This is a genomic window from Lichenicola sp. GTC18331, assembly GCF_055386855.1.
The window spans coordinates 2570773-2682713 of record NZ_AP045015.1 but is presented as its reverse complement, the minus strand read 5'-3'; the positions used below and the strand labels follow the sequence as shown (position 1 = coordinate 2682713).

At 65.2% G+C, this 111941-nt stretch carries 106 protein-coding genes, 2 tRNA genes, 2 pseudogenes and 1 riboswitch (2 of these 111 only partly in view); of the genes and pseudogenes, 60 read left to right on the top strand and 50 right to left on the bottom strand.

Features of this window, described 5'->3' with window-relative positions; all coding sequences use genetic code 11:
* Positions 1-160, top strand: partial view of a hypothetical protein gene (locus tag ACZ5BM_RS12285; protein ID WP_498908315.1) — the 3' portion only. It extends 794 nt beyond the left edge of the window; 160 of the gene's 954 nt are visible here — the last part of the coding sequence; the start codon falls outside the window, past its left edge; the stop codon is at positions 158-160.
* An 88-nt stretch (positions 161-248) separates the two neighbouring features.
* On the opposite strand, the gene ACZ5BM_RS12280 is transcribed toward ACZ5BM_RS12285, so the two are convergent.
* Together ACZ5BM_RS12280 and ACZ5BM_RS12275 are read right to left on the bottom strand one after the other, a co-directional pair.
* A complete protein-coding gene (locus ACZ5BM_RS12280) occupies positions 249-2309 on the bottom strand; it encodes a M13 family metallopeptidase (RefSeq protein ID WP_498908314.1) in 2061 nt (686 codons plus the stop codon).
* A gap of 119 nt (positions 2310-2428) precedes the next feature.
* Positions 2429-3298 (bottom strand): acyl-ACP desaturase, encoded by an 870-nt coding sequence (locus tag ACZ5BM_RS12275; RefSeq protein WP_498908313.1) that lies wholly within the window; start codon positions 3296-3298, stop codon positions 2429-2431.
* A 475-nt stretch (positions 3299-3773) separates the two neighbouring features.
* Between ACZ5BM_RS12275 and sucC the strand changes: the two genes are divergently transcribed.
* Positions 3774-4973: a succinate--CoA ligase subunit beta gene (gene sucC, locus ACZ5BM_RS12270; protein ID WP_498908312.1), complete on the top strand. Its 1200-nt coding sequence runs from the start codon at positions 3774-3776 to the stop codon at positions 4971-4973.
* The gene (gene sucD, locus ACZ5BM_RS12265; protein WP_498908311.1) at positions 4973-5848 is read left to right on the top strand and encodes a succinate--CoA ligase subunit alpha; all 876 of its coding nucleotides are present in this window, start codon (positions 4973-4975) and stop codon (positions 5846-5848) included. Before sucC ends, sucD begins: the two co-directional genes overlap by 1 nt.
* A gap of 21 nt (positions 5849-5869) precedes the next feature.
* Here the strand turns inward: sucD and ACZ5BM_RS12260 are convergent, their stop codons facing one another.
* Together ACZ5BM_RS12260 and ACZ5BM_RS12255 are read right to left on the bottom strand one after the other, a co-directional pair.
* Positions 5870-6211 carry a UrcA family protein gene (locus tag ACZ5BM_RS12260; protein WP_498908309.1) on the bottom strand — a complete coding sequence of 114 codons (342 nt, stop codon included), beginning with the start codon at positions 6209-6211 and terminating at the stop codon, positions 5870-5872.
* A gap of 318 nt (positions 6212-6529) precedes the next feature.
* On the bottom strand, positions 6530-8743 hold the full coding sequence (locus ACZ5BM_RS12255; RefSeq protein ID WP_498908308.1) for a TonB-dependent receptor: 2214 nt from the start codon (positions 8741-8743) through the stop codon (positions 6530-6532).
* A gap of 211 nt (positions 8744-8954) precedes the next feature.
* Here ACZ5BM_RS12255 and bioB point away from each other — a divergent pair, with 211 nt between their 5' ends.
* Both bioB and ACZ5BM_RS12245 read left to right on the top strand, forming a co-directional pair.
* Positions 8955-9902 (top strand): biotin synthase BioB, encoded by a 948-nt coding sequence (gene bioB / locus ACZ5BM_RS12250; RefSeq protein ID WP_498911611.1) that lies wholly within the window; start codon positions 8955-8957, stop codon positions 9900-9902.
* Between the two features lie 16 nt (positions 9903-9918).
* Positions 9919-11418, top strand: a complete 1500-nt coding sequence (locus tag ACZ5BM_RS12245) for a GGDEF domain-containing protein (RefSeq protein ID WP_498908307.1) — start codon at positions 9919-9921, stop codon at positions 11416-11418.
* 16 nt (positions 11419-11434) lie between these two features.
* Here ACZ5BM_RS12245 and ACZ5BM_RS12240 read toward each other — a convergent pair whose 3' ends face one another.
* Positions 11435-11809: a hypothetical protein gene (locus tag ACZ5BM_RS12240; protein ID WP_498908306.1), complete on the bottom strand. Its 375-nt coding sequence runs from the start codon at positions 11807-11809 to the stop codon at positions 11435-11437.
* Between the two features lie 54 nt (positions 11810-11863).
* Here ACZ5BM_RS12240 and arfB point away from each other — a divergent pair, with 54 nt between their 5' ends.
* Together arfB and ACZ5BM_RS12230 are read left to right on the top strand one after the other, a co-directional pair.
* On the top strand, positions 11864-12358 hold the full coding sequence (arfB, locus tag ACZ5BM_RS12235; RefSeq protein WP_498908304.1) for an aminoacyl-tRNA hydrolase: 495 nt from the start codon (positions 11864-11866) through the stop codon (positions 12356-12358).
* A gap of 372 nt (positions 12359-12730) precedes the next feature.
* Positions 12731-13564, top strand: a complete 834-nt coding sequence (locus ACZ5BM_RS12230; protein ID WP_498908303.1) for a formate/nitrite transporter family protein — start codon at positions 12731-12733, stop codon at positions 13562-13564.
* A gap of 43 nt (positions 13565-13607) precedes the next feature.
* On the opposite strand, the gene ACZ5BM_RS12225 is transcribed toward ACZ5BM_RS12230, so the two are convergent.
* Positions 13608-14588 carry an asparaginase gene (locus ACZ5BM_RS12225; RefSeq protein ID WP_498908302.1) on the bottom strand — a complete coding sequence of 327 codons (981 nt, stop codon included), beginning with the start codon at positions 14586-14588 and terminating at the stop codon, positions 13608-13610.
* Between the two features lie 120 nt (positions 14589-14708).
* Here ACZ5BM_RS12225 and cysQ point away from each other — a divergent pair, with 120 nt between their 5' ends.
* The 3 genes from cysQ to ACZ5BM_RS12210 are packed head-to-tail and all read left to right on the top strand — an operon-like array spanning position 14709 to position 17074.
* On the top strand, positions 14709-15467 hold the full coding sequence (gene cysQ / locus ACZ5BM_RS12220; protein ID WP_498908300.1) for a 3'(2'),5'-bisphosphate nucleotidase CysQ family protein: 759 nt from the start codon (positions 14709-14711) through the stop codon (positions 15465-15467).
* The gene (locus ACZ5BM_RS12215; RefSeq protein WP_498908299.1) at positions 15464-16339 is read left to right on the top strand and encodes an aldose 1-epimerase family protein; all 876 of its coding nucleotides are present in this window, start codon (positions 15464-15466) and stop codon (positions 16337-16339) included. The genes cysQ and ACZ5BM_RS12215 overlap by 4 nt, the downstream gene beginning before the upstream one ends.
* Before the next feature lie 54 nt (positions 16340-16393).
* Entirely contained in the window at positions 16394-17074 is a 681-nt protein-coding gene (locus ACZ5BM_RS12210) for a putative quinol monooxygenase (protein WP_498908297.1), read from the top strand.
* Here ACZ5BM_RS12210 and egtD read toward each other — a convergent pair.
* The 3 genes from egtD to ACZ5BM_RS12195 all read right to left on the bottom strand — a co-directional run bounded on the left by egtD (position 17015) and on the right by ACZ5BM_RS12195 (position 20288).
* Positions 17015-17959, bottom strand: coding sequence for an L-histidine N(alpha)-methyltransferase (gene egtD, locus ACZ5BM_RS12205; RefSeq protein WP_498908296.1), 945 nt, complete (start codon positions 17957-17959; stop codon positions 17015-17017). The two genes, ACZ5BM_RS12210 and egtD, sit on opposite strands and share 60 nt — an antisense overlap.
* A 22-nt stretch (positions 17960-17981) precedes the next feature.
* Positions 17982-19190 carry an ergothioneine biosynthesis protein EgtB gene (egtB, locus tag ACZ5BM_RS12200; protein ID WP_498908295.1) on the bottom strand — a complete coding sequence of 403 codons (1209 nt, stop codon included), beginning with the start codon at positions 19188-19190 and terminating at the stop codon, positions 17982-17984.
* A gap of 66 nt (positions 19191-19256) precedes the next feature.
* Positions 19257-20288: an aldo/keto reductase gene (locus ACZ5BM_RS12195; protein WP_498908294.1), complete on the bottom strand. Its 1032-nt coding sequence runs from the start codon at positions 20286-20288 to the stop codon at positions 19257-19259.
* Between the two features lie 147 nt (positions 20289-20435).
* Between ACZ5BM_RS12195 and ACZ5BM_RS12190 the strand changes: the two genes are divergently transcribed.
* Positions 20436-21599: a glycosyltransferase gene (locus tag ACZ5BM_RS12190; RefSeq protein WP_498908293.1), complete on the top strand. Its 1164-nt coding sequence runs from the start codon at positions 20436-20438 to the stop codon at positions 21597-21599.
* A 16-nt stretch (positions 21600-21615) separates the two neighbouring features.
* On the opposite strand, the gene ACZ5BM_RS12185 is transcribed toward ACZ5BM_RS12190, so the two are convergent.
* Genes ACZ5BM_RS12185 through ACZ5BM_RS12175 form a run of 3 tightly spaced genes read right to left on the bottom strand, consistent with a single transcriptional unit; the run spans position 21616 to position 24088 of the window.
* Positions 21616-22185: a class I SAM-dependent DNA methyltransferase gene (locus ACZ5BM_RS12185; RefSeq protein WP_498908292.1), complete on the bottom strand. Its 570-nt coding sequence runs from the start codon at positions 22183-22185 to the stop codon at positions 21616-21618.
* Positions 22186-22208: 23 nt separating this feature from the next.
* Positions 22209-22940 (bottom strand): PIG-L deacetylase family protein, encoded by a 732-nt coding sequence (locus tag ACZ5BM_RS12180; protein ID WP_498908290.1) that lies wholly within the window; start codon positions 22938-22940, stop codon positions 22209-22211.
* The gene (locus ACZ5BM_RS12175; RefSeq protein WP_498908289.1) at positions 22937-24088 is read right to left on the bottom strand and encodes an acyl-CoA dehydrogenase family protein; all 1152 of its coding nucleotides are present in this window, start codon (positions 24086-24088) and stop codon (positions 22937-22939) included. Before ACZ5BM_RS12175 ends, ACZ5BM_RS12180 begins: the two co-directional genes overlap by 4 nt.
* 141 nt (positions 24089-24229) lie before the next feature.
* Here ACZ5BM_RS12175 and ACZ5BM_RS12170 point away from each other — a divergent pair, with 141 nt between their 5' ends.
* Entirely contained in the window at positions 24230-25399 is a 1170-nt protein-coding gene (locus ACZ5BM_RS12170; protein WP_498908287.1) for a zinc-dependent alcohol dehydrogenase, read from the top strand.
* A 625-nt stretch (positions 25400-26024) separates the two neighbouring features.
* Here ACZ5BM_RS12170 and ACZ5BM_RS12165 read toward each other — a convergent pair.
* Positions 26025-26333 (bottom strand): hypothetical protein, encoded by a 309-nt coding sequence (locus ACZ5BM_RS12165; RefSeq protein ID WP_498908286.1) that lies wholly within the window; start codon positions 26331-26333, stop codon positions 26025-26027.
* A gap of 291 nt (positions 26334-26624) precedes the next feature.
* On the opposite strand from ACZ5BM_RS12165, the gene ACZ5BM_RS12160 reads away from it, so the two are divergent.
* Positions 26625-28253 (top strand): S10 family peptidase, encoded by a 1629-nt coding sequence (locus ACZ5BM_RS12160; protein ID WP_498908285.1) that lies wholly within the window; start codon positions 26625-26627, stop codon positions 28251-28253.
* Between the two features lie 5 nt (positions 28254-28258).
* Here the strand turns inward: ACZ5BM_RS12160 and ACZ5BM_RS12155 are convergent, their stop codons facing one another.
* From ACZ5BM_RS12155 to ACZ5BM_RS12145, 3 genes are all read right to left on the bottom strand, one after another.
* On the bottom strand, positions 28259-30019 hold the full coding sequence (locus ACZ5BM_RS12155; protein ID WP_498908283.1) for an autotransporter outer membrane beta-barrel domain-containing protein: 1761 nt from the start codon (positions 30017-30019) through the stop codon (positions 28259-28261).
* A gap of 230 nt (positions 30020-30249) precedes the next feature.
* A complete protein-coding gene (locus ACZ5BM_RS12150) occupies positions 30250-30465 on the bottom strand; it encodes a hypothetical protein (RefSeq protein WP_498908281.1) in 216 nt (71 codons plus the stop codon).
* 387 nt (positions 30466-30852) lie between these two features.
* Positions 30853-32007, bottom strand: coding sequence for an ATP-grasp domain-containing protein (locus tag ACZ5BM_RS12145; protein WP_498908279.1), 1155 nt, complete (start codon positions 32005-32007; stop codon positions 30853-30855).
* Positions 32008-32114: 107 nt separating this feature from the next.
* Between ACZ5BM_RS12145 and ACZ5BM_RS12140 the strand changes: the two genes are divergently transcribed.
* The 4 genes from ACZ5BM_RS12140 (at position 32115) to ACZ5BM_RS12125 (ending at position 35910) form a co-directional block, all read left to right on the top strand.
* Complete coding sequence (locus ACZ5BM_RS12140; protein WP_498908277.1) at positions 32115-32444, top strand: putative quinol monooxygenase; 330 nt, start codon at positions 32115-32117, stop codon at positions 32442-32444.
* Positions 32444-34429 (top strand): CocE/NonD family hydrolase, encoded by a 1986-nt coding sequence (locus tag ACZ5BM_RS12135; protein WP_498908276.1) that lies wholly within the window; start codon positions 32444-32446, stop codon positions 34427-34429. Before ACZ5BM_RS12140 ends, ACZ5BM_RS12135 begins: the two co-directional genes overlap by 1 nt.
* Positions 34430-34499: 70 nt before the next feature.
* A riboswitch (Fluoride riboswitch) is annotated at positions 34500-34563 on the top strand.
* Between the two features lie 27 nt (positions 34564-34590).
* A complete protein-coding gene (gene crcB / locus ACZ5BM_RS12130; RefSeq protein ID WP_498908275.1) occupies positions 34591-35022 on the top strand; it encodes a CrcB family protein in 432 nt (143 codons plus the stop codon).
* A 126-nt stretch (positions 35023-35148) separates the two neighbouring features.
* Positions 35149-35910 (top strand): hypothetical protein, encoded by a 762-nt coding sequence (locus ACZ5BM_RS12125; protein ID WP_498908274.1) that lies wholly within the window; start codon positions 35149-35151, stop codon positions 35908-35910.
* 39 nt (positions 35911-35949) lie between these two features.
* On the opposite strand, the gene ACZ5BM_RS12120 is transcribed toward ACZ5BM_RS12125, so the two are convergent.
* Positions 35950-38430, bottom strand: coding sequence for a TonB-dependent receptor plug domain-containing protein (locus ACZ5BM_RS12120; protein ID WP_498908273.1), 2481 nt, complete (start codon positions 38428-38430; stop codon positions 35950-35952).
* Positions 38431-38797: 367 nt separating this feature from the next.
* On the opposite strand from ACZ5BM_RS12120, the gene wrbA reads away from it, so the two are divergent.
* The 4 genes from wrbA to ACZ5BM_RS12100 all read left to right on the top strand — a co-directional run bounded on the left by wrbA (position 38798) and on the right by ACZ5BM_RS12100 (position 41370).
* Positions 38798-39397, top strand: a complete 600-nt coding sequence (gene wrbA, locus ACZ5BM_RS12115; RefSeq protein WP_498908272.1) for an NAD(P)H:quinone oxidoreductase — start codon at positions 38798-38800, stop codon at positions 39395-39397.
* A gap of 26 nt (positions 39398-39423) precedes the next feature.
* Complete coding sequence (locus ACZ5BM_RS12110; protein ID WP_498908271.1) at positions 39424-40050, top strand: YceI family protein; 627 nt, start codon at positions 39424-39426, stop codon at positions 40048-40050.
* Positions 40051-40065: 15 nt separating this feature from the next.
* Positions 40066-40269, top strand: coding sequence for a hypothetical protein (locus tag ACZ5BM_RS12105; RefSeq protein WP_498908270.1), 204 nt, complete (start codon positions 40066-40068; stop codon positions 40267-40269).
* Between the two features lie 117 nt (positions 40270-40386).
* A complete protein-coding gene (locus ACZ5BM_RS12100) occupies positions 40387-41370 on the top strand; it encodes a sulfotransferase (protein WP_498908269.1) in 984 nt (327 codons plus the stop codon).
* A gap of 9 nt (positions 41371-41379) precedes the next feature.
* Here ACZ5BM_RS12100 and ACZ5BM_RS12095 read toward each other — a convergent pair whose 3' ends face one another.
* Both ACZ5BM_RS12095 and ACZ5BM_RS12090 read right to left on the bottom strand, forming a co-directional pair.
* Positions 41380-42678 carry a leucine-rich repeat-containing protein kinase family protein gene (locus ACZ5BM_RS12095; protein WP_498908268.1) on the bottom strand — a complete coding sequence of 433 codons (1299 nt, stop codon included), beginning with the start codon at positions 42676-42678 and terminating at the stop codon, positions 41380-41382.
* A 94-nt stretch (positions 42679-42772) separates the two neighbouring features.
* A complete protein-coding gene (locus ACZ5BM_RS12090; RefSeq protein WP_498908267.1) occupies positions 42773-44347 on the bottom strand; it encodes a 2-isopropylmalate synthase in 1575 nt (524 codons plus the stop codon).
* A gap of 413 nt (positions 44348-44760) precedes the next feature.
* On the opposite strand from ACZ5BM_RS12090, the gene ACZ5BM_RS12085 reads away from it, so the two are divergent.
* Entirely contained in the window at positions 44761-45342 is a 582-nt protein-coding gene (locus ACZ5BM_RS12085; protein ID WP_498908265.1) for a glycine zipper family protein, read from the top strand.
* A gap of 4 nt (positions 45343-45346) precedes the next feature.
* Here ACZ5BM_RS12085 and ACZ5BM_RS12080 read toward each other — a convergent pair whose 3' ends face one another.
* Positions 45347-46060 carry a CerR family C-terminal domain-containing protein gene (locus tag ACZ5BM_RS12080; RefSeq protein ID WP_498908264.1) on the bottom strand — a complete coding sequence of 238 codons (714 nt, stop codon included), beginning with the start codon at positions 46058-46060 and terminating at the stop codon, positions 45347-45349.
* Between the two features lie 89 nt (positions 46061-46149).
* Between ACZ5BM_RS12080 and ACZ5BM_RS12075 the strand changes: the two genes are divergently transcribed.
* The 20 genes and pseudogenes from ACZ5BM_RS12075 to ACZ5BM_RS11980 form a co-directional block, all read left to right on the top strand.
* Complete coding sequence (locus ACZ5BM_RS12075; RefSeq protein WP_498908262.1) at positions 46150-47226, top strand: HlyD family secretion protein; 1077 nt, start codon at positions 46150-46152, stop codon at positions 47224-47226.
* Positions 47223-48779, top strand: coding sequence for an MDR family MFS transporter (locus tag ACZ5BM_RS12070; RefSeq protein ID WP_498908260.1), 1557 nt, complete (start codon positions 47223-47225; stop codon positions 48777-48779). Before ACZ5BM_RS12075 ends, ACZ5BM_RS12070 begins: the two co-directional genes overlap by 4 nt.
* Positions 48776-50188: an outer membrane factor lipoprotein domain-containing protein gene (locus ACZ5BM_RS12065; protein WP_498908259.1), complete on the top strand. Its 1413-nt coding sequence runs from the start codon at positions 48776-48778 to the stop codon at positions 50186-50188. Before ACZ5BM_RS12070 ends, ACZ5BM_RS12065 begins: the two co-directional genes overlap by 4 nt.
* A 230-nt stretch (positions 50189-50418) precedes the next feature.
* A complete protein-coding gene (locus tag ACZ5BM_RS12060; protein ID WP_498908257.1) occupies positions 50419-50997 on the top strand; it encodes a protein-export chaperone SecB in 579 nt (192 codons plus the stop codon).
* A gap of 57 nt (positions 50998-51054) precedes the next feature.
* The gene (locus ACZ5BM_RS12055; protein WP_498911609.1) at positions 51055-52452 is read left to right on the top strand and encodes a dipeptidase; all 1398 of its coding nucleotides are present in this window, start codon (positions 51055-51057) and stop codon (positions 52450-52452) included.
* Complete coding sequence (locus ACZ5BM_RS12050; protein WP_498908256.1) at positions 52452-52862, top strand: lysozyme inhibitor LprI family protein; 411 nt, start codon at positions 52452-52454, stop codon at positions 52860-52862. Before ACZ5BM_RS12055 ends, ACZ5BM_RS12050 begins: the two co-directional genes overlap by 1 nt.
* A 232-nt stretch (positions 52863-53094) precedes the next feature.
* A complete protein-coding gene (locus tag ACZ5BM_RS12045) occupies positions 53095-53454 on the top strand; it encodes a hypothetical protein (RefSeq protein WP_498908255.1) in 360 nt (119 codons plus the stop codon).
* A 3-nt stretch (positions 53455-53457) separates the two neighbouring features.
* Positions 53458-53712 (top strand): hypothetical protein, encoded by a 255-nt coding sequence (locus tag ACZ5BM_RS12040; protein WP_498908254.1) that lies wholly within the window; start codon positions 53458-53460, stop codon positions 53710-53712.
* Positions 53706-54044: a hypothetical protein gene (locus tag ACZ5BM_RS12035; protein WP_498908253.1), complete on the top strand. Its 339-nt coding sequence runs from the start codon at positions 53706-53708 to the stop codon at positions 54042-54044. The genes ACZ5BM_RS12040 and ACZ5BM_RS12035 overlap by 7 nt, the downstream gene beginning before the upstream one ends.
* A 114-nt stretch (positions 54045-54158) precedes the next feature.
* Positions 54159-54488: an STY0301 family protein gene (locus tag ACZ5BM_RS12030; protein WP_498908252.1), complete on the top strand. Its 330-nt coding sequence runs from the start codon at positions 54159-54161 to the stop codon at positions 54486-54488.
* A 770-nt stretch (positions 54489-55258) separates the two neighbouring features.
* Complete coding sequence (locus ACZ5BM_RS12025) at positions 55259-56608, top strand: site-specific integrase (RefSeq protein WP_498908251.1); 1350 nt, start codon at positions 55259-55261, stop codon at positions 56606-56608.
* A gap of 45 nt (positions 56609-56653) precedes the next feature.
* Positions 56654-57046 carry a type II toxin-antitoxin system RelE/ParE family toxin gene (locus ACZ5BM_RS12020; protein WP_498908249.1) on the top strand — a complete coding sequence of 131 codons (393 nt, stop codon included), beginning with the start codon at positions 56654-56656 and terminating at the stop codon, positions 57044-57046.
* A complete protein-coding gene (locus ACZ5BM_RS12015) occupies positions 57021-57347 on the top strand; it encodes a helix-turn-helix domain-containing protein (protein WP_498908248.1) in 327 nt (108 codons plus the stop codon). The genes ACZ5BM_RS12020 and ACZ5BM_RS12015 overlap by 26 nt, the downstream gene beginning before the upstream one ends.
* 288 nt (positions 57348-57635) lie before the next feature.
* Entirely contained in the window at positions 57636-59519 is a 1884-nt protein-coding gene (locus tag ACZ5BM_RS12010; protein WP_498911607.1) for an ATP-binding cassette domain-containing protein, read from the top strand.
* Complete coding sequence (locus ACZ5BM_RS12005) at positions 59494-60885, top strand: ATP-binding protein (RefSeq protein WP_498908247.1); 1392 nt, start codon at positions 59494-59496, stop codon at positions 60883-60885. Before ACZ5BM_RS12010 ends, ACZ5BM_RS12005 begins: the two co-directional genes overlap by 26 nt.
* On the top strand, positions 60863-62050 hold the full coding sequence (locus tag ACZ5BM_RS12000; protein WP_498908245.1) for a hypothetical protein: 1188 nt from the start codon (positions 60863-60865) through the stop codon (positions 62048-62050). The genes ACZ5BM_RS12005 and ACZ5BM_RS12000 overlap by 23 nt, the downstream gene beginning before the upstream one ends.
* A 7-nt stretch (positions 62051-62057) precedes the next feature.
* Positions 62058-62930, top strand: coding sequence for a hypothetical protein (locus ACZ5BM_RS11995; RefSeq protein WP_498908244.1), 873 nt, complete (start codon positions 62058-62060; stop codon positions 62928-62930).
* A gap of 9 nt (positions 62931-62939) precedes the next feature.
* The gene (locus tag ACZ5BM_RS11990; protein ID WP_498908242.1) at positions 62940-64091 is read left to right on the top strand and encodes a hypothetical protein; all 1152 of its coding nucleotides are present in this window, start codon (positions 62940-62942) and stop codon (positions 64089-64091) included.
* 403 nt (positions 64092-64494) lie between these two features.
* Positions 64495-65691 (top strand): DUF932 domain-containing protein, encoded by a 1197-nt coding sequence (locus tag ACZ5BM_RS11985; RefSeq protein WP_498908241.1) that lies wholly within the window; start codon positions 64495-64497, stop codon positions 65689-65691.
* Positions 65692-65818: 127 nt separating this feature from the next.
* Positions 65819-66157, top strand: a pseudogene (locus ACZ5BM_RS11980) (ParB/Srx family N-terminal domain-containing protein); the annotation flags it as partial.
* A 1329-nt stretch (positions 66158-67486) separates the two neighbouring features.
* On the opposite strand, the pseudogene ACZ5BM_RS11975 reads toward ACZ5BM_RS11980, so the two are convergent.
* From ACZ5BM_RS11975 to ACZ5BM_RS11950, 6 genes and pseudogenes are all read right to left on the bottom strand, one after another.
* Positions 67487-68314: pseudogene (locus tag ACZ5BM_RS11975) on the bottom strand (LysR family transcriptional regulator); the annotation flags it as partial.
* 258 nt (positions 68315-68572) lie between these two features.
* Positions 68573-69895 carry a bifunctional sulfur transferase/dioxygenase Blh gene (blh, locus tag ACZ5BM_RS11970; protein WP_498908240.1) on the bottom strand — a complete coding sequence of 441 codons (1323 nt, stop codon included), beginning with the start codon at positions 69893-69895 and terminating at the stop codon, positions 68573-68575.
* An 83-nt stretch (positions 69896-69978) separates the two neighbouring features.
* A complete protein-coding gene (locus tag ACZ5BM_RS11965; RefSeq protein WP_498908239.1) occupies positions 69979-70383 on the bottom strand; it encodes a hypothetical protein in 405 nt (134 codons plus the stop codon).
* Between the two features lie 104 nt (positions 70384-70487).
* A complete protein-coding gene (locus ACZ5BM_RS11960; protein WP_498908237.1) occupies positions 70488-71462 on the bottom strand; it encodes an NmrA family NAD(P)-binding protein in 975 nt (324 codons plus the stop codon).
* Positions 71463-71505: 43 nt separating this feature from the next.
* Positions 71506-72369, bottom strand: coding sequence for an alpha/beta fold hydrolase (locus ACZ5BM_RS11955; RefSeq protein WP_498908235.1), 864 nt, complete (start codon positions 72367-72369; stop codon positions 71506-71508).
* A gap of 83 nt (positions 72370-72452) precedes the next feature.
* Positions 72453-73238, bottom strand: a complete 786-nt coding sequence (locus tag ACZ5BM_RS11950; protein WP_498908233.1) for an SDR family NAD(P)-dependent oxidoreductase — start codon at positions 73236-73238, stop codon at positions 72453-72455.
* Positions 73239-73285: 47 nt separating this feature from the next.
* On the opposite strand from ACZ5BM_RS11950, the gene ACZ5BM_RS11945 reads away from it, so the two are divergent.
* The 3 genes from ACZ5BM_RS11945 (at position 73286) to ACZ5BM_RS11935 (ending at position 76243) form a co-directional block, all read left to right on the top strand.
* Positions 73286-74239 carry a LysR family transcriptional regulator gene (locus ACZ5BM_RS11945; protein WP_256888515.1) on the top strand — a complete coding sequence of 318 codons (954 nt, stop codon included), beginning with the start codon at positions 73286-73288 and terminating at the stop codon, positions 74237-74239.
* Between the two features lie 375 nt (positions 74240-74614).
* Positions 74615-75427: a hypothetical protein gene (locus tag ACZ5BM_RS11940; protein WP_498908231.1), complete on the top strand. Its 813-nt coding sequence runs from the start codon at positions 74615-74617 to the stop codon at positions 75425-75427.
* A gap of 276 nt (positions 75428-75703) precedes the next feature.
* Positions 75704-76243 carry a DUF6650 family protein gene (locus ACZ5BM_RS11935; protein WP_498908229.1) on the top strand — a complete coding sequence of 180 codons (540 nt, stop codon included), beginning with the start codon at positions 75704-75706 and terminating at the stop codon, positions 76241-76243.
* Between the two features lie 126 nt (positions 76244-76369).
* Here the strand turns inward: ACZ5BM_RS11935 and ACZ5BM_RS11930 are convergent, their stop codons facing one another.
* Positions 76370-78313 (bottom strand): DUF4365 domain-containing protein, encoded by a 1944-nt coding sequence (locus ACZ5BM_RS11930; protein WP_498908227.1) that lies wholly within the window; start codon positions 78311-78313, stop codon positions 76370-76372.
* Positions 78314-78578: 265 nt separating this feature from the next.
* A tRNA-Gly gene (locus tag ACZ5BM_RS11925) sits at positions 78579-78653 on the bottom strand.
* Between the two features lie 172 nt (positions 78654-78825).
* Here ACZ5BM_RS11925 and ACZ5BM_RS11920 point away from each other — a divergent pair.
* Genes ACZ5BM_RS11920 through ACZ5BM_RS11910 form a run of 3 tightly spaced genes read left to right on the top strand, consistent with a single transcriptional unit; the run spans position 78826 to position 80789 of the window.
* Positions 78826-79830, top strand: a complete 1005-nt coding sequence (locus ACZ5BM_RS11920) for a tetratricopeptide repeat protein (protein ID WP_498908226.1) — start codon at positions 78826-78828, stop codon at positions 79828-79830.
* A 14-nt stretch (positions 79831-79844) separates the two neighbouring features.
* Positions 79845-80531 (top strand): LON peptidase substrate-binding domain-containing protein, encoded by a 687-nt coding sequence (locus tag ACZ5BM_RS11915; protein ID WP_498908223.1) that lies wholly within the window; start codon positions 79845-79847, stop codon positions 80529-80531.
* Between the two features lie 45 nt (positions 80532-80576).
* The gene (locus tag ACZ5BM_RS11910; RefSeq protein ID WP_498908222.1) at positions 80577-80789 is read left to right on the top strand and encodes a Trm112 family protein; all 213 of its coding nucleotides are present in this window, start codon (positions 80577-80579) and stop codon (positions 80787-80789) included.
* 32 nt (positions 80790-80821) lie between these two features.
* Here ACZ5BM_RS11910 and ACZ5BM_RS11905 read toward each other — a convergent pair whose 3' ends face one another.
* From ACZ5BM_RS11905 to miaA, 5 genes are all read right to left on the bottom strand, one after another.
* Positions 80822-82750: a hypothetical protein gene (locus ACZ5BM_RS11905; protein WP_498908220.1), complete on the bottom strand. Its 1929-nt coding sequence runs from the start codon at positions 82748-82750 to the stop codon at positions 80822-80824.
* A 140-nt stretch (positions 82751-82890) separates the two neighbouring features.
* A complete protein-coding gene (gene ilvC / locus ACZ5BM_RS11900) occupies positions 82891-83910 on the bottom strand; it encodes an NADP-dependent ketol-acid reductoisomerase (RefSeq protein WP_498908219.1) in 1020 nt (339 codons plus the stop codon).
* A gap of 31 nt (positions 83911-83941) precedes the next feature.
* Positions 83942-84457 carry an acetolactate synthase small subunit gene (gene ilvN / locus ACZ5BM_RS11895; protein WP_498908217.1) on the bottom strand — a complete coding sequence of 172 codons (516 nt, stop codon included), beginning with the start codon at positions 84455-84457 and terminating at the stop codon, positions 83942-83944.
* 151 nt (positions 84458-84608) lie between these two features.
* A complete protein-coding gene (ilvB, locus tag ACZ5BM_RS11890; RefSeq protein ID WP_498908215.1) occupies positions 84609-86429 on the bottom strand; it encodes an acetolactate synthase large subunit family protein in 1821 nt (606 codons plus the stop codon).
* 87 nt (positions 86430-86516) lie between these two features.
* Complete coding sequence (gene miaA / locus ACZ5BM_RS11885) at positions 86517-87527, bottom strand: tRNA (adenosine(37)-N6)-dimethylallyltransferase MiaA (RefSeq protein ID WP_498908214.1); 1011 nt, start codon at positions 87525-87527, stop codon at positions 86517-86519.
* Between the two features lie 135 nt (positions 87528-87662).
* Here miaA and serB point away from each other — a divergent pair, with 135 nt between their 5' ends.
* A complete protein-coding gene (serB, locus tag ACZ5BM_RS11880; protein WP_498908213.1) occupies positions 87663-88577 on the top strand; it encodes an HAD family hydrolase in 915 nt (304 codons plus the stop codon).
* On the top strand, positions 88574-89386 hold the full coding sequence (locus ACZ5BM_RS11875) for a metallophosphoesterase family protein (protein WP_498908212.1): 813 nt from the start codon (positions 88574-88576) through the stop codon (positions 89384-89386). Before serB ends, ACZ5BM_RS11875 begins: the two co-directional genes overlap by 4 nt.
* A 7-nt stretch (positions 89387-89393) precedes the next feature.
* On the opposite strand, the gene ACZ5BM_RS11870 is transcribed toward ACZ5BM_RS11875, so the two are convergent.
* Positions 89394-90206 (bottom strand): methyltransferase domain-containing protein, encoded by an 813-nt coding sequence (locus tag ACZ5BM_RS11870; RefSeq protein ID WP_498908211.1) that lies wholly within the window; start codon positions 90204-90206, stop codon positions 89394-89396.
* A gap of 65 nt (positions 90207-90271) precedes the next feature.
* Between ACZ5BM_RS11870 and ACZ5BM_RS11865 the strand changes: the two genes are divergently transcribed.
* Positions 90272-91474 carry an acyltransferase family protein gene (locus tag ACZ5BM_RS11865; protein ID WP_498911605.1) on the top strand — a complete coding sequence of 401 codons (1203 nt, stop codon included), beginning with the start codon at positions 90272-90274 and terminating at the stop codon, positions 91472-91474.
* Here the strand turns inward: ACZ5BM_RS11865 and ACZ5BM_RS11860 are convergent.
* Complete coding sequence (locus ACZ5BM_RS11860; RefSeq protein WP_498908209.1) at positions 91458-92486, bottom strand: hypothetical protein; 1029 nt, start codon at positions 92484-92486, stop codon at positions 91458-91460. The two genes, ACZ5BM_RS11865 and ACZ5BM_RS11860, sit on opposite strands and share 17 nt — an antisense overlap.
* Before the next feature lie 124 nt (positions 92487-92610).
* Between ACZ5BM_RS11860 and ACZ5BM_RS11855 the strand changes: the two genes are divergently transcribed.
* Entirely contained in the window at positions 92611-93831 is a 1221-nt protein-coding gene (locus ACZ5BM_RS11855) for a 2-oxoadipate dioxygenase/decarboxylase family protein (protein WP_498908208.1), read from the top strand.
* 9 nt (positions 93832-93840) lie between these two features.
* On the opposite strand, the gene ACZ5BM_RS11850 is transcribed toward ACZ5BM_RS11855, so the two are convergent.
* The 7 genes from ACZ5BM_RS11850 to ACZ5BM_RS11820 form a co-directional block, all read right to left on the bottom strand.
* A complete protein-coding gene (locus ACZ5BM_RS11850) occupies positions 93841-94380 on the bottom strand; it encodes a CoA pyrophosphatase (protein ID WP_498908207.1) in 540 nt (179 codons plus the stop codon).
* Between the two features lie 49 nt (positions 94381-94429).
* On the bottom strand, positions 94430-95143 hold the full coding sequence (locus ACZ5BM_RS11845; RefSeq protein ID WP_498908205.1) for an anti-sigma factor: 714 nt from the start codon (positions 95141-95143) through the stop codon (positions 94430-94432).
* Positions 95128-95700, bottom strand: coding sequence for a sigma-70 family RNA polymerase sigma factor (locus ACZ5BM_RS11840; protein WP_498908203.1), 573 nt, complete (start codon positions 95698-95700; stop codon positions 95128-95130). The genes ACZ5BM_RS11845 and ACZ5BM_RS11840 overlap by 16 nt, the downstream gene beginning before the upstream one ends.
* A 127-nt stretch (positions 95701-95827) precedes the next feature.
* The gene (locus ACZ5BM_RS11835) at positions 95828-96100 is read right to left on the bottom strand and encodes a hypothetical protein (protein WP_498908202.1); all 273 of its coding nucleotides are present in this window, start codon (positions 96098-96100) and stop codon (positions 95828-95830) included.
* 83 nt (positions 96101-96183) lie between these two features.
* On the bottom strand, positions 96184-97659 hold the full coding sequence (locus ACZ5BM_RS11830) for an MFS transporter (RefSeq protein WP_498908201.1): 1476 nt from the start codon (positions 97657-97659) through the stop codon (positions 96184-96186).
* Entirely contained in the window at positions 97656-99680 is a 2025-nt protein-coding gene (gene acs / locus ACZ5BM_RS11825; protein WP_498908199.1) for an acetate--CoA ligase, read from the bottom strand. The genes ACZ5BM_RS11830 and acs overlap by 4 nt, the downstream gene beginning before the upstream one ends.
* Before the next feature lie 120 nt (positions 99681-99800).
* Positions 99801-100406, bottom strand: a complete 606-nt coding sequence (locus ACZ5BM_RS11820) for a DUF4337 family protein (protein ID WP_498911603.1) — start codon at positions 100404-100406, stop codon at positions 99801-99803.
* 45 nt (positions 100407-100451) lie between these two features.
* Between ACZ5BM_RS11820 and ACZ5BM_RS11815 the strand changes: the two genes are divergently transcribed.
* Positions 100452-100865 carry a hypothetical protein gene (locus tag ACZ5BM_RS11815; protein WP_498908198.1) on the top strand — a complete coding sequence of 138 codons (414 nt, stop codon included), beginning with the start codon at positions 100452-100454 and terminating at the stop codon, positions 100863-100865.
* A 198-nt stretch (positions 100866-101063) separates the two neighbouring features.
* On the opposite strand, the gene ACZ5BM_RS11810 is transcribed toward ACZ5BM_RS11815, so the two are convergent.
* Positions 101064-101330, bottom strand: coding sequence for a hypothetical protein (locus ACZ5BM_RS11810; RefSeq protein WP_498908197.1), 267 nt, complete (start codon positions 101328-101330; stop codon positions 101064-101066).
* 141 nt (positions 101331-101471) lie between these two features.
* Here ACZ5BM_RS11810 and ACZ5BM_RS11805 point away from each other — a divergent pair, with 141 nt between their 5' ends.
* Complete coding sequence (locus ACZ5BM_RS11805) at positions 101472-101852, top strand: VOC family protein (protein ID WP_498908196.1); 381 nt, start codon at positions 101472-101474, stop codon at positions 101850-101852.
* 42 nt (positions 101853-101894) lie between these two features.
* Here ACZ5BM_RS11805 and ACZ5BM_RS11800 read toward each other — a convergent pair whose 3' ends face one another.
* The 3 genes from ACZ5BM_RS11800 to ACZ5BM_RS11790 form a co-directional block, all read right to left on the bottom strand.
* The gene (locus tag ACZ5BM_RS11800; RefSeq protein WP_498908195.1) at positions 101895-102806 is read right to left on the bottom strand and encodes a thioredoxin family protein; all 912 of its coding nucleotides are present in this window, start codon (positions 102804-102806) and stop codon (positions 101895-101897) included.
* Between the two features lie 70 nt (positions 102807-102876).
* Positions 102877-105462, bottom strand: coding sequence for an ABC transporter permease (locus ACZ5BM_RS11795; RefSeq protein WP_498908194.1), 2586 nt, complete (start codon positions 105460-105462; stop codon positions 102877-102879).
* Complete coding sequence (locus ACZ5BM_RS11790) at positions 105459-106208, bottom strand: ABC transporter ATP-binding protein (protein WP_498908193.1); 750 nt, start codon at positions 106206-106208, stop codon at positions 105459-105461. Before ACZ5BM_RS11790 ends, ACZ5BM_RS11795 begins: the two co-directional genes overlap by 4 nt.
* A gap of 109 nt (positions 106209-106317) precedes the next feature.
* Here ACZ5BM_RS11790 and ACZ5BM_RS11785 point away from each other — a divergent pair, with 109 nt between their 5' ends.
* Together ACZ5BM_RS11785 and ACZ5BM_RS11780 are read left to right on the top strand one after the other, a co-directional pair.
* Positions 106318-106908: an arylesterase gene (locus ACZ5BM_RS11785; protein ID WP_498908192.1), complete on the top strand. Its 591-nt coding sequence runs from the start codon at positions 106318-106320 to the stop codon at positions 106906-106908.
* Between the two features lie 68 nt (positions 106909-106976).
* Positions 106977-107402, top strand: a complete 426-nt coding sequence (locus ACZ5BM_RS11780; protein WP_498908191.1) for a hypothetical protein — start codon at positions 106977-106979, stop codon at positions 107400-107402.
* A 13-nt stretch (positions 107403-107415) separates the two neighbouring features.
* Here the strand turns inward: ACZ5BM_RS11780 and ACZ5BM_RS11775 are convergent, their stop codons facing one another.
* A complete protein-coding gene (locus ACZ5BM_RS11775) occupies positions 107416-108129 on the bottom strand; it encodes a TenA family protein (protein ID WP_498908190.1) in 714 nt (237 codons plus the stop codon).
* A 47-nt stretch (positions 108130-108176) separates the two neighbouring features.
* On the opposite strand from ACZ5BM_RS11775, the gene ACZ5BM_RS11770 reads away from it, so the two are divergent.
* From ACZ5BM_RS11770 to ACZ5BM_RS11760, 3 genes are all read left to right on the top strand, one after another.
* The gene (locus ACZ5BM_RS11770; RefSeq protein WP_498908188.1) at positions 108177-108920 is read left to right on the top strand and encodes an ABC transporter ATP-binding protein; all 744 of its coding nucleotides are present in this window, start codon (positions 108177-108179) and stop codon (positions 108918-108920) included.
* Entirely contained in the window at positions 108917-109687 is a 771-nt protein-coding gene (locus ACZ5BM_RS11765; RefSeq protein WP_498908187.1) for an ABC transporter permease, read from the top strand. Before ACZ5BM_RS11770 ends, ACZ5BM_RS11765 begins: the two co-directional genes overlap by 4 nt.
* Positions 109688-109749: 62 nt before the next feature.
* Complete coding sequence (locus ACZ5BM_RS11760; RefSeq protein ID WP_498908186.1) at positions 109750-110241, top strand: PNPOx family protein; 492 nt, start codon at positions 109750-109752, stop codon at positions 110239-110241.
* Between the two features lie 21 nt (positions 110242-110262).
* Here ACZ5BM_RS11760 and ACZ5BM_RS11755 read toward each other — a convergent pair whose 3' ends face one another.
* Both ACZ5BM_RS11755 and ACZ5BM_RS11750 read right to left on the bottom strand, forming a co-directional pair.
* Entirely contained in the window at positions 110263-111198 is a 936-nt protein-coding gene (locus ACZ5BM_RS11755; RefSeq protein ID WP_498908185.1) for a glycosyltransferase, read from the bottom strand.
* The gene (locus ACZ5BM_RS11750) at positions 111195-111515 is read right to left on the bottom strand and encodes a YggT family protein (protein ID WP_498908184.1); all 321 of its coding nucleotides are present in this window, start codon (positions 111513-111515) and stop codon (positions 111195-111197) included. Before ACZ5BM_RS11750 ends, ACZ5BM_RS11755 begins: the two co-directional genes overlap by 4 nt.
* Before the next feature lie 130 nt (positions 111516-111645).
* On the opposite strand from ACZ5BM_RS11750, the gene ACZ5BM_RS11745 reads away from it, so the two are divergent.
* Positions 111646-111721: transfer RNA gene (locus tag ACZ5BM_RS11745), tRNA-Ala, on the top strand.
* Between the two features lie 39 nt (positions 111722-111760).
* Here ACZ5BM_RS11745 and ACZ5BM_RS11740 read toward each other — a convergent pair.
* On the bottom strand, positions 111761-111941 hold the 3' portion of the coding sequence (locus tag ACZ5BM_RS11740) for an SDR family oxidoreductase (RefSeq protein WP_498908182.1). The gene runs 575 nt beyond the window's last position; 181 of the gene's 756 nt are visible here — the last part of the coding sequence; its start codon lies off the right edge, out of view; its stop codon occupies positions 111761-111763.

The following is a 111941-nucleotide window of genomic DNA, read 5'->3' as shown; positions in this document are numbered from 1 at the left end:
TTTCAACATCCCATCTGACCTCCTTCCCAACCTAAAACAAAAGTTTATACAAAACATGGGGAGGGATAAGGTATATTTGCAGGCCTGTTTTGTACGCGACGCCGGAGGCGAAGTAGTTCGACTAATAGTTGTTGGGGCCCTGCAACTTCCAGAGGATTAGAAATACGCCCCTCATCCCGGGGGTCTGGGACCCCTCGGCCCCAGCGGGGTCCAGGGGCAGCGCCCCTGGCCTTCCTACCCCTCCGAACTCACCAAATCTGCACGCGATCCTTCGGCGCCAGATAGAGCTTATCGCCGGGCTTCACGTTCCAGGCTTTGTACCACCCGTCGATGTTGTGCATCGGCATGTTCACGCGGGCCATGGGCGGGGAGTGCGGGTCGGTCACGAGCAGCATCTTGGCGCGGTCGGGGCGGACCTTCTGGCGCCAGACCTGGGCCCAGCCGAGGAAGACGCGCTGGTCGCCGGTCAGGCCGTCGATCACGGGGGCGATCTTGCCCTTCATGAAGGCGTGGTAGGCGTCGAGCGCCAGGGTCAGGCCACCCAGATCGGCGATGTTCTCGCCCATGGTCAGCTTGCCGTTCACGTGCATGCCGGGGAACGGTTCCAGGGCGTCGAACTGGGCGCCGAGGCGGGCGGCGTGTTCCTCGAAGCGTTTGGCGTCGTCGGCGGTCCACCAGTCGTGCAGACGGCCACGCTCATCGAACTTGCGGCCTTCGTCGTCGAAGGAGTGGGTCATCTCGTGGCCGATCACGCCGCCGATGGCGCCGAAATTGATGGCCGGGTCCGCCTTGGGGTCGAAGAAGGGCGGCTGGAGGATGGCGGCGGGGAAGACGACCTCGTCGAAGGGCGGGTTGTTGTAGGCGTTCACGGTCTGCGGGGTCATGTCCCACTCGTCGCGATCGACCGTCTTGCCCTGGTGGCCGAGCCAGAAGGCCCATTCGTAGGCGGTGGCGCGCACGGTGTTGCCGTAGGCGTCGTCGGGCTTCACGACCAGACCGGAGTAATCGCGCCACTTGTTGGGGTAGCCGATCTGGATCAGGTGGTTGTCGAGCTTGATGAGGGCGGCCTGCTTGGTTTGCGGGCTCATCCAGGTGTTGTGTTCGAGGCGGGTGTGGAAGGCGGATTTCAGGTCGGCGGTGAGGGTTTCCATCGCGGCCTTGGCCGAGGGCGGGAAGTAGCGCGCGACGTAGATCTTGCCGATGGCCCAGCCCATGGCGCCGGAGGTGGCGCTGACGGCGCGCTTCCAGCGGGCTTCGAGCTGGGGCTGGCCGCTCAGGGTCTTGCCGTGAAACTCGAACGACGCGTCGACGAAGCTCTTGGGCAGGATGTCGGCGGCGTTGTCGGCGAGGTGGAAGGCGAGCCAGGCGCGCAGCGTGTCGAGATCGGTGTCGCCAGCGATCTTGGCTTCCGCGAGCACGGCGGATTTCTCGACCAGCACGAGCTTGTCGGCGTTGGGGAGGCCGGCGGCGGCGAGATAGGCATGCCAGTCGAATTGCGGGGCGGCTGTTGCGAGCTCGGCCAGGGTGGTGGGGTTGTAGGTCTTGTCGGGGTCGCGCTCGTCCTGACGGGCCCATTGCGCCTGGGCGAGTTTGGTTTCGAAGGCGACGATGTCGGCGGCGTTCTTGTCGGGGTTCTGCCAGCCGATCAGCGCGAGCATGTGGGCGATGTAGCTCTGGTAGGCGGTCTTCTTGGCCGCGAACTTGGCGTCCAGATAGTAGTCGCGGTCGGGCAGGCCGGTGCCGCCCTGGCCGAGAGTGATGGCGTACTGGGTGGGGTCCTTGGCGTCCGGGGCGATGGAGAGCGAGAACAGGGTGTATTGCAGCCCGTTCTGCGCCTGACCGGTGAGGGCGGCGAATGCCTGGCGATCGGAGACGGCGCGGATGGCGTCGAGATCGGCCTTCATCGGCGCGATGCCGCGGGACTCGATGGTTTTCTCGTCCATGAAGGCGTCGAAGAAGGCGCCGAGCTTGGCCTCGTCGGTACCGGGGTTGGTGGTGGCCTTGGCGGCGGCTTCGCGCAGGATGGTCTGCACGCGCTCGCGGGAGCGTTCGGCGAGAATGTTGAAGGCGCCCCAGGAGGTGCGGTCGGCGGGGATCACCATCTCACGGACGGCGGTGCCGTCGGCGTAGTCGAAGAAGTTGTCGCCGGGGCGGACGGATGTATCGCGCCCGGCCATGTCGAAGCCCCAGGAGGACGAGGGGGCGGCGGCGGAAGGGGTGGCGGCGCGGGCGGAGCCCTGACCGAAGGCGAGGCAGGCGACGCCCGCGAGAAGGGTGCGTCGGACGCTGTTTCGGCTCAAGCGGGTCATCCTTGTTTCGATATAACTGCGAAACAGGGAGACCCGAAGCGCCCGGTGCGTCAACCCGACTGGATTCTCAAGGCGAGCCTTGAGCGGGGTTTCAGGGGCAGCGCCCCTGAGGTAGAGCGTTATTCCGCCGCATGCATCCGCAAGGCGCCCTGCCCGACCACCGCCGGCCGGGCCTGCTCCTGCTTCGCGAATTTCTGCCCGCGTCGGCGCATGGCGCCGAAGGCGAGGCGCGAGGCGGCGCGCGACACGCGCCCGTGCGGGGTGAAGCCGATGGTCTTGAACATCATGCCCATGGCGCGGTCGATATGGGACTGGCGGTAGAAGCCCATGGCGCGGGCCATGTAGGCGGCGATGCAGCGCTTGTGGTCGTAGGCGAGGGCCGGGTCTTCGTTGGTGCAGTGATAGGCGTAGGCGAGTTCGTCGTCCTCGCTTTCGGTGACGCGGCCGAGCGCGATGCGCGTGCGGGACCAGACGCCGAGCTTCTCGCGGGCGAGGTAGCGCTTCATGTGGTCGTAGAAGAGCTTGAAGTGCCGGTATTCGTCGGCGGCGATCTGCTTGCAGATGCCCTTGAGCACGGGCTCGTCGGTGGCGTCGGCAAGGGCGGTGTAGAAGCTGGAGGTGCCGGTTTCGACCATGCAGCGGGCGATGAGTTCGCCGGTGCGGGAGCCGCGCACGGAGGCGTCGACCTCAAGGGGGATGTGGTAGGAGGACCGGTAGCGCTCGAAGGCGGCCGGGTAGTCCCAGGAGGGGTCGGCGAGCATGGCCCATTGGCCGAGCGCGTCGCCGTGCTGCACTTCCTCGACGGCCCAGTTATCGGCGGCCTGTCCGAAATCGGGATCGTCGTTGAAGACGTTGCGGAGGTAGACGGCGTAGTCGACGCCGTTGCGCTCGACCACGGAGGCGGCCTTCACCAGTTTGAGCACGTCGGGATCGACCTTCGACGGTTCGAACCGGTCCCAGGCCACGTCCTCGATACGCCAATGCTTCATTACGTCGGTCCACTTCCTGCCGTCCGGAACGCCGTTCCATGCCGGCCGTGACCGGGGATTATGACACCGGACTGCAACGGAACAAAATATCGGATGCACCGCCCGACGGGGCCAGGCGGTGCGGATGGGGAGAATAGCGACGGCGGGGCCGATCGTTCCGGCCGCCGGGCGATATTCCGATCGGTGTTGCAGCGATGCCGCCGACGCCGGACCGGCGGTGGGCAGGGCGGTGTCTTGCTTCGACACGATGGGCGGTTGAGATAACGCGGATCGAGAAGGCTCAGCGTTTTCAACGTCATGCAGACTGAAATTCCGGGTGACAGACGGTCTGGCGGCAGAATTGTAAGAGTTTTGTGCAGCGCAGCGTGACTTCGGTTCGAACCGGGTGCAAACATCCGCTCCGACTGGAATCCGAGCCTCGGGCCCTTCGGCGACGGCCCGAACGGCGCGTGCCCAAGGAAGGAACTCATCCAGCATGAACATCCACGAATACCAGGCCAAATCCCTTCTGAAGGGGTTCGGTCTGCCGGTGCTGGAAGGGCGTGTTGCCCGTTCCCCCGAAGAGGCTCTCACCGCCGCCCGTTCGCTGCCGGGTCCGGTCTATGTGGTGAAGTCGCAGATCCATGCCGGCGGGCGTGGTGCCGGCCGCTTCGCCAACGATCCGAACGGCAAGGGCGGCGTGCGTCTGGTGAAGAGCCCGGCCGAGGCCGAGGAAGCCGCGACCGCGATGCTGGGCCACGTGCTGGTGACCAAGCAGACCGGCGCCGCCGGCAAGCAGGTGAACCGGCTCTATGTCGAGGCCGGCTGCGACATCAAGCAGGAACTGTATCTCTCCATGCTGACGGACCGCGAGAGCGGCCGGATCGCCATCGTCGCCTCGCGCGAGGGCGGCATGGAGATCGAGGAGGTGGCGCACCACTCTCCGGAGAAGATCCTGAACGCCACCATCGATCCGGCGCTCGGCTATTCCGACTACATCGCCCGCGAGCTGGCGGCGAAGCTGGGTCTGACCGGCAAGTCGATCGGCCATTTCGGCAAGGTCCTGAAGGCGATCTACGGCGCGTTCGTGGGGCTGGATGCGGCGTCGATCGAGATCAACCCGCTGGTGGTGACCGGTGACGGCTCCTTGGTGGCGCTCGATGCCAAGATGAGCTTCGACGACAACGCCCTGTTCCGCCATCCGGAGCTGGAGGATCTTCGCGACGAGAGCGAGGAAGATCCGAAGGAGCTGGAAGCGGCCCGTCATGGCCTGAGCTACATCGCGCTCGACGGCTCGATCGGCTGCATGGTGAACGGCGCCGGCCTCGCCATGGCGACCATGGACATCATCAAGCTGGAAGGCGCGGAGCCGGCCAACTTCCTCGATGTGGGCGGCGGCGCCACCAAGGAGCGTGTCGTCGCGGCGTTCAAGATCCTGCTGTCCGACAAGAATGTCGAAGGCATCCTGGTCAACATCTTCGGCGGCATCATGCGCTGCGACATCATCGCGACCGCGGTGATCGAGGCGTCGCGCGAGGTGCAGCTGGGCGTGCCGCTGGTGGTGCGTCTGGAAGGCACCAATGTCGAGCTCGGCCAGAAGCTGATCGACGAGAGCGGCCTGCCGATCATCAACGCCGACAATCTGTCGGACGCCGCGCGCAAGATCGTCGCCGCGGTGAAGGGGAGCAAGAACTGATGTCGGTTCTGGTCAATTCCGAAACCAAGGTCATCACCCAGGGTTTCACCGGCGCTCAGGGCACGTTCCATGCCGAGCAGGCCATCGCCTACGGCACCAAGATGGTCGGCGGCGTAACGCCGGGCAAAGGCGGTTCGACCCACCTGAACCTGCCCGTGTTCGACACCGTGGCGGATGCGCGCGAGAAGACCGGCGCCACCGCGTCCGTGATCTACGTGCCGCCGCCGTTCGCGGCGGACTCGATCCTGGAAGCGATCGACGCGGAGATGCCGCTGATCGTCTGCATCACCGAAGGCATTCCGGTGCTGGACATGGTGCGGGTGAAGTCGGCGCTGGGCCGCTCCAAGAGCACGCTGATCGGGCCGAACTGCCCGGGCATCATCACGCCGGGCGAGTGCAAGATCGGCATCATGCCGGGCCATATCCACCGCAAGGGCAAGGTCGGCATCGTGTCGCGCTCCGGCACGCTGACCTATGAAGCGGTGGCGCAGACCACGGCGGTGGGTCTCGGCCAGAGCACCTGCGTCGGCATCGGCGGCGACCCGGTGAAGGGCATGGACTTCATCGACGTGCTGGAGATGTTCCTGGCCGACGACGAGACGGAATCCATCGTCATGATCGGCGAGATCGGCGGCGCGTCCGAGATCAATGCGGCGAAGTTCCTGCAACAGAACAGCCGCAAGAAGCCGACCGTCGGTTTCATCGCCGGCGTGACCGCGCCTCCGGGCCGTCGCATGGGCCATGCTGGCGCGGTGATCACCGGCGGCAACGATACCGCTGCCGCCAAGATCGCCGCGATGAAGGAAGCCGGCATCCATGTCGCCGACAGCCCGTCGCTGCTCGGCGAGACGATGCTGAAGGCTCTGAAGGGCTGATCCCCAACGGTCCGGGCCGGCTCAATCGCCGGCTCGGGCCAGTTGCACGTTCGCCTTCGCCGGACGGGCCGATGCGATGAGGCGGTTCAGAGCGGGCTGGAATTTGGACAGCACCTCGGCGCGGCAGGCTTCGTCTTCCGCGCTGCCGGCCAGGGTGGAATAGCTGCCGTCCATGCAGACACGGTGCGCGGCGACGTCGAAACGATGATTGGCGGTGTCGATGCCGGCCTGGGTAGACAGGTCGAGGTCGGAGAGTTTCACCGTTGCCGATACCGGATCGGCCTGGGCGGCGGCCGGCTGCAGCGAGAGCAGCAGCAGGGCGGGAACGGCGGCGAGAATGGCGGGGCGGACGATACGGACCATGGTCGGCTCCTGATGTGGAAGGTTGCCCTCTCCTCTCAGCAGCCGCCGTGCCACAGGCAACGATCCCGCAAGCAATTGTTTTCTCAGTGTATTTTTACACTCGATCAGCAGCCTTTGCTGGCGATATGGTTCAGAACATCAGTCATTGGTGGGATGCGCCGAAGTGTAGCGTGATTTGCGACACGCTATGACGCCTTCCGGGTTTCGCACGTGGGAGACGGCCGTCTTCTGACGTCCGCCTCGTTTCGGATCGGGCGCAGAAGCGGGTGCCCCTCCCCGACCCGTCTTCCGGCGCCGCGCCCGATACAGGCCTGGCGCCTACAGATCCACGGACAGAGACAGCTTGTAGGTACGCGCGTCGCCCTGCAGCAGGTAGCCGCCGAAGGAGGACGCCCAGTAGCGTTCGTTGGCGACGTTATCGACGCCGAAGCGCAGCGTGACCGGGCGTTTCTGCGCGACGAAGGTATAGCGCGCACCGAGATCGAACCGGGTCCAGCTCGGCAGTTGCAGCGTGTTGGCGGTGTTGACCTGCTGCGTTCCGGTCTGGATCACGCGGCCGGTGACAGTGCCGCCACGTAGGAACGGCAGGTCGTATTCGAGATTGGCGTTGATCGTGTAGTCCGGGATGCCGATCGCCTTGTTGCCGTCGGTGGCGCCGTTCAGCGTTCTGGTGAGCACCGGGTCGTTCAGGGTGACGCCGCCGATCAGGCGCAGGCCGCGGGTGAGATCGCCGCTGACGCTGGCTTCGATGCCGCGATTGCGCTGCATTCCGTCCACCACGAGGTACGGCACGCCGCTTGCGCCCGGGCGGCTGAAGGCGCTGGGTTGCTCGATCTGGAACAGGGCGAGCGAGGCGGAGAAGCGCGACCGCTCCAGCTTGGCGCCGACCTCGTACTGGGCCGATGTGTAGGGCGGGAACAACTGCCCGGCATTGCCGGCCGTGGCGGGGGCGATCTGGCCCTGCGCCAGCCCCTCGATCCGGTTGAAATAGAGCGATGTATCGCGGGTGGGGTGTACCACCAGGCCGACGACCGGCGTCGCCCTGGAGGCGTCGTAATGCGCGCTCAGACGGCCGGTGGCGTAGGCATAACTGTTCACCACGATGCGCTGCTCGCGCACGCCGACGATCAGGGACGCGCGGTCGTCGAAGGCGGACAGCGTGTCGGAGCCGTAGACGCTGGCAAGGTTGGTGCGGTTGATCGGGAAGGGATCGGCCAGGTCGCCGCCGATGCCGGTGATTTTGGGCAGGGGCGCGTAGATCGGGGTGTAGAGATTGGCCGCGGACTTGCCGGCGGACGCATAAGCGTAGCGGCCGGTTTCCCACAGACCGGAGCCGCCCAGATCGAGCGTGTGCCGGATCGGGCCGGTGGCGAGTTTCGCGCGCAGCCCCCCGCGCACGCTCTCGTTGTCGTCCGTGCGGGGCACGCGCAGGAAGCCGGCGATGCCGGCGCCCGTGCTGCCGTTGGAGAGGGTGAGCGAGGAATAGTCGCCATTCTCGGAGCCGTCGCGTCCGCCGACATCGGCATAGGCGGTGAGGTTTGGCAGCAGCTTGTAGTCGCCATGCAGGACGCCGAACACGTCCTTCAACCGCGTATAGGCCCAGCGCTCGCCATAATTGCGGGTGTTGGAGGGCACCTTCGGCACCTGGAGGCCCGGGGCCAGGAAGATCTCCGCGCGACCGAAGCGCACGCCCTTGTTCTGATACGCGACGTCCAGCGACAGATGCGCCCGGTCGCTGCGCCAGTCGAACGCGCCGCCGACGGTCGTGGAGTCGCGATGCTCGCCGTCCAGCGTGGTGCCGCCGCTGGAACCGGAGGCGTTGATGCGGACGCCGAACTGCTTGTCGCGCCCGAAACGGCGGCTCATGTCGATGGCGCCGCCGCCCAGCGAATCGCTGGCGTAGGTGCCGGTGAGACGAAGGAGCGGCTCCTCGCCTGCGCGCTTCATCACCAGATTGACGCCGCCGCCGATGGACGAGCCGCCGGGCGCCGCACCGTTCAGGAAGGCATTGGCGCCGTCCAGCACCTGCACCTGATCGTAGAGTTCCGGCGAGACGAGCTGACGCGGCGCCACGCCATAGAGACCGTCGACCGAGACGTCGTCGCTATAGACCGGAAGGCCGCGGATCACGAACACCTCGGAGAAATTGCCGTAGCCGAAGGTGGTGCGCACGGAGGGATCGTTCTCCAACACCTGTCCGAGCGTTTGCGGCTGCTGGTTCAGGATCAGGGCGGCGCCGTAGCTCTTGATGCTGAACGGAACGTCGAGCCCGTCCTTGTCGCCGAGCGCGCCGAGCTGGCCGCCGAGGCGGACCTCGGTCTGGTTGCGGCGCTTGGCGCGCACCACGATGCTTTCGTTGGAGCAAGCACCCGTCCGGGCCTGTCCGGGCATGTCGCAATCCGCCGCCGTCACCGGGGCGGCCGGAGTTGTCGCCATGGGGATCGGGCCCGCGAATGCGGCCTCGCCGGTGCCGAGCACGAACGCGGTCAGACTGCAGGCCGCGAGGAGGCGTCGTCGTTCATACACAGGCATGGCGTCGTCTCCAGGATCGCGCCCGATCTGTCACAGTCGTTAGTGATAATCAATCGCATTTGTCGGTGGAAGGATCGGTTTCCCCTCCGCGCAGCGATATGGCACATGCGTCGATCGAGCAGTGATTGAGGAGGCGACTATGCCAGACGGCATCATCGACCAGGCCGGACTGAAGGATGGCACGCGCGTCGGAACAGGCGGAAGCGTGACGATGGCGGGCGGGCTGCGTCACGACTGGACCACGTCCGATGTGCGCGCTCTGATGGCGCTGCCGTTTCCGGAGCTGATGTTCCGGGCGCAATCGACCCATCGCGCCCATTTCGATCCGCTGGACGTGCAGATCTCCACCTTGCTGTCGATCAAGACCGGCGGTTGCCCGGAAGATTGCGCCTATTGTCCGCAGAGTGCCGCCCTGGAAGCGCCGATCAAGGCCAGCCGTCTGATGGCGGTGGAGGCGGTTCTGGCCGATGCGCGTGCAGCCAAGGAAGCCGGTGCCAGCCGGTTCTGCATGGGCGCCGCCTGGCGCAGCCCGAAGGATCACGATCTGGAAACCGTCTGCGCCATGGTGGAGGGCGTGAAGGCGCTGGGCATGGAGAGCTGCGTCACGTTGGGCATGCTGGACGAACGGCAGGCCGAGCGGCTGAAGCAGTCCGGGCTGGACTACTACAACCACAATCTCGACACCTCGCCCGAGTTCTATGGCGAGATCATCACCACCCGGACCTACGAGGATCGCCTGAACACACTTACCCATGTACGGGACGCCGGCATCAACGTGTGTTGCGGCGGCATCGTCGGAATGGGAGAGACGGTGGAGGATCAGGCCAGCCTGATCGCCACGCTCGCCAGCCTGCCGAAGCATCCCGAAAGCGTGCCGATCAACATGCTGGTGCGGGTGTCCAACACGCCGCTCGCCGATGTGGCGGCGGTGGACCCGATCGACTTCGTTCGCGTGATCGCCGCCGCCCGCATCACCATGCCGAAGAGCCATGTGCGCCTGTCGGCCGGGCGCGAGGAGATGAGCGACGAGACCCAGGCGCTCTGCTTCCTGGCCGGTGCCAACTCGATCTTCTATGGCGAGAAGCTCCTGACCACACCCAATCCGGCGGCAAACCGCGACATGGCGCTGATCCGGCGGCTGGGCATGCGCCCGGCTTGAGGATCGCCACCGACATATGCTGACAACGGCGTGGCGCCCCTGGCTCGGCCTTTCGCTGTTGTTCATGGTCTCGCATGCGGTGGCGATTCTGCTGGATACGTCCAGCGCCGGCTTGCTCGACTACCCGTTCATGATTGCCGATCCGCTGCTGGCCGTGGTGGCGATCTGGCGACTGGCCAGCGGCAGCACCGCCACCGTACGGATTGCGTGGACGCTGCTGGGCGCTGGGCTTCTCATCAACTGCACAGGGTCGATCGCGGCGGCCTGGGCCGACGGCGTTTCGCATATTTCGCCGTTCGTCGCCGACCTGTCCGGGTTTCTCTACCTGTCCTACGGCATCGCCGTGATCGCCGCCCTGGCTCTGCCGGATCGCCCCGGCCTCGTGCGCCGGCTGGCCTGGATCGACATCGCGCAGAGTCTTCTGGCGGCGCTCCTCTTCTATATCGCCGTGTTTTCGGCCCTGCCGTTCGTGGACCGGAGCGTGCTCCCGGTTTCCAGCGCGCGTCTGATCAAGCTGCTCTACTATGAGAACCTGGCTCTGGTCTCGATCGCCGCCTTGCGGGTGATGGGGCGATCCCATTCGCTTCAGCGTGCAGCGTTCGATCGCGCCGCTCTGCTTTTCTTGTTGCTGTATGCGGGTGCGACCGACGCCTACAACAGCTTTGCCTTGAGCACGGGTTTCGCCCCCACGCTCATGTCGGTCCTGGTCGACGTGCCGTTCCTCAGTCTGCTGTTCCTTAAGGCCGCGGAGCCCGATCCCGAGCCCCGACCGGTGCAGACCCGGCGTCAGCTGACGTTGTTGGTGGACGGAGCGACTCCTGCTTTCTTCACCCTGCTTCTGATGTGGCTTTCCATGAGCATCGCGCGGGAGGAGTTCGTGGCCAGCGTGATCGCCATGACGCTGGCGCTCGGTCTCATGGTGGTGCGCTCGGCCATCACGGAAAGCCATCACCTGGAGGCCCAGGATGCGCTGGCCCTGGCGCGGGATCGCCTGCTGCGTCTTTCCTTGTATGACGACCTGACCGAGATCGCGAACCGCCGCGCTTTCCAGAACGATCTGACGGAGTTGTGGAGCCGGTCGGGAAAGCACGGTGTTCTGATCGCCCTGCTTCTGATCGACATCGATCATTTCAAGATGATCAACGACCGTCTCGGCCACGACGCCGGGGACGCCTGTTTGCGCATGGTGGCAGGGGCGCTGGATCGCGCGCTGTCGAAATCGAACGGTACGGTCTTCCGTTACGGTGGCGAGGAATTCGCGGTTCTGCTTCCTGGCGCGACGATCGCCCAGGCCCGTCAGATCGGGGAACGATTGCGGATGACCGTTTCCCAGCTCGCGATCCCGAACCGGACCGTCACGGGCGACCGCGTGACGATCAGCGTCGGCGTTGCCACGGGCCGCTACGGCTACGGGCCCATCTCCGCGCTGATCGCATCCGCCGACCGGGCGCTCTATGCTGCAAAAGCCGGCGGCCGGAATCAGGTGGCGGTGGACAAGGAGCCGGCCGAGGCCTGACGTGCCGGTGACCGTCCTACTGTGCGACCAGATCCCAGGCCTGCGCCTTGATCTGGTTGCAGGCATTGCCGAAACCCTGCGACTGCACCTGCCTGGCGAAGGCGTCGGTCATGTCGGTGATGCTGGTGGCATCGAAGCCGCGGCCGAGCTGTGCCAGGCATTGATCGAGGATATGGGCGGTGACGGGGCCGGTCTTCACCTTGCGCCCCTCGTCGCACACGCTCTTGCTTTCGGCGGTGAAACGCACGAGGCGGGAGAAGTAGACGCAGCGCCCTTTGTCGTCCATCTGGGCCGGCGGCTGCAGGTAGCTTTGCTGCGCCAAAGCCGGGTGGGCGGCGGGCAGCAGAATCGCCGCCGACAGCAGCACCCCGCAGAACATGGTCTTCGTCATTCTTCTCTCCGGCCTTCGGGCCCGGACCGGGCCGACGCATGGGCGGCGCGACGATTGCGGAAACCGCGCCGCGCGTCCACATGCTGCCGCGCATCCCTTTCCGTCGCATGGACCCGTGTCATCGCTCTGATCCCCATCACCCCCCGGCTGTCGATCGACGAGGAGGAACTGTCGGAGTCGTTCCTGCGCGCGTCGGGAGCGGGCGGGCAGAACATCCAGAAGGTGGAAACGGCGGTGCAGCTCCGCTTCGATGCGCGGCGCTCGCCGAACCTGCCGGATGCGGTGCGGGCGCGGCTGGAGCGGCTGGCGGGGCACAGGCTGACCAATGACGGGGTGATCGTGATCACCGCCCAGCGCCACCGCACACGCGAGCGCAACCGTGCCGATGCGCTGGATCGTCTGGTGGCGCTGATCCGGGAGGCGGCAGCACCGCCCCCACCGAAGCGCCGCCCGACCCGTCCGACGCTCGGCTCCAAGAACCGTCGCATGGACGGCAAGACCATACGCGGCGACACCAAACGCATGCGCGGCCGTCCGTCTCTGGATTGATGCCGCTGCGGCGGCCCTGGGCCGGTCGAGGGACCGCAGAGGTCGCCCCGTTTCCCGAGCGGTCGTCACGCGTCCTCTTCGCACTGCGATCTGGCGAATGCGCAGTTCCGGACCTTTGTTTCGGTGCGCCTGTGTCGTTCCGGCCACCGAATCCGCCGATCTCGTGTGGAAGCTCATCACGTCCGGCGCGGTCCGTTGTGCGAACGGCATCGACATGGAACGACACGGAACAGGACCGGCCCGAAACGGCCGCCCCGAATCCCTCCGTGCGTGCGCCGTTCTCCGCTTTTCCCGATCCCTTGGGTTCCGGCGATCCGGCGTGCGGCGAAAACCGCCCGGTCGAGCGATGGCCGGGCAAGGAAAGCGAACCTGATGTCGGACTACGTCAAGCCAGCGGACGTGCTGGAGAACATCGTCGAAAGCGGCCGCGTGAAGGCCGGATTGCCCCTGTTGCAGATCCTGGTGCGCTCCGGGCTGGCCGGCGCCTATCTCGCCTTCGTCACCTCCATGGCGTTCCTGCTGGCGGCGCAGACCGGGCAGTTCGTGGTCGGCGCGCTGCTGTTTCCGGCCGGCTTCGCGCTGATCATCGTGCTCGGCCTCGAATTGCTGACCGGCAATTTCGCCGTGCTGCCGGTGGCGCTGTTCGCGGGCCGCATCGGCTGGGGCGCCGTGCTGCGCAACTGGGCGCTGGTGTTCCTCGGCAATCTGGCGGGAAGCCTGATCTATGCCTGCATCTACTGGATCGCCACCACGGAAGCGGGCCATGTCGCCGGCGGCGCCGTTGCGGACAAGCTGCGGGCGCTGGCCGTGTCCAAGACGCAGGTCTACGAGGCGCTCGGCTTCGCCGGGCTGGTGACCGTGTTCGCCAAGGCGATCCTCGCCAACTGGATGGTGAGCGTCGGTTCGGTGATGGGCATGGCGTCGACCTCCACCATCGGCAAGATCCTGGGCGCCTGGCTACCGATCTTCATCTTCGTCAGCCAGGGCTTCGAGCATAGCGTGGTGAACATGTTCGCCATTCCGATCGGCATGATGCTGGGCGCGCCGGTCTCGCTGTCGCAATGGTGGCTGTGGAACGAGATCCCCGTCACGCTGGGCAACGCCGTCGGCGCGTTCATTTTCACCGCGGGCGCGTTCTATCTCGGCTATGCAAGGCACCGGCCGTCGCACCAGGACGCGGCCGCACCGCACGATCCACGCCGCTGATCCTGACACCGGGGCGTTTCGCGCGAACCGCCCCGGATCAGGGTCAGATCACCGGACGGAGGGCGCCGACCTCCGTTCCGGTCCAGTTGCGCAGCACGGGGTGCGACAGGCGGCGCAGCACCTCGTTCTCGCCCAGGAAGCGGGCCGCCAGAGAGGCTGCCGCCGACTCCGCCCCGCGCGCGGCCCCGTCGGCGCATTTCACCGCGATCGCCAGCCCGTGTTCCGGCAGGGCGATCACCTGCAGGCCTTCCGCGCCCATCTTGCTGAAGGCACGCTCGCCGAACGCGTTCATCAGCACGGTGTCGAACCGGCCCGGCCCGGCCACCAGCTCGGGATGCGCCGCGACGGCCCGACGCAGGCGACGCGCCGCCTCGGCGGTATCGGCGTCGAGGCCGGCGCCGCTGCCGAAGCGGGCGAAACCGGTCGCCAGGGCGCGCAGGCCCATGGCGTAGGTCGGGATGCCGCACCCGTCCGTCGCGCGGTTGCGCTCGTCCAGCACCGTGTCCGTCGCGCGCGCCAAGGCCGCGGTGGTGCGCTTCATCACCGGGTGCTCGGGCCGGATATAGTTCTCCACCGCCTCGCCTGAATCGCAGGCGAGGCAGACGAAGCCGGCATGTTTGCCGGAACAGTTGTTGTGCAGGGCGGTCGGCAACGCGCCGCGCGACGCCAGCGCCACCTGCCCTTCGCGCGCGGTCGGCCAGTGCGCGCCGCATTCAAGGCAGGACAGGTCGCGCCCGGCGCGCGCGAGCATGGCGGCGGCGATCTCGGCATGAGCGGCGAGACCGACGTGCGAGGCGCAGGCCAGGGCGAGGGCGCGATCGTCGAGGCCGAGCCGGTCCGCGGCACCGCTTTCCACCAGGGGCAGGGCCAGCAGCGCCTTCACCGTGGAGCGTGTGAAGGTCGGTGCCTCCACATCCCCGGCGGCGAACACCACCCGCCCATCGGCATCCGCCACGACGGCGCTGCCCAGATGGCGGGATTCGACCTGATCGCCGCGCAGCACCTCCACCAGCAGATCGTCCATCCCGGCCCTCCTTCTCGCTCTCCGATGCCGCTCTCGTAGAGGAAGGCGGTCGCGATCGCCATCGGACACGGTGCCGCCGCCGCTTGACCGGCGACACATCCACCTGCTTTGCCTGACCGCATGAAAAACGCCCTGATCTCCATCGCGGAGGACGCCGGCGCGCTGATCCTGCCGTTGTTCCAGGCCAGGATCACCGCGTGCAGCAAGACGGACGGGTCGCCGGTCACGGAGGCGGACGAGAAGGCGGAGGCGCTGATCCTGCGTCGCCTGGCGGAGGCGTTTCCGGACATTCCTGTCGTGGGCGAGGAATCCGTCGCCGCGGGGCGCGTGCCGCCGCCTTCGGACCGGTTCTTCCTGGTCGATCCGCTGGACGGCACGCGCGAATTCATCGCCGGTTCGGGCGAGTTCACCGTCAACATCGCCCTGGTGGAACACGGCGTGCCCACGGTGGGGGTGGTGTCAGCGCCGGCCCTCGGACGGCTGTTCCATGGCGATCGCGACGGGGCGTTCGAGGGCGACCGGCGGATTCATGTTCGCACGCCACCCGAGGACGGGCTGGTGATCGTCGCCAGCCGCTCGCACCGAACCGCGGAGACGGATGCGTTCATCGCGCGCCATCGCGTCTCCGCGCTGGTCTCGGCCGGATCGTCGCTGAAGTTCTGTCTGGTGGCCGCGGGAACCGCCGATCTGTATCCGCGTCTCGGCAGGACCATGGAATGGGACACGGCGGCGGCGGACGCGATCCTGCGTGCCGCCGGCGGATGGGTGCGGACCGTCGACGGCGCGCCGCTCCGCTACGGAAAGCGCAATCAGCCGGCGGACAGCGATTTCGCCAACCCGTTCTTCATTGCAGGCACCGGAGAAGGAGTTTTCCCGTGAGCGATCCCGATACGCATGCATTCGGCCATGGCGATCTCGCTTTCGTGGTGAAAGCGGAGGGTGCCGAACTCTGCTCGCTGCGAGCGGGCGGCCGCGAAATGCTGTGGCAGGCCGGGCCGGAATGGAAGCGTCACGCGCCGGTTCTGTTTCCCATCGTCGGCAGGCTGAAGAACGACACGCTGCGCCAGGGCGGGCGCGATTATCCGATGAGCCAGCACGGGTTCGCACGCGACCGCCGGTTCGACTGGGTCTCCCGCGACGCGCGCGGATGCCGTCTCTCGCTGCTATCCGACGCTGAGAGCGCGAAGCGCTTTCCCTCCCCGTTCGCCCTGGAGATCGGCTACCGCCTCGACGGCGACACGCTGCATGTGGACTACCTGATCCGCAATCCCGGCGACGACACGCTGTTCTGTTCGGTCGGCGCGCATCCGGCCTTTCGCTGGCCACTCGCGGACGGTGTGGACCCGCTTTCGCACCGCCTGGTGTTCGAGCGACCGGAACCGGAACCGATCCGGCGGGTGGAGGCCGGACTGCTGACGGAGCAATCCCATCCGACACCGATCCGGCACGATTCCTTGCCGCTCGATCCGGCCTTGTTCGAGGACGATGCGGTGATCCTGCTTAACCCGAACAGCCGTTCGGTTCGCTTCGAGGCACCAGATGCGCCGTTGGCGCTGCTGATCGGCTGGCACGGCATGAGCGCGCTGGGCATCTGGTCGAAGCCCGGTGCGGAATTCCTGTGCATCGAGCCCTGGCATGGTTTCGCCAGCCCGGAAGCGTTCGACGGTCCGTTCGAGCAGAAGCCGGGATTGCTGCGGATCGCACCGGGCGATAGCGCCTCGCTGGGCTGGAGCGTTGCTGTGCGGCGGTGAAACCCTGGCCGGGCTCGATCTGTTTCGTTTCCAACAAAAGGAGGAGGTCGTGCCATGCCCAACGCCTTGTTTGTGGAAGTCGAAGCCAAGCAGTCCACCACCGAGGAGATCAGGGATTTTCTTGAGAAGGCCCTCGCCAAGGCCCAGGATGAGCCGGACACGCGGGACTGGTACGCGATCCGCTTCGACGAGAACCATTTCGGCATCTTCGATACGTTCGACGGCGCGATGGGGCGTATCAAGCATATCGCCGGTGCGATCGGGCGCGGTCTGGTGATCAAGACCATGACCAGCCTGCACGGCATGCCGCACGTCTCGATGTCGGAGATCGTCGCCGCCATCGTGCCGGATGCCGATGCGGTTCCGACCGTCGGCACCTACGCGGAGATCGAAACCAAACTCGGCGGTGGACGCGATTTCGGCGAGGCTCTCGTCAAGGCGCGCGAGAATGCGGCGACCGAACCGAAGACCCTGGCCTGGTATGCCTTGCGCACGGCCAAGAACGGCTACGCGGTGTTCGACACCTTTCCGGACGATGCGGCGCGGGAAGCGCATCTGCACGGCATCGCCAATAACGGCGTGCTGGAGGCGATCGACCGCCTTGTCGACACGCCCGTCACGTTCCGGCGTTTCGACATCATCGCCTCCAAGCAGGCCGGTTGGATCGGGATCGGATCAGCCCAGCAGCAGATGCATCCCGAACAGCCCGTCCGGGTCGGACCAAAAACCGCCTGATCGCCATCCGGCGGCTTGCGCGAGGGCGACAAAGCCCTCGCGCGTATGCTTGTAGCTGTCTTCCGTATGGATGGTCTCGCCACGACGGAAGCTGATCGGCGTCCCGGCGACCATGACGCGCTGATCCGCCTGACTTTCCAGATGCATCTCCACGCGTCCCTCGTGGGCATTCCAGCGGGCGCGGTGACGGAACGTCGCCGTATCGAAGTCCGCAGCCGCGATCTGGTTCACGTGCGACAGGATGTTGAGGTTGAATCGTGCCGTAACGCCGTCCGCATCGTCGTAGGCCGGGATCAGCATCGTTTCGTCTTTGCGGAGATCGGTGCCGACCACCAACATCGGCGCCGCTGTTCCGGACAGGGTCTCGCGCACGTTGCCGAGAAAGCGATGCACGGCCGGCGGCCGGAAATTGCCGATGGTGGAACCGGGGAAGAAGCCGAAACAGGGTCGGTCGGACAGGGTGGCGGGGAGCACGAGCGGCTGCATGAAATCCGCCGCGACGGGCAGCACCGGCATCGCCGGGTGGCTTTCGCCCATTCGAGAAACGATCGCGTCTAGCGCCCCCGGGGCGATGTCGATCGGCACATAGGCGGTGAAGGCCCGTGTGCCGGCATCCACCAGCCTCATGCCCTTGCTTTCGTCCGCGGCGCCGTATTCGACAAGGGCGGCACCGATCGGTGCGTGCGCGGCGATCTCGGCGGCATGGCGGGCCAGCAGCGCATTCTCTGCGCGGGTCACGTAGTATTCAGGCAGGCGCGTGATGCGTTCGAACAGGGCGCAGCCGACATCGTCGTAGAACAGCTTGGCGGGCAGCGTCTTCTGTGCGGCGCAGAGACCCGACAGGATCTCGACCGTCACGTCGGGCGGCGTCGGCATATCGGGCATGAATTCTCGCTCGAGACAGGGATCAGGAGTCGCGCGCCAGCCGCAGGCCGGTCATCTGCCAACGCTTCTCGGGTTGAAAGAAATTGCGGTAGCTGTCGCGGGCATGGCCGGGCGGGGTGGCGGCAGAAGAGCCACGCAGCACCATCTGGTTGATCATGAACTTGCCGTTGTACTCGCCGATCGCACCCGGGATGGGGCGGAACCCGGGATAAGCGAGATAGGCGCTGTTACTCCACTGCCAGACATGGCCGTGGAACTCGGGCAGATCGCCGGCGGCGGCTTCCAGTTCGTGTTCGGTCGGCAGACGCGCCCCCGACCAGCGCGCGAAGGCGTCGGCCTCGTACCAGGAGACATGGCGGACAGGCTGTTCCGGGTCGACCGCGGACAGGCCGCCCGGCGAGACCTGCAACCAGCCGCCCTCCCCGTCCGGCCGCCAGTGCAGCGGCGCGTCCCAGCCTTCCGATCTCGCCGTCGCGAAACCGTCCGACATCCACAGCGCCGCCTGCCGGTAGCCACCGGCCCGCATGAAGTCGAGCCATTCGGCATTGCGGACGAGGCGGTTCGCCAGGGCATGCGGCTGCAACAGCGCGCGGTGACGGGGGAACTCGTTGTCGAAACCGAACCCGCCCCCGGCATGGCCGATCTCCACGATACCGTCAGGGCGGTTCACGAAGACCGTCGGACCGTTCTCCCCCCGTGGGGCCGACCAGCCTGGCACGACCGGCATGCCGTCGCCACGCCAGGCGAGCGGGTTCTGCGCGAAGGCGTGCAGCATGTCCGTGAGTAGAAGTTCCTGATGCTGCTGCTCGTGATGCAGACCGAGCGTCACCAGAGTGCCCGCCGTGCCGGGAACGAAATCGATCAGACGGCGGACCGCCGCATCCACATGCGCGCGGTAGGCCGACACCGCCACCGCACCCGGGCGTGTCACCAGCCCGCGCGTCGCACGCGGATAGCGCGCGCCCAGAGCTTCGTAATAGGAATTGAACAGAAACCCGAACGCCTCGTCGTAAGGCCGGTAGGACGGATCATGCGGCAGGAGCAGAAACTGCTCGAAGAACCAGGTCGTATGCGCACGATGCCATTTGGCTGGGCTGGCATCGGGCATGGACTGGATCGCCTGATCCTCCGGCGAAAGGGCCGCACTCAGGAACTCCGTGTGGTCGCGCACGGCACGAAAGGCCCGTTGGAGCGCGGCCGGGTCCGCGACGCCGACGCTGAGCTGGTCCATGGTCGTTCCTTCCCTACGCGATAGCGACGTGGACCCAGTCCGGTTCCGTCAGGTCCGTGCCGGCTCTCAAACCGGAAACGGGTTCCGTTCGGAAAAGCCCTGCTGATGCCAGTAGGGATAGGGTTTGACCCGATGGCTCGCCTTGTCCAGTAGCGCGACCTGCTCGGCCGTCAGAGACCAGCCTACCGCACCAAGATTCTGCCGGAGCTGTTCCTCGTTACGGGCGCCGACGATGACATTGGCCACTGTCGGGCGTTGCAACAGCCAGTTCAGCGCGATCTGTGGCACCGTCTTGCCGAGTTCGGCCGCCAGGGTTTCCAGCGCATCGGTGACGGCGAAAAGATGCTCGTCCTCCACCGGTGGCCCCATCTCGGCCGTCTTGTGCAGGCGCGACTGCGCCGGGATCGGCTTGTTTCGGCCGATCTTGCCGGTCAGACGCCCCCAGCCGAGCGGGCTCCAGACAATGGCGCCGACGCCCTGGTCCAGCCCCAGCGGCATCAGCTCGTTTTCATAGTCACGGCCGATCAACGAATAATATGCTTGATGCGCCACATAGCGCGGCAGGTTGTAGCGCTCGGCCACAGCAAGCGACTTCATCAGGTGCCAGCCGGAAAAGTTCGAACAGCCGACATAGAGGACCTTACCCCCCCGTACGAGATCGTCGAGTGCGCCGAGCGTCTCCTCCGGCGGTACCATGGCGTCGAAGCCGTGCAACTGGAACAGGTCGATCCGGTCGGTCCCGAGACGTTTCAACGCGCCTTCGACGCTTTTCACCAGATGGAAGCGGGACGAGCCGACATCGTTGGCGTCCTCCCCGAGACGGAAGGTCGCCTTGGTGGAAATCAGCACCTGATCGCGGCGCCCCTTGATCGCCGCACCGAGCACCTCTTCGGCGCCGCCGGCTGAATAGATGTCGGCGCTGTCGAACATGTTCAGCCCGGAGTCGAGGCAGATATCGATCATGCGCGAGGCGTCGGAAACGTCCGTGGCGCCCCAGGCCTCGAAGAACTCGCCCCGCCCGGCAAAGGTCGCCGTGCCGAGGCTCAAAACGGGTACGCGAAGGCCCGAGCGGCCGAGCCGCCTGTGTTCCATGCTCATGAACCCAACTCTCCTGGATCAGATCGGTCGCGGCCGCTGTCGGCTTTCTCATGATGGGCCTCGTCACGCCATGTGGCGACGCCTCCCCCTCCGCACAAACACGTGTCCTGCGCGAAGAACGTCTTTCCGCCTTCCGGACGTTAGGTCATGACGCGACCGGACCCGGCGGCACCGGCCTCCATCCGTTCCGGGAGAAAGCCGATGTCCCCAGCGTCAGCAACGGCTTGCGTCGCCATTCCCGTCCGGAATGAGGCGGAGCGGATCGGGTCGTGTCTGCTGGCTTTGTCGGACCAGCGTGATGCGCCTCCGGACCACGTCGTGCTGTTGGTCAACAACACCACCGACGACACGATGGCGATGGTGGATCTCGTCCGTCCCAGGCTGCGTTTTCCGGTCACCGCGATCGAGACGTCGCTTCCACCGGAGCAGGCGAATGCCGGTACGGCGCGGGCCTGGGCCATGCGCATCGCCGCTACGATCGCGGGGCCGGACGGCCTTCTTCTGGCAACCGATGCGGATGGGCTGGTCGCACCCGATTGGGTATCGGCAACGCGGCGCGCCTTCCTGTCGGGGGTGGAGGTGGTGTGCGGCCAGGCGGAGATCGATCCCGTCGAGGCGAGGTTAATTCCGGCCGAATTACATGAGGACGATGCGCGGGAGGTCGCGTTCGGCACCCTGCTCGATCGCATCCACTCCCTTGCCGATCCCGATCCGTTCGATCCCTGGCCGCGCCATACGGAGCATTCCGGCGCCAGCATCGCCGTCACCGTGCGCGCCTGGCAGGCGGCCGGTGGAGTGCCACCGCTGGCAACCGGCGAAGACCGTGCCTTCCTCCAGGCGCTGCGGCGGGTAGACCGGCCGATCCGGCACGCGCCGGACGTGCGGGTGGTGGTATCCGGCCGGACGGTGGGGCGTGCACGCGGCGGCATGGCCGACACCATGGCCCGACGCATGCTGAAACAGGATCCGCTTCTGGACGAATCGCTGGAATCCCCGGCAGCGGCACTGCACCGGGCCAGGACACGGGCGACGTTTCGGCAGTTGCGCCGCTGCGGTGGACCGGCCGCCGACGTGACAGCATTCGCGCTGGCGCTCGGTGTCGACAGCACTGCGCTGGGAGCCTGGCTGCAATTGCCGTTCCAGGGCCAAGGCTGGGATGCGCTGGAGCGCAACAGTGCCGCGCTAGAGCGCAGACCGGTGGAAAGACGTCTGCTGGCACGGCATCACCGAGAAGCGGAGCGGATCGTGGGCATGTTGCTGCAAAGTCACACGGTCCCAAGCCGGGCTTTCGACATTGAGCCGGTGGCCTGAGAGACCCCGCGCCCGTTCAGCGAACGGCCCGGCATAGCCTGTCGATCCGGTAAGTATCCCGGCGGAGAAGCGTTCGCTTGAATCGCCCCTGTGCGCCGAGCCGCCGTGCGAACCGTTCGGCGGCCTCGTCTCCCGTGCACGGTGTATCCGTTTCGCCTGTCCAGTTTACCAGGACAACCAGTGCCTGATCAGCCAGTACTGCGGCAACACGCGTGGCGAGATCGGACACATCGATCGGATTCAGGAAATAAAGCAGTTCGGAGATCACGACCAGGTCGAACGGTCCAGGGGACAGAATGTCAAACCCGCCCGGCATGGAAGCCTCGCAGAACGAGATGCCCGTCCGCTCCGCGCAGCGGCGTTTCGCCAGTGCCAGAGCCTTGGGCGAGATATCCACTGCCAGCAACGTATCGCATCGCTCGCTCAGACGAATGCTCATGGCCCCGTTGCCGCAGCCGAGTTCGAGCCCATTCGAGAATCGTCGATCCTCGAGCTGGGAGAGCGTGTCTGCGTATTTTCCGGCCTCATAGGCGCTGCTATCGAACCGCCACGGGTCGGGATCGGCGCCGTAGAGCCGGTCGAACACGTCGCGCCCCCAGCTTTCTCCGCTCATGGCAGCAGCACAGTTTCGAACCGTGTCTGGAACAGGCTCAGAAAATCGGAGGGCAAGGAGAAACCGTTCGGATCATCCGTGATCAGGCCTTCGTGCTGCGTCGCATGCGCGGAGATGGCCTCGGCTTTGACGGGAAGGAACTGTTCCACGTCGATCCGCCAGCCGAGCGGAGCTCCGCCGGGCAGTTCGGTATCACCGTCCAGGGTCCATCCCCAGACGGGATAGGCCAGAGCGCGCGCTTCGATCCGTGCGGACGCCGCTTGTCCGATACGCCACGCGGCGAGATGATCCCCATGCGGATCATGCTCCCAGCTCGAAAAGATGCTGTCGCACCGGTGCGCCGTTGCGATCGCGGCCAGATCCGCCACCGCACGATCGAGATCCGGTCCCGCCTGCGGCGCACGCGTGTCCGGCAACCCCATCAGGATCAGGCGTTCCGCCGGCAATCCGAGCAGAGACACCGCCTGCGCGGCTTCCCGGGCTCGGGCGGCACGCAGCCGCTCGGGCGGCCAGCTCGGCGAGGATGGGTGCGAGCCGGCGCCATCAGTAAGAACAACCACGATCGGCGGCCGTCCGGCCGCGCACAAGGCGGCGATGATGCCGCCACAGCCGAGGGACTCGTCGTCCGGATGCGGCGCCAGGATCAGGATCGTGCCGGGGAAAACGCCGTCGATCGTGCCGAGGGGAAACGCACGAAACGCTTCCAGCATATCCGCCGCACGCATCATACCGGCCGCCCCGACGCCCGATCCGGATCGGGCAGATCGCGATCGGTGAACCAGGCAGCGGCTTCGACCAGCGTCTCGTCCGGTGCCGGCTGGCGCAGATAGGTCGCCAGATCGCGCATCGTCCGCTCCACGACGCTGCCGCGCAGAAACGCACCAAACCCCAACCCGCGCTGGACCAGCTCGATCACGGCCAACCCCGCCTTTTCGCAAGCAATCCGCGCCAGGTTCACCGTCGCCTGCACGTCGCCGGCCGCGAATCCCTGCCCTTCGGCCACCAGACAGGCCCGGCGACACCAGAAAGCGGCGGTTTCGCGATGGATCAGCGCTTCGCCGATGCGGACACGCTGATGCGGATCGGCGCTGCGTCCGCGCGACTGCAAGATCTCGCGCATCTCGTCGACGAGACGATCGATTCCACCCAGCGCTACTGCCGCACCGCGCCAGGCGCCAGCGGAGAATTCCGGCTGTGACAGGTAGATCCCAGGCGGGCCGATCAACGCGTCATCTGCGATTCGTGCATCCGTGAAGTCGTAACGACCGGTGGCCGCACCGCGCATGCCGCTCAAGGAAACACGCGCCGCCTGCACCGTCTTTTCCACTGGCATCAGGGCCAGGCGCGGATGGCCCTCCGGTGGCTGAACCGTGATCAGCGCGAGGCCGGCCACACCAACGCCAGAGGCAATGCTTTTCTGGCCGGTGAGCACCCAGTCCGATCCGTCGCGCTGCAACCGCACCGGCATCTCGTCAGTCACCCAGAGAGCGACCAGATCGCCCTGCTTGACCTTCTCGGCCAGTGCGCGCTTCTGCGCGGCGTTTCCGTGCAGAACCACCAGACGGATCGCGTTGATATGCCCTTCGAACAATCTCCCCAAGGAGAGGTCGGCGCGCCCCAATGCGCGCAGAAGAGACAATGCGGCGATCGCACCGGCCGGATCGGTACCGACACCGGCCCCACCTGATGCCGTAGGGAGAGGGAGCCTAAGAGTCCCGATGGCACGAAGACGCCTCATGGCAGCATCGGGCAGCCCGCCCTCACGATCGATCCGCTCCGCCTCCGAAGCGAAAAAGGGGATATCCTTCAGAAGTATCAGCGATTCATCCGCCGTGTTCAGCAAGGTTTCTCTCCGCCGCCGTTTGCCCGGCAGCATGCATCATCCGCCTCCTCAGCTTATCGTGATAAAGCAGGCGTTGTTCCCGGTTGAACCATGTATCTTCCCGGAACTTGGCATTCCGTATACGGTGGTTCGCGTCAAAGGGCGCTGGCGGCCGAGCGGAAAAGGACCTTTAAAATGCGCGCACTTTGCTGGAATGGGAAGAACGATATTCGCTGTGAAACGGTGCCTGATCCCATCATCCAGGATGGTCGAGATGTCATCCTGCGTGTGACGGCCTGCGCCATTTGCGGCTCCGACCTGCATTTGATGGACGGGCAGATGCCGACGATGGAACGCGGCGATGTCCTTGGCCACGAGTTCATGGGCGAGGTCGTCGAGGTCGGCAGTCCGGATCATGTTCTGAAGAAAGGCGACCGCGTGGTCGTGCCATTCAACATCAACTGTGGCGAATGCCGGATGTGCCGCATGGGCAACTGGGCGTCGTGCCTTCGCTCCAACCCGAACGGAGAGATGGCGGCGCAACAGTTCGGCTACCCCACCGCCGGCTTGTTCGGCTATTCGCATCTGACCGGCGGTTTCGCCGGTGGGCAGGCCGAATACGTGCGGGTACCGATGGCCGACGTCGGTCCGATGAAGGTGCCGGACGGCATGTCGGATGAACAGGCCTTGTTCCTGTCCGATATTCTGCCAACCGGCTGGCAGGCGGCCGCCTATTGCGACCTCAAGGGCGGAGAGAAGGTCGCGATCTGGGGTGCCGGTCCGGTTGGGCTGTTCGCGATCAAGTCCGCTGCCGTGATGGGGGCTGAGATCGTCATCGCGGTCGAGATGGTGAGCGAGCGCCAATCGCTTGCTCGTCTGGCCGGCGCGACGCATGTGATCGATCCGTCGACGGACGACGTTCTGGAACGGATCAAGGAGATCACGAACGGCGAGGGGCCTGATGCCGTGATCGATTGCGTCGGCATGGAATCAGACGGTCATCATGGTCTTCTCGGCGCGATCAGCACGATCCAGGAAAAGCTGACCTCGACACAGCGCCCGTTCGCTTTGCAACAGATGATCCAGGCCGTGCGCAACAGCGGGATCGTTTCCGTGCCGGGCGTGTATGGCGGACCTGTCCCGGTGAACATGGGTGCGGTGGTCCAGAAAGGGCTGACCATTCGTTCTGGTCAGACACACGTGAAACGCTGGCTCGATACATTGGCGGACCACATACAGTCCGGCACGATCGACCCGACCTTCTTGATCACGCACCGTTCGAGCGATCTCGAACAAGGACCTGATCTCTACGAGACCTTCCGCGACAAGCAGGACGGTTGTGTGAAGGTGGTGTTTCATCTCTAGGGGGTTATTATGCACTCTACATGAATAGAGCGGCACTTCTGAGCATGTATGCGATGGCATGGAAGTTCGCGCGTATCGTCGCGTAGCGCTCGTGGTTCTTGACCAGATTTCGGCGGCGCGTGGCGCAGGCGAAGGATGGCTTCACGGCCCACCGTCGCTGTAGTAGCGCAGAACCCCGCTCTGCTTTTGGCAACCGGACCACATGCGGGGCGATATCCTCGGCTTTGGCGGCGCCGGAAGCCGCCTTTCCGATGTCGCCCTGATCGACGTAGACCGGCGTCTCAGTATTCTAGTCGCATACCAGATATCGACTGCATGATGTTTCACCGCTGGAAAACGGCATCGAGACGAGGGACAGACGGATCGGCACAAGAACATTTTCTGTCAGCTTGTCGCCGTAACACGGATATTCGCATTGTCCTGTTCCCGTTTCGTCAACGCGGCAGCTACAATCCATGCGATACGTTCGGCAGAACCGGTGCTGAACCCTGATCGGGAATGGACTGGCATGCTTCGGCGCGTGCGAGAGGCGTGTGTCACGAGACATTCGCCGCCGACGATGCCGAAGCCGCTATCCGGATCAGTCCAAGTCCCTAGCCGGGAAAGACGGAGAACCCTCTGCCTATCACGGTGTTCCGGTGAAATCGATGCCGGTTCCCATGAATGCAAGACCTTCGTTTTTGTAGGCCGACGGCGGCTCAGGAATGAGCGAGCCTGTGGGCACACTGGGTTTGTTCTTGATTGCGGCATCGGCCTGCGGCCGGATGGTGAACGGTATTTTGTCGTTCAATGCGACGGCCTGAAGGTATGTATCACCGGTCAGGTCAGGCACCTTGGTGTGGCATTCTGCCATGGCCGTCGCGAGCGGCACGCCTCCCTGCCGGTTGAGGCAGGATACGTCCCGGCCCGCCACCGGGCCAGGAGGGTCGGACATCGGCGAACATGCCGCCAAGGCCAATAGAATAAGACAACATATCGTGGACCGCATAGCCGTTCACCGTCTACGCGTTTCTCGGTAACCATAATTGAGCGGCCACGATATCACATCGAAACAGAAACAATTTATCACATCATCGCCAGCGCTTTGCCGCATGATCGGGTCGCACGCCGCATTCCGCCTGCGTGAACCATTCGAAGCGGTCTTGCCTGGCTTGGTTCGGGCAGGAAGAATGACCGCTCTGTCATTCGGGAGCGGGCATTGTCGAGAAACGAGCTTATTCGGGGCGTGGCGTTGGCCTCGCTCTGCGTCTTTCTTCCCCTGGCCACAGCACGCGCCGACGATCCCGCTCCTCCCCCACCGCCGCCGCCAGCCAAGTCCGTCGCACCCAATTTCACGCCGAAGCAGGTTCTGTCGGACGGGTCGGTGACGGTTCGCGGCCAGAAGATCGACTATCAGGCCGCCTCCGGCACGCTGGTCGTGCATCCCAAGGGCTGGAACGACAGCGATTCCTCTGATGGAAAGAACCCGACCGCAGAAGCATCGATGTTCTATGTCGCCTATTTCAAGAAGGGCATGCACCCGGAGAACCGGCCGATCACTTTCGTGTACAATGGCGGCCCCGGCTCGGCGACGGTGTGGCTGCATATGGGCGCGCTCGGCCCGCGTCGTGTGGTGACGGCCAATGACACCCACACGGATGCGGCGCCCTACAAGCTGATCAACAATGACGACAGCCTGCTGGATGCGACCGATCTCGTGTTCATCGACGCACCCGGCACTGGGTTCGGTCGTATCGCCGGCAAGGACGCCAACAAGGAATTCTACGGCACCGATCCTGATGCCTACGCCTTCACGAACTTCATCAGCCAGTTCCTGACGCGCTACAACCGCTTCTCGTCGCCGAAATACCTGTTCGGCGAAAGCTACGGGACCACACGTTCCGCCATCCTCGCCAATGAGTTGGCAAGCGAGAAGCAGATCGACCTGAATGGCGTGATCCTGCTGTCGCAGATCCTTGATTACGACAACAGCGTCGACGAGCCGGAAAACAATCCCAGCGTCGACCAGCCCTACATCCTGGCGCTGCCGACCTATGCCGCCACCGCGTTCTACCATCATAAGCTGCCCGGAACGCCGCCCACCGATCTGCGCACCTTCCTGGACGAGGTGGAGCGGTTCGCTCTCGGCGACTACAACACCGCCCTGCAGCAGGGCACGGCGCTGAGCGACGCGGATCGCGATCGCGTCGCCGAGAAGCTCTACCAATATACGGGAATTCCGGTCTCCTACTGGAAGAAGGCCCGGCTCCGTGTGAATGGCGGCGAGTTCGCGCAGACTCTGCTGGGCGCCGACAGCATGGATACGGGACGCCTGGACAGCCGCTTCACTGGGTTCGCCATCGATCCGCTTTCGCAGCGCCCGGAATACGATCCGATGAACGCGTCGATGGCCTCGGCCTATCTGTCGACCTTCAACGATTATGTCCGACGCGTGCTGCATTACGACGATGCCGGCCCGACCGGAGGCGATTTCCTGGAATACAAGGCCAGCGCCAACAACATCCGCGAATGGGCGTTCAAGCACCAACTCCCGCACGTCATGCGCGCCAGCAACGGGGCTCCGAACGTTCTTCCCGACCTGGCGGCGGCGATGATCACAAACCCGAAGCTGCATGTGCAGCTCAACCAGGGCTTCTTCGATCTCGGCACACCTTATTTCGAAGGCGTGTTCGAGATGCGGCATCTGCCGATCCCCGCTAGCCTGGCCGGCAATGTGGAGATCAAACAGTATCAGTCCGGTCACATGGTCTACGCGAACCAACAGGCCCTGCACGAGTTGCACGATAATGCCACCGATTTCATCCGTCGGACGGACGATGAGTCCGGCATATCGGCATCTCCGTTCGGAAAATAGGCTCTTTACCTGACCGTGATAATCTCCGCGTGGGCGGTGCAGTCAATATTTGCTGTATTGCCCGCCGGAAATCCAACGACGACTTCCGGCGCGTTGTTCTGCGTGTCGGCGGTGATACCAATCTGCCATGGCGCAGCGCCTGACGTCGGCTGAATATCTGTCGTCGTTGAAGAGCTCATAAGCTTGAGAGTTCCATTAACAGCTAAAAACGTTCCCTTTATGATCCAGGAGCTGGTGTCTTGCCCGTTCTGACACATGACGTCGGCTGTCACCTTCGCACCACCGGTGGTGATGACGCCGATGTTGTTCGAGGCGCTTTCCGCAAGCCCGTTCGGTGTCAGCGCTACGACACCGCTGGATGCATAGACAGACAGAGACTCCTCAGTCACCGCGTGATTGCCTGATGAGTTAGCCGTACCATAGCTGATGGCGTTCGCGGCGGAGACGCTTCCAGCGCTCACCACCCCGGATGCCGTCAGCTTGGAGAAATTGGTTGGTTCATCGACGTTGAATGCGCTGTTAGCTCCAGTTCCACCAACGTGTAGGGATCCACTCGAGTCGGTCGTCAGAACTGTTTGATTGCCATGGCTTGTCGGAAAGAAGACGGAACCGTTCACCTGCAAGTTCGCGGCCTGGACGGTTCCATCAACGTCAAGGCTTCCCGGAGCACCTCCGCTCCGACCGATATGCAGATGGCCTGCAGCATTCTGCTGCAAAAAGGGCGAAGGCCCGGTGCTCCCGCCGACGATCTCGAAATACAGGGCCCCGGCAGAGACTACGACATTCCCGCCAGAAAGGGTTAGTATGTGATTTGCGTCCGTTGCAATTTGTAGGCCGGCTCCGAAATCGGTGATGCTATCGCTGGCGCCGGTAGAACCGTTCGTGCCCGGGCCTGGCGACCAGAACAGCCCCTGACCATTGGTCGCTCCCCAGAAATTTCCGGACATCATTCGCACTGTTCCGGCGGTGATGTTGGAGTTGTAGACATCCAGACCGTAGGTATGCGTTCCGTTTGCTTTGAGAACCGTCGTGCTATTGCTGGCATCCAGAAATCCGGTATCCCGTACGACCGGGCCGGGTGCGATGGCAATGCCGTCGTTCCAAAGAGCGGTCTGGCTCCCACCAACTTGAGTGATGAAAACGGCAGGACCACCGGTGCCACCGCCGTTGAGCCCAGTAATCCATTGACCGATGAATTGAGGGCAGCTCGTGTCACCAATCCATGCGAGATCGGTCTTAGAGTTACAGGTAGCGAACCTGTTCAAGTCCCATTCTGCACCCGCGATGCCGCCCATACCCGGTTCGGCCGTCACGACGGCATTCAGCCCCCACAAATTACTATGCGAGCTACGCTGATCGCCGCCGATATAGACAACAACCTTGTCCGTCCCCGAGCCTCCGGCAGCGGAAGACGCTGGCGCGCCTCCACCAGTGTCCGTATTCGCCATATTGAAAGAGTAGCCATAGGTTTCTGCGGCCGTGGCTGCTTGCGCACCGAGGCAGGACTGCGCAAGCACATAGACCTGATTAACCTGATGGCATGGAAGCGATGCTATCGGGAGCAATCCATACTGACCGCCGTTCGGATCAATGTTAATGGTATCAAAGGTATGGAGCGAAGCCAGAAGAGCGTTCCCGCTGCCATCTATGGCGAAGGCCGGGGCCGCAACACCCAGATTGACTGACGTCGCTTTCACGTTTTGTGCCAGACACACCGACATCGGATTGGCTAGAAAGGCCACCGTCAAGAATGCAGTGATTCTCATCGCAACACCTCCCGCTACACCCAGCGTTACGCCAGAGTGTTACGAACGATGAAGGACAGCAGATCCGGTTCGGACCCGCAACATCTTTATGTCGCAGTGTTGTGCGCTAGAGTGCGACCAAAACGGGCTCGCTGACTTTGGCATGCGACGTCATCAGAACGTTGAAAAACAAACAAAAGGGCGCCACCCCGAAGGGTGGCGCCCGTTCCGGTCATTCGGCCGTGTCGAACTCAATCGGCGGAGCCGGCCGCCAGCGTGTCGACGCTGAAATGGCCGCACCAGTCCTTGGAGGACACGACGGGCCATAGGCCATGCGTGTCAGCGCTCGGCTGCGACACCGGCGGGTTGAAGCGGCACAGGCCTTCGTCGGCCTGCGGCTTGGCGACATGATCGTCGAAGAACTTGCACTTGGTGCAGGCGACGTCGTGGCTCTGGGTGGCGGACATGGGGATGCCTCCGGTTGGGCGGAACGACCGTGCTTTCGCCTGCCGAACCGCGCTGCGTTTGCTGATGGAGCGCACCATAAGCGCAATCGTTCCCCTGTTCCAAGTCAAGAAATGTCGATTTTTTCGTTTATACTTGGTCATTGCGACTGAATTGCATCTTGAGTCTTGCGAATGCGTTGCAAGTTCGCTTGCAGTTGAGAACGCGTCTCACAGGCGCTCGCAGTCCGGACGGGAGAACCGGAGCCGAAGAAATGACCGACGCTGCACGGCTCCGGCTCGTCTGCTCGTCCTGTGCGAACCGCTTCATGGTCGGTCGGAACGCCGAACCGGCGGCGATTTTGAGACGAAAGAAGACTTGCGAATTACTTGCACATGCAAGTGTCGCGGTCAGGTGGCGACACTCGACCGGCCGCTCCTGCGATCGATCATCGCATTCACGGCGGAAACGATCCGCGCGATCGCCGGGGCCTTGCCAGGAAACAGGTCCGGCGGGTCGCGGTCGTGCACCAGCATGGCGGTTTCCACCTCGAACACCAGCAATCTGCCGTCCTGCAACACGGCGCAATCCAGCCCGGCATAATCGAGATCGATCCTGCGTCCCAGCGCCCGGACTGCTGCGAAGGCACGGGCTCCCATGACAGCGCGCGGATCGCGCAGGAACCGCTCCTCTTCCGCGCGTCGTTCGGCGCTCAGCTCCATGCGGGCATTGTAGTACCAGACTGCCCAGTCGTCGTGGATCGCCAGATGCACCGAGAACGGCTCCCGGTCCACGAAGGCCAGTCTGAACTTGCGGAACAGCCCGTCCGGGCTGCGGTAATCGGTGAAAGGTGCTGCAAACAAGGACGAGTCCGGCGCCATCTTGTCCAGATACGCTGCCAGCGCGGCCCGGTCATCGATCCGCATCAAACCGATCCCGGCGTGGGAGCCCGCCGGACGCAGGATCGCCGGAAAAGGCGGGGGCCGGTCCCTGAGCTCGGTTGCGCTGACTCGCGCTTGGCGCGGCACCACGCAGTCTTCGAGACCGGTCAGAAGCGCGCACGCCCCGTCCCGCGACAGGCCGGCGATGGCCGCGCCGCTGTTGAGGGTGGGCAGGCCGATCTCGCGGGCGATCCGGTCTGCATCCAGCAGCAGGGCATGCCGGCCGGACTCCTCGCCCATCGCCACGAACACGCAATCCGCCGGCGGCAAAGGCGGCAGAGGCAGACCCGGCCGGTTGATCCATAGCGTATGGAGCAGCGTGCTCTCGTCCAGCAGCATGGATAGAGGCAGGTTGGCCTGGAAATCGCCCGTCGCCGCCAGAGCCAGGACGGTACGTTCCGGCGGAGGCGCGTCCGGCCGTCTCGGCCGTGTCTGCACCGGATCGAGCGCGACCGCCTCTGCCAGATGGCTCAGCGCCGCCGCCGGGTCTCCGCAGATCTGGCAGACTTCCCAAAGCAGATAATGCGCCTGAGCGCGCACGCCGCGATCCGCCAGGGACGGGTCGGCCAGCAAGCGTTCGATCCGGCGTCTGGTCTCGGCGGGAGCGACAGTATCGTTCGACATGAGCGCAGGATCGCACGCGAAACTGAATGAAAAGTAAAACCGGCCCCCTCGCCTCGTCCGCCCTGCCGCCCTAGGGTCGCCGCGCCGAAATCTCGAAAGGGAACCCCATGCCTGCGACCGAAACGACCGCCAAAACCCTCGTGATCTGGGCCGAGTTCGCCGTGCCGGCGGACAAGAAGGCCGAGTTCCTGCGCGAATGCGCGGCCGACGCGCGCGATTCGGTCGCCAACGAGCCCGGCTGCAGCCAGTTCGACGTTCTCGTGGACGAGAACGGCGCCGACACGGTCACCTTGTTCGAGGTCTACCAAGACGCCGCGGCGTTCGAGACGCATCTCACCATGCCGCATTATGCGACCTTCGCCGCCGCGGTCGAGCGTCTCCAGCTCACTCCGCCGAACGTCCGCCGCCTGCTGCGCGCGCACAAGGGCGGCAACTGATGGCGCGTGCCGCCCGCCCTGCGACGCCGTTGCGTCGCACGCTCCTGCTCGCCACCGGGCTGCTGGCGGGCGGCACGCTCGGCGCGCAAGCCCGCTCCGCCACGCCCACCGCCGCCGATCCGCTGACCGTCCAGACCGGCAGCGACATTCCCGCGCATGTGTCGATCCCCGATCCGGGCGCCGACTACATCAAGCGCGAGGCGATGATCCCGATGCGCGACGGGGTGAAGCTGTTCACCGTAATCGTCATCCCAAAGAACGCACACGACGCACCGATCCTGCTGACGCGCACGCCCTACAACGCCGCCAAGCGCGCGACCCGCAACAACAGTCCCTCCATGCTGGCACTGCTGCCGCAAGGCGATTCCGGCTTCGTGAAGGCCGGCTATATCCGCGTGTTCCAGGACGTGCGCGGCAAGTACGGCTCGCAAGGCGATTACGTCATGACCCGTCCGCCAATCGGGCCACTCAATCCGAGCAAGACTGACGACACCACCGATGCCTGGGACACGATCGACTGGCTGGTGAGGAACACGCCGGAAAGCAACGGCCGCGTCGGCATGCTCGGCTCTTCCTACGAAGGCTGGACCGTGGTGATGGCGCTGTTGCACCCGCACCCCGCGCTGAAGGCCGCATCGCCGGAAAGCCCGATGGTGGATGGCTGGATGGGCGACGACTGGTTCCATTACGGCGCCTTCCGCCAGCCGGGCCTCGACTACTTCACCGACCAGATGACCGTGCGCGGCGAAGGCGAGTCGATCCCGCGCGCAGGCTACGACGACTACGACAATTTCCTGCGCGCGGGCTCGACCGGCGCCTTCGCCACGGCGCATGGTCTCGACCAGTTGCCGTTCTGGCAGCGCATGAAGGCGCATCCCGCCTGGGACGCGTTCTGGCAGGGCCAGGCGCTCGACCATCTGGTCGCCGAACACCCGTCCGACGTGCCGACGCTTTGGGAACAAGGCTTGTGGGACCAGGAGGATATGTGGGGGGCGATCCATTCCTGGGAGGCTCTGCGTGCCGGCGGCAAGGGCGGAAACAACATTCTGGTGATGGGCCCGTGGCGGCACAGCCAGGTGAACTACGACGGCTCCAGCCTGGGCCGCCTGAACTGGAACGGCGACACGGCGCTCCAATACCGCCAGCAGATCCTGGTGCCGTTCTTCAACCAGTATCTGAAGCCCGGTTCGCCCAAGGCGGACGTTCCCGCCGCCGCCTTCATCTACAATACCGGCGAGAATCACTGGGATCGGTTCGCGACATGGCCGCTCGCCTGCGACAAAGGCTGCGCGGCACCGATGACGCCGCTTTATCTCGCGGCCAATCATGGCCTGTCGTTCAACAAGCCTGATGCCGATGCTGGCGTGGACAGCTACGTGTCCGATCCTGCCAAGCCGGTCCCGTATCTGACGCGTCCGGTCTCGTTCGCCGACAGCGCGCGCTGGAAACCGTGGCTCACCACAGATCAACGCGAATTCGCCACCCGTCCCGACATGCTGGTGTATGAGACACCGGTTCTCACGACGCCGGTTCGCATTTCCGGCCAGCCGCAGGCCGATCTGTTCGCGGCCACGACAGGGACGGATGCGGATTGGGTGGTGAAGCTGATCGACGTGCAGCCGGATACGGTGGCGGACGATCCGTCCATGGGCGGCTACGAACTGCCGATCTCCATGGACATCTTCCGCGGCCGCTATCGCACCGATTTCGCCCATCCCTCGGCGATCCCGGCCAACCAGGTGGAGCGCTACCGCTTCACCCTGCCGCCCACCAACCATGTGTTCCAGCCCGGGCACCGGATCATGGTGCAGATCCAGTCGAGCTGGTTCCCACTCTACGATCGCAATCCGCAGCGCTTCGTGCCGAACATCTTCGATGCCAAGCCGTCGGACTATCAGATCGCGACCATGCGCATCTCTCACCAGGGCACGGAAGCCAGCGCCGTCTGGCTGCCGCTGGTGAAGACGGCCGACACCGCCCACTGAACCGCGAGGGCCGATCCGTCTTCCGGCGGATCGGCCCTAGCTTGTTGCCAGGCCGGCGATGTTCCATGTTCACGCCGATGGGGATGGGGTTCCCCGACAACCGCCCGGCCCGGGCTGATGACTCCTGTTCGGTCCCGTTCGCCGGAGCACAGGAAACCCGCATGTCCTTCTTCACCTGCCTGCTGATCGCGCTCGGCGGCGCTCTCGGCACGATCGCCCGCTATCTGGTGTCCGTCGCCACCAAGCCGATCAGCCAGGGAATCCCCTGGGGCACGATCGGCATCAACGTATCGGGCTCCTTCGTGATCGGTCTGTTCGGCACGCTCACCTTGGCCAATGGCCGCTTTCCGGTCAGCGAGAATACCCGCCTGTTCGTGATGATCGGGCTCTGCGGCGGCTATACCACGTTCTCGTCTTTCAGCCTGCAGACGCTCGATCTTCTGCGCAACGGGGCGATGCTACGCGCCTCGGTGAACGTGATCGGATCGGTGATCCTGTGCGTTCTCGCCGTCAGTGTCGGGCATCTGATTGCGGCGCAGCTCAACGGACATGCAGTGCGTATCGCCCAGGCCTCCATCGAAGAGCGCGGCTGAGCCACAGGCGGAAGGAGCGGAACCCGCTCTCGCCTCGCCGGTTTCGGTTCGATGACGCAATCGAACCCGCTGCCCGTCCTGCCGACGGTATTCCAGTCCTAGCGCCTTCTCTGGCGGCATCGTCTGTTGCACGCCAAGGCGATCTGGCCGCCGGTCGTGTTCCTGGTCGCAGCGGAATTTCTGTATCATCGGATCTTCGGCAATGCCGACAGCGTCGATGCACGCTGGCAGGCCTTGCTGGCGCATCCCTGGTGGATGCCGGCTCTGGCGGCGATCTGCTGGCTCGCCGGACTTAAGTTCCTGCTGTCGTTCTCGATCTCCTGGCGGCGCCATCTGCTGCTGCGCGAGCGTTTCGACCCGTTCTTCTTCAAGGCGCCGTTCTGGAAATATCTCGGCCTGTTGCTGCTGACCTATGCGTGGGTTCTCGCCCTGTCTTCAATGGCCGTTTTCATCAGCGCTCTGATCGGACCGGCAATGACACACGGCTCGAAGACCGGGATGGCAATCTGGTTCGGCATGTCGATGCTGCTGGCAGGCTGTGTGATCCTGTGGGGCATCGCGCGACAGGTTCCGTTCTTCACCGCGCTCTGCCTCGATCCGCCGCATCCGGCCTGGCGCGACAGCGTGACGGCGATGCGCGGACAGGTGCTGCGTTATCTCGCCATCTTCATCCTGGCGATGCTGCCGGTGATCCTCGCCAATGCGGCACTCGACGAAATCCTGAAGCTCGTCGATGCGGACAAGCAGTTCACCCCGGTGGCGCTCGGCGAATCCGCCTTTCGTCAGGCGATGCTGTTCGTTCATTTCTCGCTGGGCGCATCGATCGGAGCCCTGGTCTTCGTCGATCGGTTCGCGCCGCTGCCCAACGAGATCGCGACGATTTCATAACGAAGAAGGGGTGCGGATCGCTCCGCACCCCCGCCCCCGTCAGAAGGTCAGATTGACCCGGCCGTAGTAGAATCCACCGGTGATCGGCACCTGCGCCGAGCTGGCGGCGTAGTACTGCGCGCCGAGATAGGCGTTCTCGAGCGGCTCGCGACGCGGGCGGATATTGAAGATGTTGTTGGCGCCCACGGCCACGTGCCAACGCGCGTTGAGCTGGTCGCCCACTTCGAGATCGGTCAGCCAGCGCGGCGTGTTCTTGAACTCGTTCCACTGCGTATTGGAATATTGCAGCGCCTTCGGCGCCTGATCCTCGTAGGTCAGCAGAGAAGTGGTCTGGCCATAGCGCGTCTGACGCAGGTTCACGTCGAACGTGCCGATCTTCCAGAACGAGTTCAGGATCAGCTTGGAGCGCGGCGTGGCGGTGGTGAGATAGGCCACCTCCTGCGGATTGATGAAGAGACCGCCTTGCTGGTTGGTGTTGATGTGGGTGATGCGGGTGCGGTTCAGATCGAGCCCGGCGGTCCAGGTGACGGTGCCCCAGCCGCGATTGCGGAAATCGCTGAAGTAGTTCGCGTTGAAGTCCAGGCCCTGCGTGCGGGTGCTGGCGGCGTTGGCCAGGAAGTCGGCCGACACGTTGGCCGGCACCAGACCGCCCGGAAGCGTGGCGCCGGTCGCGGCGATCGCGGCCAGCGCGGCGGGTCCGCGCACCGAGCCCGCTGCGGCGATGCGGTCGCGGATGTTGATCTGATACACGTCGGTGGTCAGCGTCAGGTTCTTGACCGGCGTCCAGACCAGACCGCCGCTGGCGTTGGTGGAGTATTCGGGGTTGAGCGACTGCGCGCCGATCCCGCGCGCGGCCGCGGAGTTCGACGCCAGAATGCCGCTGGCGCCGTTCGCCGAAACGTTGAGCGAGCTGTAATGCTCTTCCGCCAGCGTCGGCGCGCGCGTGCCGGTGCTGATGGTGCCGCGCACCGCGAAATGCGGCGTGAAGTCGTAGCGGCTCGAGATCTTGCCGTTATAGGTGTTGCCGAAATCGGTGTAGTGCTCGAAGCGGCCGGCAACGTCGATATCCCATTGCTTGACCGGATGGATGTCCTGATCGAGATAGGCCGACCACACGTCGCGGGTCCAGCGGCCGGCATTGGCCGGCAACAGGCCGGCAAACCCCTGCGCGCCACCGAGCGCGTAGGAGCCGTAATCCCCGGCGCCCAGCTCGTAGACGTCGACGCGCTCCGCCGCGCCGAACGCGGTGTTCATGCGCGCGCCACCCAGCGTGTAGGCATGGGAGACGTCGAGGTCGTTGGTCCACTGCGCGGTGGTCTGCGTCTGCGCGTCGAACGTGGTCTGCGACCAGCCGTTCTTCTTGTAGAGCCCGGTATTGGCGCTGTTCTTGGTGCCGATCGCGGTCTCGTCCTGACCGTAGGTGGTGCTCAGATCGACGCGGAACCCAGCCAGATCGGGCGCGCGAACGCCGATGGTGGAGGCGAAATCGTTTTCCTCGTTGGTCTCCAGCGGCGAATAGCCCCACGGATACAGAGCCGGCAGGCTGGTCGGCAGGCGATAGTTCTCGTACGCCTCGGTGTGACGGTGCATGTAGGTGACGTTGCCGTAGCCTTCGACGCCGCCGAACAGGTTGGGCAGCAGCGTGCTGCCGAAGGTCAGCGCCAGGCTCTCGCGGGTTTCTTCCGGCGTGCTGAGGACATGGTTGTCGTCCTTGCCGGTGCGCGTGTCGATCTCCGGCTGCACCGAATGGTCGGCGTGGTAGATCTGGCCGCTCAGATGCAGATAACCATCCTGGCCGAAGGAGATTCCGCCATCGTTGTCGAGCTGATACTGCCAGCCATCGCCGTTATAGGCGTTGGCACCGGTATAGGCAGTCGCGTTGTCGCCGTGATCGGTCTTCTTGAGGATGATGTTGACCACGCCGGCGATGGCGTCCGAACCGTACTGCGCGGCGGCGCCGTCGCGCAGAATCTCGATATGGTCGATGGCACCGGTCGGGATCGCATTCAGATCGACCGGGGTGGCGCCCTGCTCCGGACCGGAATCGGCGGTGATGTTGGAGGTCTGGTGGCGACGCTTGCCATCCACCAGCACCAGAACGTCGTTCGGGTTCAGGCCGCGCAAACGGATCGCGCTCACCAGCGCCGCGGTGTCGTTGCCGTAGGCCTTCTGATTCACCGACGGGTTCGAGCGCACCAATGCGTCGGCAAGGTTGGCCTGCCCGGTGCGGCGCAACGTGCCGGCGGTGATCACGTCGATCGGGCTGGTGCTGTTGCGGGCCTTGGTGCCGAGCGAGCGCGTGCCGGTGACGATCACCTGTTCCTCGCTGGATGCCGCCGGCTTGGCGGCAGCGGCGCGAATCGGCTTCTTCGGAGCGGTCTGTGCCGGAACGGCCGCCAACGCACCGTTCGCGGCCGTCATGATCAGAGTGCCGCCCAGAGCAAGCGGCGTGGTGGCAACCAAGAGCGCGCGCAGCGTCACGGCAGTACGAAGGGACCGTTTCGCGATCGGTTCGGGCATGGACACTCTCGTTCGGCGGCAGCCTGCCAGGAAGGTGCCTGGTCAAACAGCCTATATGGCTCACTAGAAATCGTGAAGTCTGAATTTCACGAATTCCCGCTGCAGGACGGGAGCGGTGTGATACCGGCTGATCGTTTCTTGATCAATATGTGACCATCTCTCCATTCTCGATTGGCACCTGCCTGCGTCTTAGGCGCAACGGTGGGTTAGGTCGTGAAGCGCAGCCCGCACTCAGCGCAGATGGAAACGATGGTTTTCCATCAGTTCCATTTGTTGGCGGATGAGAGAAGCCTACTGTCGAGGCGACGAAAGGGTTGCATCCGCGGCATCCGGCCGAACGAAGCGCCCGACCGAACGGAGCAAGCTCATGGCAAAAGTCCTGGTGCTGTACTATTCCAGCTACGGCCATATCGAAACCATGGCGGAAGCCGTGGCGGAGGGCGCTCGCAAGGCCGGCGCCGAGGTGGACATCAAGCGCGTGCCTGAACTGGTTCCCGATGCGGTCGCGCGCTCGAGCCATTTCAAGATGGAGCAGAGCGCGCCGATCGCCGAGCCGGGCGATCTGGCCCATTACGATGCCATCATCGTCGGTACCGGCACGCGCTTCGGCCGCATCTCGTCACAGATGGCGAATTTCTGGGACCGCACCGGCGGGCTTTGGGCGAGTGGAGCCTTGGTCGGCAAGGTGGGCGCTGCCTTCACGTCCACGGCCAGCCAGCACGGTGGCCAGGAAACCACGCTGTTCTCCATCCTGACCAATCTGCTGCATCACGGACTGGTGGTGACCGGACTGCCTTACAGCTTCGCAGGCCAACTCGGCGTCGACACGGTGATGGGCGGTACCCCTTATGGTGCCAGCACCCTCGCCGGCGCGGACGGGTCTCGTGCGGTGAGCGATGTAGAGAAGGACGGTGCGCGCTTCCTGGGCGAGCATGTCGCGACGCTCGCCGGCAAGCTGTCCACCTGACCTTTCCCTTTCAAGGATTCAAATTCATGAAGTCGTTCGCGATCGCCGCAGGCCTCGTCGCCGGCACTCTTTTGGCCCCCGGCCTCGGTCTTCACACCGCCTCCGCCCAGGACGCGACGCATGTGCCGGCACAGGTAAAGGACGGCACCTTCCAGGTGGAGCCGGGACACACCCAGATCGGGTTCACCCTGATGCATCTGGGCTTCTCGTACTACTCCGGCGTCTTCTCAGGCGTGAGCGGCACGCTCGTGCTCGACAAGGCCGACGCGTCGCGCGACAGGCTCGATGTCACCATTCCTGTGGACAGCGTGCTGACCACCAGCACCAAGCTGGACGGCGAGCTGAAGGGCGCGGACTGGTTCGATACCGCCCGCTTCCCGACCGCGCATTTCGTATCCAGCAAAGTGACGCGGACCGGCAAGGATACGGCCACCGTCGCCGGCACCCTGACCCTGCACGGCGTGTCGCAGCCCGAAACCCTTTCCGTCCGGTTCGTCGGCGCGGGAATCAATCCGCTCGACAAGAAATACACCGTCGGTTTTGCCGCCACCGGCGAGATCAGCCGCAGTGCGTTCGGCGTGAAGACTTATGTTCCGCTGGTCGGAGACGATGTTAAGCTGACCATCGCCGGCGCATTCGAGCGCCAGGACTGAACAGGAAGCTCGCTCATGAAACGGATCTCGGTCGCCGTCGGTCTTTGCCTCGCTTTGTCCGCCCCGCTCGCCACCCTGGCGCCGGCGATGGCGGCACCGTGCCGCGATGCCAAGGGCAAGTTCGTGACTTGCCCGGCACCGGCAGCAAAGAAGCAGCCTTGCCGGGACGCGAAGGGCAAGTTCACCGCTTGCCCGGCCGGGACCGCCGCGCCGAAGTAAAGTCCATCATTCCGGGCGTTTGCGTCGTAACATTTCGAGCGCCCGGAATCGATTGTTAGGCCGAAATATCGATTATATAACAGTCATAATCGCATATCGGTATTGAGTTTCTGCTTCATGGATTTGCTGAACAAGGGCGTCATGCATCTCCATGAGGGAGAAAAAGACGCCGTCGTCGACGCGGATGCGCCGCGCACTCTGATCATCTCCGGGGTGGCTCGATCGGGCACCAGCATGGTCGCCCGTGTTCTTCTCGCCGCCGGCGTCTATCTCGGCGACAATCTCGATGACGTCGTGTTCGAGGACAGTGCCGTCGCGCTGATGCTGGAAAGCGGCTCCTACCAGCCAAGCGTGCTGTCCGGCCTGTTGAAAAAGCGGAATGCACGTCATCCGGTCTGGGGCTTCAAACGGCCGCATCTGCACCAGCAAGGCCAGGACCTGATCCGACAGTTCCGAAACCCGCATCTGATCCTGACGGTGCGCGACCCGGTCGCCATCGCCGAACGCAACGCGCTCTCCGAGCAGCTCGAAGCGACGAGCGCCCTAGAAGATGCGGCGTCCGACCTGCACGATCTGATCCGATACGCTGCATCGGCCGCGTGTCCGGTGCTGCTGGTGAGCTACGAAAAAGCCATCTCGATGCCGGAGACGTTCATCCGGCAACTCTTCTCGTTCTGCGGGCTGGAGCTTCCCAAGTCGAAAAGGAAGCTCGCCGCTCTAGCAAAGCTCGTGGAGCCGAACCGCCCTGCCTATGTCGATACGGCGAAACGCGAATTCGAAGGCTACGTGGACCGGATCGAAGGCACCATCCTGTCCGGCTGGGCCCGCCAGAAGCACATGCCGCATCCGGTTCCGGTGACCATCCTGCGCGATGGCGTGGCCGTCGCGGAAGCGATGGCCAACCATCTGCGACCCGACCTGCTGGCGTCTGCCATCGGCGACGGGTGCCACGGCTTCGAGATCGACCTTTCCGGCATGGGGTTCGAGCCGTCGAGCCGCGTCGCCGTACGCATCGGCAGGCGGAGTTTCTCCCTGGTCAACAGCGGCAGCACGGTCTCCGAACTCGGCGGCCAGCCATCGCCGTTCAGCACGACCCGGTAGACGAGCGGGTCAACCCGCCAAATCCTGAAGCCCAAGCCCGAGAGAAGCGAAGCTCGGTCTTTGGTCGGCGACCGGGTTCGTACAGGCATCGAGCAAACCCTGCAGAGGCACGGTATCGGCGCATCGGTCCAGCAATTCGCCGGCCAGGATCGCCCAGGCCAGCACATCCATGCCTTCCAGTGCCCGGCGCAACGTTCCGGATGGCGGCAAAGAGGCGCTGGCACCGAAATCGCTCAAAACGGCCTCGCCGCGAGAGCCGTCCCAAAGCGTATTGTGCGCGTAGAGATCGCCATGCGACAGGCCGGCCGTATGCAGATGCGCGCCAGCACAGGCCACGGCATGGACCAGACGCAGCACCGCCTCGGCGGTGAACGTCGAACCCGGCGCATAGACGTCGCGCGTGCAACTCTCCAGGCTCGGCGGCCCCGCCAGAGCCCGCCAGCCCTCCGGCAGCAGGCGCATCGCCAGCCCCTGCGCATCGTCCGGATGGCCGGTGATCCGGCCCAGACCGCCGGCGAGATGCGGATGGTCTCCGGCCAGGAGACACGCCTCCATCTCGCGTTCCGGCAGGCCGTCGCTGGTCATGGCGCCCCGGAACAGCTTCACCGCGACCGGGCGCGATTCGGTGCCGTCCTGCCAGTCGGCGTGGAACACGCGGCCCGACGCGCCTTCGCCCAGAAGCCCGGACAGCGACAGGCGCTCCCACGGAATGGTGCGCGCATCCTGGGCGCGAACGGCATCCATCGGGTTCCCTGCCCAGGCCAGCCAGGCCATGCGCGGCAGATCGCCGATCCAGGGCGGCAAAGCCTCGAACCGGTTTGCCGACAGACGCAGCAGCTCCAGCGAAGGTGCACCGGCCAGGCTGTCCGGCAGTCGGGAAAGCTGGTTGCCGGACAGCATCAGTTTCTGCAGCAGCGGCCGCTCGCCGATCGCACGCGGCAGATCATGCAGGGAATTCCCCGTCACGGTCAGCCAACGCAGTTTCGGCGGCAGCGATTCCGCCGGAATCTCCCGCAATCCGGCATCGCGAAACCCGACCTGACCGAGCCCGGGGCAATCGCCCAACGCCGGGGGTAACCGCTCGAAGCGATTGCCGGAACAGAACAGCACGCGCAGACGATGCAGACGGCCGAGATCGTCCGGCAGCGCGGACAGCGCGTTGTTGCTGAGGTCCAGCACCTCCAGCGTGTCCGCCAGCCCCATGATCTCCGGCGGGAACTCCCGCAGGCCGTCGCGCAAGGTCAGCGTGCGCGCCCCGGCCAGATCGCCGCGACGAAGGGCAGCCAGGGTGGGGTCGGTCGCGGTCATCGCGCATGATCTCCCGCGCGGACGGCCTGCGCAAACCGTCCGATGCCGATGATCGCCTGGACTGGGCGCGGCCGGAACCGCGCCCATCCCGGTCTCAGGCGGAGAGCGCTTCCGGCTCGGTACGGGCGCGCTTCACCAGCAGCTTGTTCAGCGCATGCACGTAGGCGCGCACGGCGGACACGATGGTGTCGGTATCGGCACCCTGCCCGTCCACCATCTTGCCGTTCTCTTCCAGACGCACGGTGGTGCGTGCCTGCGCATCCGTCCCCTCGGTCACGGCGCCGACGGAGAACAGCACCAGCGTCGCCTCATGCGGGAACAGAGCGCGCACGGCGTTGAAGGCGGCATCCACCGGGCCGGTGCCGGTCACGTCGGCGGAGCGGGTCTCGCCGTCGATCTCCAGTTCCAGCTCCGCGCGGGACGGACGGCGCGAACCGCCGCTGATATCCAGCCCGATGAAGCGGATGCGGGCATGGTCGCGCTGCTCGTCATCCACCAGCGCCACCAGATCCTCGTCGTAGACCACCTTCTTGTGGTCGGCGAGGTGCTTGAAGCGCGCGAACGCATCCTGGATCTGGTTCTCGCCCAGATCGCCGTAGCCCAGAGCCGCCAGCTTGTCGCGGAAGGCGGCACGGCCGGAATGCTTGCCCAGAACCAGCGAGGATTTGGTCCAGCCGACGCTTTCCGGCGTCATGATCTCGTAGGTCTGCGCGTTCTTCAGCATGCCGTCCTGATGGATGCCGCTTTCATGCGCAAAGGCGTTGCGGCCGACGATCGCCTTGTTCGGCTGCACGTCAAAGCCGGTGATCTGCGCCAGCATGCGCGACAGCTTCAGCAGGTCGGTGGTGCGGATGTTGTTGGTGAACGGCATCACGTCCTGGCGCGTGCGCAGCGCCATGACGATCTCCTCCAGCGCCGCATTGCCGGCGCGCTCGCCGATGCCGTTGATGGTGCACTCGATCTGACGCACGCCGGCCTGGACCGAGGCCACCGTGTTGGCCACGGCCAGACCCAGATCGTTGTGGTTGTGCGCCGACAGGATCACCTCGTCGGCACCCGGCACGCGCTCGCGCACCATGCGGAAGATGCGGACCATGTCCTCCGGCGTGGCATAGCCCACCGTGTCGGGGATGTTGATGGTGGTGGCGCCGGCCTTGATGGCGGCTTCAACGCAGCGGCACAGGAAATCCGGCTCGGTGCGCGAACCGTCCTCGGCCGACCACTCCACGTCGTCGGTGAACTGGCGCGCGGCCTCGTTGCCCTTGGTGATCAGCTCCAGAACCGTTTCCGGCTCCATGCGCAGCTTGTACTTCATGTGCAGCGGCGAGGTGGAGATGAAGTTGTGGATGCGCGAGCGCTCTGCACCGCGGATCGCCTCGCCGGCGCGCTGGATGTCCTCGCGTCCGCCGGTGCGGGCCAGACCGCAGATCACCGGACCGCGCACCTGCTCGGCGATCTGCTTCACGCTGTCGAAATCGCCCGGGCTCGCGACGGGAAAGCCGGCTTCGATCACATCCACGCCCAGCTCGGCCAGAGCGTGCGCCATGCGCAGCTTCTCGGTGATGTTCATGGAGAAGCCGGGCGACTGCTCGCCGTCGCGCAGCGTGGTGTCGAAGATGATGACACGGTTGGAGTCGATACGGCCGAAGCTCGGATGGTCGATGCTCATGATGGCGTCCCGAATGGATCGGCGCCGCTGCCTCTCTGGGCGGGCGCGCGGAAATGGATTGTCCATGGGCCCTTCGCGGCGGGCCCGCTGATCGCTTCCCCTGAACGCGCCGCGACCGGGATCGGTCGAACGGCCACCCGCTCAGGGGCTGGGAAGTCGAAGGGACGCCGGAAGCGACGGGAAGGCCGCAAGACGGCCGAACGCACGCACAGCGAGGCTCGGCAGGGATGCGTGGCGGTTCATGGTCGGGCATCCTAGACACCCTTATCCGAAGCGCCAGTGTCAATCGGCAGGCGGAATGGAAAGCTGGTTTGTTCTCAGCGCATGGAATGCGGCCGGTGTTACCCTTTTGCCGCTCCCCGGGGCGTTCGGACCGGGATAGAAGACGGAACGTCGCCCGTTCGGAGCTCCCGATGCGCTCATTCGCCTTAACCGCCTGCCTGGCCGGTACCGTTCTCCTCTCGGCCTGCACGGTGGCGCCGCCGCCCGGTCCCAGCATTCTGGCGCAGCCCGGACCCGGCAAGACCGCGGCCCAGTTCGCAGCCGACGACGCGCATTGCCGCGCGCTCGCCACCCAGGCCAATGGCGGACTGACGCCCGCGCAGGCGGCCAATCGCAGCGGCGCAGGCAGTGCTGCCCTCGGCACCATCCTGGGCGCGGTCGCTGGCGTAGTGATCGGCGCCGCCGTCGGCGATCCGGGCATCGGCGCCGCGATCGGCGGCGGGTCCGGCCTGCTGCTCGGCGCCAGCGCCGGCACGAGCGCCGCCGCCAACTCCAATGCCGCGTTCCAGACCAACTACGACGCTGCCTATGCGCAGTGCACGCGGGCCAGCGGCAACCTGATCGCGATGCCGGCCATCGTCAGCTATTCCACCCCGGATGTCGCGGGTTCCTACGCACCCGGCCTGCTGGTGCCGATGCCGCCGCGCCCGCCGACCGTGGTGTATCCCGGCGCGCCGGTCCCGCTACCTCCGGCGCCGGCCTACGCCTACTGAGCCGCTAGACCTCCCGGGCTGGCCGCAATGCGGCCAGCGTGGCGCGGATCTGCTCGGCCGTGACCTGCTTGACCATCTCCAGGCGCTCGCCTGCGAGATCCGGCCATCCCAGCCGACGCTGCACCTCGATGCGGCCGACATGAAACGCCTTCACCGGCGCCATCAATGCCATGGTGCGGACACGCGTCAGCGGGTCGTCGGCTGACGCGCCGGTCGCGATCGCCACCATGCGCCGCGCTCGTTCGTTCAGCGCCACGCCGGTGGTCTCACGCATCCAGCTATAGGCCGGCAGCGTGCCTTCCTCGCCCAGCCCGCGCGCCATGAAGCGTGCGTTCGGCGCCGAAGCGTCTTTCGGCAGAAGCATGTCCATCAACGCGGTGGCCAGCGCCACGACCCCGTCCACCGCGGCGTCGGGATCGCCCGGCTGCACCGCATCCATGATCGCGAACACGGGGGCCAGCGTCGACAGCACCTCAGCGGCCAGCGACTCGGCACAGGCCTGGTGCAGCCCCTCCTTGCCCGCGAAATAATATTGCAGCGCTGGCGGGTTCACCCCTGCATCCTCGGCGATACGGCGCGTCGAGGCACGCTCGTAGCCATCGGCGGCGAAACGAGCGAGTGCGGCGACGACGATACGGGCCCGCACCTCCTCGCCCCGCGCATAGCCGCCGGCAGGAGGCCGACGCCTCGGCCCCTCCGCACGCATCGCACCGCTCATGACGGCATCCTCGGCCTTAATGTATTCCAGTTGACAAACATCTGCATCGTCGTCATGTCGTCCACTCGGTATACATCAGGACGTGTTCGTTGGCCATTGCCGCTTCCCCGGAGACGCCCCGCCGTCGCCCGCCGATCCGACGTCTCGTTTTCTCCATCGCCCTCGCCGCCGTTCTGGTTGCCGCGATCGCCTACGGCGTTCATTGGTGGACCACAGGACGGTTCCTGCGCAGCACCGACGATGCCTATCTGCGTGCGGATTCCGTCACCGTGGCACCCAAGATCTCCGGCTACGTCTCCGCCGTGCTGGTCGGCGACAACCAGGACGTGGCGGCAGGCGAGGTGCTGGTCAGGGTCGATCCCGAGAACTACCGCGCGGTGCTGATCCAGCAGACGGCGATGCGCAAGACCAGGCAGGCCGATATCGACGTCGCGGAGGCCACGCTGGCGCAGCAGGGCGCCGCCGTCGCGCAGGCACAGGCCAAGGTCGCGGGCGATCAGGTCGATCTGCGTCACGCCGCCGACGAAGCCGCACGCTATCGCGGCCTTGCCGCGGAGGGCGCCGAAACCGCCGAACGCGCCTCCGACATGAAGAACCAGCGCGACCGCGCCGAGGCGACGCTGGCCGGCGATCGGGCCGCTTTGGATGCGGCCAAACGACGTGTCGAGACGTTGCGCGCACAGGTCGAACAGGCCCAGGCCCAGCTCGGCACCAGCGACGCTTCCATCCATGAAGCCGGGATCGATCTGGGCAATACGGCGATCCGCGCCGCCATCGCCGGGCGTGTCGGGGACCGCACCGTGCGCGTCGGCCAATATGTGCAGCCCGGCACGCGGCTGCTGACGATCGTGCCGGTGCGGGACGTCTATGTGGTCGCCAATTTCAAGGAAACCCAGCTCGAAGGCATGCGTGTCGGCCAGCCCGCGACAATCAGCGTCGACGCTCTGGACGGGCGGGACCTGCGCGCGGTGGTGGACAGCTTCGCCCCCGGCACCGGCTCTCAATTCGCGTTGCTGCCGCCGGAGAACGCCACCGGCAATTTCACCAAGATCGTGCAGCGCGTGCCGGTCCGCCTCCGCCTGCTGGCGGACGAAGCGCAGCTGCGAAGCCTGGTTCCGGGCCTGTCCGTCACCGCGACCATCGACACGCGGCAGACGGCGCGATGAGCGCCACACTCGCGGCGCCCGATACGGAAAGCGCCAGTGTCGGCGACTGGATCGCCGTGTTCGCCGGCGCGCTCGGCGCGCTGCTGGCCTCGCTCGACATCTCCATCGTCAATTCCGCCCTGCCGCAGATCCAGGGCGAGATCGGCGCCAGCGGTACCGAAGGCACCTGGATCTCCACCGGCTATCTGGTGTCGGAGGTGGTGATCATCCCCCTCACCGCCTGGTTGACGCGCGTGCTCGGTTTGCGCAGCCTGCTGCTCGGCTGCGCCGTGCTGTTCACGCTGTTCTCGGTGTTGTGCGGTTTCTCGCACAGCCTGCCCAGCATGATCGTCGGCCGGGTCGGCCAGGGCTTCACCGGCGGCGCGCTCATTCCCACCGCGCAGACCATCATTCGCACCCGGCTGCCCGCACGGCAGATGCCGCTGGGCATGACCATCTTCGGCTTGATCGTGCTGCTGGGACCGTTGATCGGGCCGGTGCTGGGGGGCTGGCTGACCGAAACCATCGCGTGGCAATGGTGCTTCTTCATCAACCTTCCGGTCGCAGTGGCGCTCGTCACCCTGCTTCTGCTCGGCCTGCAGCATACCGCGCCACGCTGGGATCTGCTCGTGCGCGCCGACTGGCTCGGCATCGCCGGGCTGGCCACCTTTCTCTCGACCCTCACCGTGGTTCTGGAAGAAGGCCAGCGCGAGCGCTGGTTCGAGTCCGACCTGATCTGCTGGCTGTCCTTCGTCTGCGGGCTCGGCTTCGCGCTGCTGATCGCGGCGCAGGCGACGGCGGCGCAGCCGGTGATCAAGCTGCGTCTCTTGCTCAATCGGAGTTATGCCAGCGTGATCGTCATCGTGGTCACGGTCGGCTCCGGTCTCTACGGCATTCTCTACGTGCTGCCGCAATTCCTCACCAACGTGGCCGGCTACAACGCGGCGCAATCCGGACGCATCCTGTTTCTGTCCGGCATTCCCGCCATTCTGCTGATGCCGGTTCTGCCGAAGCTCCTCGCCAGCGTGCCGCTGCGGCTCATGGTCAGCGTCGGGCTGATCTGTTTCGCCGCTAGCTGCTTTCTCGACACACGTCTCTCGCCACAGGACGACGGCAGCGCGTTCGTCTGGTCGCAGTTCCTGCGCGGCATGGGACAGATCCTGGCGATGATGCCGCTGAACCAGGCCTCCGTCGGCGCGGTCAGCCGGGAGGACGCGCCGGATGCGGCCGGTCTCTACAACATGGCGCGCAATCTGGGCGGCTCGCTGGGTCTCGCCGGTCTCGGCATCTTCATTGATCGCCGACAGGAATTCCACGTCGACACGATCCGCGAAACGCTGAAAGCCAACGCGCCCCTGGTGCAGATGCGGATCGACCGGATGGCGGCCGCCTTCGGGGGCGGCGGTTCAGACCCGGCCTATGCCCACACCCAGGCTCTTGCCAGCCTCGCTGCGCAGACCCGGACCCAGGCCTTGGTGATGACCTATTCCGACTCGTTCTTCGTGCTCGGCGCCGCGCTGTTGTTGTCGTTTCCCCTGGTGTTTCTCCTGCGCCGTCCCGGAACGGTCCGATGAACGGCCTCACGCTCCGGAGCGCCGCGATGGCCGCGGCGATGGTTCTGGCTGGATGCACGGTCGGCCCGGATTACACCGGCCCTCCGCCCATGACGGCGGACCATGCGACGCGCTTCGTCCGGGCCGGGACCGCCCCGACGCCGCAACCGGCGGCCGCCGCGTGGTGGACCGTCCTCGGCAATCCGACCCTGGACCGGATCGAGGCGGCGGCGATGCGGAACAATCCCGATCTCGATGCGGCGCGCGCCAGAGTGCGGGAAGCGCGGGCCACACGCGCCGGCGCCCGGGCGGCGTTGCTGCCGAGCGACGATGCGAGCGCGGTCTATCTGCATGCCCATGGCGGCGGTGGCGGTCTGCTCGCGTCCGATCTCGATCTCTACGATATCGGCTTCGATGCGAGCTGGGAGGCTGATCTGTTCGGCGGGCAGAAACGCGCGCTGGAAGCCGCCGGCGCGCGCGCGCAGGCGCGGGAATTCGATCTTGCCGATACCGGCGTGTCGCTGAGCAGCGACGTCGCGCGGGCTTACATTTCCTTGCGGGACGCCCAGCATCGTCTGCATCTGCTCACCCAAAGCGCCGCCCTGCAGTCCCGCATGCTCGACCTCACCCGAAAACGCGCCGTGGGCGGCACGGCATCGGATCTCGACGTGGCGCGTCTCGATGCACAGCTTCAGGACACCGTGTCCGGCCTGTCGCCGCTGCGCAGCACGATCGCCGAACAGCTCGACCGTCTGGCGATCCTGTGCGGAGAAAGCCCCGGCGCCCTGGATGCGACCCTGGCGGTCGCCGGAGACGCCGACGTTGCAGTCCCGGCACCACCGCAATCGCTCGCCGTGGGCGATCCGGCTTCCTTGCTGCGACGTCGCCCCGACATCCGCGCGGCGGAACGCGACGTGGCGGCACAGAACGCCGAGATCGGCCAAAGGATTGCCGACTACTTCCCCAAGCTCGGCTTCACCGGCAATCTGGGCTTTGCCTCCACCGATGCCGGCACGTTGTTCGCGGGATCGAACCTGCTCGCGCTGGTGCTGCCGACCCTGCAATGGAAGCCGTTCGATTTCGGCCGCACGCGCGCCAAGGTCGATCAGGCCAAAGCCGGCCTCGGCGAAGCGGAGGCGACCTATCGCGGCACCGTCCTGCGCGCCCTGGACGACGCGGAAACCTCCCTCGCCCGCTACACCGAACAGCGCAGCCGCGTGGCGGTGCTCCGGCACGAGCAGGACGCCGCCGACCGGGCCGCCGCCCTGCAACGCAAGCGCTTCGCCGGCGGCACGGCCAGCCTGATCGACACGCTCGACACCGAACGCCAGCGCGTCGCGGCGCAGCAGGCCCTGGCGGAGGCGCAGGCCGTGCTCACCACCGATTTCGTGGCGATCGAGAAAAGCCTCGGCCTCGGCTGGCAAGGCTGACACGCTGCTTCCTCGGCGGCCGACCGCCCCGTCGCCGCCATGGGAGCGGGAATGGCGAATGACGCCGCCCGCACATGTCGGAACCGTAGCGCCGATCCCCCCCGAGCGTCCGTCGGCAACGACAGGCCTGCGCGCTCTTCTGCCTCGGAAACATCGCCCGGCCGCCTGCCCTCGCAGGCCGCGCTGGGCTGGGATATGCTCCGGGGCGAAACCGCATGAAGACCGCCGCCATGTCAGACTCAGCGATGCACACCGTTTCCGGCGGTGCCTATCCCGGTGGAGCGGATGCGGGCCAGTCCGTGGCAGGGGCCGCGCAATCCGGGCCGCCGCTGGTGCTGATCACCCAGTATGTGCGCGGCATGACCTTCCAGGTGCCGGGTGCGCCGGCGATCTATGCCGCGATCAACTCCATGCGTCCGCACATCACGCTGGGCATCGACGTGCAGGCCCGTCGCGCGGAAGAACACCGCCCGACCTGGGAAGTGACCCTGTTGATGCACTGCACCGGGCACGTGAACCAGCCCGTGCCCGGCCAGGAAGCCCCCCCGGTCGCCTTCGTGGTCGAACTCGCCTATTCCGGCATCTTCACGCTGCAGAACGTCGAGCCCGAGGCGGTGGAGCCGGTGCTGTTCGCCGAATGCCCGCGCCTGCTGTTTCCGTTCGCCCGCGCCCAGCTTGCCGACATCACACGCGAAGCCGGTTTCCCGCCCGTGCTGCTGCAACCGTTCGATTTCATCGCCTTCTGGCAGGGCAAGCGCGCCGCCAATGCGGCGGCAGCGGCCGAGCAGGCCGCCAACGGCGCGGCCTGACCGTCCGGGGGGACGGCCCCTTCCGTCGCGGCCCGGTTTGGATGCACCATGCCGGGCATGACCGCCACCGATCCCACACACGCCCTTTCCATCGTCGATAGCCAGCTCGAGGCGAGCCTGGAGCGGCTGTTCGCGCTGCTGCGCATTCCCAGCATCTCCACCCAGCCGGAGCACGCCGAGGATTGCCGCCGCACCGCACGCTGGCTGAGCGACGATCTGGCCGGGCTCGGCTTCGAGAGCGCGGTGCGGGAAACGCCCGGCCTGCCGATCGTGGTCGCGCATCACCGGCAGCGCGACGGCGCCAGGCGTCCGCACGTGCTTTTCTATGGCCATTACGACGTGCAGCCGGTGGACCCGCTCGAACTCTGGACCAGCGGCCCGTTCGATCCGGTGATGGTGGATGCGCCGGACGGCGAGCGCTGGATCGTCGCGCGCGGCGCGTCCGACGACAAAGGCCAGGTGATGACCTTCATCGAGGCGCTGCGGGCGATCCGCGCCGCGGACGGCTCCTATCCGCTCGACATCACCGTTCTGCTGGAAGGCGAGGAGGAAAGCGGCGGCCCCAGCCTGCGCCCGTTCCTGGACGCCCATCGCGACGAACTCGGCGCCGATATCGCCCTGGTCTGCGACACCAACATGCTCGATGGCGGCGTGCCGGCCATCACCACCATGCTGCGCGGCCTGGTCGGCGAGGAGATCACCATCTCCTGTGCCGATCGCGATCTCCATTCCGGGCTCTACGGCAATGCCGCCCGCAATCCGCTGCATCTGCTGGTGGACGTGCTTTCCTCCCTGCGCGACGAGACCGGCCGCATCACCCTGCCCGGCTTCTATGACGGCGTCCAAGACCCGCCCGCCTCGGTCCGCGCCGAATGGGCGCGTCTGTGCGGAGACGATGCGGCACTGTTGGGGCCGGTGGGCCTGAACATCCCCGCCGGCGAGCAGGGATACACCGCGCTCGAACAAACCTGGGCGCGCCCGACCTGCGAGATCAACGGCATCACCGGCGGCTATGGAGGCGAGGGTTTCAAGACCGTGCTGCCCGCCAAGGCGCAGGCCAAGGTGTCGTTCCGCATGGTGGCCGGCCAGGACCCGGAGAAGGTCCGCGCCGCGTTCCGCGCCCATGTGCGGGCGCGTATCCCGGCCGACTGCAGCGTCGAGTTCCACGAACATGGTGGCTCGCGCGCCAGCGCCCTGCCGATCGACGGCGCCGAGTTGAAGGCCGCTCTGGGCGCGCTGACCGCCGAATGGGGGAAGGACGCCGCCGTGGTCGGCAGCGGCGGCTCGATCCCGGTGGTGAAGGACCTTCAGGAAGCGCTCGGCATGGACAGCCTGCTGATCGGCTTCGCCAAATCCGACGACCGCATCCATTCGCCGAACGAGAAATACGACCTGACCAGTTTCCACAAGGGAACGCGGAGCTGGGTGCGAGTGCTCTACGCGCTGGCGAAGTGATGCGTGCGGCGGCGATCGGAACCGTTCTGATCGCCGCCGTTTCGATCGTCGGCACGCCGGTTCGCGCCGACGATTATCGGTCGTGCATGAAGGCTGCGGACGGCATCGACCCAGCGCTGTTCGCCTGTCAGGGCCAGGAACTCGAACGGCGGAACCGGGCGCTGAACGCGATCTATGCGACGCTCCTGGCAAAGCTGACAACGGACCCAGTCACGACTGCGAAACTGAAGACGGCCGAGCGGGCCTGGATCGCATTCAGGGACGCGGATTGCGCCGTGCTGGATTACGGACCCGACGACGGGACGTTGGGCCGAATGGTGCGAACGGATTGCATCATCGACAAGACAAGGACCAGAATCGCCGAACTCGAAGCCCTCGGCAAAAGCCCCGACCTGAACAAGAGGGAGTAGAACAGGTACGAAGCGGCGGCTCGGATTGCGGACACATGAACGATCGCATTCCACGGGATTATTCGTTTTAATTCCGTTGACCTCAAAATGGGCGTGGAATAACGTCGAGCACGTCGGCGGAGATGCCTATGCGGACCATAATTCCCTGTTGTTGAGCGACCGTACCGTCCCCTGCTCGGGAGACATCCTCGTTCCATCACAGGCCGCCTTACGGCGGACATTGAGGTCAGCCATGCTCGACAAACGCTCCGTGCCCCTCGTCCGGACGGTGGCGGCGCCCGAGGCATCGTCTTGGACAGCCGCCATGACCATTCGTGCCGCGACACCTTCCGAACCGCTCGCGATTTTGGCGGCGCAGGTACGCACGATCCTCGGACGCGTGCGGAAATCATGCAGCGCCATTCCGATGCCTGCATGGGTAAAACGAAACCTTTCCAAACGAGAAACCGCCTTCATCGCAGCAGCCTACGCCATCCCTTTGCCTGGAACGGCGCTGATCGCCGCCCTTCTGGTCGGCCTCAGGCGGCTGTTCCGGCGCGTGCGTCGCCATTGGGCCGAACGCTCCATGGCAGCCCTGGTGGAGAACGGGTGACGCATGGCCCGGCGCCCCCTCACCACCGGCGAGATCGCCCTGGCACGCAGCCTGTTCGGAACGTCGATCGACTATGCAGCGGTCAGCGTGTTCGATCGTGGCCTCGCTGCGATCAAGGCGTTCGGCAACATGTCCTTCCGGGGCAATATCTACCTGCCGAACGGTCACGAGATCGATTTCTCGTTGGCGCGATCGCGGCGAAGCGATTGTTCATTCACGAGAGCGTGCATGTCTGGCAGCATCAGAACGGCGTGCTAAATCTGGCCGCATCCGCACTGCGCGAAGCAATCCGGCATCGTTTCCGATACGCGAACGCCTATCTGTTTCATCTCGATCCCGGCAAGGATCTTCTGGATTACGGTCTGGAGCAGCAGCCTGCGATCATCGAGGATTATTTTCTTCGCGCACATGGCGGCGTGTCGATGGGACGGTGCCTGAACGAGAGCGCGGAAACGCGGACCCTGCTGGAAAGCGTCCTCGGCCGCTTCCTGTCCGATCCCGGCTACGCGCGTCGCATGCCGCCTCGGCGCGCCCCCGGTCCGTTTCGGCGCCTTCCCCCCTTCGCGGCCGTGCGTCGGGAGCCTGCCTAGCCGTCCGAAAAACGATATGCCGCGCGCCTTACAACACAGGGAAACAAGCCGGTCCGTCAGCGCGCCTTTCGGTTTCGGTTCTATGGTGCCGAGAGAGGCGATGGGACGCGTTCCATGGGATCGAGGAGGGTCGCTAAAGCTGCCCTGGTTTTCGCCGCGCTGTCCTGCGCTGCCGCCGCGCCCGTGGCGTGTCCGTCCAGCATCACCGATGCACAGGGCAGGCATCCGCTGGCGAACGTCTCGGTCTACGATGGACCACCGGCCGAGATGGCCGATCTGATACCTGTTCCTGACGGCAACATGGACCGCTGGGATTTGGACCCACGCATGGATCCCTTTCTCGTTTGCTCCTTCTCTGGGACGACGCAGACCACTCAATTCCACGTTGTCGGGGCCGTAATGTGCAAAGCGAGGGACACGCCGGCAAAGGCGTGGTGCCGCTGACCAGCTCGTTGAACATGCGGATAAAGTGGGTGGCGACACGGATACCGAAGCGGTCCATTCCGATCGTCCGCACAGAGCAGCGGCGGTCAGGGATCTGTGGATCGAACTGAAGCGCCCGCACGACGGCCACGTTCTTCTGTTTGCTTCGGGCGGCTCTTCTCCAGACTCCAGGAGAACCGGCGGAAATCCGATCATCGCAGTGCGCCGGCATGCGTGAACAGCAACCAGCATCGTGAACTTGACGCCTTACGGACAGCGACACCACTGGGCGAACTGGATGGTGATGACGGGATGCGACCTGACAACGCTGATGCGTCTTGGCGGCTGGAACCCGCAAAAGCCGGCTCGCCGATATGCATCTCTCGGCGCTGACCTCATGACGGAGGCAGTCCTAAGGGCGACATAGCTTTGTCCAGCCCTGGCCCAAATCGCATAGTACTGTTGTGGTTCGATCTGTCCGCTTTCGTCCACAAAGACATGTGAACCGTCTCAACTAACTCCTTGACAGAGTTAGGAGAAATTGGAGCGGGCGATGGGATTCGAACCCACGACCCCAACCTTGGCAAGAGGCGGCAGACCCTACTCTTCGATACGATGTGCTTCGCGCTTCATGGAATACATTCATATCTTCAATGAGATAACCACGATTTCAATGAGATAACCACGATAGGGTGCGCCAGCCTTCGCCGTGCTTTTCTCCTTCCTGCTTACCCGATGCTTACCCGTGTGCTATGATGCCGATCGGGCAAGCAGACCAGAGCAGGCAGGCGATGGCAAGGATCACAAAGCGACTCGTCGACACCCTTCGCCCTAAAAAGGCCGACGAAGACGCGCCCGGAGATGACGAAACCGCGCCCAACTCCAAGAAAGACGTTGTCGCCTGGGACGACGAACTGCGGGGCTTTGGGGTTCGCTTCAAGCCGACCGGCGCGGGCGCCTACATCATTCAGTACCGAAACGCCGAAGGCAGGAGTAAACGCCTGACGCTGGGTTCCGTAGCTGAGTTGACGGCTGAGGAGGCCCGCAAATTCGCCCGCAACAAGCTCAGCAGTGTTGCGCAGGGAGGCGACCCCGTCGCGGAGAAGCACGCCGCGCGCACGGCTCCCACGGTGGCAGAGGTCTGCGACTGGTATCTTGAAAAGGCAGAGAGTGGCGAACTGCTCGGCCGCCGACGCCGGCCGATCGCCAAGAAGACCCTGGCCCTTGATCGCAGCCGGATCGACACCCACGTCCGCCCGCTTCTTGGGGACCGGAAGGTCCAGAGCTTAGCGCTTACCGACATCGAACGCTTTCAGGCCGACGTCGTCGCTGGCAAGACGGCCAAACCCCGAACGGGCCGCGGCGGCGTGACTACGGGCGGCGCCGGCGTGGCGGGGCGCACAGTCGGGATGCTGCACACGATCTTCGAACAGGCCGCTCGGCTGCACCTTGTCAGCCACAACCCGGCGAAGGGCGTCCGAAAGGTCAGCACGGACAACAAGGTCGAGCGCCGCTTGTCGCTGGGGGAGATCGCCACTCTCGGCAGGGCCATCCGTCAGGCGGATGAGGAGAGCCCCGTCGCGCTGGCGGCGATCCGCCTCATGCTGCTGACCGGCTTTCGTCGGATGGAGGTCCTGACACTGAAGCGGGCCTGGGTCGATCCGGAGGCTCGGTGCGTGCGCTTTCCCACGACCAAGAGCGGCGCCCAGCTCCGTGCCATCGGCCAGCCGGCCCTCGAGCTGCTTCTAGCCCAACCGTCTGGCGGGGAGGAGAACCCTTATGTCTTCCCGAGCGAGACCGGCGATGGCCACTTCGTCGGTGTCGTTCGAGTTCTTCAGCGTCTCTGCCTAACCGCCAAGATCGAGGATGTCACACCCCACGTTCTTCGGCATACCTTCGCCAGCGTGGCCGGAGACCTCGGGTTTTCCGAGCTGACCATCGCAGGCCTGCTGGGGCACACCGGGCGGGGCGTCACGCAGCGTTATGTTCACCTCGACAAGGCTTTGCTCCTGGCGGCTGACAAGGTCGCTGAGGAGATCGAACGAGCCCTGGATATGGGTCTCGCCCATCGGTCCGAAGGGCACCCGGTTCGTTCCTCGGAAGAGGGAGAACACCATGTCGAAGTGGCTTGCAGTCTGTAGCTCTAAGAGCTATATCTCATTCGTTCTCGGCAGGTACTGCTGGGGATGAGCGTCTACGTCACTAAGGAGTTCGCTCGGTTTGCGCGAAAGGCGCGCCTAGCCAACGCCAAGCTGTTCCAGGCCGCTCAGGATGTCGCGGCTGGCCATTACGATGCCGATCTCGGCGGCGGCGTGTTCAAGCAGCGCGTCGCCCGGGAAGGCGGTGGCAAGTCGGGCGGGTTCCGAACGGTTATCCTGTTTCGGGTCGGGAGCCACAGCTTCTTCGCCCATGGCTTCGCCAAAAGCGACAAGGCGAATGTGTCGGCCAAGGAGCTGAAGGCCCTGAAGCAGTTGGCGGACGTGCTGCTCGGGTTTTCGGAGGAGCAACTCGTGGCGGCTCAGGCCGCCGGCGAATTGAACGAGGTTGAGAGCGATGACGTCGACGAAGAGCAATGTTGAAGGTGGTATCCTCGCCTCGGTCCACAAGACCGCGGCCGGCCTCCACAAAGCTGGGCTCGTGGACAAGGCGACCATGCGTGAGTTCGACGCCCTGTGCCTTACCCCTGTCGAGCCGCTCACCCCAGAGGAAATCCGGGCGCTACGCGAACGCGAGCAGGTCTCTCAGCCCGTCTTCGCGCACTACCTGAACGTCCGGAAGGATGCCATCAGCAAGTGGGAACGAGGTGAGAAGCGGCCCGATGGTCCATCGCTCAAGCTCCTAAATCTCGTGAAGGCAAAAGGATTGCGGGCAATTGCTTAAAGCAAGAGTCAACACTGATGGGGTTCTTGGCTGCAATGTCGGGCAATGTCTCGCTTCTTGCCATGTGGCGCTTCAAAGCAAGCTCTTTAGGCCGGCCGATCCCGATCAAAGTGACCAGATCGCGTGACGGCTGCGAATGCCGCCAGATTTTTCGCATCGACGGCTGACCGGATTAGATGTTGGGGACCTGGTCGGGCACGCGCACTTTGTGTAAGGTTGGATCATTACCAAAACCGGTCCGCGGTCGGGCTGAGCGTGCAAAGACGGGTGGTTGTTATATTGAATAACGTGGCAAGACTTGAAGATCGCCTAACAAAGGATACCGATGAGGTCGCCGGACTTCGCGTTGTCGGGCTCTCGGCGAAAGGCGCCATCAAGCGCGTGTCGGTGGAGGGACGCAACGGGGAACGGACGATTCTGCCGATGCATCGCTTCGCGATGGTAGGCGAAAGGGATCGGCTCATCGTCGGTGACGGCCTTGAGCGTCGCGTTTGGGTTGTCGGAGAAGACAACACGCAGATCCAAGTCTCGCCCTACTATTCGCTCCATGCCACACACTTGTTCGCAGGCGAGCAAGTCGAAAGCCGGGTGGTAGAGCTTTCTACCGACGATGACCTGCGGGATTACGCCCTTCTGGAGGCATTTCACTACCGCGGCTTGGACCTCTCTGGTGACGTCGAGGATCTGGGCGCGCACCGCAAGGGCACGGGCGGTCGGCGCGCGGTTCTCCTGCTGCAACTAAAGCTCGCAGGCAAATGGACCAGCGCAGGCTATATCGAACTTCAGATGCCCCTGATGATGGCTAAGCCTCGCCATCTCGCGTTTGCTCGCCCCTTCCAGCATCCGACCCTCGATGTGGCATGGACGTCCTGGGCCAAAGGGGGTCAGACGCTTGTCAACCGCATCGCCCGGATCGCGCGCGTTGTGGTCAACCCCGAACTACGGGGGGGTAGCCTTTCTGGAATTCTCGTGAAGGCGGCCGTCAGCTTCGCGCGCGAGCGATGGCACATCGGTGGCAAGCGAGTTCTTTTCCTGGAGATCTCCGCGGAAATGCTACGGCACATCGATTTTGTGTCGAGCTGCGGTTTTCACTATCTCGGCGACACCGAGGGTAATCGCGCCCGGTTGGCCAAGGATTTGGCCAGCATCAACAACGGCGCGAAGGGCTCGTCGGGAATCATGAGCCTACAGCGGCGCTACCATGCCTTCTTCGAGGATTATCGTGGCGTCACCGGCGATAGCTTCGAAGCCTTGCGTTCAAGGGTCGCTGACGTCTTGAAGCATGACGACCCATGGAAGGCTATGACGGTCGACGAGTGGTTAGCGTTACGCCCAGTGATCCGGTCGCCAATTCCCTACTACATGATCGGACTTGATGAGGCGTCAGATGCTTACGTTAAGGCCGGCGCCACAGCGATTGCATCAAAGCACGAGCAGGTTCGATTTGATGCTCTCCAAGAACTTTCGCTTTGCGATCTCGACCTGCATTCCAACTACGATCTCCCCCTGACAGATCACAGCCGGCTGGTGATGGACAGCTTCGGCATAACCACAAAGACCGTCCGGACTCGCATCGTCGGCCCTCTCAGTCTAACGGTTCAGGCCGGAACGGTCACATTCGTCGCGGGCGCGAGCGGCTGCGGCAAAAGCCTCCTTCTAGATCGCCTTGATCCGAGCTGGCATTCCGCCACGGTGGAGATGCATGGAAAGATTATCCCGACCACCTATTCGGTTGCCCGTTTGACACCATTCCCGGCAGACGCACCGCTCTTCGAATACCTTGCCACTAAGCATGGGCCGGAGCGAGCTTTCGAAGCGCTCGCGCGAGTGGGCTTGAGCGAGGCCCTGGTCTTCCTTAAGCCATTCGAAATGCTCAGCCGCGGCCAGCGCTATCGCGCCATGCTGGCGGACCTCATTCTTGGTGACGCGCAGGTATGGTTGATCGATGAATTTTGTTCCGACCTAGACCCTTTGACCGCCCGGATCGTCGCCCACAAACTGCGTGAGACCGTGCGGCAGGAGCAGCGCCTTGCCTTCGTTGCTGCCGCCAACCACGCCCATTTCATCGCCGCGCTGAGGCCTCATCGAATCTTGGCTCTTCGCACCGGGGGCGGATGTACGACGCTCGCATGGAAGGACTACGCGCATGGCGTTCTCGAACAAGCTCTCTGAAACTTTCGGGAAGGCCATCGAGCAAAGCCCTTACGTGGCGCTCGACCCTATAGTGAAATACAACTACAGCCCGAAAGGCAAAAACCTGATCTTCGGCCGTGCCGCCGATGTTGCTGGCCCGAACGACCTTCTCTATCTAGGCAAGGTGTTGGAGACCGCAACCGGCGCGAGTTTGCTCGGGGCGGACGCGTGGCTCGACACCAAATTTCCTCACGTGATCTACATCACCGGCACGCGGGGAAGCGGCAAGAGCATGGACCTCGGAATCATCATCGAGGGGCTCGCGCGTCTTAAAGAACCGTCGCCTGTCCAACAAAATATCACCCCCGTAGCCACGTTCCTCATCGATACGCAGAGTCAATTTTGGAGCCTGCGGTATCCCCCCCAGGGCGATGCCAGTCGACCGCAGCTCGGCGACCTCGCGGATTGGAACTTGCGAGCCAATGGATTGGCCGATACCGCAGTGTTTGTCCCAAAAGGAGCTACCAAGTTTCTCGGCGACGAAAAAGAGCTAACGCTACGCCCCCGCGACGTACTGCACGAAGAATGGTGCGCCCTGCTGGGTCAGGAGGTCTACGGTCCACAGGGCCACCTCTTGGCCGAGATCCTTGAAAAACTGGATGGCGAAGACTTTTCTCTAGACGACATGGTGCGGCTGTTGCGAGAGGGTCGCCTGTCGGCATCTGTGGCGGAGAGTTCGCGAAATGTAGTCATCTACCGGTTGACGGACTACAGCCGCACTGGGCTGTTTGATCCCAATGGAATCAATATTCAAGACCTCCTTGTCGGCGGCCGATGCAATATCTTTATGCTTCGGGACCTCCGAGACGACGACAAGGCACTGGTCACTGCCATTTTGGCCCGACAACTCTTCATCGTCATGGGGCGCTACCACCAGCAACGACGCGTCTCGGATTTCTTCGGTAAGGATAAGCCCAATCGCGAGTTTCCAAGCCGCGTGTGGCTACTCGTCGACGAAGCCCATGTGGTCTGTCCCAATAGCGGGGCGTCGCCTGCACGCGAGGCGTTGGTGGAGTACGTTAAGCGAGGCCGGGATGCTGGTCTATCCTTGGTTCTCGCCACCCAGCAGCCGTCGGCCGTCGACGACCGTGTGCTGAGCCAAGTCAATCTCTCGCTGTCACATCGGCTGACATTTCAGAGCGACATCAACGCGGCAATCGGCCGGATCCCAACCAAGACTCTTAGTGGGCTGCGGATCGGCGGGACCAAGCTCTCGGACTTCGGGGACATTCTACGGCTTGTCGAAGCAGGCCAATGCTTTGTGGGAGATCATGCAACTAGCCGGACCGTTCTTGTACAGATGCGACCGAGAGTGACAGCCCATGGTGGACAGAGTCCCATCTAAGGAATTTTCGGTCTTCATCCGGAAGATTGGCTACTCGGTTGGCCTTGAGCACACGCTTGAGCGCCTGAACGATTTTGCACGTCTTTATGCCGGACGAGACATCTTAAGTTATGCCGATATAAGCCGACTACTACACTCCTCGAAGCCGAGTGGTTGGGGGTTAGATCGAAACAATGAGCATATCCTGGACGTGCTGCGCAGCCTCGGCGTCGTCGATGTCCGTCGCGGTGAGGTCGCCGTCCTAGAGGCTGGCGACGCCTTGGGGATGCTGATGAGGCTTCAAGGGGATGGCGACGCTTTCAGGAGCAGCGCCAAATTCATTTTCATGCACAGTTTGGCCCTGGCTGACGGGGATATCTTCTTCAACGCACTCGCTGCCTGCTTCGAACCGGAGGAATTCGCGCGGCGCCTAATACGGATGATTGAGTTCAAATGGACACTTCTCGAAGGCCATTTCTCGTCGTCGCATCAGCGCGCCGCCATCTACAGCGCGATCAACGTAGAGGCGCAGGAGAACAACCCAGGCAGCCGGGGAAAGGGGGCGCTTGGCAACGTACCTGATCCAGGGCGACTACGACAGGCGCGTGGCGCCTTAGCACCCCAGGTCAGTCGTCCCGAACCAAAGATTTCTGGCCCCTATCTAACCAAGGCGCTACCGCGGCGAAAAGCCTGGGCAATCTCGCTAGGACTCGCTTCTGAAACCGGCGTACCAACGGCCAAGGGCGAGAGGCTGCTGAAGGCCCTGGCCGATAAGGGCTACTGCGGACCTTCCTGCATCGCTATGTGGCCCCTGCGGCACGAACTGCTCAGTCCGGCTTACATATCGCTGCGAGAGGCGGATTTTCCGAATCTCGATTCGTGGTCGTTCATGTTGCTGATCGGGCGCGGCATGGACTTGCTGGGGGCCGCCGATGCTGAGGGTGGAGAGGCTGAGCTGGCGCTTTTGCGCCAACTTGTTCAGACCTATCGCACGCTTAACATTTCAAAGAGCATTGTGCGGACAGAGTTACCCGCTAGAGTTGCTTACCGATGCGTGTTAAGTCTTTCGATGGGACAAGATTCCGTGCCAAACTATCCGGCGCTCATTGATGAAGAGCAGAGATCGGCGTCGCCTCGCATCCTGGCGAGGCCATCGCGCCTCGCCGAATCCGCCCTCTCAGCGTGAGGCACGGATGGCCACCTTCCTATGCCGCGAATTCGTGCGCGACCTCATCGAACACGGCGACGCTAATTTCGCTTCGCGCGTCTTGAGCAAGCTTCTCGGTGCCGACGGGAACTTCGAACCGGACGCAGATGATCACCGCTACCACGGTATCGAGGACGGTTGGATTCGCTACATCAGTCGCCAAGGCACGGCCTATCGCGCGATCTTCCTGCGCCGTGGAGCCGATGTGTATTGGTATCGGGCGGGCTCACATTCGATAGAAGACCGACTACGGGCGCCGCAAAACCTAACGGCTGCGGTGGCCATCGGCGAAACGCCGGCTGGTCTCGACGCGCTCATGTCGCATCGAAACCCCCGTTACCTAAAGACATCGGAGCCCCGCCTGCTGCGGGAGGTGGTTGCCGCCCGCGTTCTGGTGCCCCATCGAAACTTAGCGCTCGTCACGCCACGTCTCTCCGTTACGCTTTTCAGCCCGGTAGGATTGATTGGAAGGTTGATCGATGCGGTCGTCGATTCCAGCGGCACCGTTTCGGTCATAACCAAACCGCCGGCGCAACGCGATCTAACGCAATATCGCTGGCTCGCCTCGCGAGGCGTGGATCTCTTAGTCCATGAGCGGGTCAACGCCAGACTGCTGCTATTCGAGGTAGACCGTGATCGATTGGATACGGAAATGGCGCACGTTGGTTCCATTGGTGTCGTTGGTTCCTCGGAATTGACAGAAGCCGGGCTGGGCGTCGGCGGTGCCGACGATGTTCACGAAGAGCTCTGCTACGAGATCGGGGGTGATGATCTCGACGGCGCTAGCGAATATTTGTTGAAATTGGCCGAAAATGCGCTGTCGCTGGAGGATCACCTCCAACGCTTCGCGTTACACTAGGAGGGGTTGATGCCTGTCGATAACGCGACGTTCTACAAGGCTTGCAATCTCACGGGAAATCCCTTCCGGTCGAACGCTACGTTCGATGACGATCCGCGGCTGGCTATCTGGGCAGGCCAAGTCAAGGAGCGCGAGCAGCTCCAAAAATTCCTGCTGCGGTCACGTGCCGAGCAGGTCGGCAATACCAACCTGACCTTGCTCTACGGTGCGTACGGCACGGGCAAATCGCATGCCCTACTGTGGGGCATTCACTGGCTTAGGCACATGGTGGATAGTGGCCAATCCACCGCCTACTACGTGCCCACCCTTAAGAAGGACAAAGGCAAGCTGACGTTTGGCGGCGCATTCCAGGACGACCTGATTGCCAAAACCGGGCTTGTCGAAGATGCCCTTCACTATAGGACCTTTCTGCAAAGATGCGTCAACCAGTACACCAGCGAGAATGACGTCGGCGTAGCTGCGTCCAACGACGACATCATCGAGCGGCTTGTTCCGGCGGTAGATCTGTACAATTTTGCGAAGGGACTTTTCCGTCAAGAGACGGAGGAGACAATTCGGAGTTTCCTGGCGCCCAAGGGCCAGACCGACTACCAGGCGATGATCACGTTTACACGTCTAGCCAACCTGTTTGTTTACGAGATGCGTTTCAAGGACGAGGTGAAGCGCTTCCGACAGTCAGTGCACTTGATGATCGACGAGCTGGATGTCCTACTTCAAGCTTCGACGAAGGAGGTCCTGGAGGTCAACGACCTCATCCGACACCTCTATGACCTATGCCCTAATTGCTTAGGCCTCGTGCTGGCCGTTTCGGCAGAACAGGAAATCCTGCCGTCCATCTTCACTGAGTACGTCCTCACGAGGGTCAGCCGCCAAATAGAATTCAAACCGTTCGACCGCACCGCTGCTGTCGAATTCGCGACCCAAGTCATGGACAAGAGCCGAGATGATTGCACGGACGCGGCACGCAAGGGCGCATTCCCGTTCACACCGGATGCGTTGGAGGCGGTGCTTGGCCAACTCACATTCCGCACTCCGCGGAAGGTCGTGAATGTCATGCAGCAATTGATCGAAGAAGCCAGGTTGGCAGAGCTAGATCCATCCATAAGCGCGATTACGGTGGGCCAGCTGGATGCGTCGGGGATCACAGAGGAAGTGATCTGACACCCTTTATGAGCAGGATGAGATTCGCGAGGGTAGTCGGACTTGAAATTCTCGGTTGCCATCTAAAAACATTGAGTCGCCATCGGTTGGCTTCGCCATGAACTTTGTCGCCATTGCGGCCATAAGCCGATCATTTCAGAAGTCTGCTGCTTATTTAAGACAGACTTCGCAGTCTTTTTTCTCCTCTTCTTGGAGAATATATCCAGCCTTCTGGATAGTGCTGCCCTCATGAGAACTCGGCGTCAACAACTGCTTGAAGGCAAAATCAATATCTTGATCTGAGTTGAGTGGAGAAAGCCCCCCCCCCGCAACACCCTTCTTAGAGTGAGAGGACGGACCGGCTTCGCCGTGACGGGTTGAAGGTTGGAGGAGAGGCCTCCGGTGCCCGTCATGGAGACTAGCCATGACCCATGTGGAGATTCTGGACGCCGCTCGCGACCGCGCTGGCGGCTACAAGGTGGATGTGAGCCGCGGCGAGCGGATCGGCCGCGTGTCGTCGGAGTGGTTTTCACGACCAGCGGACGAGCGTTACCTGTCCTTGTCGGACCTCTATGCCGCCGTCCGTGGACGGGCCGAGCGGAGCCGCACCCGGACAGTCGAGAGCGCGGCGATCCGGCTCGAGGCGAGCCGCGATGATGCAGAGCGCCTGGCACTGATGCTGCCCGGGTCGGATGCGCCGATCGCGCCTACGCATTGGAGCTTCGGCCAGCTCGCCAGTCTGGTCGGCGCGCCGGCGGCCTATCTGCGGCAGCTTCCCGCGCCGCTTGCCGGCATCAACCTGCAATACGGGCTGACCTCTCATCGCGCCGAGCAGGTGAAGACGCTGGAGATCGAAGATGGCCGCGTCGAGCTGCGCGCTGTCACCGGGCCCGACTATGGCCGCATCTTCGACCATGAGCTGGTCTCGGCCGTGCAGCGCATCGCGGGCAACGGCACGGGCGACACTCGCTGGAAGGTGCCGGGCGTTCTCGACTGGTCGACCGGCATCTACAATCCGCGCGTTGACATCACCCAGGACACGACCACGCTCTACGCGTCCGATCGCGACGTCTTCCTGTTCCTGGTCGACGACCTCAACCCCATCGAGGCCGGGCGGCTGCCCGATGGCTCGCCCGACCTCTTTTTCCGCGGCTTCTATTGCTGGAACTCCGAGGTGGGTGCCAAGACGCTCGGCATGGCGAGCTTCTATCTCCGCGCTGTTTGCCAGAATCGAAATCTCTGGGGCGTCGAGGATTTCGAGGAGATCACCATCCGCCACTCGAAATACGCAGCCTCGCGTTTCTCGCACGAGGCGGCGCCGGCATTGACCCGCTTCGCCAATTCCTCTCCGCTGCCCTTCGTCAACGGCATCAAGGCGGCGCGCGAGAAGATCGTGGCCCGCACCGACGAGGATCGTAGCGACTTCCTACGCAAGCGCGGGTTCTCGAAGACCGAGACGGCAAAGATCATCGAGACGGTGCTGGCCGAAGAGGGCCGGAAGCCCGAAAGCGTTTTCGATTTCGTGCAGGGCATCACCGCGGTCGCGCGGGATAAGACTCAACAGGACGCGCGGCTCGACTTGGAGGCGCGCGCCAAGAAGCTGCTCGACCGGGCGGCCTGACTCCCGGAAAGCCGGAGATGCGGAAACGCGTGTCTCCGGCTTCGTGCCTTTCCGTCTTTCCTGATCGTCGGTTCTGCGGCGCTGCCCTTCAGAGGAAGAGGGCGGCGCGGCGCTTCTTGACGAGTTGATGCCGAGAGAGAGGCTTTCGGCGCTCGTCGCGGAGTACATCCCGATGTCTACCCCTGTTCGGAAGATTACCCTCTCGCCCTCGCGGGACATTCCCTTCAATAAACTCCTCCTGAGCCAATCGAACGTGCGGCGCGTGAAAGCTGGCGTCTCCGTCGAGGAACTGGCCGATGACATCGCCCGCCGCGGCCTCTTGCAGGGCCTCAGCGTTCGCGCTGTCGTCGACCACGCCGGCGTTGAGACCGGCATGTTCGAGATCCCGGCCGGTGGCCGGCGCTATCGGGCGCTGGAGCTGCTCGTGAAGCAGAAGCGCCTCGCCAAGACCGCGCCGGTGCCGTGCATCGTCCGCGACAGCGGCATCGCCGAGGAGGACTCGCTCGCCGAGAACGTCCAGCGCGCGCCGCTGCATCCGCTCGACCAGTTCCGCGCTTTCCTCGCGCTGCGCGAGAAGGGCCAGTCCGAGGAGGAGATCGCCGCCGCATTCTTCGTCTCGGTCAACGTGGTGAAGCAGCGCCTGAAGCTGGCGTCGGTCTCGCCGGCGCTGCTCGACGTCTATGCCGAGGACGGCATGACGCTCGACCAGCTCATGGCCTTCACCGTCTCCGGTGACCATGAGCGCCAGGAGCAGGTGTTCGAGCGACTGAAGGCCTCCTACGACAAGCAGCCCTACGTCATCCGCCGCATGCTGACCGAGGGCGCCGTCCGGGCCTCCGATAAGCGCGCGCAGTTCATCGGCCTCGACGCCTATGTGGCGGCGGGCGGCACCGTGCTGCGCGACCTGTTCCAGGGCGACGATGGCGGCTGGCTGCAGGACGTGCCGCTCGTGGACCAGATGGTGACCGACAAGCTGAAGGCGGACGCCGAAGCGATCGCCGCCGAAGGCTGGAAGTGGATCGAGGTCGCGCCCGACTTCGCTTACGGTCATGCCTTCGGTCTGCGCCAGCTTCGCGGTGAGACCGTGCCGCTGACCGCCGAGGAGGAAGCGAGCCGCGACGCGCTTCAAGCTGAGCTGGACCGCCTCTCCGACGAGTATCAGGACGCCGACGAACTGCCCGACGAGGTGGACGAACGCTTGTCGGAGCTGGAGACGCTTATCGAGGGTTTCGACAGCCGTCCCGTGGTGTTCGACGCCGCCGAGATCGCCCGCGCGGGCGCATTCGTCAGCATCGGCGCTGATGGCCAGCTTCGCGTCGAGCGCGGCTATGTCCGGCCGGAAGACGAAATGTCGGTCGAGCCCGCGTCCGAGCCGGAAGCTGACGGCGACGATGAACGGGCTATCGCCGCCAGCTACGAGGGCGACGAGGCTGTCGTGACGGCGGAGCCTAGCGCCGAGCCGGAGGAGGACGAGGGTCTCTCGCCGATCTCCGATCGCCTGATGACCGAGCTGACCTCGCACCGGACGCTTGGCCTGCGCCACGCGCTCGGCGAGCGGCCCGACATCGCCTTCCTCGCCGCCCTGCACGTCCTCACGCTGAAGACGTTCTACCATTACGGCTCGGATAGCTGCCTCGAACTCGATCTGAAGAGCGTCAGCTTTGGGACGCAGGCGCCAGGGCTGAACGACAGCGCCTCGGCCGAGGCGATCCGCGCGCGGCACGAAAGCTGGTCGAAGGAGCATGTGAAGGAAAGGACGCAGCGAAGGATTCCCGTTCTCTTCGCGCCAGTGAGCGCGAAAGCTGAGCCGTGCGGGCCCGTCGGCGTCATGGACCTCCCGGAACGTAACGCCGGGGTAGGTCGCCCCGGTCGCGCCTTCAAGGGCCAGCAACAATCCCCATCCGGCGCCGACGAGCGTGAGAAACCGATCGGGCGAAACGTCATGGCGCGTCAGCCGGCACGGGTCGGAGCATCCCGACTTGCTGATGATCAGCTTGAGGATTTCCGGCCCTGGTCCGCGTAGCGGCAACAACAGCGGTTCATTCCTCAAATCGTTCCAAAGCAAGAACTCACGATCGCCCAAAGGATGCTCCTCAGGAAGCGCGACGACGACCCGTTCGCTCCACACCGGCAATGACTTCCCGTCCAGCCTTGGGTTGCCCTCCACGACGAAGGCCACGTCGATAGCCGAAGTGACGAGGTCGGAGATCAAATGGTCGCTCGACCCATCCACCAGATAAGTCGCCACATCGGGAAATCGTCGGCGAAAATCGATCAGGGTGGCGCGGAGGTTGCCTGCCGAAAGCGAGGCATGGACACCAATCGTCAGACGGCCGCTCTCGCCCCGTGAACGGGTTCTAAGTCGTTCAGTAATCGCTTGCGTCTCCTCGAGGACGCGCCGAGCGGCCTCGAGGAATTCCTGTCCCGCCGGCGTAGGACGAGTGCCACCGTTCGTGCGTTCGAACAGATCCGCTTTCAGCTGATATTCGAGATTCCGAAGGCATCGGCTGAGTGTCGATTGCCGGACGCTCAACGCCTCGGCCGCCTGCCGGAGGCTGCGATGTTGCGACGTGACGATCGCCCATCGTAGATCCCGAAACTCGACAACCTGTAGGGGGTCCATTCACCACTCGGTTCGGCGGCCGTCCTGCGGCTCGCGTAATTGAGGGTGGGTGCCATTAGGTAGGCCCGGGCAACTCACGCGCAGCCTGCACAGCGCGGATTTTGCCTCTCGTGGGAGCATCATGGCCGTGGCCCCCGTGACGCTCGTGGGGTGCCCCACACTCATTCTCCTTCCCTGGACATTTTCCTGGCGGTCAGCCGCCGGGATGCTAAGATTATCCGGAGCGCATTCGCGTCCGGGCAGAGGCCGCCGCGGTCGCTATTCCCATGCCGCGTCCGCCAAAGCGCCGATCGGGATCTTGAGATAGCGGCGACCGTTACTCTCGGGCTCGGGCATGCGGCCGCCACGGATGTTGATCTGCAGGGCGGGCAGGATGAGCCTCGGCATCGGCAAGCTCTTGTCCCGTGCTTCGCGCGTAGCGATGAACGTCGCCTTGCTGACGCCCGCGAGGTGAATATTGCCTGTCCTCTGTTCGGCGACCGTGCTTTCCCAACGGGGCGCGCGGCCGCCCGGCTGATAATCATGACCGGTAAAGAGCCGCGTATCTTCCGGCAGGGCCAGGATAGCCTCCAGCGACTCCCAGAGCTGCTCCGCCTTGCCGCCGGGGAAATCAGCGCGCGCGGTGCCGGAATCGGGCATGAAGATCGTGTCATGCACGAAGGCGGCGTCGCCGATCACGTACGTGATCGAGGCCAGCGTATGACCTGGCGAAAAGAGAACGCGCGCGTCGAGCGAGCCGACGGTGAAGCGCTCGCCATCCTTGAACAGATGGTTCCATTGTGAGCCATTGGTCTTCAGCTCGGTCCAATTGTAAATCGACTGCCACAGGCGTTGGACGTCGATCACATGCGCGCCGATCGCGGTCGGCGCGCCCGTCTTTTCGCGCAGATAATGGGCTGCCGAGAAATGGTCGGCATGCGGATGTGTGTCGAGAATCCACTGCACCGTCAGCCTCTCCTCCGCTACGTAGCGCAGGATGGCGTCGGCGTTCACCGTGGCGACGGAGCCCGATTTCTCATCGAAATCCAGGACCGGATCGATGATCGCGCATTGACCGGTCGCAGGATCCGACACGACATATTGGGCACTGAACGTACGCGGATCGAAGAAGCCTTTGACACTTGGCCGCCGTTCCGCGTCGCGCGCCAGCCATTTGGCGGCAACGGAAAGATCGACGCCCCATTTGCCGCCGAGCGCGGGCAAATCCTCGCGGGCCACGCGCCCGTCCAGCACCTCGCCGATGGCATGCAGGCTCGCGGAGCGAATGCCGCTTCGGCAATGCGCGAAGACGGGGCCGTTGGTTTCAGCCACCGCCTTCTGGAAGGACCGCACGTCGGCTTCGGTGATCGTCGCGGCTGTCACTGGGATGAAGTGAAAGGCCATGCCTCCCGCTTCCGCCGCCCGTTGCTCAGCCGCAGGGATCGGCTGGTCCGGCTGTTCCCCGCTCGGACGGTTGCTGATGACACTCTTGAAACCGGCCGCCGCCAGATCGGGAAAAGCGTCGAGACCTGGTTGAGGTGCGATGAAGAGTTTTTCGGAAATCTGCGTCGCGGAGGAACGCGGCGATACGGTGTCGGTCATGTCACCCTCCTGAGGGGCGGCCGAGCATCAGTCGGTCGCTGCTATAAGTGTTCGAGCGTCAAGCGTCAGGCGAAGTCGCCCGGTCAGGGGGAGCCGGCCCCCACGCCGGGCAGCTGCCGCAGAGGTGCCAGCGGGGAGAGCGGCAGCAGCTCGAACTGCATGAGATGCGCCTGCCCCAACGGCAGCGCTTCCAGCATCGCATGGGCTTCCTTGGGGTCCGTCACGTCGAGGAGGAACACCACGCCGTTGCGGTCCGCGAGCGAGAACCACTGGTCGATCTTACCGGCGAGATAGAGCTTCACCGTCTCGCGCACTTCGGCCGGCAGAGTGGCGCGGACCTCGGCAATCGTCGCACCTGGGGTCAGGGTACCGATCGCGAGAATATGGGTCACGGGCTTCGGGAAGGACGGGGTGTCAGCGTGGGCCGAACCGGCGGCGACGGTCGCCGCGAGACCGGCGGCAAGCGTCGCAGAAAGCAAGCGGGTCACGAGAATTCTCCTCTTGGCGCACCCGATCACGTATGGCCGGGGCGAAGTTCAGGGTTAGGCTCACGCAGAATGCGGGCGCGGCCTTCGTAAGCCGTCAGAATCTGCTATCTCTCAGCGAAGGCCGCTCTGTTGGCCGCGACAAAAGCCTCGATCGACATCGGCGGCCGCCCGGTGATCGTTTCGACGACATCATTCGTGCCGGCGAAGATGCCGGTGCCGTGGTCACGTGCGACTTCGTAGAGATGCTGCGCGAGGAAGGGCCGCTTGAGATGCGTCTCGATTTCGGCGCGGAACACTTCGAGGGAAACAGGTTCGAAGGCGATCGGCCGACCGAGCGTCTTGGACAGGATTTCGGCCACCTCTGCTTGCGTCAGTTCGACCGGTCCATACAGCGGATAGGTTTTACCGCTATGCGGTGCAGGGTCGGCCAGTATGGCAGCGACGACCCGGCCCTGATCCACGGCCGCGATCGGCGCATGCTTGTTGAGGCCGAAAGGCGTCCGCAACAGGCCGCGGCTGATCGATGGGATCTGGAACGGATAGAGTAGCCATTCAGCGAAGAAAGTCGGTCGGAGATGCGTGACGGGCACTCCCGACCAGTCGAAAACACGCTCGCCGACCCAATGATCCTGAGCGGCGTAGCTGGCGGCATCGGACCGCGCTGACTTCTGCGACATGTTGACGATTGCCTTCAGGCCCGCTTCCTTCGCGGCCTGGGCGAAATAGGCGGTCGCCTGGATCAGCCCCGGTTCGATGGGGTAGACGAAATAGGCAGCCTCGACCCCCTTCAGAGCAGCGCGGATTGAGTTGAGATCCAGCAAATTGCCGACGACGGTCTCGACCCCGCGGTCACGCAAGGCCTTCGCACGGCTGTCGTCTGTGCGAAGCATCGCGCGGATGCCGGTGTGACCGCGCTCCAGCAGGGCATCGATAGCAGAGCCGCCAGTATTGCCGGTCGCGCCAGTGATGAGAATTATCTTTGTCATCTGAGCATTTCCTTTGATGCCGTGATCGGGGCGGCCGCGATGCATGGTCTCAACGCCGACGGCGGGCAGTTCATTCGTCGATCGGCCGGCCACGAGCCCCCTTCTTGGGCGCTCGGGCCGGGTGCGGTCTTCAGGGTTAGGCGGCGAGCATGATGCGCGCGCAGTCTTCGGCCGCGTCTATCTGCGGCCAGTGTCCGGCATCGAGCGCGTGCAGCGACGCATTGCGCAGCTGCGCCTGCAGGAAGGCTGCGGTGGATAGGTGCAGATAGGGGTCGTTGCGGCCCCAGATGAGCTGCACCGGCACGGCCGAGCGGCGCAGCGCCACGATGCGGCCGGTATCGGCCGCAACCTCGTCCTTCAGCTGGCTGGTCATGTGAGCAAAGGCCATGGCGGCACTCGGTTGCTGCCGGAAGTTGGCGTCGATCAGCGGCCCGAGCAGTTCATTGTAGCGAACCTTCCCGGATTCGTTTGCATCGCCCAGCAGCAGCTGGCGCTGGAATTCGATGAGCCAGGCGAATTGCTGAGGGCTCGCAAGGAAATGATGCGCCAGCGCCTGCAGCGGCTTGTGCGAGAACAGCTCGATCAGCTCCGGCACCAGCAGGCCCGGTGCCTCGCCATAGAAGACGTTCATCAGCACGACGGAGGCGACGCGGTCAGGGTGTGCCAACGCCAGATTGAGAGCAGCTGCGCCGCCAGCGTCGTGGCCGACTAACACGACGTTGTCGAGCTGCAGGGTATCGAGCACGGCTTCGACGTCGCCGCGTTGCTGAGCGAAGCTGTAATGCGCTCCCTCCGGCTTGTCGGAGGCGCCGAAGCCAAGAAAGTCGATGGTGATGGCCCGCCGGCCGCCAGCAACGAGGTGAGGGATCAGGTCGTCATAGATGTGCCCATTGTCCGGGAAACCGTGCAGCATCACGAAGGCGGGGCCGTTGCCGGCATAATCGCGGACATAGACATCGCCGCCGGAGGTCGGCACGCGATGTTCGGTGAACGTGGTCATTCGTTGTCTCCATCATCCGGCGCGGGAGGCCGTCCCAGGCCTTCGGCGCGTGGTTCGATTTCTCGGGGGTAGCGGCTTCGAGCTTATGCAGCCCGGCCGTAGCGAGCGGCGGCATGCTGGCGGGAGAGATTGGGGCCGAGCCGGCCGCGAGCCGCATTGAAGGCGTCCCAATCCGCGCGCTCGGGCAGCGAGGGAATGGTGATGTCTTCGCCCGCGTCGAGGCCGGCAATCGCCGCGTCCACCAACTCCTCGGCGTCCATCACCATGGCGGCGGGCAGGCCTTCGCCTGCTGGGCCCCAGAAGGCGGTGCGAGTGGCGCCCGGCAGCACGGCCTGCACCTGCACGCCGCGTGGCGCCATCTCCTGGCGGAGCGAAATCGAGAGGTTCAGAATGTAGGCCTTGGTGCCGCTATAAGCGCCGCTGAAAAGCTCCGGCGCCAGGGCGAGCGCCGAGGAGATGTTAATGATCGTGCCCCGCCCCGCGGCTGAAAAAGCCTGGGCGGCGGCGGCGGCGAGGCGGGTCGGCGCCGTCACGTTGACCTGGATCATTTGCTCCAGTGCATCGACATCGGCATCGGCAAGCCCCGGGGCGGCGCCAATGCCGGCGTTGTTGACCAGCACGGTGATGGCACCGTCCGTGCGCAGCCGCTCTTCGACGCGCTTGAGATCGGCCGCCTTCGTCAGGTCGGCTCTGATCGTCTCGACGGCGACACCGTGGCGGGTGGCGGCTTCGGCCACTGCGGTTAGGCGGCCAGCGTCACGGGCCACCAGGACGAGATCGTAGCCACGGCGGGCCAGACGATCTGCATAAACGGCCCCGATGCCACTGGAAGCTCCGGTGATCAGGGCGGTTTGGCGGGCGGTGTTCATCTTCGGCTTCCTTTCAATGTGTCGATGAAAGGAAAATAGGCTTTGGCATGGAGTGCGATAATCACCTAAATTCGGCGATCATTTTCCTGTGGATCGGTATAATCATGGATCGGTTGGAGGCGATGGCGAGCTTGCTCGCGGTGGTGGATACCGGCAGTTTCTCGGCCGCATCGCGCAAGATGCGGGTGCCCGTGACGACCGTAAGTAGGCGAGTTGCGGAGCTGGAGGCACATCTGCGCACCAAGCTACTGCATCGCACGACGCGAAAGGTGACGCTGACGGATACCGGCGCTCCCTATGTCCTGGCTTGCCGCAAGGTCCTGGAACAGATCGGCGAGGCGGAACGTAACGCGGCGGGTGAGTACCAAAGCCCGCGCGGCGAGCTGACGGTAACGGCACCGCTGGTTTTCGGGCGCATGCATCTCGTACCGGTTATCGCAGACTTCATGGCACAGTTCGTGGACGTTCGGCTGAACTGCAGGTTTCATGACCGCAATCTCGATCTGCAGGACGAGGGCATCGATGTTGCGATCCGCGTCGGCCCGCTGCCGGATAGCAGTTGGCGCGCCCAGCGCATCTGCGCCATCCGGCGTGTAGTCTGCGCAAGCCCTGATTATCTTGCGCGGCGCGGCAAACCTCTCACGCTTGCGGATCTCGAAGCGCACGATTGCGTGGGCTTCCACGGTTTCGATCCAAACGGCAGTTGGCTCTTTCCATCAGCCCAGGGTGCCAGCGTGGTGCCGATCCGCTCCAGAATCATGTTCGACACCATTGAATCAGCTATCGACGCCGGGATCGCGGGCATGGGACTGATCCGCGTTCTCTCCTACCATGTCGGTCCCGCCATCCGCTCTGGCGTTCTGCAAGAGGTGTTGGCTGAGTTCTCGCCACCGGAAGTTCCGGTGCAGATCATCCATCGTCATGAAGGGTTGGTGCCACTCAAGGTGCGTACCTTCGTCGACTTCGCCGTGCCACGCCTTAGGACTGCGCTGGCGCTATAGTCGTGCAAACACACCTACGTGCGGTGTCCGTATTTGGAGACTGGGGGTCGACCTAAGCCGCGAGCCGGGGAATTGTCCTCTCGACCAACTGCAAGAATCGGTGGTTGCGAGCCCGCGCAACCGAAACCGCGCTCCTGGTGGCGACAGCCTATGCCCAGGTTGCCGATCTGTTGCGGGGGAAGGATTTGAACTTACGCATGGCAATCGGCGATACTCGCGCATCGGGGACCCGGATCGCACGCTGTGTTCCTACCACGAGTATCTCCATGGGGGAGGACTACTGACTGTGGCCGCGAATGAGGCGAAGAAGCATCATTATGTGCCGCGGTTCTACTTGCGCGGCTTCGCCTGCGCCGATGATGAGAACAAGATTAGGTGCTTGAACGCCATCGCGATTTCGTGGTCGCCGATCGCAAGTCGATTGACGGTATCGGCTATGAGGAGCACCTCCACGACTATGACGACAACGGCGCACCGGCGTCGATCGAAGGCGATCTGAACAAAGCGATTGAGACGCCATTTTCCCAGAGCATGACCTGGCTCAAAATCTGCCGCGGAAACTGCGCGGGCCTCGACGAGTCCAATCGCCTGCCGCTCCACGGCTTCGCACGGCACCTTCAGCTCCGCAATCTCGAAACGCTGCGCTTCATCAAGACGCAGCACGCCCGCTATCTGACCGGAGAGTTGGAAGACGAGCTGACAGAGGAAGAGCGAGATATGCACGCTTGGATCGCATCCGACCCCGGCGCCGCGCATGAGCTGTTTCGAGCCGGCGCGATGGAAACTATGCTCCCTGCCGATGCCAGCGCGATCAACGTCATCGTCTGCCAAACGCCAATCGCACTTCGATCGTCCACCAACCCCGCTATTCGCCTCTCGAACCCGGGGAACGACTCCATCTTAGGTACGATGTTTAATTCGCTACGGACTTGGTGGCTTGCTTTGGACCGTCACTGGGGCGCGTTTTTCGTCGCCGGTGGGCCGTCCGGCTTCAGCTCCGGGGCGGCCCCCCTGGACCTCGCCCGTGTGGTCAATCGACGGTATCTCGTCCAGCTCTTGGAGGGCGGCGCACGATATATGCTGGCCGACGACGACTTCCTTGGCGAAGATCTCGAATGGGCGGCTTTCACTCTTGCGCAGCGGACATCGCGAGGCTTCCGTTATCGGAAAATTACCTCAGCCTCCTGATCGCCGCCCGAGTCGAGGACGATAATGCCGCGGGATAATTTCTCCCTATCCATCAAGACAGAACTATCGCTCAGGGCGGCGCATTTCTGCTCGAATCCCCGTTGCCTGCGGCTTACCGCCGGGCCGCGCTCGGGCCTGCAGCGGGGACTAGCGACGGGTCATGCCGCCCATATCTGCGCTGCATCTCCCGGAGGCCCGCGCTATGACCCCTTCCAAAGCGAAGCCGAGCGACGCTCCGCTGCCAATGGGCTATGGCTGTGCCGCGAGTGTGGCGACATGGTGGATAAGGATGACGGTGGCTTCTCGGTGGACGAGTTGCGCACCTGGAAGCGCAACCACGAAACCATGATCACTGAGGTCCGGCAGCGAGGCTGGTCGCGCAGTATCGAACTTCTCCGTTCCGGGCAAATGGCTCCTGGACTTGCTCGCGACATCGTCGCCCTGATGGAGGATCGCCGCACCTTTTGGGCGCGGTTCGACGCCGAATTTCCCGATCGCGTTCGAATGTCTCTGGACGGCCTGCGCCATGACCTAACCCGTCTACGGCGCGATTGCGCCCCAGGCAGCCCGCTCGATATCGTCATCGTTGCTTTAGCTGAGACGATCCGCCGGTTCTTTGATGCAGTCGAGCAGTTCGATCTCACGACGCTGCGATGTGATAGCCGCGACCCTGATTGGCTAGCGTTCGAGTCGGCTCTACGAACACTGCGCAAATCGATCGGTTTTCAGACCAACGCGCTTGCCAACTCCTATTTCATTCCTCTTCAGGGGGAGTTTGCGACCTATCTGCCGCAAGGGTTCAACGAAAACGCCTAACGCTGCCGCTGGCTTGCCCGAGCGATCCCAATCGCGATGACCATTCTCTTCACGCTGGAGCCGTGAAAATCGCATTTGAAAGTTCGTCGACGTCCATGACCGTCGCGATGTGTCTTGGGTAACCGCTCAAAGAAGCTGTGGAAAATCGCGTCTAACCTTGGCGGCAAGCTCGTGGTTGGGGAAGCGGGCTATAGCAGCTTTCCACACCTGAGACGCCTGCTGGAAATCGCCGCTATTCAAGAGGGTGCCACCGAGGTCAATCATAGCCAGCGCATGGTCGGGATCGATGTTGAGCGCCCTCTCGTAGGCGTCGATCGCCTCTGGCCAGTTACGGAGGTTGGCGTAAGCCACCGCCAACTGAAACCAGCTCATGGCGTCCGGCTGAACGATCTGAGCTTGCTCCAGCAGCAGCGGCACGCTTTCATCGAATCGCTTCAACTCTTTGAGGGCAATCGCCAGGCAATAGCCGTAGTCACCGCCCGCCAATTCATAGGCCTTGCGAAAGCACCGCTCCGCCTCCTCCCAGTCTTCTTCATCCTGGGCCCAATGGCCGAGCCGATCCCATGGCAGTGCGGCGTCACCTGCGTCGAGATGAACGATGTGGCGGTCAAACTCGTCTCGAAACTCGCTGTAAGTCTGCCCGACCTCCTCTCCTTGTCCGCGGAGATAAAAGGTCGACATGAGGAGCTCACGCGTCGCTGCGGAGTGCCTGGGATGGGCATTGGCGAAGCGCTGCCAGAAGCGGGCCGCTGGCCGGGCGTTTTCCACGCTCGCTCGTCCGAAAGCGGCGACTAACCGAGCGCACCAGGGCCAGATCCAACTATAGCGGTCGGCCTGGCTCACAAGGCCGTTGATCTCGCGGAACGCCGCCTGTCCGTCACCGAGGTTAAAGAGGACGTTGGCCCGCCAGCCGGCAACAGCCGACGTTCGACCCTGCTTTCTCTCTGAGAAGACGACTTGGTCGAAGTGATACAGGGCGTCTTTGTAGCGGCCCAGCCGGACGTGGTGGTTGCCAAGGGCGTTATGAGCCTCGGCGAGATCCGGGGCAAACCGTAGCGCTTCGCGATAGTGGTCGATGGCCTTTTCGTGCTCGCCCAGCAGCTCGTAACTTGAACCAAGATTTTTATGGATTTGAGCCGCAAGCCCGGGGAGATGTCCGAGTACAGCATCTGCGAGCGCCGCCTCGAAGGCTAGCTTGGCCTCCTGCTCGTCTCGCAGCGCATGGAAAGCGTTGCCGATGGTGTAGTGTACAGTGGCGAGGTGGTAGCGGCTGCCGTCGAGCCTCGCTCGGAAGAAGCTAATGGCCTCCTCGATTCGGTGTGGATGACGGCCCATGCCATCCATGGCGAGATTGATCTCGGCCATGTAGCAAACGCCCATGTCATCGCTGTCGGCGCCCAGTACGGCGGCAAACCTGTCGAATCCGCTGCTGATCGCGTCGTCAGCATCCTTTTCATACAACAGCCGCAGCAGGTCCCGCGCCTGGGCGATATCTTCCGGAATGTGGACGTCCGGCGCGGAAGCTAGGATCTGCTTGGGCAGGTCCTCCAGAGTGGCGCTGGTTTGCTCGATCCGTCGGTCGCGCGAAGACGTGGCCCCGGCTCGGGCGAGCGCCGCCAATTGCCGCAGACGCTCCAGAGTGAGTTCTTCAGTGAAGGAGACTGTTAGCGATTCCTGCTCGGTCCATGGCTTCGCGCCATGTTCATATTGCCGAAGAACGCTGGCGACGGGACGGATGAGCAGCGAGCCCGACGGCACATGGTAGCAGACATAGATGCTGTAGGGCTGCATCAGCAGGTAGTTCAGGTTGGTGCGGCGCACCTCGACGCTGAGCGATCCGTCGGCATTCAGGGCGCGCTCTGTCCCCTTGAGCTGAACATGGACCCTGGCGTTGGTCGCCCGCCCGTCGGCGATCACCTCGATCTGGCAATCGGTGCCGTAGTCCTTGCGGTCCGCCCCCTGCAAAATAAAGCGGCCGCTTCCCGCGAGCTTCGTCTGAAACGCGACGACCGCCGCTTCCTCCAGATCGTGGGTTCCCTCACGCCGCGGCAGGTCATCGAAGTGGCTCATAGCGAGCCATTTTGCAGGTTCGGCCTCGCTTCTTCCACCCGCATCCGCTGCTTCGCGGCTTCACGTCCGACGTCGATGGCGAAGCCAGTCCGCTCCTGATCGCGAAGGAGGAAGACCGTGAATTCGCCCGACAGAGCACGCTGGAGCCGCCCTGCGTTTTCTCCCAACTGCTTACATAGTGCTTACATTTTTCGGCCGAGGTCCGTGTAAGCAGCAAAACGACCCCGAAGGGCCGTTCTAACGCTCTGATTTCCTTGAGGAAATTTGGAGCGGGCGAAGGGATTCGAACCCTCGACCCCAACCTTGGCAAGGTTGTGCTCTACCCCTGAGCTACGCCCGCGCTCCGGTGCGGTGGCGGGCTTGTATGTCGGTTCCGGGAGGAGCGCAAGAGGGGTTTGGCGTTTTTCTCTCCGCCTTGCGCCCGGTCGGGTGCGCGCCGACATTACGCCCACGAGCAGAACGAGCACGGACGCCCGGCACGCATCGGGCACTAAGCGGGGAAAACAGCATCCATGGACTACATCATCGGCCAGGACAGCAGCCGTAACGCCGGGCCGGGGCCGCGCGCGGGTCACGACCCGGCACCCGGCCACGACGCCCTGATCGGCGCCGGTACCGCTTCGGACGCCGACATCATCATCGACGGCGACCAGAACAATTTCATGGCCGACGTGATCGAGGCCAGCCGTCAGGTTCCGGTGCTGGTGGATTTCTGGGCAACCTGGTGCGGCCCCTGCAAGACGCTCACCCCCGCCCTGGAGAAGGTCGTCCGCGCTGCCGGCGGGCGTCTCCGTCTGGTAAAGATCGATATCGACGCCAACCGCGCTTTGGTGTCACAGCTAGCGCAGATCGGCCTGCCGATGCAGTCCGTCCCGACCGTGGCCGCCTTCTGGCAGGGGCAGATCCTGGACGTGTTCCAGGGTGCGCTGCCGGAATCCGAGCTGAAACGCTTCGTGGAGGCGTTGCTGAAGCAGGCCGGCGGCTCCATGCCCTCCGCCGATCTTCTGGCCGAAGCCAGGCTGGCGATCGAGGACGGCCGCTTCGAGGACGGCGCCGCCCTGTTCTCCGCCGTGCTGAAACAGGACGGGGAAAGTCCGGACGCCTGGGCCGGCCTGGCCCGCGCCCTGCTCGCCCTCGGCCAGGACGAGGATGCGCTGGGCATTCTGGAACAGGTGCCGGCCAAGATCGCCGAGCATGCGGAGATCTCGGGCGCGCGTTCCGCGATCGCCCTGGCCGCGGAAGGCCGCAAGCTGGCCGATGCCATGGGCGGCCTGGAAGCGCGCATCGCCGCCGACCCGAACGACCATGCCGCGCGCTATGAGCTGGCAACCGCGCTCAACGCCGCCAACCGCCGCACCGAGGCCGTGGACGCCCTGCTGGAGATCCTGAAGAGGGAGCAGAGCTGGAACGAGGATGCCGCCCGTTTGCAGCTGATCCGCTTCTTCGAAAGCTGGGGCTTCGACGAGCCCGCGACTCTTGCCGGACGCCGCCGCATGTCGGCGCTGCTGTTCTCGTAAAAGGAGGCTGCCCCATGGCCAGCCGATCGCTCCGACGCGTGCCCAGGCTGCGGGATCTCCGCCTGTCCGCCCTGCCGCGCGACCTGCCGGTGTTTCCGCTGCCGGGCGCGGTTCTGCTGCCGTCGGGCAAGCTTCCGCTCAACATCTTCGAGCCGCGCTATCAATGCCTGCTGGAGGATGCGCTGGCCGGCGACCGGCTGATCGGGATGATCCAGCCTCTGGACGAGGCCGAGGCGGAGGGCGCGGATCCGTCCCTCTTCGCCGTCGGCTGCGTCGGACGCATCACCAGCTTCAGCGAGCGCGAGGACGGCACCGCTTCCATCACCCTCACCGGCCTCGCGCGGTTCCGGACGCTGGAGGAAATCACGCGCGATACGCCCTATCGCGTCCTGTCCGTGTCGTATGACGGGTTCGAAGGCGACATGGAGCGCCCGGACGAGGTTGCCTTCGACCGTGCCGCCCTGATCGGTGCGCTACGCCGTTATTTCCACCATCGCGGCTTCGAGGCGCGCTGGGATGCGATCGACCAGATGGACGACGAAACCCTGCTGGTGACGCTGGGCATGATCTGCCCGTTCCCGCCTGCGGAGAAACAGGCGCTCCTGGAGGCCCCCACCCTGGCCGAACGCGCCCACACCTTGCGCGCCCTTCTGGAAATGGCCGGTCACGAGGACGACGAGAGCGGCCAGCATTCCGCCTGATCCCCGCTCTCGTCTCCGCATCGGTTTCGTGAGAAAAACCCCCGCATGACCCAGCCCGACGACACCGCCGCCCCCAGCCGCTCCACTCCCGTGGACCCGCGTTTGCTCGAGATCCTGGTGTGTCCCGTGACCAAAGGCCCTCTGCAATACGATCGCGACGCGAACGAGCTGATCAGCCGCAAGGCCGGTCTGGCCTTCCCGGTCCGCGACGGCATCCCGATCATGCTGCCGGACGAAGCCCGCGCCATCGCGGACTGAATGGCGGGGATCGCACCGCCGATTCCCTCGCCTCAGGCCTTCTTGGCCGTCCGTCTGGCGGCGGGCCGCTTCGCGCGGGCGGGACGCTTCGCCCCTTCCCGCGGCGGCACCAGAACCGCCTCCAAGGGCGGCGCATACAGCAACGGCGCCACCTCCCGATCGAAATCGGCCATCACCGCCGGAAGATCGAGGCTGAAATTCCAGAGCGATGGCGACAGCTCGGCGCCCCCATGCCGGATCATCACCGCCGTATCCGGCTGGTCCGACACCGCTTCCGCCGACACGAAAGCAAGCGGGGTCGGAGCGTCCATCTGTGCCGGATCGCTGTAGATTCGCAGATCGTTCAGATTGTCGAGATTCCAGCGCGAGGTGATCACCAGACCCGGCGTGTTGCAGACCCAGCGATACTTGGCGAGGCCTGCACCCCAGAACGAGACGAAGGCCCGCGCTGCACGGGCCCAGCCCAGACTCGCCTGAAGCGGCTGACCGAGCGTGTCGATTACCGTGACCTGCGTGCCGGCCGCCTGCTCGCGGATCAACGCCAGCAACGCCCGTTCTTCTTCCAGCGGCGTGACGGCAGCACCGAACTCGCCATGGCTCCAGATCGTGCCGCCCTCGGCGCGACTGTTGTGCCCGTCCACCACCAGCGTGACCGGCTGCGGCCCGGCTGCCAGATGCGCCACCAGCGCCGTGCAGAAGGCCGGCAGATCGATCGTCGTGCGGTTCTCGACCCGCAAACCGAGCAACAGCACGGTCGATCCGCCGCCCACCACGGGAACCGGCCGCAGAATACTGTCCCGCAGCGCCCGGTCGACGCGCATCGCACTGGTCCGGAACAGCAGGGCATTCTCGGCATAGAGCGACGGCAGCAACGCCATCAGCGGCAATTCCTCGCGACGCACCCGTCCCTCTAGAGCGGGAAACACCGCGTCGAGCGGACCGTACATCTCGGGGACCATGCCGGCATCGCACACCAGCACGCGCGGCGCAGGGCCGGGCTCGTTCAGCAAGTGGCCGATGCCGCTGTAGTCGTTCCAGAGCACATGGCCGAGATGCAGGGCGGCCAGACCGCGCCAGAAATGCACCGGCTCGGCAGCATCGTCGGCCAGATAGGAGAACAAGGCCGCCCCGTGCCGAACCACATGGCGCAGCATCATCGCCACCAGATCCGGGCAGGACGCCCCGAACGAGTCCGGCTCCCGGCTGATCACCAGATTGGCTTCCGGAAAGAACAGGGCCAGCGTGCGGTTGTAGATGCCGCCGGCCAGCAGAAACACCGACAGATCCCAGCCCTCGTCGAACAGCTTGTAGGCGATCAGATCGGTGTCGAGCACGAGCGACTTGCGGCACACGATCTCTCCACCGTCGCAGGGGGAGCGGAAACGCAAACCCCCTTCCAACGGCAGTCGACCGAACAAGCGCTGCAACAGGCCGGGATCGGACAGCCAGTGCAGCTCGCCGGACACCAGAGGCACGCGCCGGGTTCCGCAATCGAGCACCGCCAGCCCGAAGGGCGGACGCACCACCGTATCCAATCCGGACGGTGCGCGGCGGGGATCGAGCGTGCCGAGATACAGGTCCAGCAATTCGTTGCGGCAATGTTCGGGCAGGGCGAAGAACGCCCGCTGCGCCTCCGTCATCGCGTCCGGCGTCTTCTGCAGCACGAGTTGCTGCCAGATCCCGTCGAGAAGCGGCAGCAGCGCTTGCGTCATGTCCGCCAGGATCTGCGGCGGCAGATCGGCCAGACCACCGCCGACGCGACGCATTCCCGCATCGAGAAACCAGGTGCCGACCGCCCCGTCCTCATGCGCGAACGGCACGACGATGGCCGGCGACAAACCCGAATAAGCCAAAACCGGACGCCAACCAGGCAGGAACGAGACCGGCCCGTCGCCATCGACGATCTCGCGGGGGCCGTCTTCGAACAGGATGCGCGTGCCGTCGATCTCGTGGATGAGCATGTCGGGTCCCGTTCTGGTCGCCCAACGCCCTATCAAACGGAGCCGCGCCACGCCAGCATTCAATCACGCTTCCGGCATCGAGCCCCGCGAATCGCGACCGGGAAGAGCGTTTCCCTCCCCGGCCGTTTCTGCGTCGCCGCTCAGTTGCGGGTTTTGTCCACCAGACGGTTCTTGCCGATCCACGGCATCATCGCGCGCAGCTTCTCGCCGACCTGCTCGATCTGGTGCGCGTTGTGGCGGGCACGGGTGGCCTTGAAGCCGACCTGACCGACCTTGTTCTCCAGCAGCCAGTTGCGGGTGAAGGTACCGTCCTGGATGTCGGTCAGGACGCGCTTCATCTCGGCCTTGGTGTCGGCGGTGACGATGCGCGGGCCGGTGACGTATTCACCATACTCGGCGGTGTTGGAGATCGAGTAGTTCATGTTGGCGATGCCGCCTTCGTAGATCAGGTCCACGATCAGCTTCACCTCGTGCAGGCACTCGAAATACGCCATCTCCGGCGCATAGCCACCCTCGACCAGCGTTTCGAAGCCGGCACGGATAAGCTCCACCAGACCGCCGCACAGAACCGCCTGCTCGCCGAACAGATCGGTCTCGCATTCTTCCTTAAACGAGGTCTCGATGATGCCGGCGCGACCGCCGCCCACCGCCGACGCGTACGACAGGGCGATGTCGAGCGCGTTGCCGGACGGGTTCTGCGCCACCGCCACGAGGCAGGGCACGCCGCCGCCGCGCTGATACTCGGAGCGCACGGTGTGGCCCGGGCCCTTCGGCGCGATCATGAACACGTCGAGATCGGGGCGCGGCTCGATGACGCGGAAATGCACGGCGAGACCATGCGCGAAGGCGAGCGCAGCACCCTGCTTCAGGTTCGGCGCCAGATGCTCGGCATACAGATCGCCCTGTAGCTCGTCCGGGGTGAGGATCATCACCACGTCGGCCCAGGCGGCGGCCTCGGACGGGCCCATCACGCGGATGCCGGCCGCTTCGGCCTTGGCGATGCCGGTCGAACCCGGACGCAGGCCGACCACCAGCTCGGTGACGCCGCTATCCTTGAGGTTGTTGGCATGGGCGTGGCCCTGGCTGCCATAGCCGATGATCGCGACCTTCTTGGTCTTGATCAGGTTCACGTCGGCGTCGCGATCGTAATACACGCGCATCGTTTTTCTCCTTGGTCCTGAAGCTCTTGGGTCAGATGGTGCGCGTGCCGCGGGCGATCGCGGCGACACCGGTACGGGAAATCTCCACCAGTCCGAGCGGGCGCATCAGCTCGATGAACGCCTCGATCTTCTCGCTCGCCCCGGTGATCTCGAACACGAAGGAGCCCACGGTGGTATCCACCGGGCGGGCCCGGAACGAGTCGGCGATACGGAGCGCCTCGGAGCGCATCTCGCCGGTGCAGACCACCTTGATCAAGGCCATCTCGCGCGCGACGTGCGGGCCGAGCTGGGTGAGATCGGACACCTTGTGCACCGGCACCAGGCGGTAGAGCAGCGCCTTGATCTGTTCCACCACCATCGGCGTGCCCATGGTGACGATGTTGATGCGCGAGCGCGCACCCCCATCCTCCACCGGCGCCACGGTGAGGCTCTCGATGTTGTAGCCGCGACCGGAAAACAGGCCGATCACGCGGGCGAGGGCGCCGCTTTCGTTCTCCACCAGAACGGAGATGACGGCGGTGACTTGTTGTTCTTCGACGCGGGCCATGAGGAGTTCCTGGAATAAGGCCAGGGCGTCATGCGAAGCGTGCTCCGCACCAGGCCTGGACCCGCCAAAGGGCGGTCGCCCTCTGGACACCCAAATAATGGGATTTCCAAAGGGCGACTGCCCTTTGGTGGGGTTTGGGGGGGCGACGCCCCTAGACGAGCATCAGCCCCTCTTCGGTGATCTTCGCCGCCTGCCCCGCCTGCGCTTCGCCGAGGATCATCTCGTTATGGGCGGCACCCGACGGGATCATCGGGTAGCAGTTCTCGTCCTGCGACACGCAGATATCGGCCACCACAGGACCATCATGCGCCAGCATCGCCCGGATCACGTCGTCCAGCTCGCCCATGCAGGTGGCGCGCATGCCGGTGCCATGGAACGCCTCGGCCAGACGCACGAAATCCGGCAGCGCCTCGCTGTAGCTTTCCGAATAGCGCGACCCGTGCAGCAGCTCCTGCCACTGACGCACCATGCCCATGTAGCGGTTGTTCAGGATGAACAGCTTCACCGGCAGGCGATACTGGGCGATCGTGCCCAGCTCCTGGATGTTCATCAGCGTCGACGCCTCGCCGGCGATGTCGATCACCAGCGCATCCGGGTTGCCCACCTGCACGCCGACCGCGGCCGGCAGACCGTAGCCCATGGTGCCGAGACCGCCCGAGGTCATCCAGCGATTCGGCTTGCGATACTGGAAATGCGTCGCCGCCCACATCTGGTGCTGGCCGACCTCCGTGGTCACGAAGGTGTCGCGTCCGGTTTCCAGCGCCAGATCGTGCAGACGGCGGATGGCGTGCTGCGGCTTGATGATCGCCGATGCGGCCTGATCCTGCTTGAAGCCGAGGCTGTCGATCGAACGCCACGCGTCGATCTGGCGCCACCAGCCGGCCAGGGCCTCGCGATCGGAACCCGAACCGTTCTCCCATTCCTCGATCATCATCGCGATCGCACGGCCGGCATCGCCGACGATCGGAATATCCACCTGCACGATCTTGTTGATCGAGGACGGGTCGATATCGACATGGATCTTGGTGGAGCCGGGCGAGAACGCATCCAGACGCCCGGTCACGCGGTCGTCGAAGCGCGCACCGATATTGATCAGAACGTCGCAGCCATGAGTGGCCAGATTGGCCTCGTAGGTGCCGTGCATGCCGAGCATGCCGACGAACAGCGGATCGTCGGTCGGATAGGCGCCCAGCCCCATCAGGGTCGAGGTGCAGGGGAAGCCCGTCATCCGCACCAGACGGCACAGCGCCTCGGACGCGGCCGGGCCGGCATTGATCACGCCGCCGCCGGTATAGAACAGCGGGCGACGGGCGCGTCGCATTGCCGCCACCGCATCGGCCACGGCGGCGCGCGCCGGTTCCGACACGGGACGATAGGAGCGATGCGGCGCCGAGGAAGCGGACGCATACGGCGCCGATCCCACCATGATGTCCTTCGGCAGATCGATCACCACCGGTCCCGGACGGCCGGAGCGGGCGACATAGAACGCCTCGTGCAGCGTGCGGGCCAGATCGCCGGGACGCTTCACCAGATAGTTGTGCTTGGTGGCCGGACGGGTGATGCCGGTCGTGTCGGCTTCCTGGAACGCGTCGTTGCCGATCATGTGGGTCGGCACCTGCCCGGTCAGGCAGACGATGGGGATCGAGTCCATCAGCGCGTCCACCAGACCGGTGACGGCATTGGTCGCACCCGGGCCGGAGGTCACCAACACCACGCCCACCTTACCGGTGGAGCGGGCATAGCCTTCAGCGGCATGCACGGCGGCCTGCTCGTGACGCACCAGGATGTGGCGCACCGAATTCTGCTTGAACAGCGCGTCGTAGATCGGAAGAACCGCGCCGCCCGGATAGCCGAAAACGACCTCGACGCCCTGCTCCTGAAGCACGCGCATAAGCACTTCCGCGCCATTGAGGGCGCTGGTGCCCGGCATGTCGGCGTGGATGGCATCCTTCGGGTCGGCGGCGACGTTCATGAACCTGCTCCAGTGACGCGTTGATCAACCGTTGCGGGCCCCAGGCGCGAGCCTTCGGGGCCGAAAACGGTTCGCGACCGGGCTGCTCTAGGCAAACACGTCCGGGGCGTCAACATCACCGAGAACGAATGGGATCAGTTTCTCGGTCAATCTTTGCATTTCTTGCCGTATACCAGCTATGCGCTTCTCTAAAATTACCGTCCTGGCCTCCTCGGCCAGAGGGTGGTGGGCGAACCACGTCGCCTGCCGCTTGGTGTAATGATTTTGCGACGACACCGCCCGGCGTGCGGCGTCCTCCAGAGTGCTTTCGCCGCGCAGAACCGCGCCCAGCTCCGGAACGCCATGCGCGCGCATCGCCGGCAGCTCCGGCGACAGGCCGAGCGCCAGAAGCGCGCGCACCTCCTCCATCGCGCCACGCTCCAGCATTCCCGCGAAACGCGCCGCGATCGCCTCGCGCAGAAGCGGGCGCGGCGGGGCCAAACGGATCGCGGTGAACCGGCAGGACGCGGGCGGCAGGCCGGGCACGCGCGCCCACTCCGCCATGCCGCGCCCCGTGCCGCGCCATACTTCCCAGGCGCGGGCGATGCGCTGCCCATCCGAAGGGCGCAGTTTCGCGGCACTTTCGGGATCGGCCTCGGCCAGGCGCGCATGCATCGCCGCGGAGCCGATCCCGGCCAGCATGGCGCGCGCTTCCGTCCGCGCAGCTTCGCCCGGATCGTCGATCGCGGACAGCCCGTCGGTCAGCGCGCGCAGATAGAGCCCGGTGCCGCCGCACAGGATCGGCAAACGCCCCGCCGCCCAGCTTTCCTCCATCGCCGCCAGCGCCGCGTCGCGCCACCAGGCCACGTTGCCGGGCTCGGCCGGGGACCGCACGCCGTAGAGCCGGTGCGGCGCCAGAGCCTCGTCGGCCGGATCGGGCCGTGCCGTCAGAATGTGCAGACCGGCATAGACCTGCATCGAGTCCGCATTGATCACGGTGCCGCCGAGACGCGTGGCCAGAGCGAGCGCCAGCGCGGATTTCCCGCTGCAGGTCGGACCGGCGACGATCAGGCAGCGCCGTTCGGGCGTATCCGGGGCGTCTGGGCCTGGAGATTGCATGGATGCCCGCATGGCTATTCTGACCCGCTTTTATTCGGCTTGTCCGTCATCCCCATCCCTGCCACCACCCTCAGCCCTGGCCGGAATCCGCTTCCGTTCGGCCGTCTTCCCGATCGAGAGCGCGTTTCCCCGCCCATGACGCTTCCCTATGTGCTTACCCTTGTCGCGGCGCGAGAGGCCACGACGCTGTCGCGCACCGTCATTGAGGAAGCGCGCGCGCTGGTGTCCGGCGCCGAACCCATCGAGCTGTCGCCCGGCGAGGCGGTGGATATTCCCTGCCCGCCCTTGCCCGATTCCGTGTCCGGCGCGTTCTCGGGCGCGGAACGCACCCTGCCGCGCATCCGCGAACGCTTCTCCGCCCAGCATGTGGACGTTCTGCTCACCCGCTCGCGCGGACGTCGCAAGGGCCTGCTGGTCGCCGACATGGACAGCACGATCGTCCAGAACGAGACCCTGGACGATCTGGCCGCCCGCGCCGGTCTCGGCGAGCGCGTCGCCGCCATCACCGCCCGCTCCATGAACGGCGAGATCGCCTTCGACCGCGCCCTGCGCGAACGGGTCGCCCTGCTGCGCGGCCTCGGCGTGGCCGCGCTGGACGAGACCTGGGCCGAAACCCGCCTTACCCCCGGCGCACGTACGCTGGTCGCCACCATGCGCGCGCATAACGCCATGACGGCCCTGGTCTCCGGCGGCTTGACGGTCTTCACCGAGCGCGTCGCGGATGCCTGCGGCTTCGACTCGCACCATGCCAACCGTCTGCTGATCGAGGACGACCGACTGACCGGCGCGGTGGAGGAACCGATCCTGGACCGCGCCGCCAAGCTCGCCACGCTGCGCGCGCTGGCGGCGGACCGACGCCTGCAGATCGGCGCCACTCTGGCCGTCGGCGACGGCGCCAACGATCTCGACATGCTGGGCGCCGCCGGTCTCGGCATCGCCTTCCACGCCAAGCCGGTGGTGGCGGCGCAGGCGCGCAACCGCGTCGATCACGCCGACCTGCGCGCGCTGCTGTTCGCGCAAGGCTACAGGGCGGCGGATTTCCGCGAATGACGCGCCTCTGGATCCTGTCCGACCTGCATCTGGAAGCGACGCATTATCCGCAGAACTTCCGGCCCGAGCGTCCGGATTTCGATGTTCTGGTGGTGGCGGGCGACGTGTTCCAGGGCGACCCGGAGCAGGCTCTGCGCATCGTTGCCGAACTCGCGGACGGAAAGCCGGCCGTGTTCGTGATGGGCAATCACGAATACTGGCACGGCATGGTGCCGGGCGATCTGACGATGGCCCGCCTGGAAGCGGAACGCCTGGGCGTCCACCTTCTGGAGGGCGACGAGGTCGAGATCGCCGGGCTGCGGTTCCTGGGCGGCACGCTCTGGACCGATGGCAGCATGGGCAGCCATCGCACCCTGCCAGGCGCGCGCGCGGGCGAACCGATCCAAGTCGCCGCCGGGGTGGAGGGGCATCGCGCGCTCACCAACGGCGATGCGGCGCGGCTGCATTCCCAGCTTCGCGCCTGTCTCGAAGTGCAGCTTTCGAACCCGCGCGACGCTCGTCCGGTGGTGGTTGTCACCCATCACGCGCCGCATCCGCTCTGCATCGCCGAGCATCTGCGCGGCTCCTGGTGCGCCGGCAATTCCGCGTCCGACCTGTCGCATCTGACCGATACCGGTCTGGTGGATCTCTGGGTGCACGGCCATACCCATTGCACCCATCTGCTGCGTCGCCCGCACGGCACGCGGATCGTGTCCAACGCGGCCGGTCCGCGCAACAGCAACCCGGCTTTTCGGGAAGATCTGGTTCTGGTGATCGCCGCCTCGAACGATGGCGGTCCGGCCCAGGTGCGTCTGGCCGACGCCTGCTGACGTTGCCCTAGACGCCCGGTTTCCGACCCAGATACAGCGCCGTGGTGAAGCGGCGCTCCACCCGCCCGCCGAACCGGGTCCGCATCAGCTCTTCCAACTCGCCGAGGAAGCGCTCACGCAACGCGGGTTCGGCCTGCGTCACCTGGGAGAAGGTCGCGGTCAGCGCAAGCACCGCCTCTGTTTCCATCTCCGTCTGCCAGCGCCCGAACCAGGACCGAACCGGTGTGAACCCGGCCGCGCGCAGATCGTCCAGACGCGCCGTCTCGTCGAGCGCGAACGGCAACGCCCGCGTCTGAAACGAACGCGATGACGGCAGCAAGCACCAAAGCGGTGCGGACGCCTCGTGCAGCGCGTCCGGCTGCTCGCGGTCATGGAACACGTTCCAGAACATGGCGAAACAGCCGCCGGGCTTCAGCACGTGCATCGCCTTGGCCAACGCAGAGGGTTGGTCGAGCCAATGAAACGCCGTCGCCGACACGATCAGATCGGCGCTCTCCGGCGCGAGATCGGCCTCCTCGAAACTCGCGTCGGAGACGGCGAGTTCGGAATGATGTGCGCCGAGCCCTCGTCGCAGATACGTGGCCAGACGCGCATCCGGCTCGATCGCCAGCAACCGCGCGGGTCCGCGACGAAGCAGCGATTCGGTCGCCAGCCCCGTACCCGCGCCGATCTCCACGATCGCAGCGCCGGGCAGCGCATGATCCTTTTCCATCTCTTCGAACACCGAAGCCGGATAGGGCGGCCGGCCGCGCGCATATCCGTCCGGATCGCCGCCGAAGGCGATGCGTCCCACGCTCAAAGGCAAGCCTGTGCTATTCATGGGGCGGACAATCGAACGATGTCCGCGGGCGATGCAAGCGCTGGATCGCGTCGTCGACTTCCACCATCCTTTCGATTGCACGCGCCCGGAGTCCGCCCCTGACACCCCTGTCCCGTTCCGGCCGTCGCAATCCGGGGATCGACATCGTGCGCGGCGTATCAATCGTGCTCGTGATCCTGACGCATCTTTCGATCCGGATTCCTCTGGATCACACGGCCCTGGCGCGGTTCCTGCCGCGCCCGCTTCTGATCGGGTTGGGCACGGACGGCTACGAGGCCGTGTTCGTGTTCTTCGTGGTGTCCGGCTTCCTGATCACCGGCAACGCGCTGGAGCGCTGGGGCTCGCTCGCCCACCCGGACTGGTGCGCCTTCTACCAGCGCAGGACCGCGCGAATCCTGCCCTGCCTGCTGGTCCTGGTGGCGATCCTGTCCGTTCTCGACCTTCTCCACAGACCGCACTTCACCATCGACGGTCCGGAACAGTCTTTGAGCGGCGCCATCCGATCGGCTCTCCTAATGCACCTGAACTGGTACGAAGGGCAGACCGGGTATCTGCCGCCCGGATGGGACGTTCTCTGGTCCCTGTCGATCGAGGAAGCGTTCTATCTCTGCTTTCCGCCGCTCTGCTTCCTGCTCGGCCGGAGTCGCTTGCCGGCCCTTCTCCTGTTCGGCGCGCTTGCCATGTCGCTTCCACTCATCCGGGACGCCCTGGCACATGCGCCGGGAATCTGGCGCGAGAAGCATTACGGGCCGGGTGCTGCCGCCATCGCCGCGGGCGTCAGTGCCGCCCTGCTGGTCGCACGTTGGCCTGAGCCCCGTTTCCGCATCCTGCCGCCGCTGCTCGGATGGACGGGAACGCTGATCCTCGCCGCCTTGTTCTGGTGGGAATCCGCGATCGCGCACCTTCTGCACCAGAACTTCATGCTGCTGCTCACAATCGGCACCGCGATGCTGATGATGGCGTTCCAATGGGGCTGGGGTGCGCAGCGCGCGCGACGAGGAACGGCGTGGCTGCGCGCCTTCGGGCGCATGAGCTACGAGATCTATCTCAGCCACGTCTTCGTGGTACTGGCCGGTGCGGCCTTGTTCCGATGGAGCGGCAGCGACGTCACGAATGGCTGGATCTGGTTCTGCCCGGTCCTGGCGGCGAGCTTGGCGCTGGGATGGCTGGTCGAGATATGTTTGTCCCGCCCGGCAGACCGCTGGCTTCGGTGCATGACCGGCGATGCTCCCGGCACACGGCGCGGCGGCCTCAAGATCTCCGGGTGAAGGACGGCAAACGAACGATCGGGCGACGTCTCGCCGGGCGCGGCCGGTCCAGCTCCGCCATGCGTCGCGCGAACACGGCACAGGCGTGGTGGTAGAACGGCCGGTCCACCTGGGTCATCGCATCCAGCAGCGCGTCCACCTCCGGCGTGACCGGCTCCGGCGGCAGCGAGACGATCGCGTCCTCGGTGCCGGCCAATTCGCTCAGCACCTGACGTGGCGCGATGGCGGGCATATCGAGCCCGAGCCGGGCATTCAGCAGAGTCCGGCTGTCGTCGAACCGTTCGAGAATACCGAACCCGGCCATGGCTTCGAGCACCGCGATCGCGCGGGCAAGCGTCTCGGCAGGCTGATCGAGCAGCTTGTGCCCGGCGCCGATGGTCCACTCTCCCCGGCTGCGCGTGAGCTGACCGGTCATGCCGTCGCGCAGGAGGGTGTGGAAGCGCACCTCATCATGCGCGAAGAACGTTGCCGCATCCATCTCCCGCGCCATCGGGATCAGCACGAAACGATCCCGCACCGGGTCCGGACGATGCGCTTTCCAGAATCGGTAGAGCGAGAACAGGCGTTTCTTCGGCTCCCTCAGCATGGTCAGCACGCGCACGCGGCCGGGAATGGAGGCGCAATAGGCCATATCGAAATGGCCGGAGAACAAGCTGAAACCGGCCAGTTCGTTGATGGTCCAGTCGCCCAGGGACGCGTCGCGTTCCGGGCAGATCCGCTCGGGCGGGAACTGGGTGGACAGCATGGCGTGCAGCGTGGTGCCGCCACATTTCTCGATATGCACGAAGGCCAGCCGGTCGCCGTCGAGCTCCGGCCGGAACGCGCCGAGGCCGCGCTGCATCAGCAGACGGCGATTCCGGAACTCGTCCGATCGCAGGAGCGAATCCTGGAACGCCCGGACGTCGTCGGCGGAGCGGATGAAATGGGCCCGGCACTGCGCGATCTCGTCCATCGCGGGCAACCGTCCCAGGAGCCATTGATAGCCGGCGACGATATCGGTCTCGCTGAGCAATCCGCACGCTCCCTGCTGCTGCTGTCCGCAAATCCTGCGCTGGTTTTGTTTCAGCCATATTGCAACGTCTGGTTCCTCCGCGACGCTGGCGACCGCGCGCGGCCCGTGCCAGGATCGAACCGCCATGCCCCAGACCGACCCGATCGATCCCGTTCTGTTGCGCGATCGCTTTTCGCAAGCCCTGTCCGCCATGTATCGGCAGGAGGTCCCGCTCTACGGCGATCTGCTGCGGATCGTGGCCGACACCAACCGCGCGGCTGGCGGCGCCGACGATCAGCGCCTCGGCAGCGAGCGTCACGGTGCCATTCGCGTCGGCACGCCCGCCGAACTGCGTTTGATCGCCCGGTTGTTCGCGGTGATGGGCATGCAGCCGGTCGGCTATTACGACCTGGCCCCGGCCGGCGTGCCGGTGCATTCCACCGCGTTCCGCCCGGTGCGCATCGCCGACCTGAATCGGAGCCCGTTCCGCCTCTTCACCTCGCTGCTGCGCCCCGAACTCATCGCCGATACCGCTCTGCGCGAAGAAGTGCTGGCGATCCTCCAGGCACGCCGCCTCGGCAGCGACCGGCTCGACGCCCTTCTCGCCCGTGCAGAAACCGAAGGCGGTCTGGCCGCCGAGGATGCGCCGGCGCTGATCGCCGAAGCTTTGTCCCTGTTCCGCTGGCACGACAGCGCCACCGTGTCCGCCCCCCTCTACGCGCGCCTCCGCGCCGCCCACCCGCTCGTCGCCGACGTGGTGTGTTTCCGCGGGCCGCACATCAACCACCTCACCCCGCGCACGCTCGATATCGATGCGGCACAGGCGGCGATGCGCATGGCGGGCATGAACCCCAAGGCGGTGATCGAAGGGCCGCCGCGACGCAACGTGCCGATCCTGCTGCGACAGACCAGCTTCCAGGCCTTGTCCGAAACGGTGCGGTTCAGCGATTCCCCCGGCACCCACACAGCCCGTTTCGGCGAGATCGAGCAGCGCGGTGCGGCCCTCACGTCGACCGGCCGCGCCATTTACGACGCGGCTCTGGACCGGCTGCGGATCGAACTCGCCGAAGGCCGTCCGCGTCCGGAAGCTGAAGCGATCAGCTTCGCCGGCCTGCCCGACGATGCTGACGCCTTGCGCGAAGCCGGCCTCGCCTTCTTCGATCCGCAGACCGGCGCGCCGCTGCTCTACGAGGATTTCCTGCCCGTCAGCGCGGCTGGGATCTTCCGATCCAATCTCGGCTCCGACGCCCGCGACGACGATCTCGCCGCCGGAACGCGCGCCTCGCTCGAACAGGCGGTCGGGACGACGCTGATCGACGAGATGGCGCTCTATGCCGCCCAGGCCGAGGGACGCGAAGCTCCCTGAGCCGCAGCATCAGTCCGCAGCGAGGATCTGCGCCAGATCCATCAACATGCGGGCGGTCGCGCCCCAGATATCCTCGTCCTCATGCGGCCAGATCCAGGAGCCGGCTCGCGGTCCCTCGGTGATCCGCCGTGGCGCATCCGGGTCCAGCAGAACAGAAAGCGGCAGCCCGAACACGGCGGCCACCTCGGCTTCCGACGCGCGCCAGCGCGCAGCGGCCGGCAGAAGCGCCACCACAGGGGTGATGACGAAACGGCCATTGAATGTCGTCGTTTCCCGCAGGCGGCCCAGCACTTCGCATGGTCCCGGATCGAGCGCGATCTCCTCGTTCGCCTCGCGCAAGGCCGTCGCCGCCGCATCCCGGTCGACCGGATCGGCCCGTCCACCGGGAAAGGAGACCTGCCCCGGATGATGCCGCAGACCCGCCGAACGCCGTGTCAACAGAACGAACGGTTCCGGCGCCATCACGATCGGCACCAACACTGCAGCCCGTTGCGCCCCCTCTCCCGGCGGCTCCTTGGGCCAGGGGCCGATCCGAGGAAGAACTGTCAATCTAAGCTTCAACCAGGCGGCCCGATCCGCCACCACGTCGACCATGCCGTCAATCCGGCAGCGACAAGGCGCCGCTGAACAGAACCGGACCGGTCGGTTTTCCGGTCGGCGACCCGCCGCGCGGCTCGAGCGTGACCAGAAGCTTGCTGTCGCCCAGCGGCAGCATCGCACGATGCAGATGACGCCCACCCGGCGGCAGCACACCCAGCGGCGCCGGTACGGTCGCGCCCGCCGCTAGCGACCACAGCTCCATATCGCGATCCGACGGAATATCGCCGGGATGCAGCGGCATCACCTGCACCACGCCGTCGGACCGGGTTTCCACCACGAAGGCCGGCTCCGGCTCGCCGGGCTTGGTCAAGGCCGCCATCGGCACGGCCATGGGCGTGTGGTCCATCAGCACCACGAAGGCGATGCCGGCCGCCAAAAGAAACGAAACGGCCGTGATGCCCTTCCAGAACGCAGCCGACACCTCGCTGCGGTTCGAACGCACCGGCATTGCCGCTGCACGTACGCCGGGCGCATGCACGCTGCGCTCGATACGGCTCCACAGCGCGATCGGCGGCATCACCACCGGCACGTCGGCGGACAGCACGGTCAGCGCCCGTTCCCAAAAGGCCAGGTCGGCCCGAAGCGCCGGATCAGCGGCGCTTTCGTGCTTCAGCCGGTCGTGCTCGTCGGGGGAAAGCGTGCCCAGCACGTAATCCCCTGCCAGGATCAGCCGCTCCTGCGCGTCTTCCGGCCGGGTCATGCCTGCAGACATGTCTTCAAGTCGATCAGGGCGCGGCGAACACCGCTCTTGACCGTTCCAAGTGACTGGTCGAGCGTGTCCGCCAGTTCGGCGTAGGTGTATCCGTCGAGAAAAGCCAGACGCAACGCTTGCAAGCTCGAAGCGTCGAGCGCTCCGAAACATCCTTCGGTGACCGGCGCCCCGTCGATCGGAACCGAAGCCGCTTCCTGTCGGGCGGTCTCGGCAATCTGCGGCCGCGCAGCCGCACGGCCCCGCAGCCGCAACACTGACAAGGCGCGATAACGCAACAAACCGGTCAACCAGGCCGCGGCATCACCATGGCCGGGATCGAAGCGCTCGCTGCGCTCCCAAATGCGCAGGAAAACGTCGTGCACGGCATCGGCCGCCAGAACGGGTTGGCTCAGAAGCCGAAGCGCCAGGGCGTAGAGCCTAGGCGACTGCGTGTCGTAAAGCCGCTTCAAGGCGGACTGATCACCATTGGCGCACCGGTCGAGCAGCGCAGCCACATCCTCGCCCGCCATCGCGACAAGCCCATCCCGAATCATCTGCGGCATGATACCAGCAAACACGCATCCCTGTATCGCGGCCGAAGCGTTTCTCGTCGAAATCCACTTTTGCTGCGACCGACGACACCGTCGACGGGTATCGATCCTGACGAGGCGGCAGGACGCGGAAACGCGACCCGCCGCCCGAGGCTCAGTAGAGCCGTTCGACGTAGTGACCGCGGATCCACACCCAGCGATACCCGTTCCAGTGCCAATTGCCGCGGCGCCAGACCCAGTACGGATGGGCGGGCGGCGGCGGCGGAACCGTTTCCACGATCACGGGCGGCTGCGGCGGACGCGCGACCACCACGGCCGGCGGCTGATAAACCACACGTGGCGGAGGCGCCGGCGGAGGCGGCGAAACGCAGCCTGCCAGAAGCCCACCCGCGATGCCGACCAGTAACAGGCCTCGGCGTGCCGCCATTCGATCCTCCCTCTTCGTTCTGGCTCCAACGCGAACAGGAAGGAGCCGAGCCCAGGATAGCAGAGGGTTTGTCACGTTTGATGTCAACGCGCCGCGCCGTCCTCGGACAAGGGTGCAGCGATGTCTTCCAGAGACTTGCCTTCCGCATCGACGCCGAAGAACAGCGCCGCAATCCCGGCCAGGATCATGAGTATCGCCGCACCCAGATACCCCCAGGCCAGCGGCCAGCGGCCCTCCATGCCGATCAGCACGCCGAACAGGTACGGCGCGCCGACACCGCCGATCAGCGTGCCCAGCACGTAGAACATCGAGATCGCCATCGCCCGCGTTTCCAGCGGAAATATCTCGCTGGCGGTGAGATAGGCGGCGCTGGCGGCGGGCGAGGCGAAGAAGAAGATCGCCACCCAACCGATCGTCTGGGTGGTGGCGGTGAGATGGCCGCCCGCGAACAGAAGCGCCACCGCCGTCATGAGCAGGCCGGAAACGCCGTACGTCGCGAAGATCATCCGCCGGCGCCCGATCGTATCGAACAGCGAACCCAGCAGAAGCGGCCCGATCAGATTGCCCACCGCCAGAGGCAGGATGAACATGCCGATCCGCGCCGGCGCGACGCCTTCCTCATGCGTCAGAACCTGACCGTAGGTGAAGAACACGGCGTTGTAGAGAAAGGCCTGCGACGCCATCAGCAGCAGGGCCAGGGCGGAACGGACCTTGTACTGGCCGATCATCGCCCGCCAGATCAGGCCGAAGCCGAACACGCGACGCGGATTGACGACCATGGATTTGGTGACCGGCTCCAGCATGCCGGGCCGGTTCTTCGTGCAGCGATGCTCGATCTCGGCGGTCACTGTCTCGGCCTGCGAACGATGCCCATGCGTCAGCAGCCAGCGCGGACTCTCCGGCACCCAATGGCGCATCAGCAGCACGCCGAAGCCGAGCACGCCGCCCATCGCGAACCCGAAGCGCCAGCCATGCGCCTCGCCCATCCGTCCCTGCAACAGGAACAAGGAGATCGCAGCACCCACTGCGGCGCCAATCCAATAGGACCCGTTCACCATCAGGTCGATGCGGCCGCGCAGCTTGGCCGGCACCAGTTCGTCGATCGCGGAGTTGATGGCGGCATATTCGCCGCCGATGGCGAGCCCGGTCAGGCAGCGGAACAGAATGAAGCTCCAGCTGTTCCAGGCTGCCGCCGTCGCTAGCACGCTGACGATGTAGACCCCAAGCGTGATGCTGAAGATGCGTTTCCGCCCCAGCCGGTCGGTGAGCCAGCCGAACAGGATCGCGCCCGCCACGGCCCCCACGAGGTAGAACGAGGCGGCAAGCCCCACCCCTTCCACCGACATGGCCAGAGCGTGCTTGTTCTGGAGCGCCGGCCCGATCGAGCCGACGATGGTCACTTCCAGACCGTCCAAAATCCAGGTGATGCCCAGGCCGGCCACCACCAGGAGGTGAAAGCTGGACCAGGGCAGACGGTCCAGCCGCGCCGGGATGTTGGTCCGGATCGGCGAAAGAACGGCGTCCTTCGCCCCGCGCAGTGTGACCGTGGGACTACTCACGCAGTCGGCACCTTCGCCGTCGCATCATGAACCATGGTCTTCGTCTCCGGTCTCGGTGCCAATTTGTCCGATCCGGCCATCGCGCGCACCAGATGCTCGATGATGCCCGGATCGGCCAGGGTGGACACGTCGCCCAGTGCCTCGTGTTCGCCGGTGGCGATCTTGCGCAGGATGCGCCGCATCACCTTGCCGGACCGTGTCTTGGGCAGGTCGGGCACCAGCACCACGCGGTCGGGCGCGGCGTAGCGGCCGAGCTGAGCGCCTACATGACGCGACAACGCCGCGGGCAGCGTCTCCGTTTCGGCCCCGACACCTTTTCTCAGTACCACGAAGGCGGCGAGGGACTGCCCCTTCAGATCGTCCGGCACGCCGATCACGGCGCTTTCGCCGACCGCCTCATGGGTCGCGAAGGCGGACTCCACCTCCGCCGAACCGATGCGATGGCCGCTCACGTTGATCACGTCGTCGACGCGTCCGGTGATCCAGAAATACCCGTCCGCATCGCGGCGGGCGCCATCGCCGGAGAAATACAGCCCGGGATAGGTGGAGAAATAGGTCTGCTCGAAACGGGCATGATCGCCCCAGAGCGTGCGCGCCTGGCCCGGCCAGGAACCGGCGATGCAGAGATGGCCCTCCGCCTCGCCCTTCAGCTCCTCACCCTTCTCGTTTACCAGCAACGCACGCACACCCGGCAGCGGCAGCGTAGCGGAACCCGGCTTCTGCGCCACCGCGCCGGGCAGCGGCACGATCATGATTCCGCCGGTCTCGGTCTGCCACCAGCTGTCGACCACCGGGCAACGGCCATGACCAACCTTGTGGTAGAACCACAGCCAGGCTTCCGGATTGATCGGCTCGCCCACCGACCCCAACACGCGAAGGCTCTGCAGCGAGGCCCGCTCCACCACCGCGGGATCGTCGCGCATCAAGGCGCGGATCGCGGTCGGCGCGGTGTAGAACGCCGTCACCTTGTGCTGGTCGATCACCTGCCACCAGCGGCCGGGCTTCGGGTAGGACGGCGTGCCCTCGAACAGAAGCGTGGCGCCGCCATTGGCGAGCGGGCCATACACCACATAGGAATGACCGGTGACCCAGCCGAGATCGGCGGTGCACCAGAACACGTCGCCGGGACGGTGATCGAACACGATCTCATGCGTCAGGCTGGCCCAAAGGAGATAGCCTCCGGTTGTGTGCAGAACGCCCTTGGGCGCGCCGGTGCTGCCAGAGGTGTAAAGGATCAGCAGCGGGTCTTCCGCACCCATCGGCTCCGGTTCGCATTCGGCGGAAGCGGCCTCCATTAGCGGTTCCAGCGCATGGTCGCGCCCGACCTGCATCGGCACGGCACCACCGGTGACGCGCGACACCAGAACGATGCCGGGTGCGGCATCCCCGAGCTCCGCCAGAGCCGCATCGGCCATCTGCTTCAACGGGATCGTCTTGCCGGCGCGCCGGCCTTCATCGGCGGTGATCAACATTTTGGCGCCGCTGTCACGAATGCGGCTGGCCACGCCAGAGGACGAGAAACCGGCGAACATCACCACATGCACGGCACCGATGCGGGCGCAGGCCAGCATCGCCACCACCCCATCCACCACCATCGGCAGATAGGTCGCCACGCGATCGCCGCGCCCGACGCCATTCTGCTTCAGAACGTTGGCCATGCGGCAGACGCGTGCATGCAGTTGCCGGAAGCTGAGCGTCTCGCTCTGCTCCTCCCGTTCGCCCTGCCAGATCAGCGCCGGCGCATCGCCGCGTTCGGCCAGATGGCGGTCGAGACAATTGACGCTGACGTTCAGGACGCCGTCGCCGAACCAGGAGATCTCGACGCCGCTCCCCTCGCCGCCGAACCCGCCTGTGCCGGCGACGGTCGGAAAGCGCTCCCAATCCAGCCGGCGCGCCTGCTCGAGCCAGAACGCATCCGCGTTGTTCAGGGCGTGGTTGTTCATCAGCCCGAGACGGGTCACCGTCACGTGCGCATCCACTGCCATCTGCGGCTTCACATGGAAGATCAGCTCTTCGGACATGATTCCCGGTCCCTGGTCGCCGTCGTTTCGCGGCTTGATGCGTAGCAGGTTGGCCACCAGCCTCCGCATGGTCAACACCGGGAAGACGTTCGTGATCCCAAGCTGTCCCGGATTTAAGGCTTACACGACGTGCAATCCGCTCAGGATCGCATAGAGCAACGCCACGGCACCGAGTACGCTGCCGATGCCGAGCAGCCAGACCAGACGCGTCGCCATGAACAAGCCGATCAGCACGATGGCGATCTGCAGGCCGCGCACGCTGCGCTCGTATTTCTCGTGCTGATCCAGCGCCTCGTCCCGTGCGCGTTCCTCCTCTGCCGCATGTGCCGCGATCTGGCGCATGCCGTCATGGCCGCCGGCATCGTCTTCGAGCTTGGCGGCAGCACGACGCGCGGCCGCGGCCTCGGACTGGAGCTTTTGCGAACGCGCCTGATCGGAGCTCATGGCTTCTGCTTCGGCATCCAGCATCAGCGCACTTTGATCCATCACGGCGCGGCGCACGGACTTGCCCTGGTATTGCGACCACAGATCCGACGCGGCGACATCATGTGCGAGGTAGGAGGTTTGCCGATCATTGGCCGTCATCTCCACGACGACGGCGACGGCGGCGATCACCGCGACCAGCACCGCGGCCGCACGCGTCAGACGCGCCGGGCCGGCGGTGCCGGCACCATGATGCGTGTCGTGGCCATGCGCATGTTCGAGGCTGTCCTGCGCCATCTCCACGTTGTCCAACCGTCCCTGCTCCTCTTCTTATTCGGTCACTCACTCGTGTTCGGCATCGAGGTTCGTTCGTCGCGTTACTCCTCCAAAACCACGACGCCGCGCAAGCCGGCAGCATTGCCAGAACCGACGGTGAATGTGAGACTACGGAACATCCTGCGTCAGACAGGAGAAAACCAAACTCTTCCGCACTGCGGCAATTTTTACCACGCCGCAGTGCACCATGAATTCACGGTCCAAAACAGGCCGCCGGGAGCAGACATGACCAGCCTGAGCAACGACGAGCTCTCCACGATTCGCGACGCCGTTCCGCATCTCGATCTTTCCAGCATCCGCGCCTTGCGTCGCGTCGGCTTCGACATTGTTCGCGCCGAACCGGACGCCCCGATCCATACGAGCTGGACCACCATCCCCCGCCCGATGCGCACCAACAGCCTGATGGACCTCGCCGCCGCGGAATAGGCGCACACTCGTCGTCACGACGATCATAAACGGTGCCCGACTCGGACCGCATCGAAAGATGCGGCCTTTTTTGTCATCCAGCCCAAGGATGGTCATCGTTTGCAGCCGACGAAGCCGGACCGTCCTCTGACGGCGAACGCCAGCGAACGACATCTGGAAACGGACCGAACCGAGCCCATGAGGGCGCGGCGGAACCCATCAGCGCGGAGGTTGCGCTGCCGTGGTCGGTGACGTACCGCGATGGCCTGCCGGCTTGCCCCGGATCATCGGATGCGGATGGGCCGGATGTGCAGGGGCAACCTGCACCGGCGCCGCCGGCTGCACGCCGGGCCGGTCGATCGCCGGGCTGTCCGGCGGTGTCGCCACCTGCTGGCTGGGCCCCATACCGGTGCCGCTCATCAGCCCCTGTGCCATGACGGGCGTGGCAGACAGGACAATCATTGCCGCAAGCATGAACCCGCGCATGGAACACTCTCCTGATCTCGCCGTATCGCGTGCCGGTTGAAGTCCGCGACGAAGGTACAGGTTCCCGATCGCATCGGATCGACCCGCCCGGTTTTCCGTGTCAACACTTCGGCCCCGTCGCGGGACAACCGGAGTTCAGCCATGTTCAGTCATATCGTGCTCGGCAGCAACGATCTCGAGCGGTCGAAGCGCTTCTACGATGCGCTGCTCGCCGCCACGGGCGGGAAGCCGGGCGCGTTCGACCCCAAAGGGCGCTTGTACTACAGCCATCGCGGTGGCCGCCTCTTGTTGACCAAGCCCCTGGATGGCCAGCCTGCCTGCGGCGCCAATGGCGGCACGATCGGCTTCACCATGGAAAGCACCGAGGAGGCCGACGCCTGGCACAAAACCGGGATCGAGAACGGTGGCACCTCGGTCGAGGATCCGCCGGGCGTCCGCCAGGGTCTGATCGGGCCGGTCTATCTCGCCTATCTGCGCGATCCGGACGGCAACAAGCTCTGCGCCCTGCATCGCATGGGTTGAAGAAAGCGGCCCGCCGGACGAATCGACGGCGGGCCGCTTCCGTTACCCGAAGGTGAAGGTAAACGCGCGCAGGCCCGCCTGCGGAATGGTCAGTTCGACGGTGTGGTCGGTGTAGTCGTTGCTGTCGAACAGGGTATAGAGCCGGCTTTCTCCGATCTCGACCGGCTTCTGCTGTCTGCCATCGACACTCACCGCAACCATAACCGGATGCGCCGCACTGGCGACCATGAACACCTTGCCGGAATGGCAGTGCAGCGTGATCTTTCCGGGGCCGTTCGCGAGTTCGGCGCTTTCAGGCGCCAGGGTCCAGCGCCCCTGTAAGGCAAAACGGTTTACCGGCAATGCGGCGGGGGCGGTGTAGTCCTGGGTTCCAGCTTTCGGCTGTTCTGGACTGGCAAGATTCTCAACACGGTCGATGCCGAAATACATCTCCGGCGAGCCGATCCGGGTAAGATCCTGCCCGTTATCCGTCGCCACTGTGCCGTGATCGCCAAGAGCGCTACGGATGGCGTCCTCGGTCTTGTCGTACTCGCCTTCGCCGGCATGGGTATAGACGATGCGGCCGTCGCGGCCGATCAGATATTCGGCAGGCCAGTACTGGTTGCGATAGGCATTCCAGGTGCCGAGATCGTTGTCTTCTGCGACCGGATAATCGATGCCGAAGCGCTTGATGGCCGACAGAATATTGGCGGGTTTGGTTTCGAAACGGAATTCCGGCGTGTGCACGCCGACGACCACGAGACCCTGATCGCCGTATTTCTTCTGCCAGTCGATCAGATGCGGCAGAGTACGGATGCAGTTGATGCAGGAATACGCCCAGAAATCCACCAGAACGACCTTGCCGCGTAATCCGCTCATGGTGAGCGGTCCGCCATTGAGCCAGCCGGCGATTCCGGTGAATTCGGGGGCCAGTGCCGGCGGCTGCAAGGATTGCGCGTGGCCCGGCTGCGCCACGGCGAACGAAGCGGCGAGGAGACCGGCGAACACGGTACCGGTGCGTGCGAGAGGCATGGTGATCGACCCTTCAGGCGTCGCGCAGCAGAACCGCCGGACTCGCGGCCAGACTGCGACGCGTTGCAAGAAACCCCGCTGATACCATCAGCAGGATCGCGGAAAGCGACACGAGCGAGAGCAGCCCGGGCAGGAAGACGAACGGCGCGTGCAGCACCACGCGCATCAACACGATCGCCAGAAAGATGCCGATCGCACCGGCGCAAAACCCGGCCACCAGACCGAGCGCAGCGAACTCGACGAGCCATGCCGCCCGGAGCTGCCCCGCCGTGGCGCCGAGGGCGCGCAGGATCGCCGCCTCGCGCGTTCGCTGCTCCTGCGCCGCGGCCAGGCTCGCGGCCAGCACCAGCGCGCCGGACAGGAGCGCCACGACGCCGATTGCCCCCAACGCCAGCGCCAGCTTGCCGACGATGCCGCCGACCTGTTGCAGGATATCGGCGACGCGAATGCCTGTGACACCCGGCAGCGCATCGGTGACCGCACCGAGGATGCGCGCATCCACGTCGGGCGATGCGCTGGTTTCCACCGTCGCGACCATCGTGTGCGGCGCTGCGGAAAGCATGCCGGGCGACGCGACGAAAGCGAAATTGAGCTGCAGCGATTTCCAAGCCACGTCACGGAGATTGGCGACACGGAAGTCGATGTCGCGACCGAGAACGTTGAGCCGGAGCGTGCCGCCGAGGTGAAGATGCCAGCCTGCGGCAAGCTTGGCGTCGAGCGAGATCAGAGGCGGCCCGTCATAGTCGGGCGCCCACCACCGGCCTTCCGCCAGGGCGGTTCCTGCGGGCGGTTCGGCGGCGATGGTCAGGCCGTGATCGCCTTGCAGCGCCCAGCCCGTGCCCGGCTCGGCGCGCACCTGATCCGCCGGAACGCCATTCACCGCCACCACGCGCGTGCGCAGGCTGGGCAGGGCATGCACCGCCCTGGCGCCTTGCTGCCCCGCGACCAGGGCGCGAAAGCGGTCCATCTCGTTCGGCTGGATATCGATGAAATAGAAGGATGGGGCGTGGGCCGGAAGCTGGTCCAGCAGGGAAGCGCGCAGATCGCCTTCCGCCAGGGCGATGGTCGCCAGAACGGTGAGACCGGCGCCGAACCCCAGCAGCAGACGGGTCGCGGGGCCGGTGGCGCGTCCGAGCGACGCCAGACCGAGGCGGACGCCGACGCGCAGAACGCCGCGCCCGGCACGCGGGCGCGGCAGAAGACGGGCCAGCCGGACGAGCACGAACCCGGCGAAGCGGAACGAGGCCAGCACGGCGCCCGCGACGCAACAGAAGCCGAGCGCCAGACGGCGATCCGGCGAAGCGAGAACGGCGAGCAGGACGAGACAACCGGTGAGCGCGACCGAGATCGCCATGACCGCGAAGCGGCGCTTGCGGTCGGGCGGCACGATCCCGGCCGGACCGCGAAACAGCACCGAAGGCGGCACGAAGGCGGCACGGGCCATCGGCGGCAGGGCGAACAGAAGCGCGACCACCATGCCGAACAGCGACGCCAGCAGCACCGGCGCCAGCCGAACCCCGCCCTGCGGCGCGACCGGCAACAGGTCGCGCCCGAGCGACACCGCCACCGGCGGCAGAACGAGGCCGAACACGGCGCCCGCGGCGATGCCGAGCAGGCAGAGCACCGCCACCTGCGTGCCGACCATCGCGGCGGCGAAACGCGGCGTACCGCCGACCGCGCGCAGGATCGCCACCGTACGGATGCGCCCATTGAGCCAGCGCTGCACGCCCGCCGCCACGCCCATGCCGCCGAGCAGCAGCGCTGCCAGGGCGATCAGGGTCATGAAAGCGGCGACCTGATCCACCGCGCGCGTGATGGCGGGAGCGGCGTCCTCGATGTCGCGGAGGCGCCAGCCCGTGCCGGGAAAGGCATGGTCGATGGCGGCGGCCTGGGTGCGGGCGCGCACGAGGCGAGCGTCGTCGGGCTCGGAACCAGTGACGGCGGGCAGCACCGCACGGACGGAGCCGGTGAGCAGGGCGCCCGGGACGGCAAGCCCGGTGCGGTCGAGCGCATCGCGTTGGATGATCACGCCAGGAGCCAACGCGCCGAGGCCGGCGGAATCCGGCACCTTGTCGAGCGGCGGAGCCAACCGGAACCGGGCCTGGCCGAGACGGACGACATCGCCCGGATGCGCGCCGAGGCGTTCAATCACCACCGGATCGGCGGCCAGCACGGGCACGCCGTCTCGCGGGGCGAGCGCGTCCTGCACCGTCGCGCCGCCCTGCACCGTGGCCGCCCCGACCAGCGGATAGGCGGAATCGACGGCGGAAAGCTGCACCAGCATGCGACTCTTGCCGGGTCCGTAGAGCATGGTGCGCATTCGGATCGTGTCGGACACGCGGTCGCCCTGCCGGCGGAGAAAGCCGGACAGTTCGGGCGGCAGTGCAGAGGTCGTCTCCACGGCGAGATCGCCGCCCAGGATCGCGCGTCTCTGCTCGGACACGCCGGCCTGGATCGCGTCGCGCAGGCCGCCGATGGCGCCGATCGCCGCCACGCCGAGGGCGAGACAGCAGAGCACCACGCCCATGCCGCGCAGGAGTCCGGTGCCGCCGCGCCAGTCGCGCCAGGCGAGGCGCAGCACCAGACCCCAGCTGTTCATGCGGTGCGGCTCCGCAGACGGCCTTCGGCGATCTCGGCCACACGGTCGCAGCGCGCGGCCAGCGCGGGGTCGTGCGTGATCAGCACCAGGGCCGTCCCGTTGTCGCGTTGCAGGCCGAACAGGAGCGATTGCACGGACTGCCCGGTCTGGGCGTCGAGATTGCCGGTCGGTTCGTCGGCCAGAAGCAGAGCCGGACGGGGCGCGAACGCGCGGGCGATCGCCACGCGCTGTTGCTCGCCGCCGGAAAGCTGGCCGGGCAGATGGGTGAGACGGTGGGACAGGCCGACCCGATCCAGCGCATCGCGGGCGATGGCGGCGGCGTTGCGGCGGCCGGCGAGTTCGAGCGGCACCGACACGTTGTCCAGGGCGGTCATCGTCGGGATCAGATGGAAATTCTGGAACACGATGCCGATGCGGGCGCCGCGGAAACGGGCGAGCCGGTTCTCGTCCAGCGTGTCGAGATCGGTCCCGTCCACACGCACCGTGCCACGCGTCGGGCGCTCCAGCCCGGCGAGCAGCATGAGCAGCGAGGTCTTGCCGGAGCCGGATGGGCCGACGATGCCGACGCTCTCGCCGGCGTCCACGCGCAGCGACATGTCGCGGACGATCTCGAGGCCGCCGGGCGCGTTGACCGCCCCCGGCCGGGCAGGCACCGTCAGCCACAAGCCGCTCGCCTCGACCAGGGCCGGTCGCACCGGAGCAGGAGATCGGGGCGGTGCTGCGGAGCGGGACAGGGCATCATCCATGGACGCTGCATATGGCGAGTGCTTGCACCGGACCAAGGGACGGCGTGGAGTCCTGGCTGCGCTGGGCGTCGCCGTCGCCTCCGTTTTCGCCAGCAGCAGGACATCCGCCTTGGCCGACACCGAACCGAAGATCGTGCGCATCCTGGCCTTGGGCGACTCGCTGACGGCGGGGTTCGGCCTTCCGCATGCCGAAGGCTTCGTGGCGAAGCTGCAGGCGGCCTTGGACAAGGCCGGTGCGCGGGCAGTGATTCTGGATGCGGGCGTGTCGGGCGACACCAGCGCGGACGGTCTGGCGCGTCTGGACTGGGCGCTCGGCGACCACCCGGATGCGGCCATCGTCGAGTTGGGCGCCAATGACGGTTTGCGCGGTCTGCCGCCGGAGCGGATGGAACAGAACCTGACCGCGATCCTGGATCGTCTGGCGGCGAAACATCTGCCGGTTCTGCTGGCCGGCATGTATGCGCCGCCCAATCTGGGACAGAGCTATTTCGGCAGCTTCCGCGCCGTGTTCGAGCGACTGTCGCGTCGTCCGGGCCTGCTGTTCTTTCCGTTCTTTCTGGACGGGGTGGCGGGGAACCACGCGCTGAACCAGGCGGACGGCATCCATCCCAACCCCCAAGGCGTGGACATCATCGTCGCGAAGATCCTGCCGGACGTGTTGAAGCTGGTGTCCGAGGCACGGGCGCCGGAGGCAGGATGAACCGGCGGCGCACGCCCGGCGGTGACGAGCGGCTCGACGCGCGGCCGGACCATCTTTCGAGGATCTGCATGAGAACGATCATCGCCGCCACGGCACTCGCCACGCTGCTGTCCGTGCCCGCGCTGGCGGAGCCGGGGGCCGAGCACTGGATCGCCGTCAGCAACACCGCCATGGGCATCACAGGCGACATCGTCCTGTCGCCGAAGCGGCTGACCATGGCCGGCAAGACGTTGCCGTTGCAGGTGGCGGCGGATGTGCCGGATTTCGGCACGGACGACGGCACGGTGGCGGCACGCATCCTGCGTGTGACGGAGCCCAGCGATCCGGTGCTGCTGCACGGCAATCGCCTGTGCCGTGCGCAATGGATCGTGGTCTGGCACGAGCACAAATTCGGGCAGACCAATCTCGAGATGGACGTGTTCTCGAGCGACGCCCGACCGAGCGGAGAGAACTCACCCGGCCTGTGCGGAACCTATATGTATTCCAAGCCCTGACCGGCCGCCTGGATCAGCCCTCGCCCACCGCGCCGCTCCAGAAGCCGGCCTCCAGTCGCACGGTGGTACGGAAATCGCGCAGAAGCATCGGATAGCGCGCCTCGCCGCCGCGACGCTGCGACAAAGCATTGAGGCGCTTGATGCCGGCCTCGGCGAGGCCGGTATAGATGTCGCCGGAATAGGTTTCGATCCAGGACCAGTAAGGATTGCCCTCGCGGACCGTGGCGGGATCGTGCCGGAGCGACAGGCCGACTTCGGCATAGCCGGCGAGGCAGGCGGCCAGAGCCACGGTCAGATCGAGCAGGTCGCCGGCATTGGCGCGGTCCATGATGAAGCCGCCATAGGCGAGCGTTTCCAGCGTGGGCGGAGTCGCTTCCAGCTCCGGCTCGTCCAGCCCCCATTCACGGCAATAGCCGAGATGCAGACCGAGTTCGGTGAGGACGAGACCGGATACGGTGGAGGCGGCCGCGCGCATGTCGTCCAGCGTGTCGGCCTTGACGATCGCCATGGCGCAGGCGCGGGCGTACTGAAGCAGATAGAGATAGTCCTGGACCAGGAAGCGCTTGAAGTCCTCGAGCGGGAGGGTGCCGGCGCCGAGCTGACGCACGAACTTGTGCTGCACGTAGGCGGTCCATTCCGGGCCGGACTCGCGTCGCAGGCGGCCGAACAGCCCCTGATCGAGGCTGGGCAGGGTGTCGCGCAGAAAGGTGGGCAGGGTGTCGGACATGGAGCACGGTTTCCCGGAAGCGAAGAGCGTGGTTCATACTGAACCCGATGGATTTTCCCGGCCAGACATCGAGCACACCGCCTGCGCTTCATCTCCGCTCCCTGTCGCTGATCTATGACGGGCGGCCGCTGTTTCAGGACCTCGATCTGACGGCGGCGGCGGGACGGTTCACCGTGCTGCTCGGGCCGAGCGGGGTGGGCAAGAGCAGCCTGCTGAAGATCGCGGCGGGACTGATTCCGGCGCGGACCGGCAGTGTGCAGGCAGGCGACGGCAAGCCCCTGGCAGGGCGGATCGCCTTCATGGGACAACAGGATCTGTTGTTTCCCTGGGCGGACGCGCTCGGCAACGTGTCGGTCGGCGCACGCCTGCGCGGCGCGGTGCCGGATCTCGACAGGGCACGGGCCCTGCTGGCTGAGGTGGGGCTGGCCAACCGCGCCGGATCGCTGCCGCACACTTTGTCGGGCGGAATGCGGCAGCGCGTAGCGCTGGCGCGGACCTTGTTCGAGGACCGACCGTTCGTGCTGATGGACGAGCCGTTCTCGGCGCTGGATGCCGCCAATCGCGCCCGCATGCAGGAGCTGGCGGTGCGTCTTCTGCGCGGGCGGACGGTGTTGATGATCACCCACGATCCGCTGGAAGCCTGCCGCATGGGCGACACGCTGGTGGTGCTGGACGGCACGCCGGCGCGGCTCGATCCACCGATGACGGTGCCGGGCGAGGCGCCGCGACCGCCGGACGACCCGGCTGTTCTGCAGCTCCAGGGCGCATTGCTGCGCCGGTTGATGCGATGAGAAACGCCGTGCGGCCGCTGGTGACGCTGCTGGTGTTCGGCCTCGTCTGGTGGGCACTGAGCCGGTTCGCCGGCATTCCCGCCTATCTGCTGCCCGATCCGGCCTCCGTGGCCGTGGCGCTGTGGCAGAACCGGGTCCTGCTGGCGTGGAGCACGCTGACGACGCTGACGGAAACGGTGCTGGGGCTGTTGATCGGCACCGCCCTCGGCGCTTTGTGCGCGCTGGCGATGGTGTTTTCCCGCTCGGTGCGTCGCTGGCTGATGCCGGTTCTACTGTTGAGCCAGGCTGTGCCGGTGTTCGCGCTGGCGCCGCTTCTGGTGCTGTGGTTCGGCTTCGGCATGGCGTCGAAGGTGGTGATGGCGGTGCTGGTGATCTTCTTTCCGGTGTCGGCCGCCCTGGCGGACGGGCTGGCGCATACCGAGCCTGGCTGGATCGAGCTGGCGCGCACCATGGGGGCAAGCCCGTTCCGGCTGTTGATGCGGGTGCGCCTGCCCGCCGCCCTGCCCGCTTTCGCCTCCGGGCTCCGGGTGGCGACCGCCGTGGCGCCGATCGGGGCGGTGATCGGCGAATGGGTCGGCGCGGCATCCGGGCTGGGCTTCGTGATGCTGAACGCGAATGCGCGCATCCAGACCGATCTCATGTTCGCGGCGCTGCTGGTTCTGGCCTGCATGACCGTGGCGCTGTGGATGGCGGTGGACCGGGGGCTGCGCCGTTTGCTGTTCTGGGTGCCGGACATGCGGGCGGCGGACATTGAGGCGGAGCGCTGATATGCCTATCTGGATCGGGTGATGGCGCCAAAGCATCATCGCCGATAGGAGGATTCGCGCGGATGCCGGTCGATCGCCAGCTCTACAGGGATGCCATGGCCCGGCTGGGCGCCGCCGTGAATGTCGTGACCACCGTGAACGAGAGCGGCCGGCATGGTTTCACCGCTTCCGCCGTGTGTTCCGTGACCGACGACCCGGCGACCTTGCTGGTATGCATGAACCGCGGCTCGCGCTCGCGCGACCATTTCCGGCTGGGCGGTCCGATCTGCGTCAACGTTCTGGCAACGCATCAGCAGGCCGTCTCCGTGGCGTTCGCGACGCTGGACGTGATGTCGGAACGATTCGAAACGGCGATCTGGCTGGAGCTGGAAACGGGAGCGCCCGTGCTGCAGGACGCGATTGCCGCGTTCGATGGCGTGATCAGCGAGATCTCCGAGGTCGGCACCCACAGCGTGTTCTTCTGCACGGTGCAGGCCGTCCGACTTGGCGAGAGCTCTGGCGGGTTGATCTATTTCGGCCGCGATTACCACAGCCTGCCGCACGCGGCGGTTTGACCGCCGCCGGATCGCCCGCCCTCAAACGGGACGGTGCGACCCGTCATCCACGCCCGGCTGCGCCAGATAGAACAGGCGCTTCAGTTCCAGACGACCACGGGCGACCGTATCCAGGATCAGGCCGCAAACGAGACTGAGGCAGGCGACGAGCACGAAGCCCAGCGCCAGCACCGCGCTAGGCAGGCGCGGAACGTGGTGTGTCTGGAAGAACTCGATCACCACCGGAATGCCGAGCGCCAGCCCGATCAACAGCATCAGCGCGGCAATCAGGGAGAAGAACGCCAGCGGGCGCTCCTGCTTCATCAGGATGACGATGGTGCGCAGGATGCGGATGCCGTCGCGGTAGGTGCGCAGTTTGGAGACCGAGCCCTCGGCGCGTTCGATATAGCGCGTCGGCACCTCGGCGATAGGCATGCGCAATTCGAGCGCATGGACGGTGAGTTCTGTTTCGGTCTCGAACCCGGCAGACAATGCCGGAAACGATTTGACGAAACGGCGCGAGAAGACGCGATAGCCGCTCAGCATGTCGCCGAGGCGCTTGCCGAAGATGGTGGCGACCAGCCCGGTCAGCACGCGATTGCCGAGCACATGGCCGCGCCTGTAGGCGGCGGCGCGATCGGTGACGCGGGACGCGTTCACCATGTCGAGCCCGTCATCGAGCAGCTTGCGGATCAGCGCCGGCGCGGCGCCGGCCTCGTAGGTGCCGTCGCCGTCCACCAGCACATAGAGATCGGCCTCGATGTCGGCGAACATACGCCGGACCACGTGGCCCTTGCCCTGCAGGGTTTCCAGACGCACCACGGCGCCGGCCTCACGGGCCACCTCGCGGGTGCCGTCGGACGAATTGTTGTCGTAGACGTAGACCGTGGCGTCCGGCAGCGCGGCGCGGAAATCCCGCACGACTCCGCCGATCGCGACCGCCTCGTTGTAGCAGGGAACGAGAACCGCGACCCTCATGAGAAGAACTGCGGCGCGGTGTGGGTGATCATGGCGATCTCGATCGTGCGGAGAAACGGCACCAGCAGATATTGCAGTGCCAGCAAGACCACCAGCGGGCTCAGATCCACGTTGCCGAATTGCGGCAGCACGCGCCGGACCGGCGCCAGCACCGGTTCCGTGACGCGATACAGGAACTCGCCGACGTTGCGGACCAGCCGGTTGCGGGTGTCCACCACGTTGAAGGCGTAGAGCATGGAGAAGATGCAGGACGCCAGCAGCACGTAGATGAAGAGCCGGATCAGCAGGAACAACAGGGCGAAGATGGCCGTGACCACGGCTTTATCCTTATGCGACGATGGGGCGGCAAGCTACCGATGCCGCATCGCGGGCGCAACATTCGAGCCCGCCGTCACTTGCCGCCCTTGACAGAGGGGTGCCCTTCGCTATGTTCCGCCACCGCACGGCGGGGCTGTAGCTCAGTTGGGAGAGCGCCTCGTTCGCAATGAGGAGGTCAGGGGTTCGATTCCCCTCAGCTCCACCACGCCGTGTTCTCCTTTTTCTTCCGTCACCCTCGAGGCTTTCAGCCCGCCCGCGACCATGCGATCGCGTCTTGGCCGGCCGGCAGGATCATCGGGCAGGCAGGATCGGTGGCGGCGCGAAACACCGCTTCGGCTACATCCCTGGATTCCGTGACGTCGCCGGTCATGGAATGCTGCAGACTTGCGATCGTCCGTTCCGCGAAGGCCTTGTAGGCATCCGGA

Excerpts from the sequence above, each read along its gene's own strand:
- ACZ5BM_RS11920 (WP_498908226.1), top strand. The coding sequence starts at position 78,826 with ATGGACTACATCATCGGCCAGGACAGCAGCCGTAACGCCGGGCCGGGG.
- ACZ5BM_RS11950 (WP_498908233.1), bottom strand. The coding sequence starts at position 73,238 with ATGAACACCGCCCGCCAAACCGCCCTGATCACCGGAGCTTCCAGTGGC.
- ACZ5BM_RS12045 (WP_498908255.1), top strand. The coding sequence starts at position 53,095 with ATGCTCGACAAACGCTCCGTGCCCCTCGTCCGGACGGTGGCGGCGCCC.
- ACZ5BM_RS12240 (WP_498908306.1), bottom strand. The coding sequence starts at position 11,809 with ATGACGAAGACCATGTTCTGCGGGGTGCTGCTGTCGGCGGCGATTCTG.
- ACZ5BM_RS11855 (WP_498908208.1), top strand. The coding sequence starts at position 92,611 with ATGCCCCAGACCGACCCGATCGATCCCGTTCTGTTGCGCGATCGCTTT.
- ACZ5BM_RS12015 (WP_498908248.1), top strand. The coding sequence starts at position 57,021 with ATGACGTCGACGAAGAGCAATGTTGAAGGTGGTATCCTCGCCTCGGTC.
- ACZ5BM_RS11780 (WP_498908191.1), top strand. The coding sequence starts at position 106,977 with ATGAGAACGATCATCGCCGCCACGGCACTCGCCACGCTGCTGTCCGTG.
- ACZ5BM_RS12255 (WP_498908308.1), bottom strand. The coding sequence starts at position 8,743 with ATGCCTGTGTATGAACGACGACGCCTCCTCGCGGCCTGCAGTCTGACC.
- ACZ5BM_RS12165 (WP_498908286.1), bottom strand. The coding sequence starts at position 26,333 with ATGTCCGACCCTCCTGGCCCGGTGGCGGGCCGGGACGTATCCTGCCTC.
- ACZ5BM_RS12195 (WP_498908294.1), bottom strand. The coding sequence starts at position 20,288 with ATGAGCATGGAACACAGGCGGCTCGGCCGCTCGGGCCTTCGCGTACCC.
- ACZ5BM_RS12020 (WP_498908249.1), top strand. The coding sequence starts at position 56,654 with ATGAGCGTCTACGTCACTAAGGAGTTCGCTCGGTTTGCGCGAAAGGCG.
- ACZ5BM_RS11770 (WP_498908188.1), top strand. The coding sequence starts at position 108,177 with ATGGATTTTCCCGGCCAGACATCGAGCACACCGCCTGCGCTTCATCTC.
- egtB (WP_498908295.1), bottom strand. The coding sequence starts at position 19,190 with ATGGACCAGCTCAGCGTCGGCGTCGCGGACCCGGCCGCGCTCCAACGG.
- ACZ5BM_RS12140 (WP_498908277.1), top strand. The coding sequence starts at position 32,115 with ATGCCTGCGACCGAAACGACCGCCAAAACCCTCGTGATCTGGGCCGAG.
- ACZ5BM_RS12025 (WP_498908251.1), top strand. The coding sequence starts at position 55,259 with ATGGCAAGGATCACAAAGCGACTCGTCGACACCCTTCGCCCTAAAAAG.
- ACZ5BM_RS11990 (WP_498908242.1), top strand. The coding sequence starts at position 62,940 with ATGCCTGTCGATAACGCGACGTTCTACAAGGCTTGCAATCTCACGGGA.
- ACZ5BM_RS11775 (WP_498908190.1), bottom strand. The coding sequence starts at position 108,129 with ATGTCCGACACCCTGCCCACCTTTCTGCGCGACACCCTGCCCAGCCTC.
- ACZ5BM_RS12170 (WP_498908287.1), top strand. The coding sequence starts at position 24,230 with ATGCGCGCACTTTGCTGGAATGGGAAGAACGATATTCGCTGTGAAACG.
- crcB (WP_498908275.1), top strand. The coding sequence starts at position 34,591 with ATGTCCTTCTTCACCTGCCTGCTGATCGCGCTCGGCGGCGCTCTCGGC.
- ACZ5BM_RS12050 (WP_498908256.1), top strand. The coding sequence starts at position 52,452 with ATGCGTGCGGCGGCGATCGGAACCGTTCTGATCGCCGCCGTTTCGATC.
- ACZ5BM_RS12225 (WP_498908302.1), bottom strand. The coding sequence starts at position 14,588 with ATGGACGATCTGCTGGTGGAGGTGCTGCGCGGCGATCAGGTCGAATCC.
- ACZ5BM_RS12155 (WP_498908283.1), bottom strand. The coding sequence starts at position 30,019 with ATGAGAATCACTGCATTCTTGACGGTGGCCTTTCTAGCCAATCCGATG.
- wrbA (WP_498908272.1), top strand. The coding sequence starts at position 38,798 with ATGGCAAAAGTCCTGGTGCTGTACTATTCCAGCTACGGCCATATCGAA.
- ACZ5BM_RS12085 (WP_498908265.1), top strand. The coding sequence starts at position 44,761 with ATGCGCTCATTCGCCTTAACCGCCTGCCTGGCCGGTACCGTTCTCCTC.
- ACZ5BM_RS12260 (WP_498908309.1), bottom strand. The coding sequence starts at position 6,211 with ATGGTCCGTATCGTCCGCCCCGCCATTCTCGCCGCCGTTCCCGCCCTG.
- ACZ5BM_RS12005 (WP_498908247.1), top strand. The coding sequence starts at position 59,494 with ATGGCGTTCTCGAACAAGCTCTCTGAAACTTTCGGGAAGGCCATCGAG.
- miaA (WP_498908214.1), bottom strand. The coding sequence starts at position 87,527 with ATGCAATCTCCAGGCCCAGACGCCCCGGATACGCCCGAACGGCGCTGC.
- ACZ5BM_RS12070 (WP_498908260.1), top strand. The coding sequence starts at position 47,223 with ATGAGCGCCACACTCGCGGCGCCCGATACGGAAAGCGCCAGTGTCGGC.
- ACZ5BM_RS11955 (WP_498908235.1), bottom strand. The coding sequence starts at position 72,369 with ATGACCACGTTCACCGAACATCGCGTGCCGACCTCCGGCGGCGATGTC.
- ACZ5BM_RS11905 (WP_498908220.1), bottom strand. The coding sequence starts at position 82,750 with ATGCTCATCCACGAGATCGACGGCACGCGCATCCTGTTCGAAGACGGC.
- ACZ5BM_RS12100 (WP_498908269.1), top strand. The coding sequence starts at position 40,387 with ATGGATTTGCTGAACAAGGGCGTCATGCATCTCCATGAGGGAGAAAAA.
- ACZ5BM_RS12135 (WP_498908276.1), top strand. The coding sequence starts at position 32,444 with ATGGCGCGTGCCGCCCGCCCTGCGACGCCGTTGCGTCGCACGCTCCTG.
- ACZ5BM_RS12000 (WP_498908245.1), top strand. The coding sequence starts at position 60,863 with ATGGTGGACAGAGTCCCATCTAAGGAATTTTCGGTCTTCATCCGGAAG.
- bioB (WP_498911611.1), top strand. The coding sequence starts at position 8,955 with ATGGCGGGCGGGCTGCGTCACGACTGGACCACGTCCGATGTGCGCGCT.
- ACZ5BM_RS12245 (WP_498908307.1), top strand. The coding sequence starts at position 9,919 with ATGCTGACAACGGCGTGGCGCCCCTGGCTCGGCCTTTCGCTGTTGTTC.
- cysQ (WP_498908300.1), top strand. The coding sequence starts at position 14,709 with ATGAAAAACGCCCTGATCTCCATCGCGGAGGACGCCGGCGCGCTGATC.
- ACZ5BM_RS11870 (WP_498908211.1), bottom strand. The coding sequence starts at position 90,206 with ATGAATAGCACAGGCTTGCCTTTGAGCGTGGGACGCATCGCCTTCGGC.
- ACZ5BM_RS11790 (WP_498908193.1), bottom strand. The coding sequence starts at position 106,208 with ATGGATGATGCCCTGTCCCGCTCCGCAGCACCGCCCCGATCTCCTGCT.
- acs (WP_498908199.1), bottom strand. The coding sequence starts at position 99,680 with ATGTCCGAAGAGCTGATCTTCCATGTGAAGCCGCAGATGGCAGTGGAT.
- sucD (WP_498908311.1), top strand. The coding sequence starts at position 4,973 with ATGTCGGTTCTGGTCAATTCCGAAACCAAGGTCATCACCCAGGGTTTC.
- ACZ5BM_RS11810 (WP_498908197.1), bottom strand. The coding sequence starts at position 101,330 with ATGCGCGGGTTCATGCTTGCGGCAATGATTGTCCTGTCTGCCACGCCC.
- ilvB (WP_498908215.1), bottom strand. The coding sequence starts at position 86,429 with ATGAACGTCGCCGCCGACCCGAAGGATGCCATCCACGCCGACATGCCG.
- ACZ5BM_RS12280 (WP_498908314.1), bottom strand. The coding sequence starts at position 2,309 with ATGACCCGCTTGAGCCGAAACAGCGTCCGACGCACCCTTCTCGCGGGC.
- ACZ5BM_RS12040 (WP_498908254.1), top strand. The coding sequence starts at position 53,458 with ATGGCCCGGCGCCCCCTCACCACCGGCGAGATCGCCCTGGCACGCAGC.
- ACZ5BM_RS11935 (WP_498908229.1), top strand. The coding sequence starts at position 75,704 with ATGGTGGATAAGGATGACGGTGGCTTCTCGGTGGACGAGTTGCGCACC.
- ACZ5BM_RS12210 (WP_498908297.1), top strand. The coding sequence starts at position 16,394 with ATGCCCAACGCCTTGTTTGTGGAAGTCGAAGCCAAGCAGTCCACCACC.
- serB (WP_498908213.1), top strand. The coding sequence starts at position 87,663 with ATGACGCTTCCCTATGTGCTTACCCTTGTCGCGGCGCGAGAGGCCACG.
- ACZ5BM_RS12060 (WP_498908257.1), top strand. The coding sequence starts at position 50,419 with ATGTCAGACTCAGCGATGCACACCGTTTCCGGCGGTGCCTATCCCGGT.
- ACZ5BM_RS12110 (WP_498908271.1), top strand. The coding sequence starts at position 39,424 with ATGAAGTCGTTCGCGATCGCCGCAGGCCTCGTCGCCGGCACTCTTTTG.
- ACZ5BM_RS12090 (WP_498908267.1), bottom strand. The coding sequence starts at position 44,347 with ATGAGCATCGACCATCCGAGCTTCGGCCGTATCGACTCCAACCGTGTC.
- egtD (WP_498908296.1), bottom strand. The coding sequence starts at position 17,959 with ATGCCCGATATGCCGACGCCGCCCGACGTGACGGTCGAGATCCTGTCG.
- ACZ5BM_RS11930 (WP_498908227.1), bottom strand. The coding sequence starts at position 78,313 with ATGAGCCACTTCGATGACCTGCCGCGGCGTGAGGGAACCCACGATCTG.
- ACZ5BM_RS11765 (WP_498908187.1), top strand. The coding sequence starts at position 108,917 with ATGAGAAACGCCGTGCGGCCGCTGGTGACGCTGCTGGTGTTCGGCCTC.
- ACZ5BM_RS11995 (WP_498908244.1), top strand. The coding sequence starts at position 62,058 with ATGGCCACCTTCCTATGCCGCGAATTCGTGCGCGACCTCATCGAACAC.
- ilvN (WP_498908217.1), bottom strand. The coding sequence starts at position 84,457 with ATGGCCCGCGTCGAAGAACAACAAGTCACCGCCGTCATCTCCGTTCTG.
- ACZ5BM_RS12275 (WP_498908313.1), bottom strand. The coding sequence starts at position 3,298 with ATGAAGCATTGGCGTATCGAGGACGTGGCCTGGGACCGGTTCGAACCG.
- ACZ5BM_RS11985 (WP_498908241.1), top strand. The coding sequence starts at position 64,495 with ATGACCCATGTGGAGATTCTGGACGCCGCTCGCGACCGCGCTGGCGGC.
- ACZ5BM_RS12065 (WP_498908259.1), top strand. The coding sequence starts at position 48,776 with ATGAACGGCCTCACGCTCCGGAGCGCCGCGATGGCCGCGGCGATGGTT.
- ACZ5BM_RS12095 (WP_498908268.1), bottom strand. The coding sequence starts at position 42,678 with ATGACCGCGACCGACCCCACCCTGGCTGCCCTTCGTCGCGGCGATCTG.
- ACZ5BM_RS12120 (WP_498908273.1), bottom strand. The coding sequence starts at position 38,430 with ATGCCCGAACCGATCGCGAAACGGTCCCTTCGTACTGCCGTGACGCTG.
- ACZ5BM_RS11760 (WP_498908186.1), top strand. The coding sequence starts at position 109,750 with ATGCCGGTCGATCGCCAGCTCTACAGGGATGCCATGGCCCGGCTGGGC.
- ilvC (WP_498908219.1), bottom strand. The coding sequence starts at position 83,910 with ATGCGCGTGTATTACGATCGCGACGCCGACGTGAACCTGATCAAGACC.
- ACZ5BM_RS12180 (WP_498908290.1), bottom strand. The coding sequence starts at position 22,940 with ATGATGCGTGCGGCGGATATGCTGGAAGCGTTTCGTGCGTTTCCCCTC.
- blh (WP_498908240.1), bottom strand. The coding sequence starts at position 69,895 with ATGACCGACACCGTATCGCCGCGTTCCTCCGCGACGCAGATTTCCGAA.
- ACZ5BM_RS11755 (WP_498908185.1), bottom strand. The coding sequence starts at position 111,198 with ATGAGGGTCGCGGTTCTCGTTCCCTGCTACAACGAGGCGGTCGCGATC.
- ACZ5BM_RS11875 (WP_498908212.1), top strand. The coding sequence starts at position 88,574 with ATGACGCGCCTCTGGATCCTGTCCGACCTGCATCTGGAAGCGACGCAT.
- ACZ5BM_RS12080 (WP_498908264.1), bottom strand. The coding sequence starts at position 46,060 with ATGAGCGGTGCGATGCGTGCGGAGGGGCCGAGGCGTCGGCCTCCTGCC.
- ACZ5BM_RS11845 (WP_498908205.1), bottom strand. The coding sequence starts at position 95,143 with ATGTCTGCAGGCATGACCCGGCCGGAAGACGCGCAGGAGCGGCTGATC.
- ACZ5BM_RS12145 (WP_498908279.1), bottom strand. The coding sequence starts at position 32,007 with ATGTCGAACGATACTGTCGCTCCCGCCGAGACCAGACGCCGGATCGAA.
- ACZ5BM_RS12030 (WP_498908252.1), top strand. The coding sequence starts at position 54,159 with ATGGGATCGAGGAGGGTCGCTAAAGCTGCCCTGGTTTTCGCCGCGCTG.
- ACZ5BM_RS11910 (WP_498908222.1), top strand. The coding sequence starts at position 80,577 with ATGACCCAGCCCGACGACACCGCCGCCCCCAGCCGCTCCACTCCCGTG.
- sucC (WP_498908312.1), top strand. The coding sequence starts at position 3,774 with ATGAACATCCACGAATACCAGGCCAAATCCCTTCTGAAGGGGTTCGGT.
- ACZ5BM_RS12230 (WP_498908303.1), top strand. The coding sequence starts at position 12,731 with ATGTCGGACTACGTCAAGCCAGCGGACGTGCTGGAGAACATCGTCGAA.
- ACZ5BM_RS12055 (WP_498911609.1), top strand. The coding sequence starts at position 51,055 with ATGACCGCCACCGATCCCACACACGCCCTTTCCATCGTCGATAGCCAG.
- ACZ5BM_RS12190 (WP_498908293.1), top strand. The coding sequence starts at position 20,436 with ATGACGCGACCGGACCCGGCGGCACCGGCCTCCATCCGTTCCGGGAGA.
- ACZ5BM_RS11835 (WP_498908202.1), bottom strand. The coding sequence starts at position 96,100 with ATGGCGGCACGCCGAGGCCTGTTACTGGTCGGCATCGCGGGTGGGCTT.
- ACZ5BM_RS12150 (WP_498908281.1), bottom strand. The coding sequence starts at position 30,465 with ATGTCCGCCACCCAGAGCCACGACGTCGCCTGCACCAAGTGCAAGTTC.
- ACZ5BM_RS12105 (WP_498908270.1), top strand. The coding sequence starts at position 40,066 with ATGAAACGGATCTCGGTCGCCGTCGGTCTTTGCCTCGCTTTGTCCGCC.
- ACZ5BM_RS11915 (WP_498908223.1), top strand. The coding sequence starts at position 79,845 with ATGGCCAGCCGATCGCTCCGACGCGTGCCCAGGCTGCGGGATCTCCGC.
- ACZ5BM_RS11805 (WP_498908196.1), top strand. The coding sequence starts at position 101,472 with ATGTTCAGTCATATCGTGCTCGGCAGCAACGATCTCGAGCGGTCGAAG.
- ACZ5BM_RS12175 (WP_498908289.1), bottom strand. The coding sequence starts at position 24,088 with ATGCTGCCGGGCAAACGGCGGCGGAGAGAAACCTTGCTGAACACGGCG.
- ACZ5BM_RS11945 (WP_256888515.1), top strand. The coding sequence starts at position 73,286 with ATGGAGTGCGATAATCACCTAAATTCGGCGATCATTTTCCTGTGGATC.
- ACZ5BM_RS11795 (WP_498908194.1), bottom strand. The coding sequence starts at position 105,462 with ATGAACAGCTGGGGTCTGGTGCTGCGCCTCGCCTGGCGCGACTGGCGC.